Source organism: Dietzia sp. 2505, assembly GCF_040546785.1.
In the GTDB taxonomy this organism is placed as follows: Bacteria; Actinomycetota; Actinomycetes; order Mycobacteriales; family Mycobacteriaceae; genus Dietzia.
Genome location: NZ_JBEPON010000006.1, coordinates 112056 through 223903 on the forward strand (window position 1 = coordinate 112056; position 111848 = coordinate 223903).

Genomic DNA, 111848 nt, shown 5'->3' on the forward strand with positions numbered 1-111848 from the left:
ACCAGTGGTGGGAGTCGCGGGCCATGTTCGGTTGGAACGTGCTCGTGCCCCGCACCAAGGCACAGTCCGCCGAGATGAGCGAGCGGATCGCCGAGCACGGCGCCGTGCCGGTCGAGGTGCCCACCATCGCCGTCGAGCCGCCCCGCAGCCCGGCCCAGATGGAGCGGGCGGTCAAGGGTCTGGTCGACGGCCGGTACCAGTGGGTCGTGTTCACCTCCTCCAACGCGGTCCGCGCGGTGTGGGAGAAGTTCTGCGAGTTCGGCCTGGACGCCCGCGCGTTCTCCGGCGTCAAGATCGCCTGCGTGGGAGAGGGCACCGCGGAGCGCGTCCGCGAACTGGGCATCCAGCCCGAGCTGCTGCCCTCCGGCGAGCAGTCCAGCCAGGGCCTGCTCGAGGTCTTCCCGCCGTACGACGACATCCTGGACCCCGTCAACCGGGTCCTGCTGCCGCGCGCCGACATCGCCACCGAGACCCTCGCCGAGGGCCTGACCGGCCGCGGCTGGGAGATCGAGGACGTCACCGCCTACCGCACAGTCCGCGCGGCCCCGCCGGCCGCCGAGATCCGCGAGATGATCAAGAGCGGCGGGTTCGACGCCGTGTGCTTCACCAGTTCCTCCACGGTCCGCAACCTCGTGGGGATCGCCGGTAAGCCGCACACCCGGACCCTGATCGCGTGCATCGGCCCGCGCACCGCCGAGACCGCTGCCGAGTTCGGACTGCGCGTGGACGTGCAGCCGGACAACGCGTCGGTGCTCGACCTGGTGGACGCGCTCGCCGCCCACGCGGACCAGCTGCGTGAGGCCGGGGAGCTGCCGCCCCCTCGTCGCCGCGCACGCCGTCGCTGATCCCGACCGGCGCCGCACCGCGTCACCGGCGACTTTCGTACAGTGGAGCCCGTGACCACACCGCGTGAGACCGACACCGCATCCGTTCCGGCACCACTGGTGCGTCCGCGACGGCTGCGCTCGACGCCGGCGATGCGCAGGCTCGTCGCCGAGACCACGCTCGCACCCCGGCAGCTGGTCCTGCCGGCGTTCGTCGCCGACGGTCTCGACGCGCCGCACGCCATCTCCTCCCTGCCCGGGGTCGTGCAACACACCGTCGACTCCCTCCGCCGTGAGGCCGCCGCCGCCGCCGAGGCGGGACTCGGCGGGATCATGCTGTTCGGCGTCCCGCTCGACGAGCACAAGGACGCCTCGGGTAGCTGCGGCGCCGCAGCCGACGGCATCCTCAACCGGGCGCTGACCGCCGTCCGCGAGGAGGTCGGCGACGACCTCGTGGTGATGGCCGACACCTGCCTGGACGAGTTCACCGACCACGGGCACTGCGGTGTCCTCGGCACCGACCCACGTGGCGAGCAGATCGTCGACAACGACGCCACCCTGGCCGCCTACAACGACCTCGCCGTGGCCCAGGCCGCCGCCGGAGCCCACGTGGTGGGGCCGAGCGGGATGATGGACGGCCAGATCGCCGCCATCCGCGAGGCGCTGGACCGCGAGGGCTACCAGGACGTGGCCGTACTCGCGTACAGCGCCAAGTACGCCAGCGCCTTCTACGGGCCGTTCCGCGAGGCCGTCGGGTCCTCGCTTCGCGGCGACCGGCGTACCTACCAGCAGGACCCCGCCAACCTGCGCGAGTCGCTTCGCGAGGTGCGGTTGGACCTGGACGAGGGCGCCGACATAGTCATGGTCAAGCCGGCGATGAGCTACCTCGACGTGCTGCGCCAGACCGCTGAGATCTCGGACGTGCCCGTGGCCGCCTACCAGGTCTCCGGGGAGTACGCGATGATCTCCGCCGCCGCCGAGCGCGGATGGATCGACCACGACCCGGCGGTGATGGAGTCGCTGACCTCCATCCGCCGCGCCGGCGCGGACATCGTCCTGACCTACTGGGCCTTGCACGCCGCCCGCCTCCTCACCGACGGGTGGGGCACCCGGTGACCGGCACCGGCCCGTGGCGCCCACCCGAGCGGACCGACGTCCCCTCCGAGCGCGCCGACGGCCGGCCGGTGGAACCGGCGGGCCCCCTTCCCGACGACGTCCACTCCGCCTGGGGTCTGTGGCTCGCCGCCACCGGGTTCGCGCTGATCGGGATGCTGCTCAACGCCGCGACCTCCCGGTTCGGCGATCTGCCCCCGGCCACCCGTGACGCCTTCCGCGACGCCGTCGAGACCGCCGGGGCCGCTGACATCTCCATCGAGGCGCTGTTCGGCATGGCGCGGATCGTGGGGGCGATCCTGGCAATACTCGTCAGCGTGGTGACCGTGTGGCTGGCATTCCGGCTGCGAGCGGGAAAGGGCTGGGCCCGGACGATGCTCGACATTGTCGCCATCTTCCTCGTGGTGGACGCGGTCTCCGTCGTGATCGGCGTGTTCGGCGGTGTCGCCGAGGCGGGGGAGCGTGGCGAGATCGTCACCTTCATCGTGATCTCCCTGCAGATCCTCGCGGGGCTGTGCGCCGCGACCGCCGTGTGGCGTCAGCACACCGCCGAGGCCATGAAGTTCACGACCGGCGGTGGTGCGCGTGCCGGCGAGTGAGCCCGACCAGTCGGAACCGGGGACAGGCCCGGAACCGCAGGGCCCCATCCTCTTCGCCGAAGACGGGTGGAGCTGGGCCTGGATCTTCGCCGCGCCGCTGTTCTGCGCGAGCGCCGCGGTGTTCGAGTTGATCGCCGGCGCGCCAGTCCACTGGCTCATGCTCACGGTCTGCGCGATCGCCTCGGCGATGTGCCACGGGGTGATGATCGCCGCCACCCGCGTCCACGGTCGCGTCCGGCTCACCCCGACCACGTACATCCAGGGAACCGAGGAACTCGAACTGGACCGCGTGCAGGAGGTGCTCCCGCTGCCCGGTGACGGCATCCCCGAGGCCTCGTGGGAGACCGCCCGCACGCTCGGAGAACTCCGCGAGGTTCCCCGCCGACGGCGGTCCGTCGGACTGCGCCTGGACACCGGTGCCGAGGTCCGGGCCTGGACCCGCGACCCGGTCGGGTTGCACGCCGCCCTCGAGGCCGCGGTCCGCTCCGTCGGAACGGGCACCGGCACCGGCTCGGGCGCCGCCTCGGATCCGGCGTGACCGCCCGGCGCCACGCCGTGCTCGCCGTCGTCGCGGCGGTCCTGGCGGTGGTGCTGTGGTGGTTGTCGCGCGACCTCGTGGCCGTCCGGCCGCCCCAGGTCGACCCGCCGGTCGAGGGTGTCATCCTGCGGACCTACACCGAGCCCTGGCTGCTGCTGGCGGCCACACTGTCGGCCGGCGTCGCGATGGTCTCCACCACGCTCGCGTTGCTGACCCGAGGCAGCCGGTATGAACAGTGATATATCTACTTCTGCCTGCACTTTTCCGGCACGCACCCCGCTCGCGGTAACGATCGGATGACGGTTCCCTGAGTCGGTGCCAGTTGGTGCGGCGTGGCACCGGCCACAGGCTACATTTGGAGCGGTTCGGACGCTTGTGACGCTCGTGAACTTGAGCGGTCGCGGCGTCCGATTCGTCTGGCAGTCATCTACAGAACATGGAATCGGGGACCGGTGCAGCCGTCTAGCACTTTCGTTGGCACCACCGCGGTCGTTGGGGCGATCGCACTTCTTGGTACCGGAGTGGCCGCCGCCGCCCCGGTCAAGTGGCAGGACTGTACCGAGATGCTCGGGATCGAGGCCGAGTACGTGCCGGCCGGTCTCGAGTGCGGGACCGTGGAGGTCCCGGTCGACTACAGCCAGCCCGACGGCGCCCGGACCGAGGTCGCGCTGACGCGCATCAAGGCGTCCTCCGGGCAGGCCCGGTCGGCCGTCTTCGGCAATCCCGGCGGCCCCGGCAACTATGCCCTCAACTTCTGGAGCCCCGCGTTCGACGGCACCGCGCCCGCCGGCCTGTACGAGAACCACGACCTCGTGGCCGTCCAGCCGCGCGGCCTCTACGGTTCCAACCCGATGACCTGTGACGTCGCCTTCGTCGGCCCCACCACCGCCAATGCGTTGCACGACGCCTGCTTCGGGACCGACCCGGCCTACATGGCCTCGTTCACGACCGAGAACGCGGCCCGCGACATGAACTCCGTCCGCGAATCGCTCGGGCTCGCGGAGATCGACTACGTGGGCGTGTCCTACGGCACCGCGATCGGCACCGACTTCGCGACCCTGTTCCCCGAGCACACCGGCCGCATGGTGCTGGACTCCAACACGCACCCCGACTGGCGGTGGTCCACCCAGGCCGAGCAGGGCGCGCTCGCCCAGGAACGGCGATTGAACGACATCTTCACGTGGATCGCCGAGCGCGACGACTATTACGGCCTCGGCGACACCCCACGCAAGGTGTTCCACTCCTGGAAGTGGGTCACCGACCAGGAGGTGGGGGGACCCGCCAACCTCACCCCGCCGCCGGCCGAGACCCGTGACCTGCCCGTCGAGCTGCGGGGCACCGCGCTCGAGCGGCCCGCGCTGGACACCATCAACGGCACCGCGCCCGCCCTCGCCCGCGTCGAGGGTCTCGGCCGCGCCGTCGCGCTGCAGGGTCTGACCAACAACGCCACCACCGGCTTGTACGACGCCACGGTGGGCGCGACCTACTCCGAGCAGGCGTGGCCGATGCTGGCGCACATGCTCAAGTACTACAACGACGGCGGCAACATCGCCCGGGTCGACTACCCGACGGCCGCCCGGATCGTCGCCGCGCAGGAGAGCCGCTCGCCGGTCTTCCGCACCGACATCGAGATGAACGCGATCATCACGTGCAACGAGACCGCCTCGCCGCCCAACGAGCTGGGTGTCATGGCCGCCAAGGCTGATCGGTACACGGGCGGCAACAAGCTCACCACCCGCGCCGCGGCCGAGGCCGCCGGTGACGACTGCGTGGGCTGGGCGCCGGTCGCACGCACCATTCAGCCGAACGGCGACGCCCTCGACCAGAAGCCGCTCGTCCTGCACTCGGAGAAGGACGCCGTCACCCCGATCGCCGGCGCCCACAGGGTCGTCGAGACGCTCGATGGGACGTTGGTCGTCGTCGGAGGCGGCGAGCACGGGACCTTCCGTACCGGAAACGCTGCCGTCGACGCCGTGGTGATGGAGTTCCTCGAGACCGGCGTCGCGATTCCGGGGCGCGTCGAGGGCAAGCCCTCGCCGGAGCCTCTGCCGAGGTGGGGTCAGGCCGAGCGCGCGGCCGCCGCCCAGCAGGGCATGTCCGCGCCCGTCGCCGGTGCCGACGACTGGTACGGCACCCACCGCGACGCCGGCGCGGCCGCCGCGCCGGTGATGGGCTCTGTGGCCGCCCCGGCAGCCCCTGTGGCCGAGCCGGCTGTGCCCGCTCCGGTGGTCCCGGCCCCGGCTCCGCTGCCCACCCCGCAGGAGCTGCACCAGCAGGCCGAGCAGGCCCTGCAGGACGTGGCCGGACAGGTCGATACCGCCGTCAAGGCGTTGTTCGCACCGCACGGCCAACCCGCCCCGCCGCAGGGCTGACACCGCGAGGGGGTACTCGCGGGCAGTCTTTGAGACACTGGACAGGTGACGTCTGCGAGCGATGCCTTCCCGACCCCGTCCGGCCTGTCCGGCACCACCCGATCGGCCGAGCTGTTCGCCGAGGCCCGCGAGCTGATCCCGGGCGGGGTCAACTCCCCGGTCCGTGCCTTCAACTCCGTCGGCGGAACCCCGCGTTTCATGCGTGAAGCGCGGGGTTCCCGCATGACGGACGTCGACGGCAACACCTACATCGACCTGGTGTGCTCCTGGGGCCCGATGATCCACGGTCACGCCCACCCCGCGATCGTCGACGCCGTGCGGGAGACCGCCACCCGCGGTCTGAGCTTCGGCACCCCCACCGAGGGCGAGGTCGACCTGGCCCGCGAGATCGTGGGGCGGACCTCCGTCGAGGAGGTGCGCCTGGTCAACTCCGGCACCGAGGCCACCATGTCCGCGGTGCGGCTGGCGCGCGGTTTCACCGGTCGGTCCAAGGTGGTCAAGTTCTCCGGCTGCTACCACGGTCACGTGGACGCGCTGCTGGCCGACGCGGGGTCGGGTCTCGCGACTTTCGCCCTGCCGGACTCGCCCGGCGTGACAGGAGCGACCGCCCACGACACGATCGTGCTGCCGTACAACGACGTCGAGGCGACCCGCCTGGTGTTCGCCAACCACGGTAGCGAGATCGCCTGCGTGATCACCGAGGCCGCCGCCGGCAACATGGGCACGGTCCCGCCGCTGCCCGGCTTCAACGAGGAGCTGCGCACACTGTGCTCCGAGAACGGCGCGCTGTTGGTGATGGACGAGGTCATGACCGGCTTCCGGGCCGGTGACCGCGGCTGGTGGGGGATCGACGGCGTGGCCGGCGATCTGACCACCTTCGGCAAGGTCATGTCCGGCGGGCTGCCCGCCGCCGCGTTCGGTGGCCGCGCCGACGTGATGTCCGCGCTCGCCCCCTCCGGCCCCGTCTACCAGGCCGGCACGCTGTCGGGGAACCCGGTCGCGGTGGCGGCGGGTCTCGCCTCGCTGCGCCTCGCCGACCACTCCTGCTATTACACGCTGCAGACCAATGCGGACCGCCTCGAGGCACTGCTGAGCAATGCCCTGCAGGCCGCGGGTGTGGCCCACACCGTTCAGCGCGCCGGGACCATGCTCAGCGTGTTCTTCACCGACCAGCAGGTCACCGACTACGCCGGGGCCAAGGCCGCCGAGACGTTCAGGTACGCGCCGTTCTTCAACACCCTGCTGGACCGGGGCATCTACGCCCCGCCGAGCGCCTTCGAGACCTGGTTCGTCTCCACCGCGCTCACCGACGACGACTTCCAGCACATCTCCGACGCCCTGCCCGTGGCGGCCGAGGCCGCTGCCGCGGCGTCCGACCCCAAGGCCACCCGATGAGCCGGTCCGTGCGCGGTCGGGGGCTTCGCGGGCGCCTCGACGTCCCGTCGACCGGCCCCACCTCATTGCCGATCCCCCTTCGCGGGGAGCACCCGGCGCCCGCCGAGGCGCCGCCCTCGTTGGGCGGGTCCGCGGCCACAGCGCGCCCCGTGGAGGCCTCCGCCCCGCAGCAGCAGGAGGGCGCCGAGGCGTACGGGGCCGCGCCGGGTACGATTTCCGCTCCGGGCGAGCCGGTCTCGTCGTCGTCGGCACCGCGAGACTCGTCGGCCCGTGGGACCGAGACACAGACCATCGTCCACCTGGTCCGCCACGGGGAGGTGCACAACCCCGACGGAGTGCTGTACGGCCGACTGCCGGGCTTCCGACTCTCCGAGCTGGGGCGCAGTCAGGCCGAGACCGTGGCCCGCACGCTCGGGCAGGGGCACGACATCGTGTCGATCGTGGCCTCCCCGCTGCAGCGTGCCCAGGAGACCGCCGCCCCGTTGGCCGAGGCGCTGGGCCTGCCGGTGGGGATCGACGCAGACATCATCGAGGCCGACAACCGCTTCGAGGGCAACAAGGTCGGTGGCCGGGGCGGGGCGCTGCGCAACCCGAAGTACTGGCCGATCCTGATCAACCCGCTGCGGCCGTCGTGGGGCGAGCCGTACCTGCAGATCGCGCACCGGATGATCGGGGCCGTGTACTCCACCCTCGACTCCGCCCGCGGCCACGAGGCCGTACTGGTGAGCCACCAGCTGCCCGTGTACACCACGCGGCGGTTCCTCGAGGGTCGGCGGCTGTGGCACGACCCCCGTTCGCGGCAGTGCTCGCTGGCCTCGATCACCTCTCTGGTGTTCGAGGGCACGACGTTGCGCGATGTCGTCTACTCCGAACCGGCGGGTGCGTCCGACCCGTCGCAGACAGGAGCCTGAACCATGCGACGCCCCAAGGCCGCCCTCGGCGCCCTGCTCCTCGCGGGCGCTCTCGCCACCGGTGCGTGCGCGACCGGCACCGACGCGGTGGTGACGGGCCCGGAGACGTTCGAGTTCGTCAGCCCGGACGGCCAGCTGGAGATCCACTACGACCCCCCGTCCGAGCGCAAACCCGTCGCCACTCTCACCGGCCCGGATCTGCTGGACCCTGATCGCACGCTCAACGTCCAGGAGGATTTCGAGGGGCAGGTCGTGATCCTCAACCTCTGGGGCCAGTGGTGTGGCCCGTGCCGCGCCGAGTCCGACGACCTACAGCGGTTGCAGGACGAGTTCGAACCGCAGGGCGCGACCGTGTTCGGCATCAACCTGCGCGACCCCAACCGGCAGAAGCCCGTCGACTTCGTGGAGGACAATGGCATCACGTTCCCCTCGATCTGGGATCCGAGCAATGCCGCGGTGGCTGCGCTGCGCGGCTTCCCGACGTCCGTGGTGCCGGCGACGATCATCCTGGACAAGCAGCACCGGGTGGCCGCCGTGTACCTGGCCGAGATCACTGACGACAAGCTGCGGGACACCGTGTCCGCGATCCTGGCCGAGGAGGTCGAGCCGGTGTGAACCCGGAGATGATCCTGGTCGCGCAGAGCGTGGGTGAGACTTTCCAGCAGACCGTCGCCAGCGGACCGATTCTGCTGGCGCTGGGCGCGTGCGTCCTGGCGGGGCTCGTGTCTTTTGCCTCGCCGTGCGTGATCCCACTGGTGCCCGGTTACGTGGCGTACCTGGCCAGTGTCGTGGGCGCCGACCGTCCCCCGGTCACCGTGGCCGCCGTGGAACGCCAGCGAGCCGCCACGGCGACGATGACCCTGGACGAACGCCGCACCCGCCGTTCCTCGCGCAGGCGGGTGGTGGTGGCATCGCTGCTGTTCGTGGGCGGGTTCACCGTGGTCTTCGTGTCGCTCAGCGCCATGGTGCTGGGGACCGTGCAGTACCTGGCGCCGCAGCAGGAGCTGCTGCAGCGCCTCGGCGGCGTGGTGACGATACTGATGGGCCTCGTCTTCATCGGCCTCGTGCCCACCCTGCAGCGGGATACGCGCATGCAGCCCAAGTCGATCTCGACGTGGGTCGGCGCCCCGATGCTGGGCGCCGTCTTTGCGCTGGGCTGGACGCCGTGCCTCGGCCCGACGTTGGCCGCGGCGCTCTCCGTGGCCGCGGGAACTGGTGTCGACGCCGCCCGGGGAGTGCTGCTGATCGTGGCCTACTGCCTGGGCCTGGGGCTGCCGTTCGTGTTGGTCGCGTTCGGTTCCACCTGGGCGATGCGGACAGTCGGGTGGCTGCAGAAGCACACCCGCGCCATCCAGGTGTTCGGTGGCGTCATGCTGATCATCGTGGGCCTGCTGCTGCTCTCCGGCGCGTGGGCCCTGTTCATCGACTGGCTCCGCGACTTCGCCATCTCGGACACCACCCTGCCCATCTGAGCGGCGCCCGACAGTCCCCGCGGTCACGCGGCCTCCTCGACGATGCCGGCCGCGCGAAGGCGTGCGTGTATGGCGTGGTCGAGGTCGCGGAGTAGCGCGAAGGGCAGAATCGGCGCCTCGAGTGACGTCAGTGGTTTCGGTCCCGCCTTGACCGGTGGTGGGTCGGCTGCCCGCGGTGTGCCGGCGGGCGGGATCCACCTGACTCCCTGGGGTGCACTGCGGTCTGGGATCGTACTCCAACCGGTGTCGTGGATCATGGCATGGCAATCGCCGCTGGCCAGGGCGAGCTCATCGATGTTCGTCAGTCCTCCGGCTGACCAGGGTGTTCCGCTGTGGTGCGCTTCGCAGTGCCTGGCATCCTGGTCGCAATCCGGATGGGTGCAGCCTCCGTACGCCGCGAACAGCGCGAGCCGTTGGTATCGGGAGGCGGTTCTGCGGCTGCGGTAGAGCCTGAGGTCCATTTCCTGGTCGCACAGTGCGAGGAACCAGTGGTTGCCGCGCGCCATCGCCAGCGCCTGGGGCACAGGAACGCGGATCCCGCCGTCGGTCTGGCCACAGCCGGCCAGCGTGGTGAGCTGGTCGAGGTCCATGCGCACCACGATCGCCGCCGGCGCTCCGGTCTTGCGGGCGTCGGCGGACAGGGCCAGGTGCAGGGCGTGAACCATCGCGTCGTGCATGCGTTGGCCGTCGGTGCGGGTGTCTGGCGCGTCCGGATCAGGCCACAACCGGCCGGGCTGGCCCCAGCAGGCGTGCACCTCGCGCATCAGGGCTGCCAGCTGCGGGTCCATGGTCATGCTGGCGCTGGCCATCAGGTCCAGTCCCTGACCTCCGCAGGAGACCGACCTGCGGCGTGCCCGCTCGTCGGCGCCTCGTTCGGTGCGGCCCGGGTCCAGGGTGTCGAGCAGCCGATGCGCGTGCTCCTGCAGTTGCCGGGTGGTGGACTTCTCGGCAGCCTCGAGCAGCTGCTGTTCCAGGCGATCGCGCACCTCGTCGTCACACTCATCCGACAGTGCGGCCAGAGCCTTGCCGATGATCCGCAGCTGCCCGGCCGAGACCCTGCCGGCACCGCTGGCACGCATGCGGGCGGAGTCGGCGATCCCGGCATCATCGAGTCGTTCGCGGGCATCCCCCGGCGCCAGGCCCAGGCCACCGGTGAGCATCTGGCGGTCGTTGACAAAGCCCACCTGGCGGGCGGTGCCCGATTCCCGGGCCGCAGCCATGACCCGGGCCTGGGTCGCGCGGATCCGGCGTTGCGCTTGTTCGAGCGCGACGAGCTCGGCATGGAGCTGTGTCGGTGGGGCGTGGGTCCAGTCGCGTTGGAGGTGTTGATCGAGTGCGGCGAGGATCGCCCTCGACTCTCCACCCGCGCCGTCGCCGATCCCGTTCTCGCTCATGTGTTCGATTAGATCACCCGGGTACGACACTGTCCGTCGACGCAGTTCAGGCGACGTATCGATCGATCCGGAATCTCTTACCAGGGCCAGAACGCCTTGATCATCGGCGAGATGAACAGCCAGGCCAGCGCCAAGTAGAAGATCACGACTGCCGCGATAAGGGTCACGATGTCGGACGGTTGGATCACCGACTTGAGCTGCTGTCTGCGATAGGCAACGCGGCGGTCCAGTTCCTCCCAGCGCTGCAACTGAGCGTCGATGTCCGTGCCCGCCTCGGCCCCCTCGCCGTCGTCTGCAGGTTGTCTTTCGTCCTCGGTGTGGTCCATCCGGGGTCCTTTCTAGATCGCGTAGAGGTACTGCCGGAGCAGCAGGTCATGATGTTCGGTCACGGATTTGTAGGCCAGTTCGCCGAACTTCTTGCCCACGGGGGAGCCTGCCGCTGCCCCTACTCCGGCCCCGAGGAGTGCGCCGTAGGGGCCGGCGTAGGAGCCGCCACTCGCTCCGAGGAGCGCCCCGCCCGTCATTCCGCCGCCGAGTGCGGCACCGGTTTCCGTCGCGACCTCGAAGGCGCCCCCTTCGCCACGGGTGAACCGATTCACGCCGTCGTACACCGTCATCCCGGTGCCCAGGGGGCCCGCGAGCTTCCCGACGAAGCGGAGTCCGGCGCTGGCCTGCCGTCCGTAGTCGTCGGGGGCGGGGTTGAGAACATGCCGACCGCGGGTGAGGGGGTCGAGTTCGTCGGCCCGCCTGGGGAGCCCCGCGGACATGGCGCGGGTAAGTGCGGCGACGGCGACGCCGGGCCAAGGAATATCCGGGCCAGGTATCGAGCCCCTGTTGGGCTCCGGTGGGATCGCGTCGTTCAAGCGGGCGGCGATCCCGTCGAGTGTGCGTCCATAGTGTTGGTCGAGTGCGGCCACGACGTCCAGAGCCTCTTCGCTTGCCTCGGCGCGCCCGTCGACCTCGGCTTGGGTGATGTCGTCGCGGCCGGCGGCGGGTGCGAGCGAATCGTCGAGGACGACCAGACCACGCGCCTGAGCTTCGGCGATTCGGTCGCGAACCACCTTCACCGCAGGCCCGAGCGCGTTTCCCGCCTGTTCGATGGTCTGAGTCAGGTCGTCGAGGTATCCGGCAAGCGCATCGATATGACGGTGCTCGCAGTCGGCGGCATCCAGCACCGCGTCAGCGGCGACGCCCTCCCAGCCCATGGCGAGGCCATGGCGCCCCTCGGAGAGGGCCCCGCGCGCTTCCTCAGCGATGTGATGACGACCGGCGCTTGCCGCACACGCCGTCGTCACTCCGCGGGCGTCCCACCGTCGCACCGCGCCCACCGAGTAGCTCACTCGATTACCTTTCTGTGACTCGTGTCCCGTCACCAGGTGCGACGGTGCAAGTCAGCGGCCGGTTCCATCCCTGAACAAACCCGTCCAAGGAGCCGTTGCGAAGCGGGTGGAACCATCTGGCTAGTCGGGGCGTCAAACAGATCGTGGGGACATTAAGAGGACCAGCCGCCGCGCTCGCGGCCTGCGCGGTGATGTCCGCGTGCGGAGTGAGCCAAGACAACGACCAGACGACGACGACGAGCCCAGCGGCCGCCGAACAGACGATCAACCCCTGGGATCTGCCGATCGAGCAACGACCAGCGCTATTCGATCCATGCGTCGAGATTCCCATCGAGGCGGTGGAGCAGGGGGTCGGCGGGCCGGTTGAACCGTCCGAGCAGCTGCACAACCACCGGCCGGGGGAGTTGTTGTCTTGCGGTTGGAAGAACGACGAGGTCCTCTTTGGTGCGCTCACCAGCTGGAAATCGCTTGACGACTATATGGCAGACAGCACTTATGTTCTGGAAAAAAATGTGGTGGAAAATAGGTCTGGGTTTCGAGTTCTCAGTACGACTGACACTGAGTCACACGTCTGCCGCCAGCTCTTTATCACTCCGAGCGGGGTCATATTTGTCAGCTTGGACTTAATAGGGGGATTGAGTTCTTTTAAGGGAGAGTACTTTTCCGACTCATGCGACATTCTCGATCGGGTGCTTGAGCCTATCTTGCCGCGAATCCCAGGAGGGGACTCTTAGTGACTGTCCATCTTGAATCAGACGTCGCAGACGAGTGTGTCGGTTTTTGCGGGACATTCGTCGGAAGTCTCGCGACACTATTGCGAAGCGATGAGTTCGGATTGCAAACGTCAACCCCAGGCGCCTTCGACACCGCCCGCCAGATCGGCACCGTGTATTCGCTATTCGTGGGGGAAGACCTACGAACGCTGCTGAACGGCTACGTCGATCAGGCCAAGGCCATGGCCATGCTCTTCGCCGCGGCCGGCGGGCTGATCGAGGCGCAGGACGAGGCGGTCGCCGCGGCGCTGGGGAAGGCGGCGCAGGAGCCGGCCGGGCTGCAGAGCCTGGGATTGATGGGCTCCCTCGGGTCGACCCTCATGATGCTGGACGCCGCCGAGGGGCTAAGTGCGCCGCGCGGGTATGACCGCGTCGGGCCCGAGGAGGTATCGGGAGCGCCGCTGGCGAAGATGGTCTCCGGGGCGCAGGCTCTGGATCCCGCGCAGTTCCAGCAGGTTCGGGATCGGGTCAGCACCGTCGCGACAAGCCTCCACACAGCGGCAGCCAACCTGCGAAGCGGCCTGGGCAACGCACTGGGCAGCCAGTGGCAGGGTGAGTTCGCTACTCAAGCCAGCACCTCGGTGGGATCGTTCACCGAATCGGTAGACAGACTGGCTACGGTCCTCGAAGAAGTGGCCAGCAAGGCGAGCACCGCCGAAGACGGTTTCAGCACCACCAAGTCTCGGATCGGCGAGGAGTCCGCAACGCTCCAGGCCGCCCAGGTCAACACCCCGGGCTACGGCTACGTCCACGGCCCTCCGACCCTCGAATCCGCCGCCGCGATGGCCGCAGCACAGGAAGCCGCCGAAGAACAGGCACGAGCGATCGTCAACACGGTCTACAGTCCCGCCGTGATGGACGCCAACCTCGCCGACCTGGACATACCCAGCCCGTACCGCGTCATCGCGACGTCGGCGCTGGGTGGCGCGAGTGGGCTCGACCTGGTCTCGGCGTGGAACGTGGACGGAGTGGTGCGACCCGCTGGTCCGGCCGCGCCCGGCCAAGCCGCCCTCGCCGCCGCCGGGGGAGGGGAGAACCCGGCAGGAAACGTCGCGGTGGGCGGAGGCGCTGTCACGGGGGCGACGACGACGAGCCTGCCCGCCGCAGTCGACGCCCCCACCGAGCAGGCGCTTCTGGCCTCGCGGAACGGCGCAGTCGACGGCGGGGGAGCAATGGCCGGCGCCGCCGGACAGACAGGTGCGGGCGGTGCGAACGCGGGCACTACACCTGCAGCTGGCGTGAACGCATCGACCCATGCTGCTGCCACACCGTTCGCCCCGATCACGGGACCGAACGGGCAGCCGATAGGAGCAGGCGGGGGCACCGCGGGAGCGCGGGGGATCCGCAACGGAACCCAGCGCGATCGCGGCTTCGGTGCCGCTGCCGGAATGCTCGGCGGCGGTGCCGGGACGGCCGGAGCAGGAGCCGGGGCGGCCAGGATGGGTGGCGCAGGAACCCTGGCGGGCTTCGGGAGCCCGGGCGGTTTCGGAGCCGGCGGACCGACTTCAGGAGCGCCGGGGGCCGGCGCCATGTCGGCAGGCCCGGGGGCTGCGGGAACACCGGCGGGGGCGTTCTCGTCGTCGTCGAACGGTGGTTCCCAGGCCAGCCGTGCAGGGATGATGCCGATGGGCATGATGGGCGCGGCGGGGACCGGCCAGAACGAAGGTCGGCGCGGCCACACGCCGGCCGGGTACCTGACCAACGCCACCAACACCTCGGAGATCACCGGGGAACCGGTCAAGGTCGCTCCAGCAGTCCTGGGGCGGAAGCCTCTGAAGCAAGCTGACCTCGGTGCACAGCCGGCGGAGCTGCAGGAGGCCTATTCGCCCCAGGTGATTGGCCGAAAGCTCACCGCGGGTCGCGCCGAGCCCGAGTAGTGCCGAGCCCGGGCGGCGAAGTACAGAGCCCGGGCGGCGCCAGTTCCCGGGCAGCACCGATCGCGGATAGCAGGGCCCAGGTGTGCTGACTCCCCGATGATCGCAGGGAGAGGGGTGGCGGGGCCGGCCGAGAGGCGACGATCCGTTTCGGCTCAGGAGTGAGGTGGACTGCTCATCCGGCGAAACCCCACGCCTCACAGAGGCGCATGACCAGCTCGTATCCCAACACTCCGACTATGACGATGACGCTCCAGTACACACCGTGTCGTCCGAAGTCGTCGCGTCGCCAACTGGTGATTAATCGCTGCTTGATGTCTGCCCACCGGGAAAAAGGCACCTCGTCGTTCGTCGGATCGTGGTCGCTTCCAGCGCTCATGCTGTCGTTCCGGGTCATCAGTTTCCCCCCTCTCCTGTCGTGTCGTCTGGGTGGCTGTGGTCCGCTGTATCCGCGGAATCCCTCCGCACCACCGCGTCGTAGGCCCTGTCCACGGCCTCCTCTCCGAGCCACGCGCCGACCCCGGCTCCAATCCCGGCCCCGACGAATGTCCCTACTGGCCCGAGAAACGATCCCGCGGCTGCTCCCGCCATCGCCCCGCCAGCCAACCCGCCACCGAAAGCCCCGGCAGTTTCCGCAGCAGCCTCGAGGGCAGTGGTCTCTCCGCTGGCATACCCCGTAACCCCCTCGTACGCGGTGAACCCCCCGCCCACGGGCCCGGCGAGCCGGCCGGCTCCCCGAAGCAGCCCGGCGGCCCGACGCCCCGCCTCATCCGGCATCGGATTGAGTTTGTGTCTGCCCCTGGTCTCGGGGTCGTGCTCGTCCGCGAGAGCAGACGCCCCTTCCCTCACGGCCCCGCTACCCGCAGTGATGGCGGTTCCCAGAGCCCCAGCATCCGGCCCCGGGATAGGCGCCCTGTCCACCTCCGGCGGTATCGCCCGATGCATCATCCCGGCGATGGCGTCGATCTCCCGGCCGTAGTGCTGATCCAACGACCCGACGGTGGCCAACGCCTGGCCGAGCGCCTCGACATGCCCGTCGACGACCTCCTGGGTGACCTCGTCGCGGCCTGGAGCCGGTCCCACGGAGTCCTCGCCCACCACGAGCCCGGCGGCCTCGGCCTCGATGATCCGGTCACGAACCGCCTGCACCGCCGGCCCCACCGCGGCGGCGGCCCGGGAGAGGGCGTCGGCCAGTTCCCCGAGCCCGTCCGCGAGCTTGGTGACGTGCACCTTCTCGCCCTCCGCGGCGTCCAGGACCGCATCGGCTGCCACGCCGTCCCAGCCCACGTCCAGCGCTGAGCGCCCGGCGGCCAGAGCCGTCCGGGCCTCGGCAGTCAGTGCCTCCCGCTCCGCGACGGCAGACCTCGCCGTCGTCACGCCCCCGGCATCCCACCGTCTGACCCGGCCGATCGTGTACCCCACACCGGTCCTCTCTCCCGCGCCGTCACAGTGTCTGACGGTCCGACGGCACGTTCGGTTCCACCGCGGGCCGAACTCGCACCTCACCGTGCGGATGGTGCGAGGTGAGGGCTCGGTTACCGGTGCGCGGTCCGGGGTAACGACCGCGTCACAAAGCTCGGCCACACTCACCCCGGTACGCCCGCACGCCCGCCGCACAGCTGGAGGCAACGAAGTGTCTTACGTCCAACCCTCGGATTTCACCCGCGCGATGATCGACGCCGGAGCGAGCAAGGTCCGCATGTCCACGCGTGACACACTCATCCGGAGCTTCATGGCGGGAGCCATCCTGGGCCTGGCCGCCGCGTTCGCCATCACCGTCACGGTCCAGACCGGCAGCGCGCTCCTCGGGGCGGTTCTCTTCCCCGTCGGCTTCATCCTGCTGTACCTGCTGGGTTTCGACCTGCTGACCGGGGTGTTCACGCTCGTCCCACTGGCCCTGCTGGACAAGCGCAAGGGGGTCACGGTCCGGGGCATGCTCCGGAACTGGGGCCTGGTCTTCCTGGGCAACTTCGCCGGCGCCCTCACCGTGGCGTTCCTCATCGCCTTCATCACCACCTACGGGTTCAACATCGCCCCGGACGAGGTCGGACAGCGACTCGGCGAGATCGGTGAGTCACGGACCCTGGGGTATGCCGAGCACGGGGCGGCCGGGATGCTGACGCTGTTCTTCCGCGGCGTGCTGTGCAACTGGATGGTCTCGACGGGCGTAGTGGCGGCGATGATGTCCACCAGCGTGAGCGGCAAGGCGCTGACCATGTGGATGCCCGTGATGCTGTTCTTCTACATGGGATTCGAGCACTCGGTGGTCAACATGTTCCTGTTCCCGACCGGCCTGATGCTCGGCGGCGAGTTCTCGCTGGCCGACTACCTGGTGTGGAACGAGATCCCCACCGTCATCGGCAACCTCGTCGGCGGGCTCTGCTTTGTGGGGCTGACCCTCTACGTCACCCACGCGCGCACCAAGGCGCAGCGGCCGCTGCCGGAAGAGCCGGCCGAGCGCGACCCAAAGGCAGACCGCGAGCCCGCCTCGGTCTGAATGATCTGCCGAGACCCATACGACCCCATCCGAGAGGAACCCCGATGACCCCCATCATGGCCAAGCAGGACGCCGCGGCACACGTGGACTCCGCCCGCATCCGTCAGGGACGCACCTGGGCAGAATTGGCCGATCACCTGGGCGCACCGCTGGTGTGGACCACGGCGGCTCTGCTGGGCCAACACCCGATGTCCGCCGAGCAGGCGCGGTCGGTGTGCGAACTCCTCGGTCTGGACGAGGCCGTGGCGGAGAGCCTGGCTCTGCAGCCGAGCCGCGGAACTCCGCCGGAGGTGATGGCCGACCCGACGATCTACCGGTTCACCGAGGCGCTGTCGGTGTACGGGCCGGCGCTCAAGGCACTGATCCATGAGGAGTTCGGCGACGGGATCATGAGCGCCATCAATTTCACGGTGGACTTCTCCAGGCGCCCGGACCCCGACGGCGACCGCGTGGTGATCACCCTGGACGGAAAGTTCCTCGACTACCGCTGGTGACGGCCAGCCCCGGGACCGCTACCTCGCAAACCTGCCGGCGAACGTCCGCAGCGGCAGATCCGCGCTGGTGACGACCCCGGCGGGCGCGGCGATGACCGACCTGATGGAGTTGAGCGCGGGCAGCCCGGTCACTGTCATGCCGATGGACGCGAAATTCTCTGGATCGGAGAGGTCGACGCCGGGAGCGGGGAAGATCATGTGCTTGTTGTAGATCTGCGGGTCGCCCTTGATCATCGTGATGTAGCACCCCTTGATGTCCCACTTGGGGTCGGTCAGTGGCGTCATCTGCCACTCGAGGTGGGTCTCGATCCGCGACACCCCGTCGACCATCCCCAGGTACTTGATGTAGCTCCCGCCGAGAGAGCCCTTGGGCAGCTGGTACCAGCCCAGGTCGACGTCCTCGGTGCAGGCGCCCAGCTCGCAGTCGAACACCACCTCGTCCAGTTCGAGGTCGAACGCGTCGGCCATCATGTACACCGAGTCCGCGAACACCTCGGTGTACTTCCGCAGCATCCCCGGCAGTGCGGGATCGTCGACGGGCCTGCCGTAGCCGACCTCCTTCCACGTGTCGGCGGAGTGGTGGCAGGACACATCCACGGACTCGATCGTGGTGACGTTCTCGATGTCCGCCACGTCGGCCGAGGCGACGATGCCGAGGATCTGGTTGAGGCCCGGGTTCATGCCGGTTCCGTAGAAGGTCGCGCCGCCGGACTTCGCGGCCTCGTCCAGGATCGCCCGCCACGACCGGCCGGACGGGTGCGGGTGGTTGAGGTCGCGGTGGTGGCCGGTGATCCAGTCGGCGGTCGTGACGATGTTGATCCCCGCCTCGAGGACCTGCAGGTAGAGGTCCTCGTCGGGAAAGACGCCGTGGAACGTCACCACGTCCGGCCGGGCCGCGACGATCTCCTCGACGGTGCCGGTCGCGACCACTCCGATGGGCGCGATGCCGGCGAGCTCGCCCACGTCCCGGCCGACCTTCTCGGGCGTGTAGCAGTGGACGCCCACGAGTTCGAGGTCCGGGTGGGCGCCGATCCGCTTGATCATCTCGCTGCCGACGTTGCCGGTGGCGACCTGGAACACGCGGGCGGGCTCGCTGGTGCTGCTGGTCATCTGAGGTGTCACCTTTCGGGGAGTGGATGATCGGGATAGAACTGGGTGGCCCACTGGCGCAGCGCGGTGAACCCCTCGTACTCGCCGGGAGCGAGCGCGGCGGGGTCGGAGTACTTCTGGTGCTTCCAGATGGCGAGGTCGGCCTCGAACTGCTCGATCACGCCACGGCCGTGCCTGGCCGCGCGATCGGCGGACTCGTCGTCGTCCAGGTCCGGTCGCCGGCGGATCCAGACGGAGAACCGCACGTCACAGGTCTCGTCGTCGACGGGGGTGACGCAGGTCGCGGTGCGGTTGTCGACCATGCCGTGGCTCCGGGTGACGGCGACCCCCAGCCCGCCGTTGATGGCCTCGACCCCGCTGTCGACCTCCTCGATCGACCCCGGTGAACCCTCGAACGCGATCGTGAAATCGACGTAGGAGACCGGCTCGTCGAAGTCCTGCCTGGTGAAGACCGGGATGATCGGCACCTTGTGGACGAACTCGAAGTGCGCGAAGTCGACCCCGTTCTCCAGGACGTACTGCGGATGGAGCTGCAGCCGCTCCTCGAAGAGCATGGTCCGCGGATGGCACGGGTGGTAGTCCTCGGCGCGCGTGCCGTCGTCCCAGCTGGTGAAGACGTCGGGAACGTCGAAATACGGCTCGCGGCCCTCGAGGTCGTGCCAGATGTAGATCGATTCGTTCCGCTCGACCACCGGGTAGGTCCTGATTTTGCGGCCGAGGTTCGGGCGGTCCGCGTAGGGAATGGCGGTGTTGCGCCCGTCCGGGTTCCACTGCCAGCCGTGGAAGGGGCACTGGATGGTCTCGTCGACGACGGTGCCACCGTGGCCGAGATGGGCGCCGAGGTGTTTGCAGTACGCGTCCATGACGGTGACCCGGCCGGATCGGCTCCGCCACGCCACCAGGTCCTCCCCGAACGCGGTGACCCGGTGGACGTGCCCGACCGGGACCTCTGCGGACCACGCCACCTGGAACCAGCCCGTCGGCGTCATGGGGAGCGGGGGCTTGGGCATCGGCGGACTCCATCCTTCGGTCGAACTCTGGTCGAACGGCGCACTCTGCTCGAACGCCGATCTCTGTCGAATCAGCCGGGTGCGGCAACCGCCGTCCACGGAAACAGAATGGCGATTCTGCGAAGGTAGCATCGAGCCGTGGAGGCCACAGGGATTACGACGACGACGACGACGAGGACCGGCGACCGTGAGGAGAGGCTCCACGGCTACCGCCAGCAGATCCTCCGCGCCGCGGAGCGCGAGTTCGGCAAGGCCGGGTTCACCGCCACCCCGATGAACGCGATCGCGGCCACCGCCGGACTCTCGCTGGCCACCGTGTACAAGTCCTTCTCCGGCAAGGCAGAGATCTGGGACGCCCTGCACCGCACGCGGATGGACGCCCTGCTGGAGGCCGTGCGCGAGGCCGACTCCGGGGAGCCGGGGCTTGAGCGCCTGCTCACCGGGCTGCGTCGGGTCTTCCTCTTCCTGGCGGCGCACCCCGCCTACCTCGAGATGAACCTCCGGGCCGGTGGGGGATGGGCGAGCAGCGTGGAGGGCGGCCACGGGATCCAGCGCACGGTGTGGAGCTCGGGGCTCGAGGTGATCGCCGCCGGGATGCAGGCCGCGGCGGACCGGGGGGAGCTCGCCGGCCTCGATCCCCGCATCGCCGCGGGGATGGCGATCTCCGCCCTCCAGGTCTGGCTGTCCGAGTGGGTGGCGTCGGCGCGCGCCGAGGATCCGGAGGTGCTCGTCGACGACATGACGCGGCGGCTGCGCCTGCTGTTGACTAGCCCGGATACCTCTCGGCCGCCAGGGCGCTGAGCCGCTTCAGGAAGCGGCGGAATAGCAGGTTCATCACCGGCCGGACCGCGGCGATCGACAGGGTGGTCACCGCGTTGCCGTGCATCGCCAGCGTCCACGTGAGTCGGCAGCCACCCTCGGTGGGCACGATGTCGTAGGCCTCGGCGAAGGCGTGGATCCCCTTGGTGGAGCTGGCATTGAACCGGAATGCCATCCGGCGCCCCGGCTCCCACGCCAGGAACTCCTCCTCGCCGACCATGCCGCCGAGCATGTGGACGGTGCGGGTGGTGCCCACGCCGAACGGGGGCTCGCTGGTCCAGACCACCTTGGTGATCACGCCCGCCCAGCGCGGCCACGAGTCGGCGTCGACAAAGATCTCGAACAGCTGCTGCGGCGAGGCGGGGATCGCCACGCTGTTGGTGAAGCGGAACCGGGCGGTGTCGGTGTAGTCGACGTCCACCGGTTCGCAGGGGTGCATGGTCGGCATCGCCGCTCCTCTCGTCTGGCCCCGGAGATCCGTGGCCCCGAGGGTAGGACACGTTCTCGCCCGGCGGGTCCGTCAGGGGAGCGAGCCCTCACAGAAACCGCTCAGGAGCCCCCGACTAGCCTGGGTCCAAACCGGCGCCGCGACAGAACGGCGCGTCGCGAACCGCAGATGGACCCCATGCCAGAGCCCAGAACCGCCGCCGCCCGCTCCACGCTGGGCACCGTCACCGCTTTCCTCCGCAACTCATGGCGCACCCTCACCGCCATGCGCACGGCGTTGATCCTGTTGTTCCTGCTCGCGGTGGCGGCGATCCCGGGCGCGCTCCTGCCCCAGCGCAGCCTCAACGAGGGCAACGTCAACGACTACATCGCCGAGAGCGGCTGGCTGGGCGAGTTCTACGACCGCCTGCAGCTGTTCGACGTGTTCTCCAGCTGGTGGTTCACCGCCATCTACGTCCTGCTGTTCGTCTCGCTGATCGGCTGCCTCACCCCACGCTGCTTCGAGCTGGTCAGGCAGTTGCGCACGCCCCCACCGCTCACGCCCCGCAACCTCTCGCGTCTGCCCCACCACGCCGCGTACCGCACCACGGCCTCGCCCGAGCAGGCCGCCGACCAGGTGCAGTCCCAGCTCAAGGGCTGGCGGGTGCGGCGCAATGACGGCGACGGCCGCGTCCCCGGCACCATCGAGCTCTCCTCCGAGCGCGGATACACGCGCGAGGTGGGCAACATCGTCTTCCACTTCGGCCTCCTGGCCCTGCTCATCATGTTCGCGGCGGGGAAGTTCGTCTACGCCGAGGGCATGCGGGTGATCATCGCCAACGCCGAATCGCCCGCCTTCTGCAACACCACCCCCAGCGCCTATGACACGTTCCGCGCGGGAATCCTGGTCGACGGCACCGATCTCGAGCAGTTCTGCATCAAGATCGAGGACTTCCGCGCCGACTACCTGCCCAACGGCCAGGCCGAGATGTTCACCTCCAACGTGCGGTTCACCGAGGAGGTCGAGACGACCGATCCGCAGACGTGGGAGCCGTACGAGATGCGTGTCAACCACCCGCTGCGCGTGGGCTCGACCCGTGTCTACCTGCAGGGCCACGGTTTCGCGCCCACCTTCACGGTCACGTTCCCGAACGGCGAGACCCGGACGGACACCCAGCACTGGCAGCCCACCGAGCTCCAGACGTTCTTGTCGTCGGGCATCATGCGCTTCGACCCGCCGGCCGGCATGTACCCGGATCTGATGGAGCGGCGTACGCAGCAGATCGCGGTGCAGGGCCTGTTCGCGCCCACGGCGTCGTTCGACGGAACCCTCCTGAGCTCGCGCTTCCCGAACATGGACGACCCGGCCGTGGCGATCGACGTCTACCAGGGCGACGCCGGCCTCGACACCGGCCGTCCGCAGTCGGTCTTCTCGCTGGACTCGGACCTCATCGAGTCCGGCGCCCTCGAACGCCAGGCGCGCGTCAACCTCTTCCCCGGCGAATCCACCACCCTGCCCGACGGCACTGAGGTCCGTTTCGACGGCGCCGAGGAGTTCATCAACATCCAGGTCTCCGAAGACCCCACTCAGCTCTGGGTGGGTGTCTCCGCAGCGGTGATGATGGCCGGGTTGATCCTGAGCCTGATGGTGCGGCGCCGGAGGATCTGGGCGCGGGTGTCTGTCGACGACGCAGGCGTGACCCGCGTCGACCTGGGGGGACTTGCCCGGACGGACCGGATGGGCTGGGGTTCGGAGTTCGACGACCTCCGGGACCGGCTGGTCGCCGCGGCGGCCGTCACACCCGTCTTGCCCGAGGAACCCGACTCGGGACACACTGCAACCAGTCGCGGCACCGCCGGCGACGCTCCGCGGAAGGACGACACCCGGTGAACTCTCTGATACTCGCCCAGGGCCTGCCCATCGACGAGACCCTCTCGACGTACAGCGACCTGGCGTTTCGCACGTCGTTCGCCATCTATGTCCTGGCGCTGATCGCCTCGCTGATCTACTACGCCGGCTTCCGGGTGGAGAAGGTCTCGCCGAGGCAGCTCGCCGGGGCCGGCGGGCCGGGGCTCACCGAGTCCACGTCTCTCACCGACACCGGCGACGAGGACCGCGCGTCCGCGGGCAACGTGCGCTGGGCGCGGATCGCCCAGCTGTTCGTCACGATCGCCTTCGTGTTCAGCGCGTCCTCGCTGGTGCTCCGCGGGCTGGCGACCGACCGGTTCCCCCTGGGCAACATGTACGAGTTCATCCTGGCCACCACCGTGCTCGCGGTGGGCACGGGACTGGTGTTCCTGCGCAAGCCCGCGTTGCAGGTGGCGTGGCCGTTCGTCCTGGTCCCGGTGTTGCTGCTGCTGTTCTTCGGTGGGACGCACCTGTACTCCGAGGCCGCTCCGGTGGTGCCCGCACTGCGCTCGTACTGGCTGCCGATCCACGTGACGATCATCTCGTTGGGCTCGGGCATCCTGCTCATCCCGGGCGTCGTGTCGATCATGTATCTGTTGCGCGTGTGGCAGCCGCAGGGGCAGGAGAAGGGGTGGGCCACGCGACTGACCCGGCCGCTGCCCGCCGCCGAGACCCTGGACCGGTTGGCGTACCGCACCACGGTGATCGGCTTCCCGATCTTCAGCGTGGGCATCCTGCTCGGGGCGGTCTGGGCCGAGAGCGCGTGGGGCCGCTTCTGGGGCTGGGATCCCAAGGAGACCGCGTCGTTCATCTCCTGGGTGCTCTACGCCGGGTACCTCCACGCACGCGCGACCAGCGGCTGGGGCCCCAAGAAGGCGGCGTGGATCAACATCGCGGGCTTCGCGGTGCTGGCGTTCAACCTCTTCTTCATCAACATCGTGGTCTCGGGCCTGCACTCCTACGCCGGCCTGAACTGACCCCGTCTCGCTCCGCCGGGCATCTGCGCGAGCGGTGTCGCCCTCCGGTCGTCGAACGACGAGTGCCCCACCTCTGTCGAGGTGGGGCACTCGCATTCCGGCGGTCCCCGAGTCACCGGGGCTCGCACCCGGGGGTCGAGCAGTAGCTGTCGCCGACCTCAGCTCGCGAGGGTCGGTGCGTCCCGCGTGAGATCGTGCATCAGCCATGACTTGTGCACGGCCGCGTACAACAGTGGAGCACCGACTGCCGTGAGCGGCCAGATCATGTAGACGAAGATCGCGGTCGACACCGGGAGTCCGCCCAGCATTCCGTCGGAGCCGAGCGCGAACTGGGCGGCGACGAACAGTCCTGCCAGGACGGCACAGAAGGCGACGATCATCGTCAGGTTCGCCGGGTGCCAGGCTCCGTCGAGACTGAGCGAGCCCATGAGCATGAACGCGACCGTGAGTAGCGGGACCGCGTAGTAGACCGCATGCCAGATGTCGAAGAGGGAGCCGAGAGCGGTCCCCAGCGACGCGATGCCGATGACGAGCACCAGGACGTCAGTTCTGTCGAGCTTCATATCGATACCTCGTGATTCTTCTCGTCGGAGTCAGTGGGCCGCTGGGGACGCGGCGGGTTCGGAGGTGCTCGCGGTTCCGCCGGGGTCGGGGGTGTAGGCGAGAACGAACAATTCCTGGTCCCGCTTGGAGGGTGCCACCACGGAGATGACCAGGAACAGCACCACGGAGAGCGAGATGATGGTCGCTCCGTCCTGCATGTACTCCGGGACGGTAATGAGTTCCTCGCGCGCGAGAACGGTCAGGGCGAGGTTGCCGAGGATGCCGAAGGTGACCGCGATGATCGTGGCGAGGCCCGTCGCCCGCTTCCAGAAGATCCCGATCACCACCGGGGCGAAGATCGCCGAGGCGAACGCCGCCCAACCGATCGCCCCGAGGAGGAACACGACCTGGGTGAGGTAGAGGGCGAACACGAGGGAGCAGGCCACGACGAAGGCGCTGGCCAGGCGATACCAGAGGAGCTCGCGCCGCAGGATCTTGCCGAGCGACCCCATCAGATCCCGCGTGAGAGCGGAGGCGCCGATGGTGATGAACGAGCTCGCACTGGACATGATCGCGGCGAGCAGTCCTGCAAGGGCGAAGCCCGCGAAGGTCGTGTTGGTCATGTTGTCGAGGAACCATGTGGTGGTGTTGTCGTAGTTGTCGAACCCCGGGGCGCGACCCTCGATCGTGAGCGCGCGTGTTGCCAGGCCGATACCGAGGGCGAACAGTGCGGTGATCGAGTACCCGACTGCGGCGACGAGTGCTCCCCAGCGCAGCTCGGAGGCGTTCCGGAGCATGAGGAACTTGGTCGCCAGCTGTGGCTGTGCAGCGCCACCGAGGATGGCCAGATAAACGAACCCGAAGATCCAGCCCATGCTCTGAGTCCCGTCGACCTGCAGGAACGAGGGGTCGCTCTGAGCGATCGTGTTGAGCATGGAGCTCCAACCACCCACCGTGCTCGTCGCCACGAAGAACGCGATGAGTGACATGCCGATCATGAGCAGCCCCTGGATGAGGTCTGTCCAGATCGCCGCGAGCATGCCGCCGGCGATGGTGTAGGCGGCGACGACCGCGGCGCCGATCATCGCGCCGGTCGCGATCTCGATGTCGAAGATCAGCGCCATGATGACGCCCATCGCCGTGATCTGGGAGGTCATGTAGGCGACGGAACCCACGAAGATCGCGATGGACATCGCGAAGTGCGCCCCGCGACTCTTGTACCTGATCCGGATGATGTCCGGGATCGAGTGCACGTCGTGCACCCTGGCGATTTTGTAGAGGCGTGCGCCGAGAAGGAACCAGGCGAGCGCGAACGCGAGGGGGACGAGAAGTGCGGCGGCGACGATGGCCTGGATCCCCCAGGCATTGGTGTTCGACGTGTGGCCGATCATGCCGAAACCGCTCTGGATCGACGAGAACGAGGCGATGGCCATGACGAAGAAGCCGAGCGTCTGGCCCGCGACCAGGAAGTCCTTCGAACTCTTGACCCGCCTGTTGGCCCAGTAGCCGATCGCGAACATCGCGATGAAGTAGACGATCACGATCGCCAGGACTGTTGTCATTGTCCGATCCCCAATCTGGATGGGTAGGTGGCCCGCACCGAGGTGAGTTGGCCTGAAGAAGGTGAGTGAGCACCGGCTAAGAAGGCCTCTGAACAGCCATACTACCGAGTATCTCGCCCATTAATGTGGGACGCGCCACACTATAGCGCACGATTCTCGACCGTCAAGAGGGGTGTTCGGGTGGCGACGGGGCGAGATGTGGGCCACCGACTCGCGCCGGCCATGGGGCGGCGCCCGGGCGAGGGGCGGCCCGTGGGCCGGGGCTTGACTTTGCGTGGCTCGGATCACATCATACTCAGTAGTATTGCTGTTCAGAACGGAGAAACCATGAAGAAGCCCGAGAACCGAGTCGCGATCGTCACCGGTGCAGGTGGCGGTCTGGGGCGTGCGCACGCCATTGCACTGGCCGCCCGTGGTGTGAGGGTGGTGGTCAACGATGTCGGGGCCGCCGGAGCGCAGGCGGTGGTCGACGAGATCACGGCGGCAGGTGGCACGGCGACCGCGGACACCACGGACATCACCGACCAGAAAGCCGTGGAAGCCATGGTCTCGGCGGCGATCACGCGGTGGGACCGGGTCGACATCCTGGTGAACAACGCCGGCATCCTCCGCGACAAGAGCTTCGCGAAGATGGAGCTCACGGACTTCCGTGCGGTGATGGACGTGCACCTCATGGGCTCGGTGCACTGCACCAACTCCGTGTGGCCCCACATGGTCGAGCAGGGTTACGGCCGCATCCTCATGACCACGTCGGCGTCGGGGATCTACGGGAACTTCGGCCAGGCCAACTACGGCGCGGCCAAGTCCGCGCTGGTCGGCCTGACCAACGTGTTGGCGATCGAGGGGGAGCGAAAGGGCATCCGCGTCAACGCGCTCGCGCCCACCGCCGCGACGCAGATGACGGACGGACTCCTCGCTGCCGAGGACGCGGCCGAACTGGGCCCGGAGACGATCGCGCCGGGCGCGGTCTTCCTCGTCGCCGACGACGCACCCAACGGGGTCATCCTGGGTGCGGGCGCCGGGGTCTTCGCCCTCTCGAAGATGGTGGAGGGGCCCGCCATCCACATTCCCGAACAGGTGCGTTCGGCCGAGGAGATCGCCGCGCGCTGGGCCGAACTCGACGACTTCGGTGGCCTGCGCTCGCACGACTCCGCCTTCGAGCAGACGAGCCACTACGTCCAGATCGCCTCCGCGGCCAAGGGCGGCGGGGCATGAGTACGACAACCCCCACGCCGGCCGAGGGCTTTCCGCTCGCCGGGATCCCGGGTCACTACGCGAAGGACAGGGGTGATGACATCGTCGCCCGCGCCGACGGTGACACCCTGACCTGGAGAGAGCTGCACCAGCGCAGCAATTCCGTGGCGCGGGGACTGATCGACCGCGGCGCCGAGGTCGGGCGGATCGTCACGCTGCTGATCCCCAACTCCACTGACCTGATCGTGGCGACGTTCGCCTGCTACAAGGCCGGCGCCACGCCCCAGGTGCTCTCGCCCAGGATGACCCCCTCGGAGCTGGAGGCGATCATCGAACTCGCCAACCCCGTGGTCGTCGTCGGCGAAGGTGATGAGGGCCAGCCCTCTCACCGCGCGCAGGCTGGCTCGACTCCCGGTGGCGGTACCAGCGCCGTCACCCTGGCCGCGCTCGCGGCGGGGCACTCGGAGTCGGATCTGGACGAGACGCGCATCCCGACGTCGTGGAAGGCTCCGACCTCCGGCGGTTCGACCGGCCGACCCAAGGTCATCCTCTCGGGCCGACCGGGCGTCACCTCGGCGTTCGACCCGTCCTTCTGGCGGATCAACCCCGGCGAGCAGGTCCTGATCACCGCGCCCATGCACCACAACGCCCCGTACTCGACCGCGTTGAGTGCGATCTTCGCCGGCGGCACGGTGACGATGATGCGCAGGTTCGACGCAGAACGCACACTCTCCGAGATCGATGCCGTGGGCGCGACCTGGGTGTACCTGGTGCCCACGATGATGCGGCGCATCTGGGCCCTGTCCGACGACGTGCGCTCGAGGTACTCCCTGGCGTCGGTGGCCTCGTTCTGGCACTGCGCCGAACCGTGCCCGGCATGGCTCAAGCGGAGATGGATCGAGTGGCTGGGAGCCGAACGCATCTGGGAACTCTACGCAGGAACCGAGGCCGAGGCCGGCTGCACGATCCGCGGCGATGAGTGGCTCGAACACCCCGGCTCGGTGGGCCGGGTGACGTGGGGTGAGATCCGCCTGGTCGACCTGGACGGCGCGGAAGTGACCGAACCCGGCGGCACCGGCGAGATCTTCACCCGCGTGCCGCAGGGTAATCCGCCGACGTACCGCTACATCGGCGCCGAGCCCACTGTGATGGACGGCTGGTCCTCGCTCGGGGACATGGGCAGATTCGACGCCGACGGGTACCTCTACCTCCACGACCGTCGCGGCGACATGGTGACAGTCGGCGGGGTGAACGTGTACCCGGCGGAGATCGAGGCGGCGCTGATCGAGCATGCGGACGTGCAGACCACCGCGGTGATCGGGTTGCCCGACGACGACGTGGGGAACCGACTCCACGCGATCGTCCAGCCACGGGACAACTCGATCGTGGACCCGGGTGAGTTGCACCGATTTCTCGCAGAACGACTCTCCACGCAGAAACGTCCCAGGACCATCGAGGTGGTCACCCATTCCCTGCGCGACGACGCGGGCAAGATCCGACGCTCCGCCCTGCGCACGGAGCGACTGGAAGGGAGAACACGATGAGCACCGGGATGTTCGACATCAGCGGTGGGCATGTCCTGGTGACGGGCGGTGCCCGCGGGATCGGACGGATGATCGTCGAGAGCCTGCTGCGCCGGGGTGTGACGGTCTACCTGTCCACGCGGAAGGAGGAGGCGGCGACCCAGGCGGCCCGCGAACTGGGCGAGCTCGGCGAGGTGCACTCCTTTGCCGTGGACATCGGTACGGAGGACGGATGCCACGAGCTGGTCGACAGGGTTAGCTCGCACACCGACCGCCTGCACGGACTGATCAACAATGCCGGTGCCACCTGGGGTGCGACCTTCGATGAATTCCCGGATGCCGCCTGGGACAAGGTGCTCGGGGTGAACGTCAAGGCGCCGTTCACCCTGGCCAAGGCGGCGCGGTCGCTGCTGGAGGCCGCCGCGCTGGGGAGCGACGGTGGCGGGCCGGCCCGGATCATCAACATCGGGTCCATCGACGGTCTGCTGGTGCCCAACTACGAGAACTACTCGTATTCTGCCGCGAAGGCGGCGATTCATCATCTGACCAGGCACATGGCGTCCACTTTGGCGCCGTCGATCCTGGTCAACGCGATCGCCCCGGGGCCGTTCCCCACCAAGATGATGGAGTGGGTCCTCGACGAGCGGGGCGACGAGATCTCCGGTTCCAATCCACTGAAGCGGCTCGGGCGCGCCGACGACGTGGACGGCCTGGTCACCTTCCTGCTCTCGGACGCCAGTTCGTACATCACCGGCACCGTGATCCCCCTCGACGGGGGACTCACCGCCACCGCATCCGCCGCGCTGTTCGTCGAGGAGTCCTGAAGTCATGCGTGAAGCAGTCATAGTGTCCACCGCCCGCACGCCGATCGGTCGTGCCTACAGGGGCTCTTTCAACGACACCCCTGGCCAGGCACTGGCCGGTCATGCGATCGCCCACGCGGTGGCCCGTGCCGGAGCCGATCCGGGTGAGATCGAGGACGTGGTCCTCGGGTGTGCCATGCAGGAGGGCACCACCGGGTACAACGTGGCGCGGCAGGCGGCGCTCCGCGCGGGCCTGCCCGTGACGGTCCCGGGGATGTCAGTGGACAGACAGTGCGCCTCCGGTCTCATGGCCGTCGCGGCTGCGGCGAAGGGGATCGTGGTGGACGGCATCCGGGTCGCCGTTGGCGGTGGCGTGGAGTCGATAAGCCTCGTTCAGAACGAGCACCGCAATGACCACCGCACCATGGATCCATGGCTGACCGAACACGGGCATGACGTCTACGTCCCTATGCTGGAGACCGCGGAGAACGTGGCGCAGAGGTACGGCGTCACCCGCGAGATGCAGGACGTCTACGCGTTGGCCTCGCAGCAGCGCACCGCCGCCGCCCAGGGGGCCGGGCTGTTCGACGACGAGATCGCGCCTTTCTCAGGCACGAGGCTGGCGGCAGGTGCCGACGGGCCGGCACCCGAGGAGTTCACGTTGGTCGGTGACGAGGGCAATCGGCCGTCCACGACGCTGGAGGGACTGGCCGGGCTGCGGTCGGTGCTCCCGGACCGGGACGGCTACGCGGCCACAGTGTCCGCGGGCAACTCCTCGCAACTGTCCGACGGTGCGGCCGCAGTCGTGCTGATGGAACGGACCGAGGCGGAGCGCCGTGGTCTCGAGCCGCTCGGGACGTTCCGGGGCACGGCCGTTGTCGGGTGCGAGCCGGATGAGATGGGCATCGGGCCCGTGTACGCGATTCCCGCGTTGCTCGCGCAGCACGGCCTGGAAGTGGACGACATCGATCTGTGGGAGCTCAACGAGGCGTTCGCCTCCCAGGCCGTGTACTGCCGCGACCAACTGGGAATCGATCCTGACAAGTACAACGTCAACGGCGGAGCCATTTCGATCGGGCACCCCTACGGCATGAGTGGCGCCCGGATGGTCGGCCACGCGCTGAGGGAGGGGCGGCGTCGGTCGGCTCGCTACGCGGTGGTCGCGATGTGCGTGGGCGGAGGGATGGGCGCGGCCGGCCTGTTCGAGCTGTGATCGCACCGCGCGGGGTGGGCTCCGTCGAGGCGGTCTGGTGGCGAGCTGCCGCGGCTATGCTGAGTCCGATATGACGGAAACCTTCGGAGTAGATGAGGCCGCGCACGATGCTGCGCGCACCGTGATCCTCGACGCAGCGGCCGACGTCTTTCAGAGCCAGGGGTTCAACGGTACGACTATCGACGACATCGCCCGGAGGATAGGCGCCACCAAGGGGCGGGTCTACTACTACTTCCGGTCGAAGTTCGACATCTATCTCTCGGTGTACGAATACGGGATGCGTCTCGTCCGGGAGGCCGTGGAGCCACACGTGGACGGCCCGGGTTCCGGTAGGGACAGGCTGACAGCGATGTCCGTCGCGCACGCCGTGAACCTGATGACCAACCTGAGCTATCACGACACCATCCATCAGGGAATCCACCGACGTTCGGCGCTGGCGCTCAAGGCCCGACAGACCGAGCAGCTCGCGGAACTCAACACCCTTCGCGAGAGCTACGAGATCATGTTCAGACAGGTGGTGGAGGAGGGCATGGCCGACGGCAGCCTCCTGTCGGAGGAACCGAAACTGGTGGCACGGGCTCTACTGAGTGGTCTCAACTCGATCGATTCGTGGTTCCGTACCCGTCCTGATCAGTCACTCGGTGAGGTGGAGGAGCTTGCCGCGCGAGTCGCCGGCCTCTATATAGGGGGACTGGCAGCTCGGTAGCACCACGTTCGCGGGAAGACCCTAGAGCTGCGCGAGCAGGTCCTTCCAGACGGGCTTCCAGTAGTCGATCGCCTCGGCCGAGTCGAGCTTGGTGTGCGTCAGCCCCACCGATGCCTTGCCGTTCTTCTTGTCGCTGAAGTTCAGGGCGACGCGCGTGCCGTCGGCCAGCGGGACCCGCCAGTAACGCCACTTCTCGCTGCTCGACGTGGCCGCGGGGGCGTCGACCTCGACGCCTCCGAATTCCTCCCGGTCCCCGGCGAGCTCCACCCACGCCTGCAGCGCCGAGTCCATATCCCCGGCGACTGTTCGCGAGGTCGACAGCTGGAAGTCGCCGGTGCAGGACTGGCCCGGAACCCGCAGTCCGGCGTGCTGCTCGTAGGCGATGGCCGTGCCCTGGGCCCACCACTCGGCCCGCTCGACCGACTCCGGCATCATCTCCAGGGCCGCCTTCGCGATCGCCGAATGCGCCATCTCCCGCGCTCCGGCCTGCTCGAGCATCTCGACCCATTCGCCCCACGACCGGCCGGTGGCGGAGGCGATGGCAGGGGTGTTGGACGGCTTGGTCATGCCGCCAATGATGCCCCGTCCCGGTGAGCGCGGCCATCGGTTCCTCCCGCAGCCGCTCCAGAACAAGTCCTGACCTGGGGTGCCCTGCGACCGCCTGTCAGGGCACCCCAGGTCAGGCTGGTTCTGCGGAGTGTGGCGGGGCGCAGCGACGCCAACGACGACAAGGCCGACGACGACAAGGCCGACGACAACGACGACGAGCTGCGCTGATGCGAGACCCGGTCGCCCGCCCGCTGAGCCGACCAGCCCGGTGCGCAACGCGGCTCCCAGCTGATTGCCAGCAAACTGCCGGGGAGCAGGCAGGACCTCTGGGCATACTGAGCACGTGAACGCCGCAGCGAGCAACGCCCCCGACGCCCGGCCCGAGGCCCGGGTCCTGGTGGTCGACGACGAGGAGAACATCGTCGAGCTGCTGACGGTCTCACTGCGATTCCAGGGCTTCGAGGTCGAGACCGCCCGCACCGGTGCCGAGGCGATCGACAGGGCCCGCAGCTTCCGGCCCGACGCGGTGATCCTGGATGTGATGATGCCGGTCATGGACGGTTTCGACGCGGTCAAGCGGTTGCGCGCGGACGGCTGCGACGCCCCGGTGCTGTTCCTCACCGCGCGGGACGCCGTGGCCGACCGGGTCGCCGGGCTGACCCTGGGGGCAGACGACTACGTGACCAAGCCGTTCAGCCTCGAGGAGGTGGTGGCCCGGTTGCGGACGATCCTGCGCCGCGCGGGCACGCTGTCCGGGGCCGAGCGCAGCTCGCGGCTCACCTTCGCGGACCTCGAGCTGGACGAGGACAGCCACGAGGTCCACAAGGCGGGCCGCGCCGTCGCGCTCTCGCCCACGGAGTTCACCCTGCTGCGCTACCTGATGGTCAATGCAGGGACGGTGCTGTCCAAGGCGCGCATCCTGGACCACGTGTGGGACTACGACTTCGGCGGCGACGGCGGTGTGGTCGAGTCGTACGTGTCGTACCTGCGCAAGAAGATCGACACCGAGGAGCCGCGGCTGATCCACACCATCCGCGGCGTCGGCTACGTGTTGCGCGAACCACGCTGATGCCCGGTTCCCCGGGCCTGCCCACCCCGCGGCGTCGCGCGGTCCCGCTGCGGGTGAGTCTGGTCCTGCTCGCCGTGGTCCTGACCGCGCTGGCGCTGGTGTTCTCGGGGGTCGCCGTCACGCGAGCGCTGGAGGCCTCGATGCTCGAGCGGACCGACGCCGCGCTGCTTCAGGCCGAGCGCGGGTGGGCCCGGCCGATGGGTGACCTGCCCGCCGAGGCCCCGCCCCCGCCGCCGCGCGCGCCCGGTCCGGAGAGTCCGCCGAGCCGGTACTTCGTGCAGGTCAGGGATGCCGACGGCGCGATCGTGGTGGCGATCAACGACGAGGACTCCGCCCCCGACCTCGAGTCGCTGGACCCGGACACGCCCACGACGGTCCCGTCGACGGCGGGCGACTCGACCTCCTGGCGCGCGCTGCGGTTCGACGGCCCCGGAGGCGAGAGCGTGACGGTCGCGATCCCGCTGACCGAGAACCGGGCCGTGGTCCAACGCCTGGTCTACCTGCAGGTGGGCATCGGGATCGCGGTCCTCGCGCTGCTCGCGCTGGCCGCCTACGCGACCGTGCACCGGAGTCTGCGGCCGCTTCGTGAGGTCGAGCGGACGGCGGCGGCGATCGCGGGCGGGGACCTGTCCCGGCGGGTGCCGGAGCGCGACCCGCGCACGGAGGTCGGGACGCTGGCCGCCGCGGTCAACGCGATGCTCTCCCGGATCCAGACCTCGATGGCCGACGCCGCCGAGGCCGAGGAGGCCGCCCGTTCCTCCGCCGAGGCGGCCCGGGAATCAGAGGCTGCCGCGGTGCGGTCCGAGGCGGCGATGCGCCGGTTCGTCGCCGACGCCGGCCACGACCTCCGCACCCCCCTGACGACGATCCGCGGGTTCGCCGAACTCCACCGGCAGGGCGCCTCGGACGACACCGACAGGCTGATGCGGCGGATCGAGGCCGAGGCCCGGCGCATGGGTGTGATGGTCGAGGACCTGCTGACCCTGGCGAGGCTCGACGAGCAGCGGCCGCTGGCCCGCGACCAGGTGGACCTGCTGGGGCTGGCCGCCGACGCCGTCCACGACGCGCGGCTGCTCGCCCCGGGCCGGCGCATCGGGCTGGAGGTCGTCGACGGCCCCGGAACGCCGGAGGTGGTGGGCGACGACACGCGCCTGCGGCAGGTCCTGGGCAACCTGGTCGACAACGCCCTGGCCCACACCCCGCCGGACGCCGACGTGACGGTGCGGGTGGGCACGCGCGGTGATGACGCGGTGCTCGAGGTGGCCGACCGCGGGCCGGGGATGACGCCCGAGCAGGCCGCGCGCGCCTTCGAGCGCTTCTACCGGGCGGACACCTCCCGCACCAGCGCGACCGGGGGGAGCGGGCTCGGGCTGGCGATCGTACGATCGCTGGTCGAGGCCCACGGGGGCTCGGTGGAGGTGGAGACCGCCGCCGGGCAGGGCGCTACGTTCCGGGTGCTGGTGCCGCGGGTGCAGGTCTGAGGGACGACGACGAGGCGCCGCGGCCCCAGATCACCCTGCGACCACGGGCCGCGCGGTACTGGTAGGCCTGGATTCCGGCAGAAAGGTCGTTGCCACTGCGGGGATTTCGGCCGACCCTCGCAGTAGTAACGACCAAGTCCGCGAGAGACGAGGCGAAGTGCCTCCCGGGTCACGCATCATGTCGGGCCGGTTGGTCGAGCCTCAGGACCACTTCTCGACAAAGGCGAGGGTGGCCGCGTCGGCGACCTCGGGGTCGGAGGCGGTGAGGAAATGCTGGCCGCCCTCGACGATCTGCAGCGTGGCGGACAGTGAGCCGGTGAACCGGGCGATCCCGTCCTCGGCGTTGGCCACCGAGTACACCTGGTCGGCGGTGCCCTGCAGCCAGAGCGCCGGGCAGTGCACGTCGCTCAGCCGTGCCTCCAGGCCGTCGCGGTCGCGGAGGTTGATGGAGCTGGTGCGCAGGCGCCGACGGCCCTCGTCGCCGCGATAGTTGGTGCGGTAGGTCTGGATCCAGAAGTCACGCTCGGCCTCGGAGACGTCCTCCCCGAGGCCGGCACCGAGCACGGCCACCACAAAGTCGTCGTCCACCACCCAGTCCTCACCTACGGGCTCGGCGAGCGCCTCGATGGCGGGGCTGCAGAACTCGGAGCCGTTCCAGCAGCCGCGTTCCATGCTGGCCGGGCTCTCGTAGTCCATGGAGGTGCCGCAGATGATGATGCCCTCGACGGCGCCGGGATTGAGTAGCGCCATGCGGGTGGCGATCCACCCGCCCTGCGAGGTGCCGAGGGCGAACGCCTTGGAGATCCCCAGGGCGTCGAGCACCTGCAGGTTGGCGATCGCGCTGTCCCAGTAGGTGAAGTGCCGGTACCGGGCGCGGGTCTCCCCATGGCCGTAGGGCTCGATCGCCAGCAGGTTCATGCGCGAGGCGAGTTCCTCGTTGGCGAATTGCGGCCGGTACAGCTCGACCGAGGTGGTGAACGAGTTGATCATCACCAGCGTGGGCAGGGCGGGGTCGTACTGGCGGGCGAACTTGTAACCGATGGTCGATCCGCCCAGGTGGGGGATGTCGATGGTCTGCGTTGTCATGGCGGAGTCTCTCTGGAGGGGAGTGTGCGAGGGGTACTCGAACCCTAGGGCGCGGCTGGCGCCACGGGGTCGGTTCGGCGGGGGCGGATCGGAAGGCGCCGGATCGACAGTGCTCGCCGGCGGCGAGTCCTAGCGAGAGGACGACGACGACGAGGTCTGCCGGTCTAGTCGATACCCAGCGCTCTCGCGGAGGCGGCCACCCCGGCGGCTGCGACGACCACCACGACCAGCGGCACCCGTATCGCCGCCAGGACGGCAGCCGCGGACACGCCGGCGACGCGAGCCCACCCGGCGAACGCCTGCCCGTCGAAGAGGGTCGCGGTAGCGGCGACACCGGCGATCAGCACGATCACCGCGGGATCGCCCCAGTGCTGGAGGCGCAGGGAGAGGCGCGACCCTCCGACGTGGACCCCACCCAGTCTGACGGCGTAGGTGCCGGCAGCAAGGGCGAGAACTGCGAGGATGAGGCTCACATCAGGCACGGTGTCCCCGCCTCCGCGCAGCGGTGAGCAGGCCGACCAGACCCAGGATGGGGGCCACCCCGGCGGCCACGAACGGGGTGGCGGCCGCGGCGAGGGTCGCGCCGGCAGCGGCCGGAACGGCGGTGCGACGGGTGACGCTGCCGAGGAGTATCGCGACAAAGACTGCGGGGAACGCCGCGTCGAGTCCGAGACGACTGGGGTCGGGCAGGACGTATCCGACAAGGACGCCGATCGCTGCGCCGAGTGGCCACGCGATCAGGATGGCGACGCCGACCGTGTGGAACGCGGTGAGGCGTCGGGTCGGGTGCGGTTGGGCCATCGCAAAGGCGACGCTTTCGTCGTTCACCAGGTGAGTTGAGAAGAGCCGGGGCGCGCGCTGGTGGGGTAGAAACCCGGACGCGGAGAAGCCATAGACAACGTTCCGGAGATTCACCAGGAGCCCTGCGCAGACCGCGACCCAGAGCAGGCCGCCCGACGCGATCACGCCGATGAACACCAGTTCAGACGACGCGCTGAGCACAAGGGCGGCGGCGAGGATGACCAGCCATGGGGGCAGACCTGCAGCTGAGGCCGTCGAGCCGTAGGCCACCCCGACCACGGCTATCGCGGCCGCGATAGCCACGGCGGAGGCAAGGGGTGCAGCGGGCGAGCCACGCGAGGAGGTTCGATGAGATGAACGCATGGACAGTATGGTGAACGCGCCACGGTCACCTGTCAAACTGGCCGCGCGTTCGTTATGGTGAACGAATGACGGAACAGCTCGGGGCCAGGATCGGTGCCGCGATTAAACGGGAGCGCACGTCGGCAGGCCTGTCGGTGTCCGAGCTCGCCCGGCGATCGGGCGTCTCCAAGGCAACCGTGTCCCAACTCGAATCGGGCGGGGGAAACCCCAGCGTGGAGACGCTGTGGGCGTTGGGAGATGCGCTCGGCGTGCCATTTGCCCGTCTGGTGGATGAGGACGCCGAGCCCGTCACACTGATCCGCGCCGGCAGCGCCCCGCACGTCCGTTCGGCCAGCGCGAACTACGTGGCCGCGCTCCTTTCCGCCAGTCCACCCCACGCGCGCCGGGACGTGTACCTGGTCCAGGCAGACCCCAGCGTCGCGAAGGTATCCGCCCCTCACGCCCGCGGCACCGTCGAGCACGTGATCCTGGTGTCCGGTTCCGCGCTCGTCGGACCAGAATCGGACCCGGTCGCACTGCTGCCCGGCGACTACCTCTGCTATCCGGGCGACGCCCCGCACATCTTCGACGCCCAGCACGAGGGGACCACCGCGGTGCTCATCTCGGAGATCAGATAGCACGCACGCGACGGTCCGTCGGGCACGGTGCGGTGAGAATCCAGCGCTGCAGGGCAAGCGGCGTAACAGGGGAGCGATGTGCGGTAGTGAAGAAGGTCGCGTTCAGGAGCCGCGGAGCTCCCACATCCGTAGAGCCAGGCGCAGCTCCATCGCGCGATCGCCGCGGCGCCACCCGGTGCCGAGGACCGAGTCGAGGCGGTCGAGCCGTTGGTACACGGTGTTGACGTGGATGTAGAGCCGGTCGGCGGTGCCCGAGGGGCTGGCGTCGGCGGCGAACCAGGCGCCGAGGGTCTCCAGCAGGGCGGTCCCGCGGTCGCGGTCGTAGCGGCGGATCGGTCCGAGGTTGCGCTCGATGAACTGCGTGACGTACTCGCGGTCGACCTCACTGAACAGCAGTCCGTACAGGCCCAGCTCCTCGGTCGCGGCCCCTTCGCCGGCGCGGCCCAGCGCGACGAGCAGCTGCGCGGCGCGCCGGGCCCGCTCGACGTGGTCGGTCACGGCCACCAGGTCTCCGGTCGGGCCGGATGCGCCCACGGTCGCCGAGTGCGGGCTGAGCCGGGTCGCCACATCGCGTGCGGTCTCGCCGGCGTCCGAGCCGGGCAGGAGCATCACCGCGCGGTCGCCGTAGGTGGTCACCAGCCCGCCGTCGGCACGGGCGAGCGACCGGCACTCGGTCTGTAGAGCCCGGGTCATCCGCGTCTCGGCGGGGGTGATGACCAGCGCGATCAGGTCGGCGTGGACGTCGACGCCCAGCAGTGTGGCCCTGCGGCCGATCGCCTCGAGGTCGTGCTCGCCGGGGGAGAGCAGCTCGGCCAGGAGCTCGCCGCGGACGCGGTTGTCGGCCTCGTCCCGCGCGCGGTGGCCCAGCAGAATCAGCGCGATCACCGAGCTCACCCGCTCCAGCACCCGCCCGATGGCCGGGACGGAGCCCCGGCTGGCGTAGGTGACGTACCCCAGGTGGTCGGAGCCGGTGACGACGGGATTGACGACGACGAGGTGGCCGCCGGACTGCCGTGTGACCATCCGCTCGGTGTCCGCGGCGACCTCGTCCAGGACCCGCCGGAGCAGCTCCGCCGGCGGCCCCTCGGCGGACCGGGCTGAGCCGATCTCCCGGTGGGCCAGGTCGAAGACGGCGGCGGTGCCCCCCTCGATGTCGATGAGCAGGTCCACGATCTCCGGGACAGTGGCTCCGGCCACGACCAGCCGGGTGAGCCGCTCGTGCAGGTCGACGGTCGCGGCCAGTCGAGCGGACTGCGCGCGCTCGGCGTCGAGGGCGTCGCGGGTCTCGTCCAGTTCGCGCCTGCGCCGGGAGGCTCGTTCGGCCGCGGTGAGGGCCGCGGACACCTGGTCGGCCAGCAGCGCGACCAGGGTGATCTCGTCCTGGGTGAAGTCGCGCTCGCCGCGGTCGGAGGTGAACAGCGTCCCGGTGAGTCGGCCGTGGGTGCGGACGGGCACGCCGAGGATCGCCTTGACGCCCTCGTCGCGGATGATCGGGTCGATGACGTGCGTGTACTGCTCGTCGGCCAGGTAGTTGCGGGTCCAGCGGGGTGCCATGGCCTCGGCGACCTGCCCGCCCAGGCCGAGTCCCATGCCGAGCCGGATGGTGTCGAACCTGGGGCTGGTGGCGCCCTCGGCCATGCGCATGTAGGTGTCGCCGCGCTCAGGGTCCAGCAACATCACATACGCCAGGTCGGTGCCCACGAGTTGGCGGGCTCTACGGATGGCGATGTGCAGGACGGCGTCCTCGTCCTGAGCGGCCGCCAGCTCGGCGGCCGCGTCGAGGACATCCCGCAGTCCCAGGGCGAGGTCGACGGCCATGGCTGAAGGGGGTTCAGCGGCCGAGGAACTCGGCCTTGCCGGGCCCGGAGTCGATGAACGACTGCATGCCCACTTCGCGGTCCTCGGTGGCGAACAGGGCCGCGAACAGGGCGCGCTCGATGCTCAGGCCGGTGGTCAGATCCACCTCGATGCCGCGGTCGACGGCCTCCTTGACCGCGCGGAGCGCCATCCGGGGACCGCCCACGAACTGCCGGGCCCACTCGATCGCGCGGCCTGTGGCCTGGCCGTCCGGGACCACCTCTTCCACCGCGCGCAGCTCGAGCGCCTCGGCGGCGGTGAGCGTGCGGCCGGTCAGGCACAGGTCCTTGGCCACCGCCGGGCCGACGAGGCGCGTGAGCCGCTGGGTGCCGCCGGCGCCGGGGATGATGCCCAGCAGGATCTCGGGCTGGCCGAGCTTGGCCCTCTCGGCGGCGATCCGCCGGTCGCAGCACAGCGCCAGCTCCATGCCGCCGCCGAGCGCGGCACCGGTGATCGCGGCGACGGTGGGCTGGGGGATCTCCGCGACGGCGGTGAACGCCGACTGCAGCTCGCGGGCCTCGGTGAGCATCTGCGCGTACGGCATCTGCCGCATCTCCTTGATGTCCGCGCCGCCGGCGAAGACGCGCTCGCTGCCGGTGAAGACCACCGCGTCGACGTCGCTGCGCCCCGAGACCTCCTGCGCCACAGTCCGCAGTTCCTCCTGCATGCCGCGGGACAGTGCGTTGACCGGCGGCCGGTCGAGAGTGACCACCGCGAGGCCGTCGGTGACGTCGAGGGATAGGAATTCATACATGTGGGGGCTCCGAACGTAGGGGGAATCTCCATTGTATGTGAACCAGGCCACTCATACCGTCGTGGGGCGAGCGTCCCCGAGTGAGGGGGCTCACAGAGACTGAGGAGTTGAACCCATGCCATCGACCGCCCAGGCCCGCCCCTGGCGTCCGCCGCTGGGGCCCGAGGGCTTCCGGTGGGAGGTCCCGGACCGATTCAACATCGGCGCCGCGTGCACGGACGCCCATCCGCCGGGATCCCCCGCGATCGTGGTGGACCGCGGCGACGATCCGCCGGAGGTCACCACGTTCGGTGAGCTCGGCGACCGCGCCCGCCGCCTCATCACCGTCCTCCGCGAACGCGGGGTCGGCGAAGGTGACCGGATCGCCGTGATGTGCGCGCAGTCCGCCGAGACCGCCGTGGCCCACGTGGCCGCCTATCTCATGGGCGCAATCGCGGTCCCGCTGTCGGTGAAGTTCGGACCCGAGGCCGCCCTGTTCCGGATGGGCGACTCCGGCGCCGTGGCGGCGGTGTTCGACGCCGACTGCCACGCGCGCCTGGCCGGCGAACTCGCCGGGTTGCCCGAGCTGCGCGCCGTGCTGGTCAGCGGCGATGCGGTGCCCGAGACGGCGTCGTCCGCTGCCACGGCCGGTGCGCTCACCGTGCTGCCGCTGTCGGTGACGGACTCGGCCGACCTCGCCGTCGTCGTCGCCGATACCGGACCCGACGACCCGGCCCTGCTCATCTACACCTCCGGAACCACCGGCCAGCCCAAGGGGGCTCTGCACGGCCACCGCGTGGTGCTGGGGCACATGCCCGGAGTGGTCCGCGCGCTCGACGGGTTCCCCGAGCGGGGCGACGTGTTCTGGACCCCGGCCGACTGGGCCTGGGCGGGCGGGCTGCTCGACGTGCTGCTACCGAGCCTCTACAGCGGTGTGCCCGTGGTGGCGTCCGCCCGGCGGCCCAGCCCGGAGACCGTGGAGCACATCCTGCGGCGGCACGGGGTGACCTGCTCGTTCCTGCCGCCGACCATCCTCAAAATGATGCGCGCGTCCGAGGTGGACTACTCGCACACCGGGCTGCGGGCCGCGTTCTCCGGGGGCGAGGCGCTGGGTGAGGCCGTGGCCGAGTGGGCGCGCGAGGCGCTGGGCGTGCAGGTCAACGAGATCTACGGCCAGACCGAGCTCAACCTGATCGTGGGCACCTGCCACTCCGAGTTCGCGACCCCGCCCGGTTCGATGGGCCGCCCGACGCCCGGTTTCGACCTGGTCCTGCTGGACGAGACCGCACGACCGGTCGCCACGGGCGAGGTCGGCGAGCTCTGCGTGCGCCTGCCCAGCCCGAATGCGTTCCTGGGCTACTGGAACGCGCCCGACAAGACCGCGGAGAAGACCGCCGACGGAGTCCTGCACACCGGGGATCTGGCGAAGGTCGACGAGAGGGGGAACTTCTGGTTCTCCGGCCGCAACGACGACCTGATCTCGTCCGCCGGCTACCGGGTGGGCCCCGGCGAGATCGAGGACCAGATCCTGCGGCACAGTGGCGTCGAGATGGTGGCCGTGATCGGCGTGCCGGACGAGCTGCGCGGAGAGGCGATCGTCGCCTACGTCGTCCCCGCCGAGGGTGCGAGCGGCACCGACGAGCTGGCCCGCGAGATCCAGGCCCTGGTCAAGGAGCGCCTGGCGTTCTACCAGTACCCGCGGGAGGTGCTCTTCCTCGACGAGCTGCCCACCACCAACACGGGCAAGATCCGCCGCGCCAAGCTCCGTGCCGACCACGGCCGACCGACCTCCGACCACCGACCACCGACCGACCACGCCCGACCGAACCCTGAGGACCCCTCATGAACAATCCCGTCGTCATAGGCGTCGTGCTCGCCTATTTCGTGCTCATGTTCGCCATCGGCGCGTGGGCCAACACCAAGATGAAGTCGGCCAAGGAGTTCCTCGTCGCGGGGCAGTCCCTGGGCTTCTTCGTCATGGCCATCGCCAGCTTCTCCTCCATCCAGTCCGGCTGGGGCATGGTCGGCGGCACCGGCCAGACTTACGCCTGGGGCCTGCAGGCGCTCATCGCCGTGGGGCTGTTCGCGCCATTCGGCTTCGCCGCCGCCTGGTTCCTGCTGGGGAGCCGGCTCAACTGGATCGGCAAGAAGCACCGCGTCTACTCGGTGCCCGACCTCATCCGCGTCCGCTTCCAGGACCGCACCTCCCACGCCACCATGTCGGTGGCCGTGTTCATCGCCTCGATCGCGTACATGACCGCGCAGGTCACCTCGATCGGCGTGATCATCTCCCTGCTGCTGGGCACCTCGATCCCCACTAGCGTGTGGATCGGCTCCATGGTCGTGGCCGCGTACACGATGGCCGGCGGCATGCTCGCCGCCGTGTGGACCGACCTGGTGCAGGGCGTGCTCATGGTGGTCATGTCCGTGGGCCTGTTCTTCTTTGCCGTCCAGGTGGCCGGCGGCTGGCTCCCCATGCTCGACACCATCTCGGCCGGGAGCGCGGAGATGCTCTCGATCGACGGCGTCCAGGCGCCGACCTACATCTTCGCCTTTGGCCTGCTGATCTTCGTGGGCGCCGTGGGTCAGCCGCAGCTGCTCACCAAGTTCCTCATGCTCCGCGACATGACGCAGCTCAAGTGGGGTGCCGCCGTCGCGGGCATCGCCTACGCGGTGACCACCCTGTTCTCGGTGGGTATCGGTCTGGCCACCCGGTCCATGACCCTCACCGGGGACGCCCCGGAACTCGAGAACATCGACGACACCGCCATCTGGTTCCTCGATTCGGTGACCAACCCGATCGTCGGCGGCATCGCGCTGACGGGCCTGCTTGCCGCGATCATGTCCTCGGCCTCGAGCTTCATCACCATCGGCGCCTCGTCGATGATGCGCGACCTGCCCGGCGCCTTTGGCATCAAGGTGGTCCGCGAACTGCTGTGGAGCCGGATCGCGAGCCTGACCCTGGTGGTCCTGTCGGTCCTGCTCACCCTGTTCCTCTCCCAGGTGGTGTTCCTGCTCGGCGCGCTGGGCTGGGCCGCCTTCGCCGCCGCGATCGTCGGCCCGGTGGTCATGTCCATCTACTGGCATCGCGCAACGGCCACCGCAGCGACCGTGACCGTGGCGTTCGCGATCCTCGGCAACATGATCATCACCTCGCTGGCCGCGCGGGACATCATCTCCGTCCCGGCGTTCATGCAGGTCGGCGGCATCTCGCTGCTCGTGTCGATCGTGCTGTTCTACGTGGTCTCGCTGATGACCACCAACCGTCACCCCGACGCCACCCTGGAGTTCCTCTACGGCGGCCGGAGTGCCGTGACCGATCCGCGGCTCAGCGGTGGGGCTTCTGCCCCGACTGCAGCGTCCTCCGCCGCAGCGTCGACTTCGACCGCCTCCACCGAAAGGAACGACCATGTCTGATCACACCTCTGATCACTCCTCTGATCCGGCCGCGCGCGGTCGCGCGCTCGACGGCGGTCTCGACAGTGCACTGGACCCGGCGCACGCTCCGGAGCCCGACCACAAGCGCGCCGGCATGCTGATCCATGCCTTCGTGGCAGTGGCGGCCTTCGCGCTGCTCGGGATGTTCACCGACACCTGGCAGATGGTGTTCATCGCCGTTCCGCTCTTCGCGGTGATCATGATGCTGCTCGGGTCCCTGCACTCCGACGGCTCCTGGGAGAGGGTGTCGACCCTCGCGATCGTCGCCTACTGCTCAGGGCTGGGCGTGCTGGTGCTGTGGTCGATCCTCACCGCATCCGGAGACGCCGTGCTCTGGGGCCTGCCGATGTCGATGGGAGTGATCTTTTACTTCATCTGGCCCTACACCGCCGTGGGCGCGGGACTGCTCTACGCGCTGGTCTTCGACCGCACGATCGACGAGAAGCGGCTGGCTTCGGCGGCCTGAGCGTCGCGGCTGCCGCAATCCCGAAGCCGAAGGGCCCGCCCTGGTGTGGGCGGGCCCTGCGGATTTCAGGGAGGACTTCCGTCGCCGCGTTGGTCGGACGACGATGGGAGGACACGCGGCGAAGGGAGCGACATGCAGGTCGACGGAGTCGGCGAGCGAGACGAGGACGTTCCCGCAGAACGAGAGCAGGACGACGCGTCCGCGGAACGGAATGAGTCCGAGGCGCAGCGCATCGACCGCAACTGGATCGAGCTGCTCCAAGAGCTGCGCATCGTCCAGACCGGCGGGCAGGTGCTCACCGGCTTTCTGCTGGTGGTGCCGTTCCAAGACCGTTTCGCCGACATCGGTGGTGGCGGCCGCGCCCTCTACCTGGTGGTCCTGTCACTCGCCCTGGCCTCGACGGTCGTCCTGCTGGCTCCGGTGATGATCCACCGCGCCGTGTTCCGCTCCCATCGCAAGGACCGGGTGCTGCGACTGTCCGCAACGCTCGCGCGCGTGGGCCTGGCCATGCTGTCGATCGCGTTAGTGGGGCTGGCCACGCTGGTGTTCTCGCTGGTGGCCGGGACACTGCCCGGGCTCGCGGCCGGAGCGGCGATGGCGGTCCTGGTGGCGGTCATGCTCTTCGTGCTGCCCGCCCGGGTCCGCCATCGCCACGCGACCAACCCGTACGTCGCCGACTGAGCTGTGGGTGTGTCCGGAACGACACGGCGCCTGCTCCCGCGAGTGGGACAATGGGCTCTGACTCGGCCCGCAACCGCGCAGGGGGAGGTGGCCGTTCCCGATGGCATCGATGGAGATGTACTCCGGTTCCGTTGACCGGCAACAGAACGCTGCCGCCGAGCAGGCCCGCACCCGACTGGACGCAGGCCTGCGGGAGTGGTCAAGCCAGCGTGCCGCCCTCATCGCCGACGATCTCGGACGCAACCCAATGCGCCGGGTGCCGCGAGGCTGGCCGGAGGGGACGGCCACTCGAGTGGAGGTGGCGGCCCGGGAGGCCTGCGTGATCGACGAACAGGGCGCGCGCACGGAGGCGTCCCGGCTGTTGTGGTCGGCCATCGCCAAGCTCGTCGGCGCCGCGGTGGCCCTGGCGGTCCCGCTCTCGATCGTCATCGCGCTGGTGGCGGGGTCATGAGATCGCTCCGGGTTCTTGCGACCGGGCGGGGGACGTCGTGCTGAGGCTCCTCGTTCCCGTGGTCATAGGCCTGCTGTTCCTGGCGGTGATCGCGGGCTGGTTCTGGTACACCACCTGGCTGGTGCGGTCCGCCATCGACGAACTCGGCCACCGACGCAGGCTGCTGGCCGGGGTGGACCCACTGCAGGTGACGGCGAAGAAGGCGCTCGCGTCCGCCGAGGCAGCACACGACTCGGCCCACAGAGCACTCTCGCTGACGGTGGAGGCCTGGTACGACCTGCGGGAGAGCCGGGCAGTGGGGACCGCGCTGGTCGAGAGGTTCCCGAGAATCGAGGACAGGGCCGCGAGGGATCCGGAGTTCCTGGACGTGCTCGAGGACGCCGATGCGCTGCTCAACGACGCCCGGCCGGAAGCGGACACGATCGACGACCTTCTGGTGCGCACCGCCCGGATGGATGAGCTGAACTTGCGGCTCAGGCACCTGGTGAATCAGTACGACTCCGCCGGAAGGCGCGGGTTTGGGCGCTTCTTCCCGCAGGGTCGGTAGTAGTAGCGCTTCGCGCGGGCCGAACACTGACGTGGGTCGCGGCTGTGCGCTGCTCTCGCGGCTCGGTGTTGCTCGGTTCAGGACGCGGGTAACTCCCGCGTGGTCACCACCAGGTGAGCCGGGTAGCCCCCGCATTGTGGTCGTACTCAGCGCGGTGAAACGTCCCATTTGCCGCGGTAGCCACGACCAAAAGCTCGGTAGCTGCGACCAGTACGAAAGCGTGCGCGAGGGGAGCGCGAGAGGCACCCGCGCGGTGAGCAACTTGCGCGAGGGGCTGCGCGCCGCGAGTGCGACGTGCGCGAGGCCCCGGGGAAAGCTGCGACCAGCTGAGCTAGAGATCCCCCGGCAGCTTGTCGCGTCGGATGTCCCGCCACGACGACTGCCGCAGCACCCCGTCCTCGGTGAACCCCTGGTGGCGGACCTCCACCACGAGCTTGGGTAGCACCCAGATAGCGTCGCGGCGGGCGTCGGACGGCAGGTCCTCGAGGAACGGGCTCGAGCGGCGGCGCAGGGGTTCAAGCTCCTCGAGGAGCGCCTTGCCCTGCCGGTCGCTGAAGCCGGTGCCCACGCGGCCGATGTAGGTGAGCCCGGTCTGCGCGGGCAGCCCGAGCAGCAGCGAGCCGAGTGAGCCTGAGCGCCCGCCCTTGCCCGGTCGCCAGCCACCGATCACGGCCTCGGTCGTGGTGAGCAGCTTCTCCTTGAGCCAGGTCTTGGCCCGCTTGCCCGACTGGTAGTGCGAGTCCCGGCGCTTGGCCACGATGCCCTCCCAGCCGAACTCCTCGGCCTCGTCCAGTGCGCGCTCGCCGGGGCCGTCGAGAACCCCCGGCACGTGCACTCGCTCGACCTCCTCCAGCGCCGGCGTCAGCAGGTCGAGCACCTCGCGACGCCGGTCCCACCGCTCGCGGCGCAGGTCCACACCGTCGAGTCCAAGCACGTCAAAGACGAACAGGTGCACCGGGCCGATCGACGAGTCGTCTCCTTCCGCGGCGGCCTGCTTGGCCAGTGCGGAGAACTCGGGCACGCCGTCCGGACCTGGCACCACCAGTTCGCCGTCGAGCACCGCGGGTTTCCCGATCGCCTGTGCCAGCCCGGGAAAGCCGTCGGCCAGCCAGTCCATCGAGTTGCCGTTGCGGCTCATCAGCCGACTCTGCCTGCCATCGGTCGACACGGTCACGCGGTAGCCGTCCCACTTGCCCTCGAAGGCCCACTTGTCCTCGGGCAGGGATGTCACCGACCCCGAGGTGGGGATCATCGGCAGTGGGGGAGCGTCGGGTCGGCTGGCCGTGTCCGAATCGCTGGTCGGGTCATCGTCCGAACTCCGGTCACCCGGCTTGTCCGAGTCGCGGGCAGTCGCCTTGCCCGAGCCGCGGGGAGGTGACTTGTCGGACCCTCCGGAACGATCATCGTCCGTGGGATACGACGACTTCGGGTTGTCACGCCCGCCGTAGAAAGAGTCCGGCGATTGGTCCTTCATGTACTGCACGATCCACTGGTTCTTCTCGGCGCTCGTGCGAACCAACACGTACCGGCCTGAGACCTTGTCGCCGTTCAGCCACACGATGATCTCGTCCTCGCGCCACTTCTCGCACTCGTAGGTGCCGCGGTCCCAGACGGTCATGGTCCCGGCGCCGTATTCGCCCTTGGGGATGGTGCCCTCGAACGTCTCGTAACCCAGCGGGTGGTCCTCGGTGTTGACGGCCAGTCGCCGATCCTTGGGCTCGGTGGGCAGGTTCTTGGGCACCGCCCACGAGGCCAGCACGCCGTGATGCTCCAGCCGCAGGTCAAAGTGCAGGCGGCGGGCGTGGTGCTCCTGGATTACGAAGATCGGGCCGTCGCCGTCGGAGCGATCGGTGTCGACCTCGCCGTCGAACGGCTCCGGGGTCTTGCGGCGATCGCGCTTACGGCGGTACTCCTCGAGGCTGGTCACGACGGCGTCGGCGTCGGTGGGGCCGGCGTCGCAGCCCTCTTCGGCCGCGGCGCGGGTGGAGTCGGTGTCCTCGGAATCGGAGCCACCTGAATCGGCACCGGATGAATCGGAACCGGCGCGCTCGGGGTCCCCGTCATCCGATGACGACGACGAGCTCTTCTTGCTGCCCCCCGACTTCTTCTCCCGCGATGCCGACGACTTCTTGGCGGCACCCTTCTTTGACGCGCCGCCCTTCTTCGCGGGTCCCTCCAGGCCTTCGAGTAGGTCGCCCTCGGACTCGAGTCGCTTGAGCATCTCGTCCCAATGCAGGTGCTTGAGCCCGCCGTCGCCGAGTTCCTCCCACGAGCGCGGGGCCGCGACCCACGGCTCGGCGCGGCCGCGAAGTGAGTAGGGCGCCACGGTGGTCTTGGCGCCGCTGTTCTGGCTCCAGTCCACGAAGACTTTGCCGTCGCGGATAGAGCGCTTCATGGTGGCGGTGACCAGGTCCGGGGTCTGCTTGGCCAGCGACTGGGCGATCTGCTTGGCCACCGCGGAGGCGCCCTTGGAGGAGACGGCCTTGTCCAGGCGGGCGTAGAGGTGGATGCCCTTGGATCCGCTGGTCACGGCGAAGGCGTCCAGTCCGGCCTCGGAGAGGAGGTCGCGGACGCGCAGTGCGACCTTTGCCGTCGTATCCAGGTCGACGTCCTGGCCGGGGTCCAGGTCGATGACGATCCGTCGTGTCCGCCCCGGCTCGCCGTCGGACAGGGTCCACTGCGGCACGTGTAGTTCGAGCGCGGCCTGCTGGGCGAACCACGCCAGCGTGGCGGGGGAGTCGAGCACCGGGTAGGTGACGGTGCGCGAGGAGTGCTCGATCGCCACCCGCGACACCCAGTCGGGCGCGTGGGAGGGCAGGTTCTTCTCGAAGAACGACTTGTCCTCGGTGCCGTCGGGCCAGCGCTTGCGCGTCACGGGACGCTGGCCGGCGTACGTCATCAGGTGCGGCGCCACTGCGAGGTAGTACTCCAGGACATCTGCCTTGGTGGTGCCGGTCGCGTCGTAGAGCACCTTGTCGGGGTGGGTGAACCGCACGGTCCGCCCGTCGACCTCGACCGACTCCTTGCCGCCCTTGCTCGCCATGGGTCCACTCTGGCACCCGAGTCGGACATAGGCGACCGGCGAGGGAGCCGGAGTGCGCTTCGGGTCGAGTTGGACGCACTGAACGCTCAGTCTCTTCTGTCAACCCTGCGAGACCCCGCCCACAGCGCGCCCCTCCGGTGCCGAGAAAATGTAGCACCGCTATAGCGCGCGTCCTATAACAGTGCTATATTCGATTCATGGATAAGAAATCGCTACTGGTGGCCGCGGCGTTGCAGGTTGTGGAACAACAGGGAGAGACAGGGTTCTCGACGCGTGCGGTGTGTGCGATCGCCAACGTCACTGCCCCGACTCTGTATCACCATTTCGGCAGTGCCGACGGCCTTCTCAGTGCCGCGATCACCGAAGCGTTCGCGCAGTTCCTCATGAGCAAGAAGGCCGAACCCTTCTCGGCCGATCCGGTAGTAGCGCTACGGCAGGGCTGGGACAACTACGTCCGCTTTGCCGCGGAACGACCACGGCTGTACGCCGCGATGGCGGTCCGCGTCTTGCAAGGGGCCACAATTCCCGCCGCTGATGCGGGACGCGCGCTTCTCGTGGAGCGCCTCGCGGCCATTGAGGCCGACGGTCACCTCGCTATGGACGTGGAAGCGGCAGCGGACCTCATCTGGTCCTCGGCGCACGCAGCGTCGACTCTCTACGTGTTGGCACCGGAGCGGCAGCCAGATCCGACCGTCGTGACGACCTTGCGCGAACGCGCAGTGCAATCCATCTGCAACCCCATTGAAAGTGAGAAACCAACATGAAGATTGTCGTCACCGGCGGCTCCGGATTCCTCGGCGCCCACCTGATTCCCCGGCTCGTCCATGACGGTCATACCGTCTTCGCCCTCGCGCGCTCGGCGTCGTCTTCTGAGGTAGTGCGCGCCTTGGGCGCGACACCAGTGCCGGGGGACCTCGACACACCCGACGAACTATCGCTGCCCGCGGTCGACGCGGTTGTTCATGCCGCGGCGCTGTTCCGCTTTGCCGGGCCGCGCGCCCCGTACTTCAGCGCGAATGTCGTGGGCACTGAGGCCGCGTTGAACGCAGCCCGGCGTGCCGGGGCTTCAACATTTGTCTACATCAGTGCCGCCGCGGTGGCCATGGACGATCGAGGCACGCCGACCAGCAACATCGATGAATCAGCGCCCACCTACCCGCATAGCTTTTCGGGTTACATTGCCAGCAAGTCTCAGGGTGAGGCGGCGGTGTTGGCGGCCAACGTCCCCGGCTTCCGCACTATCGCCCTTCGCCCGCCAGCGCTCTGGGGTCCCGGGGGGCCGTTCAGCACGCAGCTTCCCCACGCCATCGAGTCCGGTCACTTCGCATTCATCGGCCGCGGCGAATACCCGGCGTCCACCATCCATGTCGAGAACGTCGTGGAGGCGGTGCAGTGCGCGCTGGAACGTGGCACCGGCGGGCGCCCCTATTTCATCAACGACCGCGACCTGGTCACTTTCCGAGAATTCGTCGATGGGCTCGCCACACTAGAAGGACACTCGATCGATGGTGTGCGCTCCGTGCCCTACCGAGTCGCATTCACCTTCGGGCGCCTCATGGAAGCCTTCGCGGCGCTGAGTACCGACAAGGGCGACCCGCCGCTGACTCGCACGATGGTGCGGTTGATCGGACGGGAATTTACGACCAACGACGACGCCGCCCGTCGTGAACTGGGCTACATCGGCATGATGACGCGCGTCGAGGGACTGGGACGAATGGCGCAACGGGTCTAGCGCCACACATCCCATCGACACATTGTTGCTGCAGAGTGACAGGCGCCGGAACGAACTCGATCGCCTCGGCTCAACCCCCGGTTAGGTCGTTGCCGGGAGGAATGGTGTGGCAGTTGTTGGTCGCCGGGACGCCGCGAAGTCGTCCCTCCAGCCAGTGGTACCCCTCGATCAGCCACGGAACAGCGGTCATGCCGTGGCTGAGCCAGGGGTACTCGCGGTACTCGATTTGGGCGCCTACAGCGCAGTAGTCACGCATCAGTGTGCGGACATCTCCCGCGACCATCACCCCGTCGCCCGGGCCGACGCCGTCTCCGCCCGGAGGTGTGCCTTCGAGGAACCCGCCGGCTCCCTCGAACACGAACATCGGGATCGTCGATTGTGACCTGGTACCCATGTTGATCTGGTGGATCACGTCCATCAATTCTGGCGCGTCCTGCGGGGTCGGGAACTCGGGACGCGCGATGTCCGCCCATCGCAGGCTGGGGTAGCGGCCGAGTGCCTCAATGATCGACAGGTTTCGCACATCCTCCACCACGCGCTGTCCGTGTTCGTTGAGGTACTGGGAGGTGTCGACGTCGTAGGCGCGGGTCAGGCCCGCCAGCGCCATGCCCACCACACCGCTCCACAGCGGTCCTTCTCCGGCATACCCGAGGTTGTTGACCGGATTGACGAGCAACCCGCCCTGAGCGGCTCCGACAATGTGGGACTGCAGTTCTGGGGCGTACTCAGAGACCAGGATGGCCGCCCAGTTGGTACCGATCGCGCCCCCGGAGTAGCCGAGGAGACCGATACGGGAGTCCTGGCGCACCGGTGCCGACGCTGAGGCGATGGCCGCGCGCAACGAATCCAAGGTTGCTGTGCCATAGCCGGGCCCTGAGGCGAAGTTTGCGTCCTTGCCCTGGATGTCTGCAATCACCACCGCGTGGCCCGCCAGAAGAGCCGGCGCGATGAGGGCGGTCTCGCCAGTTGTCACCAGACCGCCGAGCGACTGGTTCCCGGCGATTATCCGCGACGGGTTGTCCAGTGGGTTCAACGAGTCGTAGAAAGACTGGTACGACACCACATTTCCCGACGCAGCCCCCGGTGGGTGCAGGACACTGGTGACGTTTTCCTCGATCTCACCACGCACATTGGTCGTGGCGTAAAGGATCTGCGTGACCCGCACGGGCGTCGGCAATGTCGCCACGTGGTAGCTGATCTCACGTTCCCGCAGAATCGTCCCTGGCGTTACAGTTCGCAATTCGAGCTCTGCCGGTACTTCGTAGAACATCTGGTCATCGTGCGGCGCCGCGTGAGCGAGGGCTGGTCGCGCCCCTTCCCAGATTCCACTCACGATCTCTGTTTGCGAGCTCTGCGCAGACGCCATCGGCGCGACAAGACCCAAGGCCAGAGCCGCGCATGACGCGGCAACTGAACTCCCCCTGAACAACATCTATTTCTCCCCTCAACGGATGCTGTGACGCAAGCTACAGCATCGCTGTGCAGGAGGTCACACCTGAACGATCCCTCACATAATCGCAGGCCAGCGAGTACTTCCGAATCAACAGCACCGCTGGACGGGCGGGCCCCAGGTTGGCGCATCGCTCGACACTCGGCTATCAGGACAGCGTTCGGCCACCGCCAGGTTCGTCGACACAATGGCTCAAGGGAAACGGACCGCGCCTTGGCCTTTCGCGCTGAGGATGTCGTCCGGGTTCGAGTTCGGACAGGACTAGAGCGACAGGCAGCCACAGCCTCGCGTGCCTCGCCATCTCGATCGCCTCGTTGCGACACACCGGACAGTCGTAGTGCGGCCTGACCGAAGCTGGCAGTAGGTCAGCCCTTCCGCCGGAACTGGTGCGCTGCGCGGAGGGCCGCGTCCACATCGAGCTCCCGCCCGCCCAGCAGCGCCTGTGCGGTGTCGGCGCTGAGGTCGGGGCATTCGGCGAGCATCCGGTCGAGGTCCCGTGGGTCGGGGTCTGCCGCGGCAGGGCGGCCCCCGATCGACATCGTGAGCTGGTCGAAGATCTGCTTGAGTACGGGCCGGTCGTCGAGCACCGGCAGGTTCAGGGAGCTGAAGCCGTCGTCGGCGCTGTAGTCGGCGCGCGTCCACGTACCTCCGTCGTACCCGTAGATGAAGCCGATCCACATGCCGTGGGTGTCGATCCGCTCGAGGTAGTCACCGATCGCCTCCGCCCACCACGGGGGACAGCCGGCCAGGAGGTCGGTCTCGGGCTCCCTGAAGTACTCCGCAGCGCCGCGGAAGTACGTCTCTGAGTACTCGTGATCGTGGCCAAGAAGCACTGCTCGCTCATTACCGACAAAGCGGATGTCGGCCCAGTTGCCGCCGCCGTCGTCGTAGTGCCAGGTGGAGCCGTCCGAGTAGGCGGACTCCGCCCAGCGCGGCCCGTACGCGGCGAGCACCGCGGCCAGGGCGGACCACCTGGGGGCCATCGTGTCGGGGCGGGGAAGGTCGATTTCTCTCACGAGACGATTCTGGACGACGGCGGGCGACCGTGGCGCCGTCACATCAGATCTCGCCCGTCACCTCGGGTCCCCACCCCAGCCCTACCTCACCGCCCTGTTCACCGGTGTGGCGCACACCACACCGCTGCTATCATCGGCCGGGCAGGCGCGAACGGCGCCACTTCACCACCCTCATCCGCCCGAAAGGACGTCCACCATGGGTTCAGATGCACTCGGTTCGCTCGGCTCGCTCGCTATCGGATCGCTGGCGGCCCCCATCCTGGGATCGCTCGGCCTCGGCTCGCTACTCCAGGGGGCAAGCAGCGGCAACGGCAGCGGAACCGACTCTCTGACCGGGATGCTGCCGACCGATCTTCTCGGCGGCATTTCCTGATCAGCTGACGCACCAGCACGCGCGCCGACCGAGGCGCCAGCTGGAATACCAGGAAGACCCCGGACCGCACCCGCGGCCCGGGGTCTTCTCACCTCACCGCCCCGCCACCATCACGGACGCGTCGAACCCCCCGACCCGGCACCGGGCTGCACCCACCGCACGCCGAGCATCCCCTCCGGGCCGGAGCCGAGATGCCGGTCCACCACGTCCATCCACGCTCCGACGGCGGGGGAGAGCGGGCGGTCGCGGTGCCGGACGAGGGTGATGGTCCGGGAACGCTCGGGAGCCAGGGGGACGAAGGACAATCCGGCGAAGCGCATCAGGGGCAGCACGAATCCCGGGACCGGCGCCACGCCCAGGCCCGAGGCGGCCAACCCCGCGACGGCGGCCACGTTCTGGGCGCGCACGATCGTGGCGGGGGAGACGGCGGCGTCGTCCAGAGCCGCGGTGACCGCCTTGTGGACGCTGGAGGCCGGGCCGAAGGCGATCAGGGGCTCGGACTCCAGGTCACTCCATCCCACGGTCTCGGCCCCGGCGTACCGGTGGTCGGGGTGCACGGCCAGGAAGAAACTGTCCTCGGCGACGGGCCGGACCACGTACTCGTGGCCGTCTCCCGGGTGGGTGGTCAACGCGAGGTCGGCCCGGCCGCTGTGCAGGTGCTCGGTCACCTGGTCGCTGAGGTTGTCCTCCACGTGGACCGCCACGTCGGGGTGGAGCCGCTGGTAGACGCGGATCATCGGTGGCAACAGGGTGGCCGCGAGCGACGGCAGCGTGGCGATGGTGATGCTCCCCCTGGTGCCGGCCAGGTAGCCCTCGATGTGGGCTAGGCCGGTGTCGACGTGCTCGATCACGCCCCGTGCCACGGCCACCACAGCCTCCCCGTCGCTCGTCAGCAGGACTCGGCGGGTGCTGCGCTGGAACAGCGGAGTGCGCAGCCGTCGCTCGGCCTCGAGGACGGTGCGGCTCAGCGAGGACTGCGCCACCCCGAGTTCGGCGGCGGCGAGCGTGAAGCTGCGGTGGTGGGCAACCGCGACGATGGCCCGGAGGTGGTGCACGCCCAGATTCATGGTCATGGCGCATGAATCTATCGCTGAATGATGTTGGACTGCATAACGTGAGTCACCTCACACTGTTGAGAGCCGACGAAAGGGGCTCTCGTGCTCGCATGGGCAGGTTTTCTCACCATCGGGGTCATTCTGGCTCTGCTGCTCTCCAACCGCGTGGCGGCGGTGGTGGCGCTGGCCGGGGTGCCGATCGTCTTTGCCCTGATCGCCGGGTTCGGCCCGGCGGAGATCGGCGAGTTCGTCGCCGACGGCCTGGGCGGCGTGGTCGGGGTGACGGTGATGTTCGTCTTTGCCATCACCTACTTCGGGGTGATGCGGGACGCCGGCCTCTTCGACCCCCTGATCCGTCGCATCGTCCGCTGGGCGGGTAACGCGCCGGTCACCATCTGCGTGGCCACCACCGCGCTCGCGATGGCCGCCCACCTGGACGGCGCCGGGGCCACCACGTTCCTCATCACCATCCCGGCCATGATCCCCCTCTTCGACCGCCTGGGCATGAGTCGGTTGACGCTCAGCGTGTGCGTGGGCCTGGGTGCGGGAACCATGAACCTGCTGCCCTGGGGCGGGCCGACCGCGCGGGCGGCCGCGACCGCCGGCGTCCCCGCCAACGACCTGTGGGTGCCGCTCATCCCCGCCCAGCTCGCCGGGATGGTCGTGGCCCTGGCCATCGCCTGGTTCCTGGGGGCCAGGGAGGCCCGACGGATCAAGGCCCTGGTGACCGAGCCGGCCGAGACCGCGCCGGCCACTGTGGCCACCGAGAGGACCACCACAGCGACGACGACGACAACGCCCGCCGGCCCCCCGAGCACGGGCGACACCCCGAGTTCCGATGAGCCGACCCCTGAGGATGAGGCCGAGCCCCCGGCCGCCGACGAGCTGACCGACGAGGAGCGGGCCCTGCGCCGGCCCCGCCTGATGTGGTTCAACGCGGCGCTGACGATCGCGGTGCTGGCCGCCCTCATCGTCGGCGTGGCCCCGCCGGAACTGATCTTCCTGGTCGGCGTCGTCGTGGCCCTGGTGGTCAACTACCCGGGCCTGAAGAGCCAGACCGCCCGCATCGAGGCCCACGCCACCGGCGCGATGCTCATGGCCACCACGCTGCTCGCCGCGGGATCGTTCCTCGGGATCCTCGAGGGCTCCGGGATGATCACGGCGATGGCCGACGCGGCCACCTCGGTCATCCCCTCCTCCGCCGCGCCCGGGCTGCCGGTGATCATCGGCGTGCTGGGCGTCCCGCTGAGCCTGCTGTTCGGTCCGGACGCCTTCTACTTCGGGGTGCTTCCGGTGCTCAACGCCCTGGGTGAGCAGTACGGCGTCTCCTCCATCGAGATGACGCAGGCCGCACTGCTCGGCCAGGAGACGGTCGGCTTCCCGATCAGCCCCCTCACCGGCTCCTTCTACCTGCTCGTGGGTCTGGCCGGGGTGGACATCGGCAAGCACATCAAGGCGCTGTTCGGCTGGGCGTGGTTGGTGAGCGTCGTCATGGTTGTGGTGGCCTTGCTGACCGGCGTGATCGCCTTCGGGGCCACCGCATGAGCCGCGGCTCGGGCCGCACGGTCCGGTTGGGCGCGGGCGCTGGCTTCGCCGGGGACCGCATCGACCCGGCCGCTGAACTCGCCCGCTCTGCCGACCTCGACTACCTGGTCTTCGAGGTCCTGGGGGAACGCACCATCGCGTCCGCCAACGCGCAGCGGCTCTCGGGCGCGGGCCACGGGTACGACCCGTTGCTCAGGCGCCGCCTGGAGGCCACACTGCCGGACTGTCGTCGGCACGGCACCACGATCATCACCAATGGCGGCGCGGCCGACCCGGTCGCCGCGGGCGCGCTCGCCGTGGAGGTCGCTCGTGAGCACGGTCTGGCCGGCACGCGGGTGGGAGTGGTGAGCGGCGACGACGTCCTGGACGCCGTCCGCCGGGCCGACCCCGTCCTGTGGGAGACCGGCCGACCGCTCTCCTCGGAATCCGACGAGCTGGTCTCGGCCAACGCCTACCTCGGCGCCGCGCCGGTGGCCGAAGCCCTGGCCGAGGGCGCCGACGTGGTGATCGCCGGCCGTCTCGCCGACCCCGCCCTGTACCTGGGTGCCCTAGCCCACGAGCACGGCTGGGACCTGACCGGGGATCGCGACCTGCTCGGGCAGGGGACCGTGGTCGGGCATCTGCTGGAGTGCGCTGGCCAGCTGACTGGCGGGTACTTTGCCGACCCCGTCACCAAGCCCGTCCCGGGACTGGATCGTCTGGGCTTCCCGTTCGCGGACGTGGCAGGCGACGGCGAGGCGGTGTTCTCCAAGCTGCCCGGCTCCGGGGGATTGATCGACACCCGCACGGTCACCGAACAGTTGTTGTACGAGGTGGGCGACCCGTCGGCGTACGTCACCCCGGACGTGGTCGCGAGCTTCACCGGCGTCGCTCTGGACCAGCTCGGCCCCGATCGCGTGCGCGTGACCGGCGGCGCCGGAGCGGTGCGCCCGGACGAGCTCAAGGTGACCCTGGGCTTCCGCGGTGGCTGGTTGGGGGAGGGGCAGATCAGCTATGCCGGGCCCCGCGCCCTCGCACGCGCAGAGCTGGCCGCGGACATCGTGCGCACCCGGCTCGCCCGGGTCCACGGGCTGGACCCGGAGGCCGTGCTGGTGGAGCTGATCGGAGCCGGGGCCGCCTTCCGGGGGCTGGCCGACGCCGGTGACCCGGTGGAGGTCCGGCTTCGGGTCGCGGCCCGCGTCCCGGACCGGATCGCGGCCGAGGCCGTGGGCTGGGAGGTCGAGTCGCTGTACACCAACGGACCTGCCGCGGGCGGCGGCGCCCGGAAGCACGTGCAGGAGGTGCTGGCCATCCGGTCCTGCACTCTGCCCCGCGCGCTGGTCCACACCAGTGTCAGCATCGAGGAGGCCTGATGAGAACCGTCGACGACTATGCCGATGTCCGCACCGGGGACAAGGGTGACACCCTCATCCTTGACGTCCTGGCCCGGGACGACGCCGCGTACGAGCTGCTCAGCGAGGCCCTGACGGCCGAGGTCGTGGCAGCGCACTACGCGCTGGACCTGACCGGGCCCGTCGTCCGCCGGCTCCTGCCCGGCCTGCGCGCACTGGTGTTCGTCCTGCCCGGTGCGCTGGGGGGCGGTGTCACCGGCTCGCCGGTGCTCGACGGCCACGGCAAGGCGCTGAGTTATCACCTGCTGGGCTATCACCTGCCGAGCCGCCGCCTGGACGCGCAGGAGTAGAACGCGCCCGCCTGGAACGCGCCCGCCTAGAACACCCCGGCCACGCTCCCGACCCCGCGCACCAGGAGCGCGAGGGCTCCGGCGGTCACAACGACCACCGCGACCTTTCGTCCCGCCTCCGCGGTAGCCCGCCGGGCCACGAGTCCGCCGAGGAGGAGACCGATCGGCACCATCGCCACCACGAGCCCGATCACCGGCAGCGGCGGCAGTCCGGAGATCGGCGCGGCGCCCAGGCCGACCTTGGTGATGACCGAGGTCAAGCCCATCGTGAAGAAGATGGGCTGCAGGGTCGCGGCGAAGGACCGCTGGTTCCAGTTGGTGGCCTGCGCGTAGACCAGCATCGCGGGTGCGGCCACGCCCACGGCGGTGTTGAGGAAGCCCCCTGCCGTGCCGGCCACCGCGGCCGGCACGGCACCGCTGACCGGCGGGATCCGCACGAGGGCCGTCATCAGCAGCGTGCCTATCAGGGCGGCTCCGATGATCACCTCGAGCCAGCTGCGGTCGGCGGCGCCGACCAGGAGCGCACCGGGCACGGACCCCACCACGATCAGGGGCGCGAGGCGGACGTACCGGTGCCAGTCGATGTCGCGGCGGAGCGTGATGCCGATGAGCACGGCGGAGACCGTGGTGGTGAGGTTGGTGAGCAACACCCCGGAGACGGGCCCGAGGAGCAGGGTGAGGGTGGGTGCCACCACCAGCCCGACCCCCATCCCGCTGACCCGCTGCAGGACCGTGCCCAGGATGACGGACGCCGCCGCGACGATCAGGAGCAGGGGAGCGACGTCGGCGGGCATGGGGAACAGCATTCCAGGTGCGCCCGGGCGCGTGCCGTCGGTCACCCGGGAGTCGAGCCCCCGTGGGAGGTCAGTTCCCGGGCGCGGCCTCCAGCGCGCCGAGGCTGCCCAGGTTCATGGAGGTCGAGCCCACGAGCGGGGGACTGGTCGAGTCCTGGGAGTACTTCCAGCCGGCCCGCAGGGTGAGATCCGAGGTGAGGGGTGCCTGGGGATCGAACGGTCTCTTCGGGTAGAGCTGCGTGAACCACCCGGTGAAGACGTGCGACGGGCGAACCGGATCGGCGGGCATGGTCAGGGGGGCACCCGGCCAGACGATCTCGGGTTCGACGATCGACCCGCTGACACCGGTGTCGAATGTCAGCGTGTAAGCGGGCATCGCGGTGTAACCGCGCCACTCGGGGGTGGTGAAGCCCTGCTGAGGGGTCTGCCCCTGGTGCCGGGCGTGGAATGCCACGGTGAGTCCCGCGGCGGTTCCCAAGGAGGGGTATTGCTGGTCGGCTCCCGTGATCGTGGCCGGTGCCGGTCCGGTGAAGCGGACCTGCGTCAGTTCGGGATTGAAGCCGAACGCACCTTCACCGATAGAAGTGAGGCTGTCGGGCAGCAGGACTGACGTCAACCGGTTCGCTTCGAAAGCCCAGTTGCCGATGGTGCCGAGAGACTCGGGCAAGGCAACTGATGTCAGGCGATTCCCACTGAACGCGTTGGCGCCGATGGCCGTAATGCCATCGTGAAGTGTTATCGATTCCAGATGGTTGAGATGGAATGCACCGGCACCCACGGTGGTGAGGCTCTCGGGGAGAGCGACCGACGTGAGCCGGTTCTCGGCGAACGTGTGGTAGCCGATGGTGGTGAGACTGTGGGACATGGTCAACGACGTCAAGTGGTTCTGGGCGAACGCGTGCCCGCCGACGGTGGTGAGAGTGTTGGGCTGGGTGAGCGATGCCAATTGGTTGCCGTAGAACGCCGCGTACCCGATCGAGGCGAGCGCGTTGGGCAGAGTCACAGAGGTGATTTGCCTTCTGTCGCACGCATAGTCGCCGATAGCTGTGACGGCGTAGTCGACGCCCTCGATGGTGACGGTGTCCGGCACGCTGATGGTGGGCCCGGCGGTCCCGCAGGACGTGAGGGTAGCTCCGGCAGTGGGGTTGCCCGGGGTCGCGACGTACGTCAGACCGTCGATGGTGGCGGGTGCTGCGGCAGCGTGCGCTGGTGAGATCTGGGCGAGTGCGGTGGCGCTCAGCAGCACCGCGGAGATGAGCGCGAGGCCGCGGCGAGCTACACGGGTAGCGGTGGGCGGTGAGGGGTGCATGGAGGTCTCCCTGGGCGTGCATCACACCGAGGAGGGGCCGGAGTGCCCGTGAGGGGTCAGCGGTGTTGCCTGATCTTAACGCCGTTCATAAGAAATGTAAGGTTTTGCGCATCAGTTGGTGGGCCGCCCCGCACTCGGTGCAGGACGGCGAGCTGCCCCGGCGCGCGCAGGCGGGCTGCTCCCCGTCCGGCGGCGCTCCCCGCCCGTCTGGCGCATACTGCTCCCATGCGATCCATCTGGAAGGGCGAGGTCTCCTTTGGTCTGGTGAACGTGCCGGTCAAGGTGTATTCGGCAACCGAGGACCACGATCTGCGCGCGCGGCAGGTGGACAAGAAGGACGGGGTACGCATCCGCTACAAGCGGGTGCGGGATGACGACGGCGAGGAGGTCGAGTACTCGGACATCGCCAAGGCGTACGAGTCCGACGACGGCGAGACGGTCATCCTCACCAAGGACGACCTGGCGTCGCTGCCGGTGGAGCAGTCCCACGAGATCGAGGTCACCGAGTTCGTCCCGGCCGATCAGGTGGATCCGGTGGCCTTTGACAACGCCTACTTCCTGGAGCCGGCGTCGCGCTCCAACCGGGCGTACGTGTTGATGCGCGAGGCGTTGGAGTCGACGGATCGGTTGGCGATCTGCACCTTCACGCTGCGCAATCGCACCAGGTTGTGTGCGATGCGGGTGTACAAGGACATCCTGATGCTGCAGACGTTGCTGTGGCCGGATGAGATCCGCCCGGCGATCCTCGAGGGTTTGGACAAGGAGGCGAAGGTCCGGCCGCAGGAGGTCAAGATGGCGGCCTCGTTGATCGAGACCATGGCCGCGGACTTCGAGCCCGAGAAGTACGAGGACGACTACCAGAATCAGCTCAAGGAGCTCATCGAGGCCAAGGCCGCCGGCGGCGAGGCGTTCACCGTGGAGGAGCGGGAGGAGGCCAGCGACGACGACGGTGACGACGAGGTGGCCGACCTGCTGGCCGCCCTGCGCGCGAGCGTGAAGGACCGCGGGGGAGACGCGGCCGAAAGTGACGACGACGACGAGGACTCCGGCTCGAAGAGGAAGTCCTCGGCCGGGAAGAGCGGCTCGAGTTCGGCCAAGAAGACGCCGGCCAAAAAGACGGCGGCGAAGAAGACTCCAGCCAAGAAGGCCGCAGCGAAAAAGGAGCCGGCGAAGAAGGAGTCGGCCAAGAAGTCGGCGGGGTCCACGTCCACCACCAAGAAGTCCACCACCAAGAAGACGGCGACCAAGAAGACTCCGGCCAAGAAGTCCGCCTGATCGGTCGCGCGGTGAATCAACCGGCCTAATCCGCCAGGCGAAGGCCCCTGTTTTCACCCATTGAGTACGACATGTGCGATCAGGTGGTCGAGTTTCCGGATGTCGACACCCTTGTTCAGGTTGATCTTGATGTGCCCGGCCCTCGTCCACAGTTCGAGTTCGGCGTTGAAGTCGAGCATTCGCCCCGCGTTCTCGGACGACCACATGTTGATCGCGTTGTACGGCAGGGAGTAGATCTCGACCTTCTTGCCTGTCAGGCCCTGCGCGTCCCGCACGATGAGGCGCTTTGTGGTGAAGACCGCCGAGTCGCGGAATGTCTTGTACGCAGCGATCGGCTGCTCGCCTTGAACGAGCAACGGCCCGATATCCTCGGGAATCGGGCACTCTGAGACGAAGGTCCATGCGGCGATATTCGAGACTGCAGACGTCAAGGTAGGTCCGATCTGAGCGAGGTGGGATAGCGCGCGAGAGAGTGATCTGCTCGCGATGATAGGCACCGAATCGCTATATCGGCGAAGCATTACAAAGGACTCGTTCAGAGAGGCCGCTTTGGGTAGTCGCCGGCATGCCTCACCGCGTGTCGAGTCGACATGCGCCGCTCGAGAATCCCTACAGCTCCCACTTCACGGGCTGCGAGATGACCTCGGCCAGGTAGCGACGGTAGTACCGGGCGGAACGCTCGACGAACACCTCCATCGCGGCCTCGGCCGCCTCCGGATCGCGGCTGCGCATCGCGTCCAGCAGCACGGATTGGAGTTCCACCGCCTCCAGCCTAGTCGCGAGGGGGTGTTCACTCGGTTCGGCGTCGCGCACGAGGAGCCACAGGGTCTCCATGACGATCTTCAGTGCGGGGTTGCCGACCGCGTCGTAGATCGTGCGCTGGAAGAGCGCGTTGTTGAGCTGGAAGGCGTCGTGGTCGTGGGGGTCCTCGAGGATCCGGTCGAGGGCGCCCTGCATGATCTCGATCTGGTGATCGGTGACGGTGTCCGCGGCGGCGCGCGCGACGATCGGCTCGAGCATGAGACGGACGTCGATCACGTCGCTGATGGTCGCGCCGTTGAGCTGGAAGAACAGCTTCATCGTCTGACCGAGCGATTCGAGTTGCGGCATCTTGGCGATGGGGCCACCGCCGATGCCGGCCTTCACGGTCACGAGGTCTCGGCTCTCGAGTAGCCGGAGAGCCTCTCGGACCGTGGTGCGCCCGACGTCGTACTCCTCGACCATCTCCTTCTCGGTGGGGAGTCGATGCCCTTCCACGAGGCCGCCGGAGAAGATCTTCTCGGCGATGAGGTTCCCCACCCGCGCGGACATCTTGCGTCCGCGCGGGCGGGGGGTCTCGGACTCTCGGGGGGTCATTGCTCTCCAGATATCGGGGCGCGCGGATCGTCGATGACTCTACTCATCGGCCCCGAGTCCTGACCCGGCGATGGATCGCGCTGGTCAGCGGACCGGAGCCAACTCGGGGCTGTCGTCGTCGGCCATGGGGAGGTCGGAACCCCGGTAGAGCGACCCTCGGATCGTGAGAAGGGTCAGCCCGCCGATGAGGCTCGCCCCGATGAGGAAGTAGGCGGGTGAGAGCGGATCGCCCGTGCGGTCGATGAGCCAGGTGGCGATGTACGCCGCGGTGCCGCCGGCCACCACGGTGGCGAGGTTGAAGCCGAGCGCCACGCCGGTCAGACGCACCCGCGAGTCGAACAGTTCGGGGAACACGGGAGCCGTGCTGACCTGGATGAGCGGGGTGCACACCGCGAAGAAGGCGAACGCGAGACCGGCGACGGCCAACCCGTGTCCGGTCATGAGCGACATCGCGGGGTAGGCGAAAATCGCGGCCCACAACAGACCGATGGTGAGCATGGTGCGGCTGCCGAAGCGGTCGACGAGCAGACCCGCGATCGGCATCAGGCAGGCAACGAACACGATCACGCCGGCCGCGGTCCACGTGACCGCGGTCTGGCTGAACCCGCCCTCGCGGACCAGGTGGATTCCGACGTAGGTGAGCACCATGTAGCCGGTGGCGTTCTGGGCGATGCCGAGGCCGAAGACCTGGAGGACCTGCTTGGACTGACTGGACAGGAGTTCCCGGACCGGGGACGTGGCCAGGTCGGCGGAGGCGGCGGCTTCCTCGAACTCGGGGGTGTCCTCGATGCGCGACCGGAGCCAGAGGCACAGCAGGAGCAGCGGCAGTCCGGCGATAAAGGGGATGCGCCACCCCCAGCTGGTCATCTGGACGTCGGAGGTAAGGGCGGAGGTGGTCGCCACGACGATGGCGGCGAGGGCGAAGCCGGTGTTGGAGCCGAGCGCGACGATCGATCCGCCCAGGCCGCGGCGGCGGGGCCCGACGATCTCGTAGACGTAGGTGAGCGCGCCACCGAGCTCTCCACCCGCGGAGAATCCCTGGGCCAGGCGGGCGATGACGAGCAGCGTCGGGGCCAGTACGCCGACCGCCGCGTACGTGGGGAGGAACGCCATGATCAGCGTGGCGACGCCCATGAGGATCACGGAGACGAGCAGGGCGCGCTTGCGGCCGTAGCGGTCGCCCAGGCGACCGAAGAACAGTCCGCCGATCGGCCGCATCAGGTATGCCGAGGCGAACACGGCCAGGCTGGCCAGGAGGGACGCAGTGGGGTCGTCGCTCGGGAAGAACAAGGGGCTGACGACGACGGCGAGGTACGCGTAGACCGTCAGGTCGTAGTACTCGACCACGGTTCCGATACCTGCGGCCGCCACGGACCGTCGCTGTTTGGGCTGAGCTTGTGTCAAGTGAATCACCTTCTCGGTGAGGGGAATTGGAGGAGTCATCGCCTCGTAAAACATGTGCATATTTAGGGAGACGTGGGTTACTGTAGAGCGAGACGATCCGATTCGGCAAGCACTTTGCGAAGGAAGAAGTATGCGACCCACTCGATTCCCGGATGAGCGCAGCGTGGCCGGGTTCCGCGCGGCGGGCCACTGGCAGGACCGGTCACTCGACCACTACCTGGAACGCGCGGCCCGCCTCTGGGGCGACCGCACCGCGGTGGTGGACGGCGCCCGGCGGCTGACGTTCTCCGAGGTGTACCGGTACGCGTCGCGCCTGGCCGCGGCGCTTCTCGAGCGCGGGGTGCGGTCAGGGGACGTGGTCTCCTTCCAGCTCCCCAACTGCGCCGAGGCGGTGATCGTCTATCACGCGCTGCACCGGATCGGCGCGGTGGTCAACCCGATCGTCCCGATCTACCGCGAGCGCGAGGTGACGTTCATCGCCACGCAGGCGCGGTCTCGGGTGGTGATCATCCCGGGCGTGCACCGCGGCGTCGACTACGCCGGGATGTATCGCGCACTCGCGCCGGACCTGCCCGATCTCGAGCTGGTCATCACCACCGACTCCGTCCCGCGCGAGGGCGTCGAGACCCTCGCCTCCCTGCTCGACACGGTGACCGAAGACCAGGTGGACCGGGTTCGCGATCTGCCCTCGCCCGACCCGGACGACGTCTGCCTCCTGCTGTACACCTCGGGGACCACTGCCGACCCCAAGGGCGCGTTGCACAGCCACAACACCCTGGTCTTCGAGAACCAGTCGATGATCGACACGTTCGGGCTGACCGATCAGGACGTCATCTTCAACCCCTCACCGGTCACCCACATCACCGGCGTGAACTGCGCCCTGACGCTCCCGTTCCTGCTCGGCGCGACGGTGGTCCTCCAGGATGTGTGGGATTCGCAGAAGGCCCTGCGGCAGATCCGCAACGAGCGGGCGAGCTTCATGATCTTCGCGACGCCGTTCCTGCGCGGGCTGCTGGACGCCGCGCGGGACTCCGGCCTCGAGACGCCGTCGATCCGCTGCATCATCTGTGGTGGCGCGGACATCCCGGACGCCCTCGTCACGGAGGCGGACGAGCGGCTGGGGGCGATCACCCGGATGTACGGCGCGACCGAGGGGCCGTCGGTGACCTCGGCCAACCTGGCGGACGGCCCGGAGCTGCGCAAGTACTCGGACGGCCGGGTGCTGGCGCCCACGGAGGTGGTGATCGCCGACGAGGCCGGCCGAGCCGTGGAGGTCGGCCAGGTCGGCGAGGTGCTGTGGCGGGGCCCGGACACCTTCCTCGGCTACCTCGACGCCACCCTCAACAGCGGCGCGTTCACCGAGTCCGGGTTCTTCCGCACCGGCGACCTGGCCCGATTCGACGAGCGGGGCGGCATCCACATCGTCGGGCGGATCAAAGACATCATCAATCGCTCCGGCGAGAAGATCAGCACGCATGACGTGGAGAACCAGCTCAGCGAGCATCCGCTGGTCGTCGAGGTGGCCGTGGTCGCCGGCCCGGATCCCGTCACGGGGGAGCGGGGCTGCGCCTTCGTCGTCACCCGCGACCGGGCCGACCTGCCGCTGGAGGAGGTGCGGCAGTTCCTCGTGGGACGGGGAGTCGCCGTGCAGAAGGTCCCCGAGAGCGTGTTCGTGGTGGACGCCCTGCCCAAGACGGCCAGCGGCAAGATCCAGAAGTTCGCCCTCCGCGACTACGCGCGGGACAGATCCGCCGCCCCCGAGCAGATGGCGGCCACGAGTGTCGTGGCCGTCCACGAGAGGTGAGAGAGATGACACCGACCACGACGACAACGACGACGAGGACCGCGGTCGCGGATCCGGTGACGGTCACCGAGGTCCGCGAGGGCATCGCGCTGGTCGAGCTGACGCGCGGCAAGGTCAACGCGCTCGACGGTCACGCCTACCGCAGGATCGCCGAGACCTTCGACGAGCTCTCGACTGACCAGTCCTACCGCGCGGTGATCCTCACCGGCCGCGGCAAGGTCTTCTGCGCGGGCAACGACCTGAACGAGTTCCGGACGATGGACGGCGGCAACGGCGACGCGGCCATGCGCGACGCTCGCCGCGCGTTCTTCGCGGTGCTGGAGTGCAGGCTGCCGGTGATCGTGGCGGTGAACGGGCCGGCGCTGGGCAGCGGGATGGGACTCACGGCGAGCGCCGACCTGGTCGTGGCCTCGGACCGGGCGACCTTCGGGCTGCCGGAGATGCAGGTCGGGGTCCTCGGCGGAGGCCGTTTCGCCGCGCGGATGCTCCCCGAGCAGGCCATGCGCAGGATGTTCTTCACAGCCGAGGCCGTGGACGCGGCGACGTTCCAGAGCTGGGGCGCGCCGATCGAGATCGTGCCCCATGACGAGCTGATGGGCAGGGCGCTGGAGCGCGCCGAACTGATCGCGAGCAGGAGCCGCTACGCGCTGACGCTCGCCAAGCAGTCGCTCAACGGCTGCGAGGGGATGGAGATCCGGCGCGGGTACGAGCTCGAGCAGTCCTTCACCGTCCGGCTGTCCGAGCATCCGGATTCCACGGCTGCCGTCGAGCAGCGGCTCGCGGCGATGAACAGGAAGTGACGACATGACGGCACCAGAGATACCCATCGAGACGGCTCCGGACGCCGCCGAGGACCTGCGGGCGTTCGAGGCGGCGAGTCGCGCCTGGCTCGAGGCCCGGCTGCCCCGGAGGGACACGGCCGAGCAGGACGCAAACTATTCGATCTTCCACAACCTCGGCCACGACGACGAGAAGGCGTTGATCGACGCCGGCCGCGCGTGGCAGGCTGAGCGGGTGGATGCCGGGTTCGGCGCCCTGACGTGGGCCCACGAGTGGGGCGGCCGGGGCTTGAGTGCGAGCCACGAGCGGATCTACGCAGGCGTGGAGCGGGAGTACCTGACTCCGGAGCGGCACGAGAACATCCTCGTCACTGTCGAGCTGGTGGCACCGACGCTCCTGGAGCTTGGTAGCGACTGGCACAAGGAGCGGTTCATCCGGTCGTTCCTCCGCACGGACGAGCTGTGCTGCCAGTTGTTCTCCGAGCCGGGCGCGGGATCGGACCTGGCGGGGCTGTCCACGAGGGCTGTCCGCGACGGGGAGGGCTGGCGGGTCACCGGGCAGAAGGTGTGGAGCTCGGGCGCGCAGTTCTCCGAGTGGGGCCTGCTCATCGCCCGGTCGGACCCGGCCGCGCCCAAACACAAGGGCATGACGGCGTTCATGGTCCCGATGGACCTTGAGGGCGTCGAGGTGCGTCCGATCCGTCAGATGTCTGGCGGTTCGACGTTCAACGAGGTGTTCCTCACCGACGCCCTTCTGCCGGACGAGTACCGGGTGGGTGAGGTGGGCGACGGCTGGAAGGTCGCGCTCACGACCCTCGGCTTCGAGCGCCAGTCCAGCGCAGGAATCGTCGATGCCGGCGGCAACACCGCGGACCTTATCCGGCTTGCGGCCTCGCTGGGGATCACCGAGTCTGCGGATGGCCGGGGCCGGATCGCCGAATGCCACATCTACGAGCGCGCGCAGGCCCTGATGGTGGCCCGGTACTCCGAGCTGGAGCAGGCCGGCGCGGTGCCGGGCGTCGAGGGGTCGATCGGGAAGCTGGTGTGGACCCAGAACCTCAAGCGGGTGGGGGACGCGGCGGCGTCGTTCCTCGGTCACCGGATCCTCGCCGACACCGGCGAGGCGGACACGTTTGCCTGGACCCAGCATCTGCTGGGTGCCCCGGGTTATCGGATCGCCGGCGGCTCGGACGAGATCCAGCGAAACATCATCGGTGAGCGCGGGCTCGGCCTGCCGCGCGAGCCCCGTTAGGAGGCGGGCATGCCCATCAACCTCAGCACAGAACAGAAGGATCTGGCCGAGACGCTCGACGACGTCTGGTCGGGAGTCGCGCCCGGGGACGACGTGTGGCCGTCGATCCGTGAGCTCGGGCTGACCGAGATCCCGTTTCCGGGGGGCTCGGGTGGCGCTGACGGCACGTTCCGGGACCTGACCGTGGTCATGACGGGCCTCGGCCGCGTGCTCGGCTCGGCGCCCTACCTCTCCTCCGTCGTAATGGCCGGCCTCGCACTGCTCGACGCTGCCGACCGGGACACGCGCGACGAGGTCTTGCCCGGGATCGTGTCGGGCGCGCGTACCGCCGCCCTGGTCTGCGGGGCGGGAATCGTGACCTCGGCGATCCGCGGCGAGGTCGCGGGGGAGCGGGAGCTGACGTTGTCAGGGGTCCAACATGCAGTGGTGGACGGTGAGAGCGCGGAACTCCTCGTCGTCGTCACCACGGGGCCCGACGGCACCGACCTCGCCCTAGTGGAGGGCTCGGCGCCCGGAGTGCGGCGGTCGGTCGGCGAGCAGCTGGACGGCACGCGCCAGCTCGCGACCGTCGAGTTCGACGGGGCGACGGCGCGCCGCATCTCGGGACCGGATCTCGCGTCGCGTCTCGAGGGAGTGCGCTCGCGCATCCTCATCGCTCTGGCAGCGGAGCAGGTGGGCCTCGCGCGGAGGTGCCTGGAGATGGCGGTGGAGTACGCCGGGACGCGTCAGCAGTTCGGGCGGACCATCGGCTCCTTCCAGGGCATCAAGCACAAGCTCGTCGACTTGCTCATCGCCATTGAGTTGGCCGAGGCCACGGTGCTCGACGCGTCGGGTGGCGCCGAGCGGGGTTCTGACGGGGCGAGCGCGGCGGAGGTGGCCGACTTTGCCGCGGCGTCCCGGGTGCTGGCCTCGCGAGCGGCGATGACGGCGGCGGAGGAGGCGATCCAGGTGCACGGGGGGATCGGATTCACCTGGGAGCACTCTCTGCACCACTACTTTCGGCGGGCAAAGGCCGATCAGCTTCTGTTCGGAGACGAGTACGCGTACGTCCAGGCAGTCGGGGAGTCACTCACTATGGGATGACCGGGCGGAGCGCATGAGGCATCGCTCAGTAGCCCGCCTGAGGCCCCCGGGGCCCCCGCTGGGTAGCTGACGGTTGTGAAGTCGGCGGGGGGTTCCTATAGTGGGGGCAGTCGGTGGCGAAACTGACACCCCCTCAAGTTGTCGCCGACTCCGCCTCGGTGCGCGGTTTACGCTGACCATCCCCCGGTCGCGGACGTGCACCGTGCGACAGAGTCGCCGGCGGCCGACGGACCCCCCTCCGCGGCCGCTGGCGATTCGCCATTTATCAGGAAAGCCCCACGTGCTTGCCAGGTTCAGCAGGCGGGCTTCAAGAGTGCCTTCACGTACCCTCCGGTCTCATGCAGAAGGGCGTCCTTCCGCGACTTCGACAGCGGTCGGGGAGTGTCCGTCACGTAGACGGCTCCCTCGAAACATTGCTCGAAGTAGATCCGCGCCCTTGACACGTGGCTCCAATTTGTCACGACCAGTATCGAGCCCCACCCCCGTTCGCGGGCGATTCGGGTGGCCGCCGTGGCCTCGCCCTCGGTGGTGTCAAAATCAGGGGTGAAACACTCAACGTGAATGCGGCGGCCCGGAGTTTCTAGGCTGATTGTGGCCCCGCAGTCTGGGTCCAAGTCGGCCGCGTATCTGTCGTTTGCCCTGGGTGGCCGAGAGGCTACGATCCGGTCCGTGATCTCTGCCGCAGCGAGATGTCGAGCGTAGGTATATCTATCGTCGTTCGCGCCTGCTACCACCACTATCGCATCTACGCGCTCGGGCGAGTCGACTCGCGGATGGAGTACCGCGCTGCCAGCGGACAATCCCGCCACCGCTGCGACCAGCACAAGGAGTGTCACGGCAACAAGCGGCCACCTGCTGGGGCGGGATCGGCGTCTCACCCCTACTAGGTTACGGAGTCAGCCCAACAGCCCTAGCGCGCCGGAAACGGCATAGTAAAACAGATTTTAGGTGAATCCATGTTTATCGTGTCAACGATAGGTTCTGAGGTACGCCTCAGCAAAGTAGTGTCAGCGGTCGGCCCGATATCGCTTCACCTAGCACGGGTTACTGCTGCACTTGACTCGAGGAAAGGACCCTGGAGTGGACCTGCGGGACCTGCTATCTGTACTCCGTGCCCGCTGGATCGTCATCGTGGCTGCCACTCTTGTGGGAGGCCTCTTGGGGCTGGGGATGAGCCTTCTCACCACACCCACCTACGAGGCGAGGATCCAGTTTTACGTCACCGCCTCGGCGGGTGATTCAGGCGCGGCGGCCTATCAGGGCTCGATGGGAGCGCAACAGCGAGTGCGCTCCTACGCTGAACTGGTTGAGAGCTCGACAATCGCGGAAGACGTGGTGCAGTCTTCCGGGGTCGACCGCACTGCGGTACAGGTCGCCGACGCCGCCAGCGCCACCGCGGATGCCAACACCGTTCTCCTCACCGTATCCGTCATGGACGCAGACCCCGCGGGTGCTCTGCGGATCGCAGAGGGCTACGGCGAGGTCCTCCCCGACGCCATTAACCAGCTCGAGGTTCCGGACGGGGGCGGACCGGCACTAGCCAAGCTCACTGTGGTAAACCCGCCCGCTTTGCCGACGTCACCGGTAGCGCCGAGGACCGAGCAGAATGTGATGATCGGGCTTGTCTTAGGACTTCTCACGGGAATTGGTATTGCTCTGCTCATTAACACTCTCGATCGACGGGTAAAGTCAAAGGAGCAGCTGGAAACCATTACCGGAAAGCCTGTGGTGGGTTCAATACCGTTCCGGAAGGAGGAGGATAAAGAAGGCGGCGCGGAACACATCGTTCCCTTTCGCGCGGGGCATTCCCCGGCGGCGGAGTCCTTCCGACGACTGCGGACTAATCTCCAGTTTCTCAACGTGGACAACCCTCCGCGCGTCATAGTTCTGACCTCGTCCATCGCAATGGAGGGAAAATCCGAAACAGCCATCAATATTGCACTCGCATTGGCCGAGTCGGGAAACCGAGTACTTCTGATTGAAGCGGACCTCCGTCGACCACTGGTCGTCAACTATATGTCCATGCCGGACAAAGTGGGTCTAACTAACGTGCTCTCCGGTCAGGCGCAATTCGACGACGTGGTACAGGTAACTCGACATGAGGGCGTAGAACTCTTGGCGTGCGGACCCTTGCCGCCCAATCCCTCTGAACTTCTCGCCTCAGAAATGGCACGGCAACTCCTTGTGGATTTACGGCAGAGGTACGACTACGTGATCATCGACTCTCCGCCTCTTCTACCTGTAACCGATGGGGCGTTGATAGCTCAAATTGCGGACGGGGCATTGCTTGTCGTGCGCACCCATCGCACAACGAGCGATCAAGTGGTTCAAGCCGTGGATAACCTGAGGAAAGCGGATGCAACGCTCCTGGGTGTAGTAACGGTTGCAAACAAGCCCGCAAACAAGGGGTCGAGCGGCTATTACGATTCGTACTACTACTCGTCGGGCAAATCCGCATCTGCCATGGAGGCATGATGTTACTTCCGAAAGTCTTTGTGCGTGACTGGACCGAGGACCGGACATGACTCGCAGTGCACGCCTGATCGGAAGCCGTCGCTCCGCACGGGGGGCCGGCAGCTGGGCCTTTTCTCCCTGGATGCCCATCGATGCTCTGCTTTGGGCGGTAATGCTTATGACCGCACTGTGGATGCGTTATGACTTCTCGGTCGGTCAGCTCTCCATGACTCTCGAGATGTCCCGGTTTTACCTGGTGCTCCTCGGGGTGGTCGCGCTGAGCTGGGTGGCCGGGTGGTTGGCGGGCCTGTACCGGGGGCGCTTCATTCCCGGGAGTCTGCTTGAGACAAGCGTTCTGATCGTGGTTTTCGCCGGCGCCTCCTTCGTGGTGTTCGCGGGACACGTTGTAAGTGGCGACTACGAGGGAGTGCCACGGTCTACTCCGCTTGTCGCGGGTGCGTTTACGATCCTCGCCGCCCTCGTCCTGAGGTCGCTGGTGCGGCGCAAAGAGCTGTTCGGCGCCGGGGCCGCAGCAGGTGCCGAGCCCGTTCTGGTGTTCGGCGCTGGAGACGGTGGCCGGCAATTGGTTGGCCAGCTCCGTCGTTCCCCCGTGTCCAGGTTTCGCCCGGTGGCCATCTTGGATGATGACCCGGCCAAACAAGGTCTGGTTGTGGACGGAATTCGAGTACGAGGCACACGAGAGCATATTGCTCACTTTGCGCATAATCTCGGGGCCGGGACGCTTCTGATAGCAGTTCCCAGCCTGCCCGGCGAGGAACTGGTGGACATCCGCGATCGGGCGGAAGGGGCAGGGCTTCACGTCCTCGTGCTGCCACCGATCGATTCGATGATGAAAGCTCGCGTAGCTGCAGACGAACTGCGGGGGATCAACGTCACAGACTTGCTCGGCAGAGCGCCCGCACGGCTCAATCAGACCCAGATCGCCGAGTACATTCGCGGCAAGAGGGTCCTGGTGACGGGCGCGGGCGGGTCCATCGGCTCCGAGCTCTGCCGCCAATTGGTGCGGTTCCGGCCCGGGGAGTTAATGATGCTCGACCGGGACGAATCCGGGCTTCACGCAGTGCAGCTTTCTATTCAGGACCAGGCAATGCTTGATGGCGATGATACGATCCTCGCGTCTATTCGCGACCGCGAGGCGATCGCTGAAATCTTCGCCAAACGCCAGCCGCAGATCGTTTTTCACGCAGCAGCGCTCAAACACATGCCGCTTCTTGAGCACTATCCTCTCGAAGCTCTCAAGACCAACGTATTGGGCACCCTGAACCTCCTAGACGCGGCAGAAGCTAGCGGGGTCGAGACCTTTGTCAACATCTCGACAGACAAAGCAGCGAGTCCGTCAACCTCCTTGGGGACAAGCAAACGGATTGCAGAACGGTTGACCGCAGCCCGGGCGATCACTGCGCACAAAGCGAAATACGCCTCAGTCCGATTCGGGAATGTGCTCGGTTCGCGCGGCTCGGTACTTACGGTGTTCGAGAAGCAGATCAAGGACGGCGGGCCGGTGACGGTGACGGATCCCGAGGTGAATCGGTACTTCATGACCATTCCCGAGGCATGCCAGCTGGTACTTCAGGCCGCGGTCGTGGGCGACTCTGGCGACACTTTGGTGCTGGACATGGGCGAGCCGGTGAGGATCGCGGACGTCGCCAGGACGCTGATCCAGCAGTCGGGCAAGGACATCGAGATCGTCTACACGGGCTTGCGTGAGAACGAGAAGGCGGCAGAGGAACTGTTCGACGAGACCGAGGTGCCTATCGCTGGAAAGAAGCATGAGGCATTATCACAGGTTCGAGTACCTCCTATTAACCTGACGCCGGAACAACTAGCCCGCTTCGATGACCATGAGCTGGCCCGAAGATGGATGCAGACACACGCGTACTCGTCCAATTATTCCCCGAGCATGCGCTGAACCGACTGCGCGGCCGTGTTAGCGGGGTCCGTCATCAAGGGAGTGGCCCAGTGAAGATAGTTCGATTGTCCAAGAATGAATCAAGACAGTTTACGCGCTGCCACAAACTGAACCTTGGGCCACTTATGAGGAAGCTCTCCTGAATGGGCGCTCTCGGGAAAGTGGGCAGGGGGCAGCTAGCGATCTACCTCGGCCTCGTTGCAGTCATTCCTCTTCTGCCGCGCGTAACGTTCGGAGGCACAGCTACACTGATAACAATGGTGTACATCGCTGCACTGATCGCTGTCACGCTTACATCCACGGTGTTCGCTGCCGATTACAAAAGAATAGTGTTGTTTCCCGGCTATTTCCATCTAATTGCCATATTGGCATTTGCATATTCCTTATATGCAGCGAGAGTTCTATTCACGCAAGAATATTCCGAGCTCAGCCATGTTGCATCAAGATTTGTTCTCCTCCTAATTGCGGCGAGCTTCTGCCATATATTACGCAATGTATCGCTACAAAAAGCGCTCAACTGGTACGCGCTCGGCGCCGCACTTCTGGCTTGTCTTGCTGTCTTTATAGCGCTCACCGGGCTGACTATCTTCGAGGCCCCTCGGCCGTCTCGCGACTTGGGTGTGACATTGCCGTTGATGAAGACCGCTGGAGTGCCCAGAAGCTTTGGGGAACAGGGAATTGTCGTGGCAATTGTTTTGTCCTACGTACTAGTCTTCTGGTCAAATTTAAGTAGAACCAAGCGCGGTCTCGCTATTGCCACAGTGGTTAGTCTGCAACTGACCGGACAGTCGCGAAACATGATACTTTCGATGGTGATTGTAGTAGTTGCTTGGATATTGGTTCGCAAGGGAACAAATGCAATTGTGGCCTCTGTTTTGCTAGCGGGCTCATCGGTTAGTACTTTTCTAGTAGAACAAGTTTATCCTAGTTTGGCAGACACGGGCCTGGGTTCCTCGATCGTGGGAGAGGGTGTTTTAGAATCGAACGTCACTGCCAGGTTCCAGCTAGTACAAGGAGCAATGAAGTTAATAACCGAACAGCCAGCAAAGTCGTTGATCGGTTGGTCGCATTCTGAGTGGCTGGTGGTCGCGCCGTTCGGCCTAGAGAATAATATCCACAATCATTTTATTGCCTTGCTGATTTACCTAGGGTTGCCGATCGGAATACTAACCATCGCGTTGTTCTTCGTAGTGCCGCTATTAAAAATTCTCGGCAGCATCGGTTCGGATTCCGTAGGGGGCTTGAACAAGAACACTACATTCGTTATTGTGTGCGGCTGCGGCGTGCTGTCAAGCCTAAACTTCTATGAAGGCTTTTTTTCCATCTCCCTTGCAGTCTATGTAGGTTTGGTGTGGTCGATGGCATACATCGACATAAGCAAGACTAGTCGCGAGTACGCAGTGTCAGATACTAGGTATTAGGAACGGAGTGGTGGACATGGCTTGGAACCGATCAATCGAAAAGGCCCGTCGCATCTACGGCGAGTTGGTGCGTGGCCGGACGCGGGTTCGGGTAGTCAACGCACTCTGGGAGCCTTCAAATACCACACCAAAGTTCGTTCTATCGCCATATCGGTCTGGCACCACGCTACTGAGGTATTGCTTAGACTCGCATCCGTCTATTGCCGTGCCCCCAGAGACCGACTATCTAGCCCATCTTGGCGCTATCCTCGTAGAAGAAGCTTCAGCAAAAGGAATGCGAGACCTTGGATACGACTCCGAATCTCGAACTAAGGCAATTGGAAGCTTCGGACGCACCTTCTTGGATACTTACGCTTCAAGTAAGGGGAAGCCTGAGTGGGTTGACAAATCGCCGCGCTACGCCGAACATCCGTTTGCTATAGATGCACTGTATCCGGATGCTCGATACGTGGTCATGCATAGACACCCGCTCGACCAGATTCATTCGTTTACCAAGGGTGGTCGATATGTTCCCACCGCGCTTGCAAACCATGAGTGTGAAGAGGGTCCGAGCTTGGTTCTCGCCGCTGCTCATTACTGGTGTGAAGTCTCCGTCGGGCTGCGGAGCTTCTCAACCAATGTAGGCACCCGCGCGACGACGATATTCTACGAAGACCTCTGCGATTTCCCGCAGAAGACTCTTCGGCGTGTTCTACAGGGGTTCGATATCGAGTGGGACGAGTCTGTACTGAACTATCATCTTCATGATCACGATTTGGGAAGAGAGGCTGGAAGAGTTCAAGGAACTGTCGGCTTTTCGAAGTCATCGCATGCTTGGAAGACTTGGCCGCCCGAACTATTAGATGATATATGGGAAGTTGTTGGTGAAACTGCTGACTCGTTCGGATACGGCCGCGACGGCGAACGGCGCCAGGCTTCGAAACCTGAATAGTTGATTGGACAATTTGTGAACCGCGTTGTATATGTCGGCGGCTATGGCCGCAGTGGCTCAAGCCTAGTCGATCGTTTGGTGGCGTCGAAGACTGGCGGTTTTTCAGGCGGCGAGCTTTTCAGCCTTTTCGCTTGGGCGGAGAACGGCCAAAAGTGCTCGTGCGGTGTTCCCGTAAATGAATGCCCTTTTTGGAGGCCTATAATTGTCGACGCCGTCGATGCTACTGGGGACACCTTGGCGGCATTGTCAGCTTCCTTGATTGACAGTGAGTTCCGCAGACACCCGACTTCTCAATGGAGGCTGGCTTGGACCTCGGTTTTTAGGTCGCTTTCGGACTGCGGTTTTGAGATTGTAGTTGACTCTAGTAAGAATGCTAACGGGCGTAGGCGTGCGAGGATGTTGAATACGCTAAATGGTGTGGAGGTTATTGTATTCCTTCATGTGCACCGCCGTTTGCCGGCGGTGCTACACAGCCGTCTCAAAGGAAACAATAGAGCGCTTGAGAGCCAGTCCCCGGCGCCACGTGACCGGTTGGCTATCTCGCGGGCGATACTCGGTTGGGTAATTGCAAACCTGTACGCATCTTGGTCTGGACCACGATCCGCTTCGGACTATATAAGTTTGAGTTACGAAAAAATTGTCGAAACGAATGGAAGTGCGCTATTCGATTTGATTGGCGAAATGTCTGCGGACAGTATTGGCAATCCGGCAGAAGCGTTCCATAACATTTCGGGTAACCGCATTCTGCGATCTGGGGAGGCCATAAATATTCGATTTGACGAACGGTGGCGGAAAGAACTGCCATTCGCGCTTAGGGTTGCTTGTGTCTTGATCGAGCGTCCTACTATAGTTGCCATGCGTGTCGTCTCAAGAATCAGCTTAAGGATAGTTCGTGCACGCTCTTGAGGTCAGAGCTGGACCAAGTTCGATCCTCAACGAGCCAGGTCTTGGGGCGAAGACTGGAACCGCGTCGCTGGTCTCTCTGCGTCTGGTCTAAAGCAGATCGTGGCTGGGTACTTGATGGTTTGTGGTTAGGATATCTATTGAAGTCATGGGGTTCGGTGACGATTCTTCTTGGCCGCGTTGTGTTAGTGCTGAGCCAAGTTGTTATTTTGGTCTTGGTTGCGCGATTTGAAGGTGCGGCAGAGGTCGGTCGGTATACGTTAGCGCTCGCAATTTGTAGTCCGGTCTTGGTTTTCGCTCACTTTAGACTGCGCGACTACCTTTCTTCTCACCCGGTAGATTACTATAGGCTATCTAAATACTTACGCTCGCAGATGATTGTGGGAGTGTCTGGTGCGGTTGTCGTTGTGGCAGCCGCAAGTTTAATTTATGATATCGAGTTTGGGTTACTTGTTGGCGCGCTCGCCATTAGTAAAATTGTCGAGAATAGCATTTTTTGCGCTAATGGCCTAGCTGCGCGTGCTGGTCGTCATTTTGCTATGTCGGTGTCAACCATTATCCGGGCGCTTCTTAATGTTATTTCGATCTTCATCGGAATGCTTACGTTTGGGCTGGCGTTCGGCCTACTGCTTACCGCCTTTTTCTGGACGGTTCAGTTTATTTTGTATGACAGAAGGCTTGCGGATAGTGGCATCGAGAATAGTCCGGGACGGAACGTGGATAGTCAGCTTAGCTTAGTTTCGCTCTTGACCCTCGGTGCCTCAGCTTTCTTAACTTTACTTTCGCCTACCCTTGTTCGGATTGCGCTCGAGGCATTCGGTAGTTTAGAAGCACTGGGCAGGTTTGCAATAGCAGCATATTATGTCCGAATCGGATCGGTCCTCTTTCAATCAATTGGTCAAGGCTCGGCCACGCAGATATCTAGTTATGTGGTGTCGCGAGAAAAGGACTTGTTGTTCAGACTGGTTCGTCGTCTGGTGCTCTTGTCTCTGGGTTTCTCGGTCATTTCGGGCGTTATATTGGTTGCCGTTGGGGCACCCGTATTGGCATTCGCTTTCGGGCCGGATGCTCGTCCTGATAGATCTTTGCTTTTTGCAATCAGTGTAGTCGCTATTTTCGTTTTTGCGAATACCGCTATTGCGATTCCGGCTGTGGCAATTGTCCCAAGCCGAAGATTCGCAGTTTACAATCTGATTGCGGCTTTGTTTACGATAGTGACTGGCCCCATATTGATTCTTAAATGGGGCGCGGTTGGTGCTGGTTACACATGGGCAGTCGCGGCTGCCGTACAGTTCTTTTTGGTTGGCATTCATGTCAGAATGTGGCGGTCGGCAAGCTAGTTCGCGTTCCTGTTTCGGCTAATAGCTATTCCAAATGGCGTTGTCGCCTGCGCTCCCCAGTCCGGTCCGAATCTTCGCCGATGTTGTTCCGATTCAGGGCGTGTACCAGCCTTCGGTTCCTGAACTAGGCAACTCCTTTATCGTGCGCGCCACCGCCGGGTGAATCTTTGGAGGCTTGGGTGCCACCCGATTTTGACCTCGGGGGCCCGCGGTATTGTCGTTGGGGGTCAGTGATCGCTTCTGTCAGGGCTACCGATCCTCTGCCGACAGTCGCTTACTGATTGGCGGCTTCGTGGTCGTGCAGTTTGTGGGTGCCGGTGTCGATCCAGATCGTTTTGTGGACTCTGTGACCCATGACGCGTTGGCGAGAACTCCGTAGCCGAGGCGCTAATTCCGGTCGTTCCTGGCGTACTGCGTGCAGAAGACCGTCGAACCGGTGTGGTGGCGCCGGTAGAGCGACTGGATACGGTAGTGGCAGGCTGGCTTGGCCAGGACACAGCCGACGTAGGAGCTGCTTGAGCCGGCGAAGCCCTGGAACACGGCGTTCTGGTGCCGCTGGATGAACGAGCTGGTGGCCACCTGGGGGAGCACGGTCCTGGCAGGCCTCGCTGGGCAATCAGATCCAGTCGTTGCAGTTCAGCACCCGGATGCCGAAGTCCGGCTCCGCAGATCAGACTCTAGATCTTGGAATAGTTGAAGGTCTCGTGCGCGCGGTCGGCTACCGGCGCACTGTTCATCCCGGCGATTTAGTCGGCGCCGCAGAGGCTCCCGCCGACTTCACCGGGTTCTACTCGTGGTGGCCGCAGTGCGGCGGTCTTGTCCTGGCCGGTGATCAGGATCGACATAGTGTGCGCATACCGGGCGAGCGCGCCAGTCCGGCCAGCGCGAGGGCGCACGCGGTTTCGAACCGGCCGAGAACCGCCGCGAAAGGCGCAGCATTGAGTATTCGAAGGTTTGGAAGCCACCATTATCGCCGTTGAGAGCCGGTGGCCGATGGGGTGGGAGAAACCGGCTCTCAGGCGTTGGATCTAGCTCTCTTTCATTGCGCCGTGTTCCCGCATGTTGTAGCTGCCGGTCTCGATCCAGATGATGTTGTGGACGATGCGGTCAATGATCGCGTCGGCGTGAATGCCGGAACCGAGGCGTTGGTGTCAGTCCTTCTGCGCGTGCTGCGTGCAGAACACAGTCGAGGCGTGTCCGTAGCAACGTTCCGTGAGTTCGAGCAGCATGCTGCGCATACCCTCATCTGGCGGGTCGAGAAGCCACTCGTCGATCGCCAGCAAGGTAAAGGCGGCGTACTTCTTCAGGATTCTAGTCGTGCCGCGGGGGGTTGTCCCTGGCCAACGCCCAGGCCTCAGCGAGGTCGGGCATCCGGATGTAGTTCGCCCGGATCCGGTGCTGGCAAGCCTGCTTCGCTAATGCGCACTCAAGGTAGGACTTCCCGGAGCCTGTGAAGCCCTGAAACACCACGTTCTGTTGGCGCTCGATGAACGAGCAGCTTCCGAGCTGGGCGACCACACCCTGATCGAGACTCCGTTCTGCGAGAAGGTCCACCCGGCGTAGATCGGCACCCGGGTAGCGCAGCCCAGCTCGCCGGTTCAGCCCTTTAACCTTGGCGTGGGTGAAAGAGGAGTAGGCCTCGTCCACGATGAGCCTAACCTGGTCCTCGAACCCGAGGCCGAGCACGAGCGTATAGAGCGCCTCTAGCATTGCGGTGGCGCCCATCTCGCGGAGCTTGCGTTCAGTCTCTGAATCTATTCGGGTCACCTGGTGCCTCCCGCCGCACAGTAGTCGGCCCCGCGCATGTAGCCGCCGGTCTTCTCGGCGGGTTGTTGCCCGCCGGCTTTCTAGGTGGGCGGCGCTGACGGTTTGTCTTGATCGGCCTCCAGGATCGGTCTCAGGTGCGCGTATCGCGGGGAGCGGATCGAACCGGCCACCGCGATCCTGTATGCCGCCTCCACTCGCTCGGCCGAGTAGCGGCGAGTCAGTCGGAGTGCCGCCAGTGCTGGGTTCAACGCCTGTTCGGCGACCAAGACGGATTCGAAGATCCGGTCCACCACGATCTCCGCGGAGGGCCCGACCCGCTCGCCCATTCCTGGGTCCTGGGCTGGTCCCACTGCCGGTACTTCACCCCGACGGGTAGGCCGGCGCCGTTGGTGCGCTAGTCGTTGACCACCGTCTCGGGCAGCAGCAGATGGCTGGTCAGGCGCTGCTGGCTGCGGTAGACCTCCAGCATCGTGTCCTTGATCCGCAGGTCGGCCTTGGCACCCACGATCGGAAACGGGACAGAGCAGTAGTTGCGGGCTCAGGCCACGTCCCCGTTGCGTCCGACCCGCCGGCCATACATCCAGCGACTGATCTCATACTTGGTGGCCGGCAGCGGCCGGAGCAGCGACTTCTCCTCGGACTCGAACACGCTGGCCCGCGAACCGGCACGCTTCTGGAAGGGTTCAGCGTTGTAGGCCTGCAGTTGTACGCCGATGGCTGTCCGCGCACAGGGTGACGTGTCGTTGCGGGTACAGGCTCACGTGTCGGTGTCCGGCTGGGGTCTATGGTGCCGGTTCGTCGGCAGTGCTGACAAGGTCAGCCCGGTCCTTGAGTCGGTAGGACGGACCGTTGATCGCGATGCCCTTGCAGTGGTGCAGGAACCGATTCAGGATCGCCGTGGCCCAGACCTCGTCGCCCGGTACGGTGCCCCATTCGGCGAAAAATTTGTTGCTGGTGATGATCGTCGAGCCCTTCTCATAACGGCGTGAGACCAGCTTAAAGGACATGTTGGCCGCCGCTCGGTTGAGCGGGAGGTGGCCGACTTCATCGATGACCACCAGTGACTGTCGGGCCAAGCTCGCCAGCTGCTTGGGCAGGGAGCCGAGGCTGTATGCCTTGCGCAGTTTGCGAACCAAGTCCTCGCGCATGTTGCGGGCGGGTACCGATCCAAAGGGGGATGTGAACGAAGCGGTCAATTATCGCGTCGGCGTGTACCCCGGAGCCGATTCATGAGCTCCGAGCAGGAGAAATTCCGATGAGCGACACGGATAGCTCTAGTCAGGAACGCGCAGAAGATCCGACACAAAACCACTTATGAGACTTGCCGTATTCTCCCAAGACAGTTCATCGCGAGCAATTTGCGGTCGGAAAGAATCCGGAGCATCGAGAACAGCAGACGCGATTCCGGCCAGAGCGAGCGTATCCCCGTCGCTGACGAGAGCGGCACCTGGTAAACCGTTGAGACCCTTAATGGAGTAACCAATGATCGGTCTGCCGCAAGCCAAGGCCTCAAGCGCTACCCTTGGAAGCCCCTCCCAAGATGCGGTGTGAATCAGCGCCCTACTCTGCGCAAGATAGCTAATAGGCGGCACACGGCCAGGCAAAGTGATTGACCGTTCGAGCCCATATTCTCGGATTAGCTCCAGGACTGCAGAACGTAAGGGCCCCCGACCAAGCATGAACAGGTGAGCCTTAGGGTTCAGATTTACGAGGTGCTTCATAGCTTCGACCGCCTCCAGTGGGCGCTTCCTCTCCGTTAACTCCCCGATCCAGACTAGGTTGAAGCCAGGGGGGCACGGGAGAAGAGGAAATTGCTCAAGGTCAAGACCGACGCCAAAGCGGAGACGGAGAGTGGGAACGCTACCACCGTGTTTCCTGAGCCATTCCTGGTCCTCATCATTGATTGTTATGTAGCCCGATGTTCGACGTACCAGAAGCTTTTCGATCCCCTTCCAGAAGAGGCCCGCGGCAGAGTGTTGGTTCGACCAGTGAAATCCATGAGCAAAATAGACCACAGGAATGTCGTGCATCGATAGACGAACCAGAACAGAGGGCGTAGCCGTATTGGTGATAATTGCGTCCAGATCGTGCTTTCTTGCCCACCCGCGAATGCTACCGGGAGCCTTTAGGTTAGTGATCGAGGGCCGCCTAGTAATACCGGCAAGGGCATCGGATGGAACCGATTCGGCCGGGTCGCTAGCCGCGAGGAAGACTTCGTGACCCCACTCCTGAAACCGGCCAACTATCTCAACCCAGAACGCGTCGAAATGCGCGCCTATATTTGCGACAATCCCAATTTTCAATTTGGTCTACCACCCTCCGGAGGAAAATTTCGCTGGAACAACTCGCATCGTTTCAATCGGGAAGGCACTCCCCAGACATCGTGCATGATCGTAGATAGAGGAAAGTTCGAACAGGAAATCCAGACAGCTCAAGTTGCCTTTACAGGGCCGTTACTTGTCTTCCGGATTGTTCCACACAGAACTGCTGTCGCCTCTTTCGTGAGAACTAAGAGCGTCGTGTGCAACGAAAGCAGTTGACTCAACGTCGAAGACTGCGGCAAAGGTTCGAGCTATTATTCGCAAATCAGCCAGAAACGAGACATGGTCAATGTACTCAAGATCTTTGGCAATTTTCTCCTTCCAGGTGAGGGAATTTCTTCCACTCACCTGAGCGAGACCAGTTAGGCCTGGCCTAACAGTGAGACGTTTCTTCTCGAGTTCGCTGTATCGATCAACCTGATACTGGAGAGTGGGCCTTGGGCCAACGATGGACATATCGCCGAGCAGGATGTTAAAAAGCTGAGGAAGCTCATCAATGCTAAAACGACGCATGAAAGCGCCTACTCTGGTGACTCGAGCGTAGTTCTCAAGGAGCACACCATTCGAGTCATGGCTATCTTCGGGTGTCAGCATGCTACGGAATTTCAATATCTGGAACGGGACACCGTCTCGGCCCACTCGTTGCTGACGATAGAAGACCGGCCCCCGGCTCTCAGCCTTGACTGAAGCTGCGAACAGGAGGGTAACCGGGGCTGACGTTAGAAGTCCTGCAGTGGCGCCCACAATGTCGAGGGCTCTCTTGCCAAAAGACATGTAGAAACTCATAAGATCAAGCCCCCCCAATTTTCATAATTAGACTTCGCCGAAGTTGACGAAAAGATTCTCGAGTAGCTGGTGGAACCAAGTCGTGCATCATGGATTGACTAGCCCGAGTAGCATCGTAGTGGTTAATGGCTTTGTGCAGCGAGTATTCGAAACCTAGCGTCATCACTGCATGGAGGGAACCAGCCGGCTGATTGCCCCATGCTGTATATGAAGCCCCCCAGCTCTTTGTATAGTAGTACCGTTTGTCTCCTGCTACGTCTCGAAGCGCGTGCAGAACGGGAACGCGGTTGGCCAAGGCTACAACCGCAGCATGATACCGCTCACACAACACCATATCGGCGTTCAGGATGAGCTTCCGCGCGTCCTCTAGGCGCAGAAACCCGCGGTCGCCTAAATCGAATGCGTCCCAGCCGAACTCTCGATGTAGCCACTCAGCTTGATCGGATCCTCCGCGCCCCGAATAGAAGGGCACAACCACGACGTCTACACCCCGATTCGACATGGCGGAATCGAAGCTTGCTAGAAGCGGCCTCAATTCCTCGAGTTTCTCGACCGGCATGTAGGTTTCCAGAACCAGGTAGGGCCTGGCACGTTCCGGTATATCTGAGGGTCGGCCAATAAGTGAAGCAGAAAAAAAGAAAAGATCGTCCGGCGCGTAAGCGATATCTGATTCAGAAACGCCGAGGCGGCGAAGCGCTGCGGCTGAACTGACAGTGTCGCGCACATGAAATGATGCATTTAGAGCAGGCAGAATATCTGCCAGAAATGCCGAACGGAGGCCAAATGGCCCAAAGCCATTGGCAGTGAATATAATAGGCTTGCCGAGAGTTTGTGCGATCAGGATTGGGACTAGTATGCTCAACAGCTTTGGCAATCGATGGGGCTGGCACCAAAGCTCGTTCCAGTATCCTCCACCATTCACTACTAGGCGATCGACGCTCTTCACTGACAGAGTGAGCGCGTCCAGGTTGGATACTGTATCGAGGATCTCGAGAGGGGTGGGGTGTCTTCCCTCTGCAGTAAGAGCATCGCGACTAGCTTCATCGAATACGACGGTGTGACTCTCAACGGGCGTGTGAGGAAGGTATTCTTGCCAAACCTTGCTGACAACGTTGGTGTCGTAAGAGTAAAGTGCAACAATTTCAACTTCGGGAATGGCGTACAGATTGTTCACAAGCATGCCGTAATCGCCAAAGTTCGCGTCTGCGAACGGACCCGTGAATCCGAGTTTCATTTTTCTTGGGCTCCGATGAGTCTCAGTAGATCTGGAATTTCGGTGAGCGTACCCACGGAGTGATGCTCGGCAACTTCGTTCAGGTATGAATTACCGTGATGAGTACCCTTCTGTCGAACTAACCGTACCGTAGTGATGGGAAGAGTTGCGGATATGTAAAAGTCTTTCGCGGGATTATCTCCCACGTAGACGGTTCGTTCGGGTGGGACATCTAACTGCTTGCAGGCGATTTGAAAGGGTTTTGGGTCGGGTTTCCAATGGGTTCGATTCGGTCCAAGTTCGTCGGTGATCACAATACTCTGAAAGTACTTGCTTGCGTCGACTGCCTTCAGTTTGTTTCTCTGCGTTATCTCAGGGCCGTCAGTAATTATTCCGAGACGGACGTCGATTGTCCTCAGCGTTTCCAACATTGGTAGCACGTCTGGCCTGAAACTGAGTTGAGGGGGATGCTGGCGATGTACCCGTACTAAGTTATCCACGGACACGTCAGTTATCGAAGGATGGTGGGCGGCGAGATGGTTCAGTACTTGTTGATAGCGCCGGGGAGAGCCCGGCGGGTCCGCCGCATTCATTGCCGAAGCAACTAGATTCGGGTGGCAACCGAATGATTCCAGGTAGCGTGCTACCGCGCAGGCTGCGCTATCTTGGAATTCTGCCTCCTCGACCAGTGTGTCGTCGAGATCGAAAACCAGTGCCCATGTCATTGGGTCACCTTCTCCCCCGACGGCCCGATGCAAATCGCTTGATCATATCTCAAGAATGTTAGGTCCTTCGTAAAGCTGTCGTCGTATTCTAGTTCTTCGCCTTGGAGAAGCCTGAATAGCTTGTCGATTGAGTCACTGCCGGCCGCAATACTCATCGGCACGCCGCCTCCGAACCTTGCATTAACCTCAATGAACTGGACTGTTCGTTGGTCCCAGAAGCATTGGATAGTGCTAGGTCCGGGAATGCAAAGTCTGCTAAGTAATTCCCGCGCTTCGGTTTCTATTTGTGGTACCCGCATGATCTTGCCCTTGGAAATTTCACCTGCTCGCGTGGCGATTCGCTGGCGAGGCACGATCGACAGAGGTCGGCCCGAAAAGTCAGAGAAGCAATCCAGGGTGTATTCCTCGCCAGTTGCTATTTCCTGAACCATCGGATTTACCGTGTTGCGAAGTGCGGTTGTCAGTTGATCTGTATTTTGCACCGCGGCCGCTCCTATGCTGGAACTTCCCTCCCGCGGTTTTACGAAAACTGGAAAAGCTGACTGCGGAATTTGTGCGGGCTCCGTTATGAGCGCAGGTACAGCGAACCCTGCTTCGAGAATGACCTCTGATGTACGCACTTTGTCGGCGCAAATGCTGATAGTATTCACATCCGCAACCAATACCTTGGCACCTGTTAGTTCTTCGATGTGTTCGCGGTGCAGTGCAAGAGTGGGGAGTTCCGTGTCGATTGTAGGGACAACAAGTTTGATATTGAATTTGCGAATCAGTTCCACAAGATTTTCGATATAGGTTGGTGCTCCTACGCGCTCGATTAGTGACCAGTTGTCCGCAGCGTAGAGCGCCGGCGCCAGTGGGTCTGCGTCGGCCGCCACAATCGAGGCTTGCTTATTGCGTTCGTGCGCCACTCGCTGAAAATTCTGAACTAACTCAACGCGCCTACCGGCGCTAAGGATGAGGGTGTTGGCCATTTCGAATCTTTCGTGTTGGAAGTCATGTCGTCAGGCGGTCACCGCGATAGTATATTTAAGACTTCTATGACTCGAGTCGTCGCGCTATCTGGGAGTTCGGAGCCGCTCGGAAGGGTAATTCCCCTACGATATAATCTCTCGGAGGTGCCTGTACTGAAGCTTCGAGCGTTCCTGAACACTGGTTGCAAATGCATTGGCTTCCAAAGGTGCCGCGCCTCGATATTGGCTTTGTCCATCCTGCCAATGACCTCGTCAGGGGTGTGTGGAATGTCATCTCCCAGAATAATGGCGGTAAGCCAGCAGTTTTCCACATCTGATCCATCTGCATCGGCTGTTCCAAGGAATCGCAAGTCAAGGCTTGCGATCGCGTTCATATATTGACGGCGAATCACACGGCGACGATGTATCATCTCGTCTAAACGGCCCAGCTGCGCCCGTCCAAGTGCGGCCAAGACGTTCGACAGCCTGTAGTTATATCCGATTTCTGTGTGCTCGTACCAAGGTACGGGTTGCCGGGCTTGTGTGGAGAGGTATCTAGCTCTATCAAGGAGTTGCTCGTCATTTGACAAGAGCATTCCCCCGCCCGAGGTCGTCATGATTTTGTTTCCGTTGAAAGACAGCGCAGCGGCCTGCCCGAAGGCGCCGGCTGGACGTCCGGCGTGTGAGGCGCCAAGGGACTCTGCCGCGTCCTCTAGCAGCGGCACTCCACGTTCAGCCAGGCCAGCCTCTATTGCCGTGTAATTGCAGCAGCGACCCAGCAGGTCAACAGTCATCGCCGCGACAACCTCGGTGCCTTCTCCACGGAGCGTGTCGATGGCTTCGAATAGAAGCTCGGGATCGACATTGCCATCCTGCTCCTGCGAATCAACGAATACGGGTTCAGCCCCGGTGTAGGCGATTGCGTTGGCGGAAGCGGCGAATGTCATCGACGAGACCACCACTGCAGTGCCTGGCCGTGCGCCGAGATGCAGGAGGGCCAGGTGAAGCGCGGCGGTACCTGAAGAAAGGGCCAGTGCTCCCTTCACGCCCACCCGCTGGGCGACTTCAGCTTCGAAGGCGTCCACTTCCGGTCCGAGTGGAGCGACCCACCCGGATCGGATGGCCCGTCGGACGGCGTCCTCTTCGGCGTCGGAGATATCCGCTCTTGACATGAAAATGCGTTCGTTCATCGGGCCTTCCGGTCGGCGGGCATCGCCTAGATCCTAGGAGCCCGCGGCATCAACTGGGTCTGGTTGCTTTGGTGGGGGCAATACTGGGATGAGTTCTGGCAGGTTCCTCCAGCTGCCCCCCTCCCCGGGCGGAGTTCAAGTACCTCCAGATGCCCCCCCCCGGCGGGGTTCTAGCATCCACCGCTCGTCTAGCCGGATCCGTGCGGCCCGCGGGCGACGCTGTTCTTCGTGCGATCTCGGATTTAGCCCTACTTCAAACATGCCAACTTCTGTCGACACCCACTCCGTCGGCGAAGGCGGGATGAATCCTTGCACTACTGTCTGGTCACTCGGCATGTGAACGTCTATGTGTTCGATTTGGACAGTTGGTGGAGCGCGTTTTCCTAGGACAGTTGTTTGCTGTCGGCTACTAAGCTTGTGTCTGTTCCGTCCTGCAGGGCCGCACGCACACAGTGAGGTGGGGATCAAGGGTGTGACCTGTCTTCCGCTGGCGTCTCCGGATGGCAAGTGTTGGTGGGGTTGGAGCGCGAAATGCTCGGCCGACCGTATCAAACGGTGATCAGCCCATTTCTGCGATGTGCGGGGCAAACACGTTCGCGCAGCCGATGGCCATTTTATCTCCCGGATCGAGCACCTCGTGGACCTGGATGAAGATGGGGTCCACCACGGTCCAGTGCACGTGCGCGAGGGGCAGATCGCCACCTGCCGGCGAGACCAGTTCGCGCCAGATCAGTAGTTCTTCATCTGTTTGGTCGTTGACGATCGGGAGGGATGACCGGCGCGGTAGCGTTGCCCCACACTGACCGGACTCCCTAGTCAGTCTGAGCAGACACGGGGACTGGGTATGCCGCATTCATCGATCCGGGGCGCAATAGGCACGACCGGCTCAATCATTGTCGCCGCTGGACTCGCGGTGACTTTGGCCGCATGCTCGCCCGATGCTCCGCAGTCCGTGACGGACGCGCAGCCACCGGCTCCGACCGAAACCGCCGAGCCCGTCCGCGCCGTCGACATCGCCGCAGGCCAACAGGACGGGCCGGTCGACGTAGAGGTCGACGGCGGCACTGCGGGTGTGGGGGTGACTTTCCGCGAGATCACCATCGAGCCAGGGGCTGGCACCGGGGAACACTGCCACTACGGGCAGCTGATCGCCGTGGTGGAGCAGGGCGAACTCACCCACTACGCCCCCATCTATCCCGGAGGCGTTCACGTCTACAGCGCCGGCGAGTCGATCATCGAGGGAGCGGGCTACCCGCACGAAGGGCGCAACGAGGGCGATGAGGACGTGGTGCTGATGGTCACCTACGTGATCCCCGAGGGGAAGCCGCTCGCCGAGACCGATTTGGCCAACTGCGATCACTGAGTCGCGCGGTCAGTCCTCGTCGGTGAGATCCGGGTCGACGTCGTCGTCGGTGGGCACCACCACCATTTGTTCTGCCACGTCGGCGGGGTTGGCCTCGCGGGTGGGGTCGTCGACGCTCACCTCGGGCGCGTACTCCTCGGCTGCGGTGACGGGATCCGGTTCCGGGGTGTACTCATCCGGATCGGGGCGGTCCTCGGCAAACATCTCAGGCTCCTCCTCGTCCCACTTACTCTCGTGAGGCCGTGAGCGGCTCGCGGCCCTCTCGTGCCCCCACCCTAAGCATCCTGCGGCGAACGGTGCCAGTGGCCGGCGAGGCGTACCTTGGGCCGCACTCACACCCTCAACCCAGGAGGCACTGTCATGGCAGATCCGCTGTACACCGTCGAAGCCCTGTCCACCGGCGGAGGCCGCGACGGCCACGTTGCCACCGAGGACGGCGCCGTGGACCTGGAGATGGCCCCACCCAAGGAACTCGGCGGGTCGGGGGAGGGCAACAACCCCGAGCAGCTGTTCGCCGCCGGGTACGCCGCCTGCTTCCACTCCGCGCTTCAGAGCGCCGCGCGGATGAAGAAGGTCAAGATCGACGGCTCGTCGGTCGGCGCCCGCGTCTCGCTGGTGGCGTCGGGGGAGCAGAGCATCGACCTGACCGTGGACCTGGAAGTGGTGATCCCCGACCTGGAGTCCGAGCAGGCCGACGAACTGGCCAAGCTCGCCCACGAGCTGTGCCCCTACTCCCGCGCCACCAAGGGCAACATCGAGGTCAGCGTCTCGGTGTCTGACGACTGACGCCTGCGGGGGCTAGTCGGCGTCGCGGTGGGGGGCTATCACCGCGCGTCCGCTGACCTTGCCGTCGACAAGCTTCTGGTAGACCTCCAGCGCCTGGTCGAGCGGGTAGACGTGGACTTCCGGACTGATCTTGCCGGCCCGGTACAGGTCCACCACCTCGTGGAGATCCTCGAGGGTTCCCCAGTAGGTGGACGAGAAGTTGACCTCGTACGGCAAACGGAAGACGTTCCACGGGAAGTCGGCGCCGGCCAGGCCCACCACGGTCACCGAGCCCTGCTGAGCCACGCTGGCGGCGGCGAGCTCGAGGGTCGGGGCCGCGCCGACGAAGTCGAACACCGCGGTGACGCCCCGGCCGCCGGTGAACTCGGTGAGCTTCTCGGAGGCCCCCTCGCTCGGGAGGCCGATCGCCCCGTCTTTCTCCGCGGCGGCGACGGCCTCCGGCTTGGTATCGGTGGCGTACACGGTGGCCCCGGTCATGGCCCGGATGATCTGCACCCCCACCAGGCCGAGCCCGCCCAGGCCGATGCACAGGGCGGTCGCGCCCGGGGTGGTCAGGTCGGGCAGCACTCGCTTGATGGCGTGGTACGGGGTGAGGCCGGCGTCCGCCAGGGGAGCGGCGGCCACGGGGTCGGCGTCGCCCAGCGGGATGAGGTTGCGCGCGTTGGTGGTCATGTACTCGGCCATGCCGCCGTCGCGACCGAGCCCCGTGGCCAGATACCCCACTGACGGCACGTCCTGGCAGTACGTGTCCTGCCCCCGCGAGCACGGCTTGCACCTCCCGCAACCGATCGGCCCGTAGACCAGGAACGCCTCGCCGGCGTTTAGGCCGGTGACTCCGGGGCCCAGCTCCTCGATCCACCCCGACACCTCGTGGCCCAGGGTGAACGGCGGGGTGAGGAAACCGGTGGGGTCGCCGGGGAAGTCGTGGAACAAGCCCACATCGGAGTGGCAGGCGCCGGAGCCGGCCACCTTGAGCAGGACCTCGCCCGGGCCGGGAGTGGGTCTGTCGACGTCCTTGAATTGGGGGAAGGTCTTGAAGCCCTCAAACACGACTGCCTTCATGGCGGCGCTCCTCGCTGACTCGCCGAAGGGCGCACCGGACGAGTGACGCCCGTCACAAGTATGCCTCACGGACGTAACCTCACTGAGATTCCTAAGCGGAGTTTAAGGTGAGGTCAGCCGTCGCGCGCCGTCACTCGCACCCCGCGCCTCACGGCCCGCCATTTACGACACGAGCGGGCTCGATGCCCCTCGCCTGAAGACAGGGACCACATGACCTCACGCACCACTCGCTCCATCGCCACCGGCGCCGCCGCACTGCTCATCGCATCGGGGCTGGCCGTCGGCACCGGGGCCGCGGTCGCCAGCGCCGTCCCCTCCGCGTGCGCCACCGCCCAGACCGTGACGTTCAACGACATAAACACCCTGGGCACCAACTACTACCTCAACAAAGAGGTCGTGGGTGACGGGACCGCGGCGCCCGGCGGCACAGTGACGTTTCGGACGACAGTCAGCGGTGCAGGCGCGCTCGTGACGGCCATCCAGGACTTCCACCCGGCCGGGTTCGAGCTGGTCCAGGCCCGCTCAAGCGTGTGGTACCTGCTCGGTGGGCAGACGTGGACCACCGTCACCAACGACGTCACCCGCGACTCGGCGACCAACTCGGTCCGCTACTCGGGCGCCGGCTGGACCACCGCCGGCAACGCGCGTGCCACGCTCGAGACCACCTACCGCGTTCCTGCAGACGCCACGCCGGGCGACGTGCTCAACACCGGCGCCGCCACGAATCTGGCGCTGGTGAGCGGCTACAGGGTGGCCAACCCCATCAACACTTGCGTGACCATCCGCGAGCCCAACCCGACCGAGGTCGTGACCGGCAGCCTCGACGGGCTGGGCCTGGGATCGGTGACCTCCGGGTCGACCGCCCTCGGCGACATCGGGGCCGACCCGGCCACGTTCTCCGCCGACCTGATCAACGGGCTCGACCTGGGGCAGCTGATCGGCGCGGCCGCGGGCAGCTGATCGGCCGGGCGCGGGGCGGGGCTTGTCGTCGTCGCGCTGTTCGGGCTGATCCGCGCGGCGGCGGTGACCGGCTGTGTCCAGGTTGCAGAGCCGGTCCCGCCCGTCGAGTGGTCAGAGCTGAACGCTGTCGGGAAAACTCACCTGGGAGAACCTGATCGGGTGTGACCACGCGACGGCTCGCGGAAGGATGCCCGCTATGACGGCGTGGGGTTGGTGAGCCACCAGACGATCACCTCTTCCGTCAGTTCGGCGATACGGCCTTCGCCCGTGGAGCCATCGCCCCACCGGGGAAGATCCACCCAGATGCGCAACGGCGCCCCGCCGATCATGGGCACGTCCATGTGGGCGAGGGGGCGGTGCTCTGGGGCGAGCTCGAATCTGTTGATCGTCCAACAGGCGTGCAACGGGACTAGGCCGGTTAGGCAGGACAGTTGGCGGTCGGGGTCGACCGGGGTCAGCACGCGGGTTCCGGGGGCCGCCGGGTTCCAGAAGTCGGGGTCTTCTGCCCCGAGCACATCGGTCATGATCTCCGCCGTCAGTGCTCCCGGTGGGGACGTTGGCTTGTCGGGGCCCGGGTCCGCTGGAGCCGCGCTCGCGGGCGCGGTGGCGAGGGCGGTCGCGGCAGCGGCTACTGCCATCGCGAGGCCGCGGCGAGATAAGCCTCCCCACGTCTTTGCGCGGGGCCCCTTTGTGCTCAACCAGGGGGTCACCCACGTCACTCGCATGCGACACCGTCCCGGTCCCGATCAAGCTTTGTGGAGTATCCCGGTTGACCCACGTAAAGCGGAGCGGCCCCGGCTGCGCGAGCCTCAGCGCAGGAACTGAAGCTGGCCGCTACGGGAGGCGCCACCGGCTGCGGCGGAGGGGGTGGAATGATCGCAGTGTCCTGTACGACGGGAACATCAACGGTAGGAACTGGCGCAGGGGGTGCCTCTTGGTCCTGGGGCGGCTCAACTGGTGCAACGGCGCTTTCGCTCTGGGTGACCGGGACAGTGGAGCTGGTTGCCGTGGTGGCCGTGGAGCGCGACGACGGGGTAGTCGTACGCTCCGAGGAGGAGTCTGACGTGGTAGGCGCTGGCGATACGGAGCTTTCACCGTCGCCCCCGCATTGCGCCAGGGCAAATATCAGTAGACCGATGAGCGCCACAAGGACCAGGCATCCTGGAGTGAAGTTGCGTGAGTTATTCGGCGGTGGGGTTTGAGGCGAGTTCGGTGGCTGTTGCGATGCCCCGCTGGATGAGGATTGCGTGGCTCCTGAGCCGAGCCGTGCAGTGTCGTAGATCCCCGTGCCTGGCACACGAACCGTCCGCGAGTACTGTCCTTTCGCGCTGCGCGTGAGCCGAAGCGGGCCGGCCCCGGCACTCACGCCGAGCCCGGACTTGCTAGCGGTAATCCGGAACGGACCGACCTTCTTTGAGCGCCTGTAGCTGACCATCGATTCACTCTCGTCTGTGTCTAGATTCCCCACCGATTGTGGCGACTTCGAAGGAGGTTACTGGCCCTAACGTGAGCGCGGACAACATTGGTGCATTACTGTGAGTCGAGTCTTATCCACACCGATCATCCGGCTCAGAATCCCCTGAGGGGTCCCATGAACGCTCGTCCTCTTGTCGCGCTCGGTCTGGCGACTGCAGCACTGCTCTTCGGCGCCCCCGCCGCCTCCGCCGCCGAGATCCACGTCGGCCCCTGGGTCGTCGAGGTGCCGGATATCGCGCCCGTGGTGGTGCCCGTGCCGATGGGGTCCGAGGCTGCGCCGCTGCCCGCGCTCCCGTTCCCGTTCGTGTGGGCGACCCCCTTCGTGCCGCCGGCCCCTGCTCCCGCGCCTGCGGCGGCTCCCGCACCGGCGCCGGTTCACGTTGCGCCCGCTCCAGCTCCGGCTCCGGCTCCGGTCCGCGTCCAGCCTCCGGCTCCCGCGCCGGTGCGTCACGTCGCCAACTGCACCGAGGCGAGGCAGCTGGGCGTCGCGCCGATCTACCGGGGGGATCCCCTCTACCGGCCGGCGCTCGACCGGGACAACGACGGCATCGCCTGCGAGTAGACCCGCCGTAGTCGGGGCTGAGGGGTCGGCCATAGTCGTGGTCGACCCCTCGGCGTCGCTACCCAGTTGCTGTCGGGGGAGCCCGCTCGGGCCTACCGTGGAGACATGGCCAAGGTCGTGTGGGGATTTACGAGTTCGATCGACGGGTTCATCGCCGGACCCGGGCACGACATGAGCTGGATGGAGGCCGCCGAACCGCTCGCCGACGGCACTGTCGAGCGGATGGCGGCGGACGTCGGGGTGATCATCGCCGGCAGGGACGGCTACGACGCCGCCAAGACCCAGCGCGGCGAGCGGGACGAGCTCACCGCCGAGGCCTACGGCGGCGCCTGGTCCGGCACCGAGTTCATCCTCACCCGCCGGCCCGACGACCTGGCCGACGATCCCAGTGTCATAGCCCTCGACTGCGACATAGTCGAGGCTGTCCGACGGGCACGAGATATCGCCGGGACGCGGAACGTGCAGATCATCAGCGCCGACATCGCGCGGCAGGCCCTCGAGCACGATTTGATCGACGAGCTGCAGGTGTTCGTGGCGCCCGTGTTCCTGGGCGACGGCATCCGCATCTTCGACGTGCCCGGTGGCCGTCGGGTCGACTGGGAACTCGTAGAGATCTACATTGATAGCCCGCGCAGCTTCGGCCGTGTGTACCGGCCCAAGGGGCGGGCGCAACAGTAGCTGCGACGCGATCGAGTGCGCGGCAGCACGGCGTCGCGCGATCGACCGCGGGGACCGCTCTGTCGGCCGGTGCCCACGACGAAACGGGACCTGCCCCGCTCGGCGAGTGGTCACAGCTGACGGCTCTCGGGAGAATCCACCTGGGGAAACGTGATCAGGTGTGACCGCGCGACGGGGAATGCCCAGGGAGTGCTCTGCGGTGGTGCATCGGCCCCGCGGTGAGCCGCCGCTGCGGAGACCCGGCCCCGTGGAGACCCGGCCCCGCCACCAGAGATGCACGGCAGCCCCGGCGGCTGGCACGCCTGATCGGGCGAGGGCATTCTGGACGTCATGCCAGCCGACTCCAGCCAGTCCGTGCCCAACGCCAACGCCGCGCCCAGCTCCGCCACAGACCGCACGCCTGACGGCAAGGTCGCGCTGCGCGTGTTCGTCGAACCCCAGCAGGGCGCCTCCTACGCCGACCAGCTCGCGGTCGCCCGCGCGGCCGAGGACCTTGGGTACGAGGCGTTTTTCCGCTCGGACCACTACCTCAAGATGGGCGACGTCAGCGGTCTGCCCGGACCCACCGACGCCTGGCTCACCCTGGCCGGCCTGGCCCGTGAGACCACCTCTATCCGGCTAGGCACCCTGCTGACCTCAGTGACCTTCCGTCACCTAGGCCCGCTGGCGATCTCCCTCGCGCAGGTCGACCAGATGTCCGGGGGACGCCTGGACGTGGGCCTCGGCGCAGGGTGGTACGCCGACGAGCACACCGCCTACGGCATCCCCTTCCCGCCCATCGGCGAGCGGTTCGACATGCTCGAGGACACCCTCGGCGCCCTGGAGACCCTGTGGTCGACCCCCGAGGGGGAGACGGTCACTGTGCGGGGCAAGAGGACCGAGCTGGTCGACTCACCCGGCCTGCCCAAGCCGCTGCAGCAGCGGCCGCCGGTCATCGTCGGTGGCTTTGGCAAGCGCCGCACCCCCGCGCTCGCCGCCCGGTTCGCCGATGAGTTCAACGTGCCCTTCGCCGATGTCGACACCGTCGCGACCCAGTACCGCCGCGTCGACGAGGCGTGCGCTGAGCGCGGACGGGCGCCGGGAGAGATCGTGCGCTCGGCAGCCCTCGTCCTGTGCTGCGGCCGCGACGAGTCCGAGCTCGGCCGACGCGCCGGCGCCATCGGCCGGGATCCGGAAGAACTGCGGGCCAACGGCGCGGCCGGAACCCCGGATCAGGTGGTCGACACCATCGGCCGGTATGCGGCGATCGGCGCGACGCGCATCTACCTGCAGGTCCTCGACATGTCCGACCTCGATCACCTGGAGCTGGTGGCCTCGGAGGTGGCACGGCAGTTGTAGAGGCGACGGCGGGCCCAGCCGTGGGGAGCGGGGGGCGTCACGGGCGGGGGCCTCAGGGCGGCGCGCCCTCCCGAATCGGCGCTCAGGCCCCCGCGCGGGCCCGCCGCCGGTCCAGAGCGCGCATGACCTGGGACGCGCTCGCGCCGTGGAGGACCAGGGAGGCGATGATGACCAGCGACACCGGCGGCCACAGTGACCAGCCGTCCTCCTTGGGGAAGTACCCCATGGCGTAGCAGAGGTAGAACAGCGAGCCGACGCCGCGGACGCCGAACACCGACACCACCATGCGCTCGTCTCGGCGGAGTTTGCGGTCCCCCAGGAGCGAGATCCAGGCGGTGAGGGGCCGGATCACCAGCAGGACCCCGGCCGCCACCGCCACGTGGGTCCACTGCAGGCGGGGGAGCGCGTCCGAGACGAACGAGGCGCCGATCACCAGCAGGACGAGCAGGGTGAGCAGGTGCTCGGTGTACTGCACGAACTCGTGGAAGTGCTCGTGCCGCTCGTCGTCGCGCTCCGACGCGCGCACACCGAGCGCCGCGCAGAACACGGCGAGGAAGCCCCAGCCGCCCAGCAGTTCGCCGACGCCGTAGGCCAGCAGGAGCGTGGCCACGGCGGCGGCGGGCTCGGCGAATCCCACGAGTCGGTGGTCACCCACGCGCACGCGGTAGACCGCGGCGCCGATGAGGCGGCCGAGGAGGTAGCCCACCACCGCGCCGATGATCGTCTTGCCCACCAGGTCCCACGCCGCCCAGCCCAGGAGCCACTCGCCGGGATCCCCCTTGGTGGCCAGGTAGATGGCGAGGTAGACGAAGGGGAACGCGAGGGCGTCGTTGAGCCCGGCCTCGGAGGTCAGGGCGAAGCGGGCCTCGTCGTGCTCGTCGTCGACCTCCTCCCCGGAACTCGGACCCTCCACCTGCACGTCGGAGGCCAGGACCGGGTCCGTCGGCGCGAGCACCGCCCCGAGCAGCACGGCGACCGCGGGGGTCAGCCCCAGCACCCACCACCCCAGCACCGCCACGCCCGCGATGGACAGAGGCATGCCTATCGCCAGCAGTCGCCAAGTGGTGGTCCACCCGCGCAGGCTCAGCGGCCGGTCCAGGGCCAGGCCCACGCCGAAGAGCGCCACGATCACGGTGATCTCGGCCATCCGCTCGGCCAGTTCGGCGTGCTCGATCACGTCGACGAGCTGCGACTCGGTAGGCATCAGCCAGCCGATGACCATGCCCACGCCCACCACCACGATCGGCGCGGACAGGACCCGCTCGCGGAGCAGGCGCGGGAGGAACGACCCGATGAGCAGGGCCGCGCCGATGACCGCGAACATGAGGTCGGTATTGGGCACTGAGCGAGTATGCGCTCGCAGGGCCTCCGCGCCACCGCTGGCGGCCGTGGCCGGCGTTCCCTGTCGGCAGCGCCCAGCTGCATACCCCCCACCGCACCCCCGGCGCTCTGGCCAGAGACAGACGACGGGCCGGACTCCCTGGTGGGAATCCGGCCCGTCGGTGGTCGTGCTAGAGGGCTGGGGCGGTGTGCCTCAGCCGGGTGCGATCACGCCGTGGCGTCGCGGGCCGCGCCCTTCTCGGTCGAGTCGCCCGCAGTGGACAGCTGACCCGAGGCGTTCTCCAGGTGGGCGCGGACGAACCACTGGAACTTCTCCAGCTCGGCGGTCTGCCCGATGAGGATGTCCTCGGTGACCGGGTCCACCTCGCCGGCCACGGCGATGGCCTTGCGGTGGTCGCCGATCATCCCGTCGTACACCTTGTCCAGGGCGCCGAGGTGGGCCTGGGCGGTGTCGCGGCCCAGGGAGTAGTCGTCCCACGACCGGTGGTCGGCGTTGGCGCCCATCGTGCCCACCGGCGAGCCGCCCAGGGTCGCGATGCGCTCGGCCAGCACGTCGGCGTAGCCGCGGACCAACTCGACCTGCGGGTCGAGCATCTCGTGGACCGAGATGAAGTTGGGGCCCACCACGTTCCAGTGCACGTGCTTGAGCGTGAGGTGCAGATCGTTGCACGCCGTGAGTCGCTTCTGCAGGGTGTCTACGAGCGTCGAGGAATCGGAGTTGGACAATCCGGGAACGGTGAATTCAGGCATGCTTCGAACTTAGCGCCGCCGCCAGGAGCGTGCGACCGCAGCGCCTTCCGTGCAGGTCAGGGCCCATGAGCCCGGTCACAGGCCCTGCAGTCCGTTGCCGGAAGTCACCGACCCTCACCGGCACTCACCGAGCCCGCCGGCGCACCCCGCCGTAGATCAGCTGGTGGGTGATGAGCCGTTGGAGCACCACATCGGATGCCGGCGCGGGGACGCGGATCCCCTGGCCGGGCGGGGTGAAGACGATCAGTCCGTCGCTCAGCGGCCCGAGCACCGAGCCCCACCGGCGCCTCGGTGGCTGGTATTCGCGCAGCGGGCTGCCCGCGAGGTGAGCGCGGATGTTGCGTGCGGCCAGGAGGTGTCCGCGGTTGCGGGCGGAGGTGCGCAGCGGGTCGGTGGCGGCCACGTCGCCGACTGCGAACACGTCGCTGTGCCCGGGCACCCGCAGCGTCGGCTCCACGCGGACGAACCCTCGATCGTCGAGCATCTCTGCGGGCAGCCACCCGGTGTTGGGCGAGACGCGGCCGATCGCCCAGACCACTACATCTGCTGTGGTCGGTGCCTGACCCGTCGTCCAGCTCACGGTGGCGCTGGTGAGGTGCTCGTCGTCGTCATCAAGGTCGTCGTGGCTCCCACTCCGGCCGCCACCGATCCCACCCGGTAACTCCGCGCGGTGACCGGGATGCAGGCCGACGCCGAGGCTTTCCAGTCGTGAGCGCACCCGGTCCCAGACGAGGTGGTGGTGATGGGGCAGTGCGCGGTCGCCGGGGAAGTAGAGATCTACGATTTTGTCCGGCCAGCGTTCGGCCACCTGCGCCGCCGAGCTCAGGGCCGCCGCGCCGCCGCCGATGATCGCCACCGACTCCGCGCCCGCGATGCGCTGGTGGGGGAGGGAGATGTCGGCGTCGACGCCGCGGGAGTCCTGGAGGGTGGGGTGGCGCCAGAATCCGTTGGTCACCCCGGTGGCGATGACGACGACGTCGTACGGTTCCTCGACGACCGTGCCGTCACCCGCTGAACCCTTACCCGCTGAGCCGTCCGCGAGCCTCACGCGCACGGTCCGGTTCTCTGTGTCGAGGGCGGTCGCGCTGCCGTGCACGATGCGAACGCGGTCGAGTCCCCGGAACCTGCCGTAGTCGATGCGGTAGTCGCGCGTCCACGCCTCGGGCCGGGCCAGGCGGAGGCCCAGTTCCTGGCCGCTGACGAACTCCGGCTTGGCGGTGACGCCCACGACGTCGCCGAGTCTCCGCAGCGCGATCGCGGTGAGGACGCCGGTGTCCCCCAGGCCCGCGACGACGATCCGGGGGCGGCTCACGCGGAGGTCGTGGTCCGGCTCTTCTCGGGCGGGAGCTTCTTGGGCGGGCGCGGGATGAACAGCGACACCCGCTCCACGACCCGGGCGTACTCGGGCCGCCGCTCGAGGCTGCGCTGCTCCATCATCGGGATGCTCACGGAGAGGAACATCGCCACCATGGCGAAGGTGCCCACGAACACCCACCACGCGCCGGGCCAGGCCGCGAGTCCGAACAGGCCCATGGAGAACCAGATCCCGCATTCACCGAAGTAGTTGGGGTGCCGGGACCACGACCACACACCGGTGTCCATGACCTGGCCCGGCTTCCTGGTGGCGATGAAGCGGTGCATCTGCAGATCGGCGATCGTCTCGAGGGCCAGTGCGGCCAGGCCGACGCCGAACGCGACGAAGTCCAGCCAACCGAGCGGCTCCCCGGCCCTGGTCGCCACCACGTAGACGGGGACGAGTCCGGCGAAGACCTGCAGGGTCGGGAAGACGTGAATGCCCATGAGGTCGGCCACGAACTCGAAGCGACCGGCGCGCTCGCGGACCATCGGGTAGCGCCAGTCCTCGTGATGCATGCCGGGGAAGGTGCGGATCCAGTTGGCGGTCAGGCGGACGGCCCACGCCAGCAGCACGATCATCATGAGCCACCAGCGGACGTCGTTCACGCCCGCGTCGGCGGCGATCCACCAGTAGAACGCCAGCAGCGGTGGGATGACCGACCAGAAGGCGTCGTAGAAGGTGGAGTTCCCGTAGAACCGGCTGAACGCGAAGATCACGACGGTCGCGATGAGGTCGGCGATCAGGCCGTCCAACCACAGCTGGCCGCTGTCCAGGCCCCACAACAGCCACGCCAACCCGGCGCCGATGGCGATGACATAAGCGATCCCGACCCGCAGGAGTGACGCACCTTGACTCATGTCAGGCAGGGTAATGACCGTTCTGCGCGTGGACCTGCGGAACGGTGAGATGCGGTGGGGCGCTGGTGGGGTGTGGCCCCGATCAACTACCCCGCCACCGGCATCGGCGGGGCCGGCGCGCGGGTCACGCCGGTATGGCCGGTGCGCAGGTACTCCACCACTGCGTCGTCGACAACGGTGTTGCCCTTGGCCACCTGCCCGTGGTCGCCACCCTCGACGGTGAGCACGTGCGCGCCCATGCGCTCGGCCAGTGCGAGTGCACCGTGGTACGGCGTCTGCGGATCGGCGAGTGAGTTAATCAGCAGCGGCGCCGTGGCCAGGCCCGCGTTGTGGACCTCAACGGGCGTAGCGACCGGCGGCGCGCCGGCGCAGGCGGCGCCCGAGCTGTAGGTCAGGCCCACGGCGTCGAAGATGTCCCCGGTGACGAACTGCGTCCACAGGAACCCGGGGTAGTCGAGCGGCCGCGGGGCCACCCGGTTCTCGTTGCACAGCACGGCGGACTGCATGTTCAGCGCGATCACAGCCTCCTGCGGGAGCTCCGGCATCTGCGGGTCCTGCGGCCCGACGGGCGTCCCGTCACGGAGGGATTCGGCGATCACCGGCCACGCCGAGCTCTGCGGGGCCAGGCCGCGGGTCGCGCCGAGCATCGGGGACAGGGCCTGCACCGCACCGGGGGTGCGGAGCTGGTTGAGCAGCCCCTCCACCTGCGCCCGGAGCGGCCCGGTGAGCGTGACGCCGTCCATGTACTGCTGCGCGAGCGCCTGCCACTCCGGAGGGACGTCGCCGATCCGTGCCGGGGGAGGGGAGAGGGTCGGGGTGGTGCCGGACTCGGCCATCACCCGCTGCGACCAGCGCTCGTACACCTTGAGCGGGGTGTCGCCGAGGCCGTACACGGCGTCATTGGCGGCGATCCAGTCGAACATCGCCACCACGCGCTGCTTGTAGGGCTCGTTCTGCTCGAGCAGCACGTCGTTCCACATCCAGTCAGGGTGCGCTCCCGAGTCCAGGACCAGCTTGTCCGTGTGCTGGGGGAAGAGGGTCGCGTACGTGGAACCCAGGAGCGTGCCGTAGGACAGGCCGTGGATGGAGATGCGCTCCTGGCCCAGCGCGCGGCGGACCTCCTCCCAGTCGCGCGCGGTGTTCTCGGTGGTGAGGTGGCGCCAGTAGCCGCCGCTGGCCTGCTCGCAGGAGGCCCGGTGCGCGCCGCCCAGGTTGGTGGCGATCATCACCGGGTCGGCTGCGTCCAGCGGCGCGCACTCCAGCGGGCCAGCGTGCGCCAACCCCCGCGGCTGGACGCCGATGAGATCCCACTCGTCCCGCAGGGCATCGGGCCAGGTGAACAGCTCGTTGTTGTCGAAATACGTCAGTGAATCCCCGCCCGGCCCACCCGCGTTGCCGAACAACACCCCGCGCTTGGCCGCCTGACTGCGCGCCGGGAGTTTGGACACCGTCACGTCGATGCGGTCGCCCTCGGGAGCCGAGTAGTCCACGGGGACGCTCACGGTCGTGCACACCGCGGAGGCGGTCGTGACCGTCTCGGGGCACGGCCCCCACGCGGGCGCGGCGTGGGCGGCGGGTGCGGCGGTCTGGGCGACGACGACGAGGCCGGCAGCCGCGAGAGTGGCAGCCATGGCCGCGGCTGCGGGACGACGGAATCGGGTGAGGGCGGAGCCTGGGGCCTGGGTGTGCATGGCGATTACTTTCGCATGCGCTCGGGCCCTAGGGGTGTCGCTTTCCTGACGGGTGGACCCGCTCGGGGTGGTGGCGGGGGAGCTGGGTGATCGATCGACCAAGCCGCCGAGTGGTCGCGCGGAAAGCTGCGGCGGAACTCAGGCCTTCGCCGGGTCGTACACGCCGAATCGCAGCGTCGTGATGATGGAGTCGACGATCTGGTGTCGGGGCATCTCACCGGCCTGTGCGGTCTCCCACCCGGCGTAGAGTAGGCCCCAGAAGGTCCGGCGAACCCAGGCGACGGGGAAGTCGGGATTGAGCCCGGCATCCGGCCGTCCCAGTACCTGCTCGATCGCCTCCTCCATGGTCCGCAGCGCGCTGACCAGCGAGGCATCGGCGTTGATGACGGGCTCGAGGAAGATGTACATCAGGATCGAGCCCAGGTCGATGTGCTCCTCCACCACGCGTCGCAGCGCGTCGTGCAGCGGGCCGGAATCCGGTTCCGCGCGCTGGATGGCCTGACGGCTGAGCTCCACCACGTGGTGCACGACGGCGTGGATCAGGTCCGCACGCTCGGGGAAGTAGCGGTGCACGGTCGTGCGCCCCACCTCGGCGGCGGCCGCGACGTCCGCCAGCGAGGCCTGGTGGTCGGCCCCCAGCACGTCGACTGCGGCGTCGAGGATCGCGTTCCGCGTGCGGGCCCGGGCCCCGGTCTCGGGCGGGTGCGGCGGCGTGCGCGGCGGTGGTTCCGCAGGTGGTTGCGGCGTGGACTTCGGCGAGTTCATCTCCTCCACGATAACCCGATCCACCATAACGAGACGCTAGTTGACCGTAGTGGAACAATAGTGTTCCATAAAAGGACCGACGACTCCGCTTCAGGGTTGTCTCGCATCGTCGTCGATCGCCAGCCCGCGTGAGTCGACGAGTCAGTGAAAGGTCCCCAATGACGTCCGTACACGCCCCACCGCGCGCCACAGCCCGGACGTGGGCGGCGCTGGGCGTGCTCGCCCTGCCGATGCTGCTGCTGGCGATCGACGCCACCGTGTTGATCTTCGCGATGCCGGGGATCGCCGCCGACCTGTCACCGTCGGCCACCCAGCAGCTGTGGATCATGGACATCTACTCGTTCATGATCGCCGGCCTGTTGGTGACCATGGGTGCGGTCGGCGACAGGATCGGCAAGAAGAAGCTGCTGCTCATCGGGGCCGTACTGTTCACCGCCGCGTCCGTGGCGGGGGCCTTTGCCACCAGTTCCGAGCAGCTGATCCTGGCCCGGGCGCTCCTGGGTCTGGCGGGGGCGACCATCATGCCCTCGACGCTCTCGCTGATCCGCGCGATGTTCATCGACCGCGCGCAGCGGCGCTTCGCGATCGCCGTGTGGTCCATGGCGGGGACGCTCGGGGCGGCCGCCGGTCCGATCGTGGGCGGGTGGATGCTCGAGCACTTCTGGTGGGGGTCGGCGTTCCTCATCAACATCCCGGTGATGGTGGTGCTCCTGGTGCTCGGCCCGGTGCTGCTCACCGAGAGCCGCGATCCCTCACCCGGGTCGCTGGACCTGGTCAGTGCGGCCATGTCGCTGGTGGCAATGCTCAGCGCCGTCTACGGGCTCAAGACCCTCGTCGCCGGAGAGGGCGCGGTCACCGGGGTGCTGTGCGTGGCGGCGGGGCTGGCCGTGGGCGCGGTCTTCGTGCGCCGCCAGCTGCGTCTCGCGAACCCGTTGCTGGACGTCGACCTGTTCCGTGCGCGGGCGTTCCGTGGCGCGGTGGTGGCCGATCTGCTGTCGATCTTCGCCCTGATCGGTTCCCTGTGGGCGCTGACCCAGTACCTGCAGCTGGTCGTGGGACTGTCCCCGATGCGGGCGGGACTGTGGCTCCTGCCGGCGATGGCCGTCTCCGCGGTAGCGGCGTTCGTGGCCGCAGCCCTGGTCAAACGCATCAGCGCAGCGATCCTGGTCACGGCCGGACTGCTGCTGGCGGCCGTCGGGTTCGGGCTCATGCTGGGACTGACCCCCGACTCCGGCCCGGTCCCGGTGATCGTGGCCCTGAGCCTGGTCTCCCTCGGCGGCGGCGTGGGCATGACGCTGACCAACGACATCATCATGAGCTCCGCGCCACCCGCCCGGGCCGGTCGGGCAGCTGCGATCTCCGAGACGGCCTACGAGCTCGGTACCGCCCTGGGGACCGCGATCCTGGGGTCGGTGCTGGCCGCGGTGTACCGCAGTCAGTTGCTGGGCGACCCCGGGGCCGCGGCCGTGGTGTCGCCGGCGCAGCTGGAGCGGGCGAGCGCCACGATCGCCGAGGCGTTCACCGTCGCCGATCAGTACCCGGCCTCCGTCGCGGAGGTGCTGATCACCGCGGCGCAGGCGGCGTTCACCGACGCGCTGACCACGGTGGGTGTGCTCGGGTCGATCATCATGGTGGTCGCCGCCCTCTGGACCGCCGTCACCCTGCGGGGCACCTCGGCCACGGCGGATCTCACCCGGCAGACCGATCGCGGGCAGGAGATCAGCGCCGGCCGGTGAGGTTCGTGGCGGTGACTGGGTCCCGTCAGCCCAGGCCAGTCAGCCCAGGCCGAACAGCCGTCCCACGAGGCCCACCGCCATGACCAGGACGATCAGCACGATGATCCCCAACAGCAGGTAGATCCCGATTCTGGACCCGGACTTGGTCGGGCTCTGCCCGGTGCGTGCGCTGTCGGAGGCCAGCGACGTGGAATCCGAGTCCGGCGTCTGCGGTCCCGTGGGCGAACCGCCGGCATCGAGGTCGGGGGAGTCGCTGGGATCCGGGTCTGACGGAAGGGAATTGGCCATGCCCCACCTTGGCACGGCTTCCGCCCGGCGTGCCCGCGGGTGTGGCGGCGGAGGTGGAGACCGTGGGTGCCCGCGGTTCAGAGGCGCCGGCCCTCTCGCCACAGCAAACCCAGGAAGAACACCCCGCCGAGCACCACGGTGACCACACCCACCGGAATCGGCAGACCGAACGCGTGCTGTGCCACCAGATCGGACACCAGAAGGAGCAACCCGCCCATCAGCGCCGCCGGCAGGACCCGGTCGCTTCGGGTGAGCAGTCGGGCCAGGTGCGGGGCCACCAGTGCCACGAAGGAGATCGGGCCGGCGGTCGCCACCGCCATCCCGGCCAGCACGGTGGCCGCTGCCAGCAGAACGAGCCGGGTGCGGCGCAGGCATACGCCCAGGGCCACCGCGAGGTCGTCGCCCAGCGGGAGCGCTCGCAGGCCCCTGGTCTGGCTCATGATGACCACCGCGGCCACGAGCAGAACCCACGCGAGCGGCCTGAGATCGGACCAACCCCGGCCCTGCAGCGAACCCGTGAGCCAGATCTGAGCGGTGACCGCGCTGGCCACAAAGCCGCGCGAGAGCAGGTGCGCCACGTACGCCATCGCCAGTGCTCCCAGCGCCACACCGAGCAGGACCAGTCGCGCGCCGCTGAGTCCGCGCCACCAGGTCAGGATCAGGATGAGACCCGTGGTGAGCGCCGCGCCGACGAGAGCTCCCGAGGCGACCTGCGCGATTCCCCCGCCCAGCACGAGGATCACCGTGGCCCCGCCCGCGGACGCACCCTGGGTGATGCCGATGATGTCCGGACTGGCGAGCGGGTTTCGCGTGAGTGTGCAGAACAGCGCGCCCGAGGTCGCCAGCGCCGCTCCGACCGCGACCGCGATCAGCGCGCGGGGCAGACGGCGTTCCTGGATGAAGAACCGCGTGGTCCGGTCCGGAGCGTCGTCGAGCAGTGTGGCGACCGCGTCGGGTACGGAGATCGCGAACTCGCCGATCACGAGAGAGGCCGCGACGGCGACCACGATCAGCAGGGCCAGGGCGGTGGTGACCCAGGCGGTGCGCCTGTGCACCCGCACCGAGTACCCGCGCGCGGAGAGGAGGCTCTCCCCCGTGGGCAGGGCGGTGGCCGTCACGCCACACCCCCGCGGCGGCCCGCGGCCAGGTAGACGATGAGCAGCGGTGCGCCGATGAAGGCCATGACCACCCCCGCGGCGGTCTCCGAACCGCCCGCGATCACGCGTCCGATCACGTCGGCCACCAGCAGGAACGCCGGGGCGAGCACCATGGACAGCGGCACCACCCGGACAAGGCTCGGGCCGACCAGACCGCGCACGAGGTGGGGCACCACCAGGCCCACAAAACTGATGGGGCCGGCGAGCGCGGTCGCCGTCCCGGCTAGGAGTGCGACCGCAACGAGCGACCACACCCGTATCCATCCGGGGCGCACGCCCAGAGCCACCGCCGAGTCGTCGCCCAACGCGATCGCGTCGAGGCCGCGCAGGAGCAGGAGCGCGATCACCGCGCCGGCCACCACGAGTGGGATGACGCCGGTGACCTCGTCGACCGAACGCGCGGTGAGCGAGCCGACCTGCCAGAAGCTGTACGCCTGGAGGATCGACTCGTCCAGCACGACGAACGTCTGGCTGAGACCGGACAGCACTGCGGCCAACGCCACGCCGGCCAATGTCAGCCGCACCGGTGATGACGCCGCCATCGCGGACGCACTGAGGAGCAGGATGACCGCGGAGGCGGCGCCCGCGCCCGCGAGCGCGAACCAGACCGTGGAGGCCAGGCCGAGTCCTCCGGTCACCGCCGCACCGGCGACCACACCCAGGGCGGCGCCGGCATTGATACCGAGGATCCCCGGGTCGGCGATGGGGTTGCGGGTCACGGCCTGCATGAGCGCACCGGACGCGCCGAGCGCGGCCCCGCACACCAGCCCGAGCACCGTCCGGTTGACCCGGAGCTCGCCTACGATCCCCACGACGCTCTGCGTGCCCTGCCCCAGAAGTGCCCCCACCACCTCGGCGGGTGGGATCGGCCGGGCGCCGATCGCCAGGCTGGCCACGACCGCGGCCGCCAGGGCCGCCACGGCCACCGCCAGACCGAGAACGAGCCGAACGTCGGGCTGCCGACGGCCGGGGACCACCGGCCGCGCGGCGGTCTCGGAGGCGGGGATCGGTGCGGGAACCACGGTGGAACTGTAGACGACGACCTTTGTTAGGGCAGCCTGGCCTACGTGTGGTTGGATTGGCGGCCATGACTCCGATACTCCCGCGACGCCGATCCCTGACCTCCCTGCTCGCCGTGGCCGTCGCCTCCGTGTTGACCCTCTCGGCCTGCTCCGGTGGCGGGGACACCTCCGAGACCACTGGCGATGGTGCGTACACCGTTACCCACGCGATGGGGGAGACCGTTGTCGACGGGGCGCCCGAGAGGGTCGTCGTGCTCGACTCGCCGCACCTCGACGCACTCGTCGCGCTCGGTCGGAACCCGGTCGGGGTCACGGAGGCGGCCGCCGGATCAGGCACCCCGCCGTACCTCGGGGATATGGACGTCGAATTCGTCGGCCTGACCTCGGAGCCCGACATCGACAAGATCGCCGCCCTGGCACCCGATCTGATCATCGGCGCCAAGGTGCGGCACGAGGCGATCTACGACGAGCTCTCCGGCATCGCCCCCACCGTCTTCTCCGAGAACTCGGGCACCGACTGGCAGGAGCAGGCACGGATCACCGCTGCGGCCGTCGGGGAGGACGAGCAGATGGAGCAGCTGATCGACGACCTCGACACCCGGATCGCCGAGGTCGGCGCCGAAGTGGGGGCCGACGGCACAACCCTGTCGATCGTGCGGTTCCTCCCCGACAACTTCCGTCTCTACGGACCCCAGACGTTCTCCGGGTCGATCCTGTCCCAGATGGGCTTCGACCTGGGCGAGCGCGAGTGGGACGAGTACTCGATGGCCCAGCTGTCCCCGGAGCTCTACGAGCAGATCACCGGCGACGTGGTGTTCTTCACCAACTTCGGCGGCGACCCGTCGGCCACCACCATGGCGACCGTGACCGGCCTGTGGGGCGACCTGCCCGCCGTGCGATCCGGACAGGCCCACGAGGTCGAGGACGAGGCCTGGATGCTCGGCATCGGCGTACTCGGCGCCGGTGAGATCCTCGACGACGTGCAGGAGATCCTGGGCTGATGCCCCTCACCTCCCGGGAGGTTCCGGGTCGCACCTCCTCCGATCGAGCCGCCCCGGACGTCACGCCGGGGCTCGCGGTCGAGGGGGCGCGGCTCGCCTACGAGCGCCGCGTGGTGGCCAATGACCTGAACCTGGAACTACCTGACGACGCGTTCACAGTGATCGTGGGACCCAACGCGTGCGGCAAGTCGACACTGCTCAAAGCCCTGGCCCGGGTGATCGCTCCCGGAGAGGGCCGGATCCTCCTCGACGGCCGCGACCTCCACAGACTCCGCACCAGGGACGTCGCGCGCCGGGTCGGGCTCCTTCCGCAGGGAGCCGTGACCCCCGAGGGGATCCGGGTCGACGACCTGGTGTCCCGGGGACGGCACCCGCACCACAGCCCGCTGCGCCAGTGGAGCCGCGCCGATGCGTCCGCCGTGACCTCCGCGATGGCGGCCACCGGCGTGAGTGACCTCGCGGGGCGGTTCGTCGACGAACTCTCCGGCGGCCAGCGCCAGCGCGTGTGGATCGCGATGCTGCTGGCGCAGGAGACGCCCATCCTGCTGCTGGACGAGCCCACCACCTACCTCGACATCGCCCACCAGTACGAGGTGTTGGACCTGCTCCGTGACCAACACGGAGCCGGCCGCGCGGTGATAGCGGTGCTCCACGACCTGAATCAGGCCGCACGCTACGCCACGAATCTGGTGGTGATGAGGGACGGCTGCGTAGTGGCGACCGGCTCTCCCGCCGAGGTCCTGACCGCCGGCCTGGTCGAGGAGGTCTTCGGCCTGCCCTGCCTGATCGTTCCCGACGCCGTCACGGGAACACCCACGGTCGTCCCGCTGGATCGGCGGCGGCAGAGGTGAGCCGGTGGGGGAGAGGCGGATCGTCCTGGGCGTCCTCTGTCCTCCCCACGTTCAGCCGGGGTGGTGTCGCACCCTGGCTCGCAGACCCCGCTGCGTTACAACCGGGGCCGGCTGCGGCGTCGTCACACCGAGACGAGCTGCTCCGGTCGTGACTCCAGGTAGTCCAACGCGTGGTCGTCGTAGGTGAACACCAGCGCCGCGCCGTTGGCGACGAGCAGCACCCACGCCGACCACAGCGTCGGGTCGTACAGCACCACCAGCAGCGAGACACTCGCAGTGGACGTCAGCAGGGCGCGGCTCCAGCGAGCGCCGTCGCGGAGTCTCGAGGCGGCCACCACCTGCACCACCATGGCGGCGAACAGGACGATCGCGAGGATCCACCCGGCCCAACCGAGCGGCTCGGCCCCGCTCAGGCTCGCCCCGACCCCGCCCCGGGCGGGATCGTCGACACCCGTTCTCGCGACCAGCGCCAGGATGTCGGTCGCGGTGACTACGCTGGCGAGGGTGACCGTGGTGAACATGCCACACAAGACCCAGATCCACGATGCGATCGAGACGGAGAGCGGTCGGCTCACGAAATGGCCTTTCGGGTCGGTGGCCGCACCCTCGTGGGGCAGCACGGATCAGGGTGTCTGAATCCTCTGACGTGATAGACAGGTGTCGATAGAGTGCGGCACACCTGATTTTTGCTGCGCCACACTGGTGCTCGGTATCCCGGTTCGACCCGTGGCTCCGTGCGCTCGTGGTGCACTCACGCGGACGCGGTGCCCTTCGGCGCCTCGACGCGGCCGGACTGGAGGTGGATCTGGTGCCCGCGTGGAGGAAGTCCCGTGCAGTACTGCGGGCGGACACCGTGGCCCGCGCGGTCGCGCTGTGCGTCGATACCCGGCGCGGGGTGCTGGTGGTGGGGCCGCCGGGCGCGGGAGCCAGCCGCTGTGCCGCCGACATCGCGGCCGGACTGCGGGCTGCCGGAGTCCGGGTGACCGTGTGGGACGACCTGGACAGGGCCGAGGCACCACGGGCCCTGCCCGAGGGCGCGGTGCTGGTGGCCTCGGCCCGGGTGGGTGCGGCACTCCCGGAGTGGTGCCGCGACGAGGTGACCGTACGCACCACGCGGCTCCCGGTGCGGAGCCTCACGCGCGGGCAATCGGAGGCGGCGGTCGCGGCGGCCGTCGGGGTCCGACTGTCGGCGCGGCTGGTCGAGGCGCTGTGGGCGTGCTCTCACGGAAACCTCACCGCCCTGCGCGCCACCTACGACGACCTGGCGACCCGAGGGTTGACCCGCCGCACGTGCGATCGGTTGGAGTTGACGGTGGACCCTGCCACCGCGATCGCGGGCGTGGCCGTGGACCCGCACCTGTGGATCGGTCCCGGCGTGATGGCCACCGCGGCCAACGCACTGGCCACCGCGGCCGACGCCCTGACCACCGCGGCTCTCGCCCGACGCCTCACGGTCCGGGACCTCGAGCACCTCCACGGCGCCGAGGTGGTCGGCGACCTGGTCGCCCGGGCTCTCCTGAGGGAAGGCCGGCACGACGGCGCGGACGTGCTCACCGTGCAACCGCCCGTCCTCGCCGCCGCGCTCCGGGCCGGAGCGGACCATCGCCGGCGCCGGGAGACCTACGACGCCGTGCTCTCCCTCCCCGGAGCCACTCGACCCGACCCGCAGATCGTGCTGTGGGCACTGGCCAACGACCCCTCCGCCCACGGCGGAAGCGTGGACGCCCCCTCGGTCCTGGCCGCGGCCCACGCCGCGCTCGACGGCCACGACTACCGCACCGGCGTCGAGTTGTCGGAGGCCACCCAGCGTGCGGGACTGGTGATGACGCCGCTGCAGCAGGCCGAGCTCTTCCTGCTCGCGGGCTCGTGCCTGCGCCTACTGGACAGGCTTCACGAGGCGGCCGACATGTTCGAGCAGTCGCTGGAGTGTCTGCGAGCGGCGGCCGGACCGCGCGTATCGGCCGGACTGCGTGCACCCGCGGGGCTCAGTGGTGACGACGACGAGCCGGGTGGCCCAGACTTCACCAGGGTGCTGATCGACAACGTGACAGCCCGGGCGGACCTCGCGCACTACCGCGACAGGGGCCCCGAGAACTCTCTGTCGCTGATCGAGTCGGCCCACGGACTTCTGACGCCGGGTCACCCCGCGCATTCGGTGCTGGACGCACTGGTAGTGGTGCACCTGTCCTACGCCGGTCGCTACCGAGAGGCGGCCCGCGCGTACGGCGGGCTCGCCTCGCACGCGGCGGATCCGTCACCGCTGCCGGCCGACCGGGAGCGGCGGATCGAGGCGATCCACGCCCTGGCGCTGGATGCCCTCGGACAGTCCGACGCCGCGCTTGCCGTCCTGCGGCGGCTGGCCCGCCGCTCGCGCACGATGGACCACCAGGCGTGGGCGTCGGAGGAGTACCTCGCGGCGCTGCTCTACGTGGTCCTGCACGGTTTCGGCGTGAACGCGCTGTTCGCGGAGCTCGCGCCCTTCGTGGCGATCGAGCAGGACGACTCCGTGCGACTCGACCACGGCATGCGCCGGATAGCCGACGCGGAGATCGCCCTGGCCGCAGGTGACCTGCCGTCGGCCATGAGCGCCGCGTCCGATGCCCTCGACACCATCGAGGTGGACGGCCCCGAGGACTTCCTCCCACGCGCCATCTCCCTGTGCGCCCTGATCTCGGCCCTGTCCGGGCAGGCCGCGACCGCGAGAGAGCAGTTGCGGCGCCTCCGCTCCGTCCACGGGTATGCCAACTCGCCGGTCGGGCCGGAGATCCGTGGAGCCGAAGCAGGGGTGTTGTTCTGCCTCGACGAGCGCGACCGGGCGCGCGACATCGTCCGATCCCTCATCGACGACGGGCTGCTCGGTGCCGCCGTTCGCGCCGCCCTGGCCGGGGTGCTGATGGCCGATCCCGAGAGCTGCCGGATGGTGGCCGAGCTGGAGGTCAGTGGTGAGGTGCCCGTTCTGGTGCGCGACCTGGCCGCCGCGAACCTGGCGGACAATCCCCGACGACTGCTAGACGCGGCCCAGCGGGCCCGTGGTGTGGGTCTGCTCATGGTGGCCGCGGCGGCCGCCGACCGCGCCCGCAGCCTGGCCACCTCGGGATCGCAACACCACACCCAGGCCGAACGGATGCTCGCGACCACCGAGATCAGCGGGCCGCTGGCCGGTCTCACCGGTCTCGCCGGCCCCGCTCGCTCGGTCCCGCCCGGCGTCACACTGACCCGCCGCGAGTCTCAGGTGGCCGACCTGGTGGGCCAGGGGTTGACCAACGCCGAGATCGCAGCCGAGCTGCACCTGTCCAAGCGGACCGTGGAGGGTCACCTCAACCGGATCTACACCAAGACCGGCACCCGACTGCGAGGGTGAACGGGAGACCGAGTCGAGGTGTGAGCATGCGTCAGCCACAGGAAAATTCAGCGCAGAGCGATCCGACGCCGAGATATCCAGCGCCTAGCGGCCCGGCACAGGGCGACCCGGCCACCTTCTGCGAGGCGCCCGCGGCCTACATCGTGGAGACGTACTTCGTCCTCCGGATGGTCATCGCAGCCGGTGCGCTCCTCCTCCCGGCGGCCCTTCTGCTCTGGGTGGCCCTCGACCCCGGCGTGACGATGATGGGCTCGCTCAGCGCCTTCTACTACTCACCGGCCCGCAGTCTCTTCGTGGGGATACTCGTCGCGATCGGCGTCGCGCTGGTGGCCTACCGCGGCTACACCCGCGGCGAGAACGCGCTGCTCAACGGAGCCGGGATCCTGACCATAGTGGTGGCGTTGGTCCCGACGGGGGACTCGTCTGTGCCCGGGCTCACGGTGGCGGGTGCCGTTCACGCGGTGGCAGCGGTGGGGTTCTTCGTCCTGGCCGCGTTGTCGATCTTCTTCTACGGGCAGGAGACCCTCGGATCACTCCCGGATCCGACCCTGCGGCGCCGGTATCGCGTGGCCTACCGGGCCCTGGCCGTGCTGGTCGTGACCCTGCCGGCCCTCGCTGTCCTCGTCGCCTGGGTGGCCGGACCGTCCGTGGCGCTGTTCGCCGGGGAGGCGGCGGCGCTCTACGCGTTCGCGGCGTTCTGGCTGGTCAAGACCTACGAGCTGTCGCGCTCTCAGGCACAGCGGCGGATCGTGTGACGGCGGCAGCGATGTCGCGGCGGCCGCCCGGGGGATCAGCGCGGCGGGGTACGAACCACCGACCGATAGATCAGCACGACCAGGAGAGGGCCCAGGAGCATCGGACCGAGGCCGAGTGCCAGGTCGGTGAACCAGAGATCTGGGTCGTCGAGCGCGAGCGCGTCCCAGTGTCCGCCCAGCAGGGGTTGGGTGGCCGTCTGAAACGCCATGTGGAAGCCGATCGCCGTGTACACGCTGCCGGAGACCGCGCGGATGACGCCGACGCTCATCGACATCAGG

The 111848-nt window shown here is 67.3% G+C and carries 108 protein-coding genes and 1 pseudogene (2 of these 109 cut by a window edge); 58 read left to right on the forward strand and 51 right to left on the reverse strand.

What is annotated here, in order from left to right; genetic code table 11:
• The 10 genes from ABIE38_RS12565 to ABIE38_RS12610 form a co-directional block, all read left to right on the forward strand.
• Nucleotides 1–845 carry the 3' portion of a bifunctional uroporphyrinogen-III C-methyltransferase/uroporphyrinogen-III synthase gene (locus ABIE38_RS12565; protein WP_354056736.1) on the forward strand. 799 nt of this gene lie to the left of the window's left edge, so only the last 845 of its 1644 coding nucleotides appear in the window; the start codon falls outside the window, past its left edge; it ends in the stop codon at nt 843–845.
• Nucleotides 846–896: 51 nt separating this feature from the next.
• Nucleotides 897–1940 (forward strand): porphobilinogen synthase, encoded by a 1044-nt coding sequence (gene hemB / locus ABIE38_RS12570; protein WP_354056738.1) that lies wholly within the window; start codon nt 897–899, stop codon nt 1938–1940.
• Nucleotides 1937–2536 carry a hypothetical protein gene (locus ABIE38_RS12575; RefSeq protein WP_354056740.1) on the forward strand — a complete coding sequence of 200 codons (600 nt, stop codon included), beginning with the start codon at nt 1937–1939 and terminating at the stop codon, nt 2534–2536. Before hemB ends, ABIE38_RS12575 begins: the two co-directional genes overlap by 4 nt.
• Complete coding sequence (gene mce1N, locus ABIE38_RS12580; RefSeq protein WP_354056742.1) at nt 2523–3074, forward strand: transport-regulating membrane protein Mce1N; 552 nt, start codon at nt 2523–2525, stop codon at nt 3072–3074. The genes ABIE38_RS12575 and mce1N overlap by 14 nt, the downstream gene beginning before the upstream one ends.
• Nucleotides 3071–3313 carry a hypothetical protein gene (locus ABIE38_RS12585; RefSeq protein ID WP_354056744.1) on the forward strand — a complete coding sequence of 81 codons (243 nt, stop codon included), beginning with the start codon at nt 3071–3073 and terminating at the stop codon, nt 3311–3313. The genes mce1N and ABIE38_RS12585 overlap by 4 nt, the downstream gene beginning before the upstream one ends.
• A gap of 282 nt (nt 3314–3595) precedes the next feature.
• Nucleotides 3596–5446, forward strand: coding sequence for an alpha/beta fold hydrolase (locus ABIE38_RS12590; protein WP_354056746.1), 1851 nt, complete (start codon nt 3596–3598; stop codon nt 5444–5446).
• Between the two features lie 45 nt (nt 5447–5491).
• On the forward strand, nt 5492–6841 hold the full coding sequence (gene hemL, locus ABIE38_RS12595; RefSeq protein ID WP_502914784.1) for a glutamate-1-semialdehyde 2,1-aminomutase: 1350 nt from the start codon (nt 5492–5494) through the stop codon (nt 6839–6841).
• Nucleotides 6838–7752: a histidine phosphatase family protein gene (locus tag ABIE38_RS12600; RefSeq protein WP_502914785.1), complete on the forward strand. Its 915-nt coding sequence runs from the start codon at nt 6838–6840 to the stop codon at nt 7750–7752. The genes hemL and ABIE38_RS12600 overlap by 4 nt, the downstream gene beginning before the upstream one ends.
• 3 nt (nt 7753–7755) lie before the next feature.
• The gene (locus ABIE38_RS12605; RefSeq protein WP_182644991.1) at nt 7756–8367 is read left to right on the forward strand and encodes a TlpA disulfide reductase family protein; all 612 of its coding nucleotides are present in this window, start codon (nt 7756–7758) and stop codon (nt 8365–8367) included.
• Complete coding sequence (locus ABIE38_RS12610; protein ID WP_354056748.1) at nt 8364–9224, forward strand: cytochrome c biogenesis CcdA family protein; 861 nt, start codon at nt 8364–8366, stop codon at nt 9222–9224. The genes ABIE38_RS12605 and ABIE38_RS12610 overlap by 4 nt, the downstream gene beginning before the upstream one ends.
• Before the next feature lie 23 nt (nt 9225–9247).
• On the opposite strand, the gene ABIE38_RS12615 is transcribed toward ABIE38_RS12610, so the two are convergent.
• From ABIE38_RS12615 to ABIE38_RS12625, 3 genes are all read right to left on the reverse strand, one after another.
• Nucleotides 9248–10618, reverse strand: a complete 1371-nt coding sequence (locus ABIE38_RS12615) for an HNH endonuclease signature motif containing protein (RefSeq protein ID WP_354056750.1) — start codon at nt 10616–10618, stop codon at nt 9248–9250.
• A 77-nt stretch (nt 10619–10695) separates the two neighbouring features.
• Nucleotides 10696–10944, reverse strand: a complete 249-nt coding sequence (locus ABIE38_RS12620) for a hypothetical protein (protein WP_354056752.1) — start codon at nt 10942–10944, stop codon at nt 10696–10698.
• A gap of 12 nt (nt 10945–10956) precedes the next feature.
• Nucleotides 10957–11991, reverse strand: coding sequence for a hypothetical protein (locus tag ABIE38_RS12625; protein ID WP_354056754.1), 1035 nt, complete (start codon nt 11989–11991; stop codon nt 10957–10959).
• Nucleotides 11992–12101: 110 nt separating this feature from the next.
• On the opposite strand from ABIE38_RS12625, the gene ABIE38_RS12630 reads away from it, so the two are divergent.
• Nucleotides 12102–12692 carry a DUF3558 family protein gene (locus ABIE38_RS12630; protein ID WP_354057040.1) on the forward strand — a complete coding sequence of 197 codons (591 nt, stop codon included), beginning with the start codon at nt 12102–12104 and terminating at the stop codon, nt 12690–12692.
• Between the two features lie 167 nt (nt 12693–12859).
• A complete protein-coding gene (locus ABIE38_RS12635; RefSeq protein WP_354056756.1) occupies nt 12860–14608 on the forward strand; it encodes a WXG100 family type VII secretion target in 1749 nt (582 codons plus the stop codon).
• A gap of 172 nt (nt 14609–14780) precedes the next feature.
• Here the strand turns inward: ABIE38_RS12635 and ABIE38_RS12640 are convergent, their stop codons facing one another.
• Nucleotides 14781–15002 (reverse strand): hypothetical protein, encoded by a 222-nt coding sequence (locus ABIE38_RS12640; protein ID WP_354056758.1) that lies wholly within the window; start codon nt 15000–15002, stop codon nt 14781–14783.
• Nucleotides 15002–16027 carry a hypothetical protein gene (locus ABIE38_RS12645; protein WP_354056760.1) on the reverse strand — a complete coding sequence of 342 codons (1026 nt, stop codon included), beginning with the start codon at nt 16025–16027 and terminating at the stop codon, nt 15002–15004. The genes ABIE38_RS12640 and ABIE38_RS12645 overlap by 1 nt, the downstream gene beginning before the upstream one ends.
• A gap of 211 nt (nt 16028–16238) precedes the next feature.
• Between ABIE38_RS12645 and ABIE38_RS12650 the strand changes: the two genes are divergently transcribed.
• On the forward strand, nt 16239–17102 hold the full coding sequence (locus ABIE38_RS12650; RefSeq protein ID WP_354056762.1) for a formate/nitrite transporter family protein: 864 nt from the start codon (nt 16239–16241) through the stop codon (nt 17100–17102).
• 44 nt (nt 17103–17146) lie between these two features.
• The gene (gene cynS, locus ABIE38_RS12655) at nt 17147–17596 is read left to right on the forward strand and encodes a cyanase (RefSeq protein ID WP_354056764.1); all 450 of its coding nucleotides are present in this window, start codon (nt 17147–17149) and stop codon (nt 17594–17596) included.
• Nucleotides 17597–17614: 18 nt separating this feature from the next.
• Here cynS and ABIE38_RS12660 read toward each other — a convergent pair whose 3' ends face one another.
• Together ABIE38_RS12660 and ABIE38_RS12665 are read right to left on the reverse strand one after the other, a co-directional pair.
• A complete protein-coding gene (locus ABIE38_RS12660; protein WP_354056766.1) occupies nt 17615–18706 on the reverse strand; it encodes an NAD(P)H-dependent amine dehydrogenase family protein in 1092 nt (363 codons plus the stop codon).
• 8 nt (nt 18707–18714) lie between these two features.
• Nucleotides 18715–19716: a 3-ketosteroid-9-alpha-monooxygenase, oxygenase component gene (locus ABIE38_RS12665; RefSeq protein WP_354056768.1), complete on the reverse strand. Its 1002-nt coding sequence runs from the start codon at nt 19714–19716 to the stop codon at nt 18715–18717.
• Nucleotides 19717–19854: 138 nt separating this feature from the next.
• Between ABIE38_RS12665 and ABIE38_RS12670 the strand changes: the two genes are divergently transcribed.
• A complete protein-coding gene (locus ABIE38_RS12670) occupies nt 19855–20517 on the forward strand; it encodes a TetR/AcrR family transcriptional regulator (protein WP_354056770.1) in 663 nt (220 codons plus the stop codon).
• Here ABIE38_RS12670 and ABIE38_RS12675 read toward each other — a convergent pair.
• Entirely contained in the window at nt 20483–20983 is a 501-nt protein-coding gene (locus ABIE38_RS12675; RefSeq protein WP_354056772.1) for an SRPBCC family protein, read from the reverse strand. The two genes, ABIE38_RS12670 and ABIE38_RS12675, sit on opposite strands and share 35 nt — an antisense overlap.
• Nucleotides 20984–21160: 177 nt before the next feature.
• Here ABIE38_RS12675 and resB point away from each other — a divergent pair, with 177 nt between their 5' ends.
• Nucleotides 21161–22852: a cytochrome c biogenesis protein ResB gene (gene resB, locus ABIE38_RS12680; protein ID WP_354056774.1), complete on the forward strand. Its 1692-nt coding sequence runs from the start codon at nt 21161–21163 to the stop codon at nt 22850–22852.
• Complete coding sequence (gene ccsB, locus ABIE38_RS12685) at nt 22849–23847, forward strand: c-type cytochrome biogenesis protein CcsB (protein WP_354056776.1); 999 nt, start codon at nt 22849–22851, stop codon at nt 23845–23847. Before resB ends, ccsB begins: the two co-directional genes overlap by 4 nt.
• Nucleotides 23848–24005: 158 nt before the next feature.
• On the opposite strand, the gene ABIE38_RS12690 is transcribed toward ccsB, so the two are convergent.
• Both ABIE38_RS12690 and ABIE38_RS12695 read right to left on the reverse strand, forming a co-directional pair.
• Nucleotides 24006–24410, reverse strand: a complete 405-nt coding sequence (locus tag ABIE38_RS12690) for a hypothetical protein (RefSeq protein ID WP_354056778.1) — start codon at nt 24408–24410, stop codon at nt 24006–24008.
• A gap of 30 nt (nt 24411–24440) precedes the next feature.
• Nucleotides 24441–25952 carry a sodium:solute symporter family transporter gene (locus tag ABIE38_RS12695; RefSeq protein ID WP_354056780.1) on the reverse strand — a complete coding sequence of 504 codons (1512 nt, stop codon included), beginning with the start codon at nt 25950–25952 and terminating at the stop codon, nt 24441–24443.
• Between the two features lie 327 nt (nt 25953–26279).
• Between ABIE38_RS12695 and ABIE38_RS12700 the strand changes: the two genes are divergently transcribed.
• The 5 genes from ABIE38_RS12700 (at nt 26280) to ABIE38_RS12720 (ending at nt 31391) form a co-directional block, all read left to right on the forward strand.
• Nucleotides 26280–27167: an SDR family NAD(P)-dependent oxidoreductase gene (locus ABIE38_RS12700; protein ID WP_354056782.1), complete on the forward strand. Its 888-nt coding sequence runs from the start codon at nt 26280–26282 to the stop codon at nt 27165–27167.
• Nucleotides 27164–28690 carry an AMP-binding protein gene (locus ABIE38_RS12705; protein WP_354056784.1) on the forward strand — a complete coding sequence of 509 codons (1527 nt, stop codon included), beginning with the start codon at nt 27164–27166 and terminating at the stop codon, nt 28688–28690. The genes ABIE38_RS12700 and ABIE38_RS12705 overlap by 4 nt, the downstream gene beginning before the upstream one ends.
• The gene (locus ABIE38_RS12710; RefSeq protein ID WP_354056786.1) at nt 28687–29493 is read left to right on the forward strand and encodes an SDR family oxidoreductase; all 807 of its coding nucleotides are present in this window, start codon (nt 28687–28689) and stop codon (nt 29491–29493) included. The genes ABIE38_RS12705 and ABIE38_RS12710 overlap by 4 nt, the downstream gene beginning before the upstream one ends.
• Before the next feature lie 4 nt (nt 29494–29497).
• Nucleotides 29498–30685, forward strand: a complete 1188-nt coding sequence (locus tag ABIE38_RS12715) for an acetyl-CoA C-acyltransferase (protein ID WP_354056788.1) — start codon at nt 29498–29500, stop codon at nt 30683–30685.
• A gap of 121 nt (nt 30686–30806) precedes the next feature.
• Nucleotides 30807–31391 (forward strand): TetR/AcrR family transcriptional regulator, encoded by a 585-nt coding sequence (locus ABIE38_RS12720; RefSeq protein ID WP_354056790.1) that lies wholly within the window; start codon nt 30807–30809, stop codon nt 31389–31391.
• 21 nt (nt 31392–31412) lie between these two features.
• Here the strand turns inward: ABIE38_RS12720 and ABIE38_RS12725 are convergent, their stop codons facing one another.
• Nucleotides 31413–31958 (reverse strand): hypothetical protein, encoded by a 546-nt coding sequence (locus ABIE38_RS12725; RefSeq protein WP_354056792.1) that lies wholly within the window; start codon nt 31956–31958, stop codon nt 31413–31415.
• A gap of 325 nt (nt 31959–32283) precedes the next feature.
• Between ABIE38_RS12725 and ABIE38_RS12730 the strand changes: the two genes are divergently transcribed.
• Nucleotides 32284–33009 (forward strand): response regulator transcription factor, encoded by a 726-nt coding sequence (locus tag ABIE38_RS12730; RefSeq protein ID WP_354056794.1) that lies wholly within the window; start codon nt 32284–32286, stop codon nt 33007–33009.
• Nucleotides 33009–34490 carry a HAMP domain-containing sensor histidine kinase gene (locus tag ABIE38_RS12735; RefSeq protein WP_354056795.1) on the forward strand — a complete coding sequence of 494 codons (1482 nt, stop codon included), beginning with the start codon at nt 33009–33011 and terminating at the stop codon, nt 34488–34490. The genes ABIE38_RS12730 and ABIE38_RS12735 overlap by 1 nt, the downstream gene beginning before the upstream one ends.
• Nucleotides 34491–34691: 201 nt before the next feature.
• Here ABIE38_RS12735 and ABIE38_RS12740 read toward each other — a convergent pair whose 3' ends face one another.
• The 3 genes from ABIE38_RS12740 to ABIE38_RS12750 all read right to left on the reverse strand — a co-directional run bounded on the left by ABIE38_RS12740 (nt 34692) and on the right by ABIE38_RS12750 (nt 36740).
• Nucleotides 34692–35576 (reverse strand): alpha/beta fold hydrolase, encoded by an 885-nt coding sequence (locus tag ABIE38_RS12740; RefSeq protein ID WP_354056797.1) that lies wholly within the window; start codon nt 35574–35576, stop codon nt 34692–34694.
• Nucleotides 35577–35740: 164 nt separating this feature from the next.
• A complete protein-coding gene (locus ABIE38_RS12745; protein ID WP_354056799.1) occupies nt 35741–36049 on the reverse strand; it encodes an AzlD domain-containing protein in 309 nt (102 codons plus the stop codon).
• Between the two features lies 1 nt (nt 36050).
• The gene (locus ABIE38_RS12750) at nt 36051–36740 is read right to left on the reverse strand and encodes an AzlC family ABC transporter permease (RefSeq protein ID WP_354056801.1); all 690 of its coding nucleotides are present in this window, start codon (nt 36738–36740) and stop codon (nt 36051–36053) included.
• Between the two features lie 65 nt (nt 36741–36805).
• Between ABIE38_RS12750 and ABIE38_RS12755 the strand changes: the two genes are divergently transcribed.
• Nucleotides 36806–37357, forward strand: coding sequence for a helix-turn-helix domain-containing protein (locus ABIE38_RS12755; RefSeq protein WP_354056803.1), 552 nt, complete (start codon nt 36806–36808; stop codon nt 37355–37357).
• 102 nt (nt 37358–37459) lie between these two features.
• Here the strand turns inward: ABIE38_RS12755 and ABIE38_RS12760 are convergent, their stop codons facing one another.
• Both ABIE38_RS12760 and ABIE38_RS12765 read right to left on the reverse strand, forming a co-directional pair.
• The gene (locus ABIE38_RS12760; protein ID WP_354056805.1) at nt 37460–39175 is read right to left on the reverse strand and encodes a helix-turn-helix domain-containing protein; all 1716 of its coding nucleotides are present in this window, start codon (nt 39173–39175) and stop codon (nt 37460–37462) included.
• A gap of 13 nt (nt 39176–39188) precedes the next feature.
• Nucleotides 39189–39968 carry an enoyl-CoA hydratase/isomerase family protein gene (locus tag ABIE38_RS12765; RefSeq protein ID WP_354056807.1) on the reverse strand — a complete coding sequence of 260 codons (780 nt, stop codon included), beginning with the start codon at nt 39966–39968 and terminating at the stop codon, nt 39189–39191.
• Between the two features lie 115 nt (nt 39969–40083).
• On the opposite strand from ABIE38_RS12765, the gene ABIE38_RS12770 reads away from it, so the two are divergent.
• From ABIE38_RS12770 to ABIE38_RS12795, 6 genes are all read left to right on the forward strand, one after another.
• Entirely contained in the window at nt 40084–41793 is a 1710-nt protein-coding gene (locus ABIE38_RS12770; RefSeq protein ID WP_354056809.1) for an AMP-binding protein, read from the forward strand.
• Entirely contained in the window at nt 41790–43364 is a 1575-nt protein-coding gene (locus ABIE38_RS12775; RefSeq protein ID WP_354056811.1) for a sodium:solute symporter family protein, read from the forward strand. The genes ABIE38_RS12770 and ABIE38_RS12775 overlap by 4 nt, the downstream gene beginning before the upstream one ends.
• Complete coding sequence (locus ABIE38_RS12780) at nt 43357–43851, forward strand: hypothetical protein (protein WP_354056813.1); 495 nt, start codon at nt 43357–43359, stop codon at nt 43849–43851. Before ABIE38_RS12775 ends, ABIE38_RS12780 begins: the two co-directional genes overlap by 8 nt.
• 132 nt (nt 43852–43983) lie before the next feature.
• Nucleotides 43984–44532, forward strand: coding sequence for a DUF6328 family protein (locus tag ABIE38_RS12785; protein ID WP_354056815.1), 549 nt, complete (start codon nt 43984–43986; stop codon nt 44530–44532).
• Between the two features lie 100 nt (nt 44533–44632).
• A complete protein-coding gene (locus ABIE38_RS12790; RefSeq protein ID WP_354056817.1) occupies nt 44633–44983 on the forward strand; it encodes a hypothetical protein in 351 nt (116 codons plus the stop codon).
• 37 nt (nt 44984–45020) lie between these two features.
• The gene (locus tag ABIE38_RS12795) at nt 45021–45530 is read left to right on the forward strand and encodes a hypothetical protein (protein WP_354056819.1); all 510 of its coding nucleotides are present in this window, start codon (nt 45021–45023) and stop codon (nt 45528–45530) included.
• 331 nt (nt 45531–45861) lie between these two features.
• Here ABIE38_RS12795 and ABIE38_RS12800 read toward each other — a convergent pair whose 3' ends face one another.
• Nucleotides 45862–48573 carry an ATP-dependent DNA ligase gene (locus ABIE38_RS12800; protein ID WP_354056821.1) on the reverse strand — a complete coding sequence of 904 codons (2712 nt, stop codon included), beginning with the start codon at nt 48571–48573 and terminating at the stop codon, nt 45862–45864.
• Nucleotides 48574–48770: 197 nt separating this feature from the next.
• On the opposite strand from ABIE38_RS12800, the gene ABIE38_RS12805 reads away from it, so the two are divergent.
• A complete protein-coding gene (locus ABIE38_RS12805; protein ID WP_354056823.1) occupies nt 48771–49337 on the forward strand; it encodes a TetR/AcrR family transcriptional regulator in 567 nt (188 codons plus the stop codon).
• Nucleotides 49334–50305 (forward strand): NAD-dependent epimerase/dehydratase family protein, encoded by a 972-nt coding sequence (locus ABIE38_RS12810; protein WP_354056825.1) that lies wholly within the window; start codon nt 49334–49336, stop codon nt 50303–50305. The genes ABIE38_RS12805 and ABIE38_RS12810 overlap by 4 nt, the downstream gene beginning before the upstream one ends.
• 70 nt (nt 50306–50375) lie before the next feature.
• On the opposite strand, the gene ABIE38_RS12815 is transcribed toward ABIE38_RS12810, so the two are convergent.
• Complete coding sequence (locus ABIE38_RS12815; RefSeq protein WP_354056827.1) at nt 50376–51575, reverse strand: lipase family protein; 1200 nt, start codon at nt 51573–51575, stop codon at nt 50376–50378.
• 545 nt (nt 51576–52120) lie between these two features.
• Nucleotides 52121–52771 carry a hypothetical protein gene (locus ABIE38_RS12820; RefSeq protein WP_354056829.1) on the reverse strand — a complete coding sequence of 217 codons (651 nt, stop codon included), beginning with the start codon at nt 52769–52771 and terminating at the stop codon, nt 52121–52123.
• A gap of 196 nt (nt 52772–52967) precedes the next feature.
• Between ABIE38_RS12820 and ABIE38_RS12825 the strand changes: the two genes are divergently transcribed.
• Nucleotides 52968–53144: a hypothetical protein gene (locus ABIE38_RS12825; RefSeq protein ID WP_017835826.1), complete on the forward strand. Its 177-nt coding sequence runs from the start codon at nt 52968–52970 to the stop codon at nt 53142–53144.
• 110 nt (nt 53145–53254) lie between these two features.
• Here ABIE38_RS12825 and ABIE38_RS12830 read toward each other — a convergent pair whose 3' ends face one another.
• The gene (locus ABIE38_RS12830) at nt 53255–54217 is read right to left on the reverse strand and encodes a LysR family transcriptional regulator (RefSeq protein WP_354056831.1); all 963 of its coding nucleotides are present in this window, start codon (nt 54215–54217) and stop codon (nt 53255–53257) included.
• An 84-nt stretch (nt 54218–54301) separates the two neighbouring features.
• On the opposite strand from ABIE38_RS12830, the gene ABIE38_RS12835 reads away from it, so the two are divergent.
• The 3 genes from ABIE38_RS12835 to ABIE38_RS12845 are packed head-to-tail and all read left to right on the forward strand — an operon-like array spanning nt 54302 to nt 57425.
• Complete coding sequence (locus ABIE38_RS12835; protein WP_354056833.1) at nt 54302–55744, forward strand: CitMHS family transporter; 1443 nt, start codon at nt 54302–54304, stop codon at nt 55742–55744.
• On the forward strand, nt 55741–57096 hold the full coding sequence (locus ABIE38_RS12840) for an acyclic terpene utilization AtuA family protein (RefSeq protein WP_354056835.1): 1356 nt from the start codon (nt 55741–55743) through the stop codon (nt 57094–57096). Before ABIE38_RS12835 ends, ABIE38_RS12840 begins: the two co-directional genes overlap by 4 nt.
• Nucleotides 57096–57425, forward strand: a complete 330-nt coding sequence (locus ABIE38_RS12845; RefSeq protein WP_354056837.1) for an AtuA-related protein — start codon at nt 57096–57098, stop codon at nt 57423–57425. The genes ABIE38_RS12840 and ABIE38_RS12845 overlap by 1 nt, the downstream gene beginning before the upstream one ends.
• Before the next feature lie 26 nt (nt 57426–57451).
• Here the strand turns inward: ABIE38_RS12845 and ABIE38_RS12850 are convergent, their stop codons facing one another.
• Nucleotides 57452–58219, reverse strand: coding sequence for a TSUP family transporter (locus tag ABIE38_RS12850; RefSeq protein ID WP_354056839.1), 768 nt, complete (start codon nt 58217–58219; stop codon nt 57452–57454).
• A gap of 70 nt (nt 58220–58289) precedes the next feature.
• Nucleotides 58290–59309 carry a leucine-rich repeat protein gene (locus ABIE38_RS12855; protein WP_354056841.1) on the reverse strand — a complete coding sequence of 340 codons (1020 nt, stop codon included), beginning with the start codon at nt 59307–59309 and terminating at the stop codon, nt 58290–58292.
• Between the two features lie 444 nt (nt 59310–59753).
• Between ABIE38_RS12855 and ku the strand changes: the two genes are divergently transcribed.
• Nucleotides 59754–60803 (forward strand): non-homologous end joining protein Ku, encoded by a 1050-nt coding sequence (ku, locus tag ABIE38_RS12860; RefSeq protein ID WP_354056843.1) that lies wholly within the window; start codon nt 59754–59756, stop codon nt 60801–60803.
• 53 nt (nt 60804–60856) lie between these two features.
• Here the strand turns inward: ku and ABIE38_RS12865 are convergent, their stop codons facing one another.
• From ABIE38_RS12865 to ABIE38_RS12875, 3 genes are all read right to left on the reverse strand, one after another.
• Entirely contained in the window at nt 60857–61234 is a 378-nt protein-coding gene (locus ABIE38_RS12865) for a PH domain-containing protein (protein WP_354056845.1), read from the reverse strand.
• A gap of 178 nt (nt 61235–61412) precedes the next feature.
• Entirely contained in the window at nt 61413–62159 is a 747-nt protein-coding gene (locus ABIE38_RS12870) for a FadR/GntR family transcriptional regulator (protein WP_354056847.1), read from the reverse strand.
• A gap of 84 nt (nt 62160–62243) precedes the next feature.
• On the reverse strand, nt 62244–63563 hold the full coding sequence (locus tag ABIE38_RS12875; RefSeq protein ID WP_354056849.1) for an MFS transporter: 1320 nt from the start codon (nt 63561–63563) through the stop codon (nt 62244–62246).
• A 130-nt stretch (nt 63564–63693) separates the two neighbouring features.
• On the opposite strand from ABIE38_RS12875, the gene ABIE38_RS12880 reads away from it, so the two are divergent.
• From ABIE38_RS12880 to ABIE38_RS12895, 4 genes are read left to right on the forward strand one after another with little or no spacing between them, the layout of a single operon-like run.
• Entirely contained in the window at nt 63694–65367 is a 1674-nt protein-coding gene (locus ABIE38_RS12880; protein WP_354056851.1) for an AMP-binding protein, read from the forward strand.
• Between the two features lie 5 nt (nt 65368–65372).
• On the forward strand, nt 65373–66167 hold the full coding sequence (locus ABIE38_RS12885; RefSeq protein WP_354056853.1) for an enoyl-CoA hydratase-related protein: 795 nt from the start codon (nt 65373–65375) through the stop codon (nt 66165–66167).
• 4 nt (nt 66168–66171) lie between these two features.
• The gene (locus ABIE38_RS12890) at nt 66172–67398 is read left to right on the forward strand and encodes an acyl-CoA dehydrogenase family protein (RefSeq protein ID WP_354056855.1); all 1227 of its coding nucleotides are present in this window, start codon (nt 66172–66174) and stop codon (nt 67396–67398) included.
• Nucleotides 67399–67407: 9 nt separating this feature from the next.
• On the forward strand, nt 67408–68481 hold the full coding sequence (locus tag ABIE38_RS12895; RefSeq protein WP_354056857.1) for an acyl-CoA dehydrogenase family protein: 1074 nt from the start codon (nt 67408–67410) through the stop codon (nt 68479–68481).
• A gap of 293 nt (nt 68482–68774) precedes the next feature.
• Here ABIE38_RS12895 and ABIE38_RS12900 read toward each other — a convergent pair whose 3' ends face one another.
• Entirely contained in the window at nt 68775–69317 is a 543-nt protein-coding gene (locus tag ABIE38_RS12900) for a YdcF family protein (RefSeq protein WP_354056859.1), read from the reverse strand.
• Nucleotides 69318–69561: 244 nt separating this feature from the next.
• Here ABIE38_RS12900 and ABIE38_RS12905 point away from each other — a divergent pair, with 244 nt between their 5' ends.
• The 5 genes from ABIE38_RS12905 to ABIE38_RS12925 all read left to right on the forward strand — a co-directional run bounded on the left by ABIE38_RS12905 (nt 69562) and on the right by ABIE38_RS12925 (nt 77460).
• Nucleotides 69562–70956 (forward strand): tyrosine-protein kinase domain-containing protein, encoded by a 1395-nt coding sequence (locus ABIE38_RS12905; RefSeq protein ID WP_354056861.1) that lies wholly within the window; start codon nt 69562–69564, stop codon nt 70954–70956.
• A gap of 46 nt (nt 70957–71002) precedes the next feature.
• On the forward strand, nt 71003–72865 hold the full coding sequence (locus ABIE38_RS12910) for a polysaccharide biosynthesis protein (RefSeq protein ID WP_354056863.1): 1863 nt from the start codon (nt 71003–71005) through the stop codon (nt 72863–72865).
• A 257-nt stretch (nt 72866–73122) separates the two neighbouring features.
• The gene (locus tag ABIE38_RS12915) at nt 73123–74286 is read left to right on the forward strand and encodes a hypothetical protein (RefSeq protein WP_354056865.1); all 1164 of its coding nucleotides are present in this window, start codon (nt 73123–73125) and stop codon (nt 74284–74286) included.
• Between the two features lie 16 nt (nt 74287–74302).
• Nucleotides 74303–75217, forward strand: a complete 915-nt coding sequence (locus tag ABIE38_RS12920; RefSeq protein ID WP_354057041.1) for a sulfotransferase family protein — start codon at nt 74303–74305, stop codon at nt 75215–75217.
• 1061 nt (nt 75218–76278) lie between these two features.
• Entirely contained in the window at nt 76279–77460 is a 1182-nt protein-coding gene (locus ABIE38_RS12925; RefSeq protein ID WP_354056867.1) for a lipopolysaccharide biosynthesis protein, read from the forward strand.
• 387 nt (nt 77461–77847) lie between these two features.
• On the opposite strand, the gene ABIE38_RS12930 is transcribed toward ABIE38_RS12925, so the two are convergent.
• The 10 genes and pseudogenes from ABIE38_RS12930 to ABIE38_RS12975 form a co-directional block, all read right to left on the reverse strand.
• A complete protein-coding gene (locus ABIE38_RS12930; protein ID WP_354056869.1) occupies nt 77848–78039 on the reverse strand; it encodes a hypothetical protein in 192 nt (63 codons plus the stop codon).
• A 449-nt stretch (nt 78040–78488) separates the two neighbouring features.
• Nucleotides 78489–79227: pseudogene (locus ABIE38_RS18130) on the reverse strand (ATP-binding protein).
• An 80-nt stretch (nt 79228–79307) separates the two neighbouring features.
• Entirely contained in the window at nt 79308–79553 is a 246-nt protein-coding gene (locus tag ABIE38_RS12940; protein ID WP_354056873.1) for a hypothetical protein, read from the reverse strand.
• 456 nt (nt 79554–80009) lie between these two features.
• Nucleotides 80010–80375, reverse strand: a complete 366-nt coding sequence (locus ABIE38_RS12945; protein ID WP_354056875.1) for an ATP-binding protein — start codon at nt 80373–80375, stop codon at nt 80010–80012.
• Between the two features lie 126 nt (nt 80376–80501).
• The gene (locus ABIE38_RS12950) at nt 80502–81530 is read right to left on the reverse strand and encodes a glycosyltransferase (protein ID WP_354056877.1); all 1029 of its coding nucleotides are present in this window, start codon (nt 81528–81530) and stop codon (nt 80502–80504) included.
• A gap of 150 nt (nt 81531–81680) precedes the next feature.
• Nucleotides 81681–82334 carry a sugar transferase gene (locus ABIE38_RS12955; RefSeq protein WP_354056879.1) on the reverse strand — a complete coding sequence of 218 codons (654 nt, stop codon included), beginning with the start codon at nt 82332–82334 and terminating at the stop codon, nt 81681–81683.
• 4 nt (nt 82335–82338) lie between these two features.
• Nucleotides 82339–83568, reverse strand: a complete 1230-nt coding sequence (locus tag ABIE38_RS12960; RefSeq protein ID WP_354056881.1) for a polysaccharide pyruvyl transferase family protein — start codon at nt 83566–83568, stop codon at nt 82339–82341.
• A complete protein-coding gene (locus ABIE38_RS12965) occupies nt 83565–84272 on the reverse strand; it encodes an HAD family hydrolase (RefSeq protein WP_354056883.1) in 708 nt (235 codons plus the stop codon). Before ABIE38_RS12965 ends, ABIE38_RS12960 begins: the two co-directional genes overlap by 4 nt.
• Complete coding sequence (locus ABIE38_RS12970; protein WP_354056885.1) at nt 84269–85243, reverse strand: ATP-grasp domain-containing protein; 975 nt, start codon at nt 85241–85243, stop codon at nt 84269–84271. The genes ABIE38_RS12965 and ABIE38_RS12970 overlap by 4 nt, the downstream gene beginning before the upstream one ends.
• 38 nt (nt 85244–85281) lie before the next feature.
• Nucleotides 85282–86412: a DegT/DnrJ/EryC1/StrS family aminotransferase gene (locus tag ABIE38_RS12975; protein ID WP_354056887.1), complete on the reverse strand. Its 1131-nt coding sequence runs from the start codon at nt 86410–86412 to the stop codon at nt 85282–85284.
• A 913-nt stretch (nt 86413–87325) separates the two neighbouring features.
• On the opposite strand from ABIE38_RS12975, the gene ABIE38_RS12980 reads away from it, so the two are divergent.
• Nucleotides 87326–87775 (forward strand): cupin domain-containing protein, encoded by a 450-nt coding sequence (locus ABIE38_RS12980; protein ID WP_354056888.1) that lies wholly within the window; start codon nt 87326–87328, stop codon nt 87773–87775.
• Nucleotides 87776–87784: 9 nt separating this feature from the next.
• Here the strand turns inward: ABIE38_RS12980 and ABIE38_RS12985 are convergent, their stop codons facing one another.
• Nucleotides 87785–87979 (reverse strand): hypothetical protein, encoded by a 195-nt coding sequence (locus ABIE38_RS12985; RefSeq protein ID WP_354056890.1) that lies wholly within the window; start codon nt 87977–87979, stop codon nt 87785–87787.
• A gap of 156 nt (nt 87980–88135) precedes the next feature.
• On the opposite strand from ABIE38_RS12985, the gene ABIE38_RS12990 reads away from it, so the two are divergent.
• Entirely contained in the window at nt 88136–88561 is a 426-nt protein-coding gene (locus ABIE38_RS12990; RefSeq protein WP_354056892.1) for an organic hydroperoxide resistance protein, read from the forward strand.
• A gap of 12 nt (nt 88562–88573) precedes the next feature.
• Here the strand turns inward: ABIE38_RS12990 and ABIE38_RS12995 are convergent, their stop codons facing one another.
• Nucleotides 88574–89623: an NAD(P)-dependent alcohol dehydrogenase gene (locus ABIE38_RS12995; RefSeq protein ID WP_354056894.1), complete on the reverse strand. Its 1050-nt coding sequence runs from the start codon at nt 89621–89623 to the stop codon at nt 88574–88576.
• A gap of 210 nt (nt 89624–89833) precedes the next feature.
• Here ABIE38_RS12995 and ABIE38_RS13000 point away from each other — a divergent pair, with 210 nt between their 5' ends.
• Nucleotides 89834–90583 (forward strand): hypothetical protein, encoded by a 750-nt coding sequence (locus tag ABIE38_RS13000; RefSeq protein ID WP_354056896.1) that lies wholly within the window; start codon nt 89834–89836, stop codon nt 90581–90583.
• A gap of 194 nt (nt 90584–90777) precedes the next feature.
• Here ABIE38_RS13000 and ABIE38_RS13005 read toward each other — a convergent pair whose 3' ends face one another.
• Both ABIE38_RS13005 and ABIE38_RS13010 read right to left on the reverse strand, forming a co-directional pair.
• The gene (locus ABIE38_RS13005; protein ID WP_354056898.1) at nt 90778–91107 is read right to left on the reverse strand and encodes a hypothetical protein; all 330 of its coding nucleotides are present in this window, start codon (nt 91105–91107) and stop codon (nt 90778–90780) included.
• 191 nt (nt 91108–91298) lie between these two features.
• Complete coding sequence (locus ABIE38_RS13010; RefSeq protein WP_354056900.1) at nt 91299–92018, reverse strand: DUF4236 domain-containing protein; 720 nt, start codon at nt 92016–92018, stop codon at nt 91299–91301.
• Nucleotides 92019–92174: 156 nt separating this feature from the next.
• On the opposite strand from ABIE38_RS13010, the gene ABIE38_RS13015 reads away from it, so the two are divergent.
• From ABIE38_RS13015 to ABIE38_RS13025, 3 genes are all read left to right on the forward strand, one after another.
• Nucleotides 92175–92621 carry an excalibur calcium-binding domain-containing protein gene (locus tag ABIE38_RS13015; protein ID WP_354056902.1) on the forward strand — a complete coding sequence of 149 codons (447 nt, stop codon included), beginning with the start codon at nt 92175–92177 and terminating at the stop codon, nt 92619–92621.
• A gap of 105 nt (nt 92622–92726) precedes the next feature.
• Complete coding sequence (locus tag ABIE38_RS13020) at nt 92727–93299, forward strand: dihydrofolate reductase family protein (RefSeq protein WP_354056904.1); 573 nt, start codon at nt 92727–92729, stop codon at nt 93297–93299.
• A 330-nt stretch (nt 93300–93629) separates the two neighbouring features.
• Nucleotides 93630–94637: an LLM class F420-dependent oxidoreductase gene (locus tag ABIE38_RS13025; protein WP_354056906.1), complete on the forward strand. Its 1008-nt coding sequence runs from the start codon at nt 93630–93632 to the stop codon at nt 94635–94637.
• A gap of 82 nt (nt 94638–94719) precedes the next feature.
• Here the strand turns inward: ABIE38_RS13025 and ABIE38_RS13030 are convergent, their stop codons facing one another.
• The 6 genes from ABIE38_RS13030 to ABIE38_RS13055 form a co-directional block, all read right to left on the reverse strand.
• Complete coding sequence (locus tag ABIE38_RS13030; RefSeq protein WP_354056908.1) at nt 94720–95979, reverse strand: cation:proton antiporter; 1260 nt, start codon at nt 95977–95979, stop codon at nt 94720–94722.
• A gap of 206 nt (nt 95980–96185) precedes the next feature.
• On the reverse strand, nt 96186–96728 hold the full coding sequence (locus tag ABIE38_RS13035) for a Dps family protein (protein ID WP_354056910.1): 543 nt from the start codon (nt 96726–96728) through the stop codon (nt 96186–96188).
• Nucleotides 96729–96852: 124 nt separating this feature from the next.
• Nucleotides 96853–98040 carry an FAD-dependent oxidoreductase gene (locus ABIE38_RS13040; RefSeq protein WP_354056912.1) on the reverse strand — a complete coding sequence of 396 codons (1188 nt, stop codon included), beginning with the start codon at nt 98038–98040 and terminating at the stop codon, nt 96853–96855.
• Nucleotides 98037–98942, reverse strand: a complete 906-nt coding sequence (locus ABIE38_RS13045; RefSeq protein ID WP_354056914.1) for a DUF1295 domain-containing protein — start codon at nt 98940–98942, stop codon at nt 98037–98039. Before ABIE38_RS13045 ends, ABIE38_RS13040 begins: the two co-directional genes overlap by 4 nt.
• 86 nt (nt 98943–99028) lie before the next feature.
• Nucleotides 99029–100633 carry an alpha/beta hydrolase gene (locus ABIE38_RS13050; RefSeq protein ID WP_354056916.1) on the reverse strand — a complete coding sequence of 535 codons (1605 nt, stop codon included), beginning with the start codon at nt 100631–100633 and terminating at the stop codon, nt 99029–99031.
• 138 nt (nt 100634–100771) lie between these two features.
• Nucleotides 100772–101398, reverse strand: coding sequence for a TetR/AcrR family transcriptional regulator (locus ABIE38_RS13055; protein ID WP_354056918.1), 627 nt, complete (start codon nt 101396–101398; stop codon nt 100772–100774).
• A gap of 158 nt (nt 101399–101556) precedes the next feature.
• On the opposite strand from ABIE38_RS13055, the gene ABIE38_RS13060 reads away from it, so the two are divergent.
• Complete coding sequence (locus ABIE38_RS13060; protein WP_354056920.1) at nt 101557–103134, forward strand: MFS transporter; 1578 nt, start codon at nt 101557–101559, stop codon at nt 103132–103134.
• A gap of 39 nt (nt 103135–103173) precedes the next feature.
• Here ABIE38_RS13060 and ABIE38_RS13065 read toward each other — a convergent pair whose 3' ends face one another.
• The 3 genes from ABIE38_RS13065 to ABIE38_RS13075 all read right to left on the reverse strand — a co-directional run bounded on the left by ABIE38_RS13065 (nt 103174) and on the right by ABIE38_RS13075 (nt 105601).
• On the reverse strand, nt 103174–103422 hold the full coding sequence (locus ABIE38_RS13065; RefSeq protein WP_182610564.1) for a DUF6480 family protein: 249 nt from the start codon (nt 103420–103422) through the stop codon (nt 103174–103176).
• 77 nt (nt 103423–103499) lie between these two features.
• On the reverse strand, nt 103500–104540 hold the full coding sequence (locus tag ABIE38_RS13070) for a FecCD family ABC transporter permease (RefSeq protein ID WP_354056922.1): 1041 nt from the start codon (nt 104538–104540) through the stop codon (nt 103500–103502).
• Nucleotides 104537–105601, reverse strand: coding sequence for a FecCD family ABC transporter permease (locus ABIE38_RS13075; protein WP_354056924.1), 1065 nt, complete (start codon nt 105599–105601; stop codon nt 104537–104539). The genes ABIE38_RS13070 and ABIE38_RS13075 overlap by 4 nt, the downstream gene beginning before the upstream one ends.
• A gap of 65 nt (nt 105602–105666) precedes the next feature.
• Here ABIE38_RS13075 and ABIE38_RS13080 point away from each other — a divergent pair, with 65 nt between their 5' ends.
• Both ABIE38_RS13080 and ABIE38_RS13085 read left to right on the forward strand, forming a co-directional pair.
• Nucleotides 105667–106602 carry an ABC transporter substrate-binding protein gene (locus tag ABIE38_RS13080; RefSeq protein ID WP_354056926.1) on the forward strand — a complete coding sequence of 312 codons (936 nt, stop codon included), beginning with the start codon at nt 105667–105669 and terminating at the stop codon, nt 106600–106602.
• Complete coding sequence (locus ABIE38_RS13085) at nt 106602–107453, forward strand: ABC transporter ATP-binding protein (RefSeq protein WP_354056928.1); 852 nt, start codon at nt 106602–106604, stop codon at nt 107451–107453. The genes ABIE38_RS13080 and ABIE38_RS13085 overlap by 1 nt, the downstream gene beginning before the upstream one ends.
• 122 nt (nt 107454–107575) lie before the next feature.
• Here the strand turns inward: ABIE38_RS13085 and ABIE38_RS13090 are convergent, their stop codons facing one another.
• Nucleotides 107576–108028, reverse strand: a complete 453-nt coding sequence (locus tag ABIE38_RS13090; RefSeq protein WP_354056930.1) for a hypothetical protein — start codon at nt 108026–108028, stop codon at nt 107576–107578.
• A gap of 167 nt (nt 108029–108195) precedes the next feature.
• Here ABIE38_RS13090 and ABIE38_RS13095 point away from each other — a divergent pair, with 167 nt between their 5' ends.
• On the forward strand, nt 108196–110814 hold the full coding sequence (locus ABIE38_RS13095; RefSeq protein WP_354056932.1) for a LuxR C-terminal-related transcriptional regulator: 2619 nt from the start codon (nt 108196–108198) through the stop codon (nt 110812–110814).
• Nucleotides 110815–110840: 26 nt separating this feature from the next.
• Entirely contained in the window at nt 110841–111569 is a 729-nt protein-coding gene (locus ABIE38_RS13100) for a hypothetical protein (RefSeq protein ID WP_354056934.1), read from the forward strand.
• A gap of 35 nt (nt 111570–111604) precedes the next feature.
• Here ABIE38_RS13100 and ABIE38_RS13105 read toward each other — a convergent pair whose 3' ends face one another.
• Nucleotides 111605–111848, reverse strand: partial view of a CPBP family intramembrane glutamic endopeptidase gene (locus tag ABIE38_RS13105; RefSeq protein WP_354056936.1) — the end only. It continues 572 nt past the right edge of the window; the window shows 244 of its 816 coding nt (coding positions 573–816); the start codon falls outside the window, past its right edge; its stop codon occupies nt 111605–111607.

Excerpts from the sequence above, each read along its gene's own strand:
- ABIE38_RS12600 (WP_502914785.1), top strand. The coding sequence starts at position 6,838 with ATGAGCCGGTCCGTGCGCGGTCGGGGGCTTCGCGGGCGCCTCGACGTC.
- ABIE38_RS12605 (WP_182644991.1), top strand. The coding sequence starts at position 7,756 with ATGCGACGCCCCAAGGCCGCCCTCGGCGCCCTGCTCCTCGCGGGCGCT.
- ABIE38_RS12615 (WP_354056750.1), bottom strand. The coding sequence starts at position 10,618 with ATGAGCGAGAACGGGATCGGCGACGGCGCGGGTGGAGAGTCGAGGGCG.
- ABIE38_RS12620 (WP_354056752.1), bottom strand. The coding sequence starts at position 10,944 with ATGGACCACACCGAGGACGAAAGACAACCTGCAGACGACGGCGAGGGG.
- ABIE38_RS12640 (WP_354056758.1), bottom strand. The coding sequence starts at position 15,002 with ATGACCCGGAACGACAGCATGAGCGCTGGAAGCGACCACGATCCGACG.
- cynS (WP_354056764.1), top strand. The coding sequence starts at position 17,147 with ATGACCCCCATCATGGCCAAGCAGGACGCCGCGGCACACGTGGACTCC.
- ABIE38_RS12660 (WP_354056766.1), bottom strand. The coding sequence starts at position 18,706 with ATGACCAGCAGCACCAGCGAGCCCGCCCGCGTGTTCCAGGTCGCCACC.
- ABIE38_RS12665 (WP_354056768.1), bottom strand. The coding sequence starts at position 19,716 with ATGCCCAAGCCCCCGCTCCCCATGACGCCGACGGGCTGGTTCCAGGTG.
- ABIE38_RS12675 (WP_354056772.1), bottom strand. The coding sequence starts at position 20,983 with ATGCCGACCATGCACCCCTGCGAACCGGTGGACGTCGACTACACCGAC.
- resB (WP_354056774.1), top strand. The coding sequence starts at position 21,161 with ATGCCAGAGCCCAGAACCGCCGCCGCCCGCTCCACGCTGGGCACCGTC.
- ABIE38_RS12690 (WP_354056778.1), bottom strand. The coding sequence starts at position 24,410 with ATGAAGCTCGACAGAACTGACGTCCTGGTGCTCGTCATCGGCATCGCG.
- ABIE38_RS12695 (WP_354056780.1), bottom strand. The coding sequence starts at position 25,952 with ATGACAACAGTCCTGGCGATCGTGATCGTCTACTTCATCGCGATGTTC.
- ABIE38_RS12700 (WP_354056782.1), top strand. The coding sequence starts at position 26,280 with ATGAAGAAGCCCGAGAACCGAGTCGCGATCGTCACCGGTGCAGGTGGC.
- ABIE38_RS12705 (WP_354056784.1), top strand. The coding sequence starts at position 27,164 with ATGAGTACGACAACCCCCACGCCGGCCGAGGGCTTTCCGCTCGCCGGG.
- ABIE38_RS12710 (WP_354056786.1), top strand. The coding sequence starts at position 28,687 with ATGAGCACCGGGATGTTCGACATCAGCGGTGGGCATGTCCTGGTGACG.
- ABIE38_RS12715 (WP_354056788.1), top strand. The coding sequence starts at position 29,498 with ATGCGTGAAGCAGTCATAGTGTCCACCGCCCGCACGCCGATCGGTCGT.
- ABIE38_RS12725 (WP_354056792.1), bottom strand. The coding sequence starts at position 31,958 with ATGACCAAGCCGTCCAACACCCCTGCCATCGCCTCCGCCACCGGCCGG.
- ABIE38_RS12735 (WP_354056795.1), top strand. The coding sequence starts at position 33,009 with ATGCCCGGTTCCCCGGGCCTGCCCACCCCGCGGCGTCGCGCGGTCCCG.
- ABIE38_RS12740 (WP_354056797.1), bottom strand. The coding sequence starts at position 35,576 with ATGACAACGCAGACCATCGACATCCCCCACCTGGGCGGATCGACCATC.
- ABIE38_RS12750 (WP_354056801.1), bottom strand. The coding sequence starts at position 36,740 with ATGCGTTCATCTCATCGAACCTCCTCGCGTGGCTCGCCCGCTGCACCC.
- ABIE38_RS12755 (WP_354056803.1), top strand. The coding sequence starts at position 36,806 with ATGACGGAACAGCTCGGGGCCAGGATCGGTGCCGCGATTAAACGGGAG.
- ABIE38_RS12760 (WP_354056805.1), bottom strand. The coding sequence starts at position 39,175 with ATGGCCGTCGACCTCGCCCTGGGACTGCGGGATGTCCTCGACGCGGCC.
- ABIE38_RS12765 (WP_354056807.1), bottom strand. The coding sequence starts at position 39,968 with ATGTATGAATTCCTATCCCTCGACGTCACCGACGGCCTCGCGGTGGTC.
- ABIE38_RS12770 (WP_354056809.1), top strand. The coding sequence starts at position 40,084 with ATGCCATCGACCGCCCAGGCCCGCCCCTGGCGTCCGCCGCTGGGGCCC.
- ABIE38_RS12775 (WP_354056811.1), top strand. The coding sequence starts at position 41,790 with ATGAACAATCCCGTCGTCATAGGCGTCGTGCTCGCCTATTTCGTGCTC.
- ABIE38_RS12780 (WP_354056813.1), top strand. The coding sequence starts at position 43,357 with ATGTCTGATCACACCTCTGATCACTCCTCTGATCCGGCCGCGCGCGGT.
- ABIE38_RS12785 (WP_354056815.1), top strand. The coding sequence starts at position 43,984 with ATGCAGGTCGACGGAGTCGGCGAGCGAGACGAGGACGTTCCCGCAGAA.
- ABIE38_RS12790 (WP_354056817.1), top strand. The coding sequence starts at position 44,633 with ATGGCATCGATGGAGATGTACTCCGGTTCCGTTGACCGGCAACAGAAC.
- ABIE38_RS12800 (WP_354056821.1), bottom strand. The coding sequence starts at position 48,573 with ATGGCGAGCAAGGGCGGCAAGGAGTCGGTCGAGGTCGACGGGCGGACC.
- ABIE38_RS12805 (WP_354056823.1), top strand. The coding sequence starts at position 48,771 with ATGGATAAGAAATCGCTACTGGTGGCCGCGGCGTTGCAGGTTGTGGAA.
- ABIE38_RS12810 (WP_354056825.1), top strand. The coding sequence starts at position 49,334 with ATGAAGATTGTCGTCACCGGCGGCTCCGGATTCCTCGGCGCCCACCTG.
- ABIE38_RS12815 (WP_354056827.1), bottom strand. The coding sequence starts at position 51,575 with ATGTTCTACGAAGTACCGGCAGAGCTCGAATTGCGAACTGTAACGCCA.
- ABIE38_RS12825 (WP_017835826.1), top strand. The coding sequence starts at position 52,968 with ATGGGTTCAGATGCACTCGGTTCGCTCGGCTCGCTCGCTATCGGATCG.
- ABIE38_RS12830 (WP_354056831.1), bottom strand. The coding sequence starts at position 54,217 with ATGACCATGAATCTGGGCGTGCACCACCTCCGGGCCATCGTCGCGGTT.
- ABIE38_RS12840 (WP_354056835.1), top strand. The coding sequence starts at position 55,741 with ATGAGCCGCGGCTCGGGCCGCACGGTCCGGTTGGGCGCGGGCGCTGGC.
- ABIE38_RS12845 (WP_354056837.1), top strand. The coding sequence starts at position 57,096 with ATGAGAACCGTCGACGACTATGCCGATGTCCGCACCGGGGACAAGGGT.
- ABIE38_RS12850 (WP_354056839.1), bottom strand. The coding sequence starts at position 58,219 with ATGCCCGCCGACGTCGCTCCCCTGCTCCTGATCGTCGCGGCGGCGTCC.
- ku (WP_354056843.1), top strand. The coding sequence starts at position 59,754 with ATGCGATCCATCTGGAAGGGCGAGGTCTCCTTTGGTCTGGTGAACGTG.
- ABIE38_RS12870 (WP_354056847.1), bottom strand. The coding sequence starts at position 62,159 with ATGACCCCCCGAGAGTCCGAGACCCCCCGCCCGCGCGGACGCAAGATG.
- ABIE38_RS12880 (WP_354056851.1), top strand. The coding sequence starts at position 63,694 with ATGCGACCCACTCGATTCCCGGATGAGCGCAGCGTGGCCGGGTTCCGC.
- ABIE38_RS12885 (WP_354056853.1), top strand. The coding sequence starts at position 65,373 with ATGACACCGACCACGACGACAACGACGACGAGGACCGCGGTCGCGGAT.
- ABIE38_RS12890 (WP_354056855.1), top strand. The coding sequence starts at position 66,172 with ATGACGGCACCAGAGATACCCATCGAGACGGCTCCGGACGCCGCCGAG.
- ABIE38_RS12895 (WP_354056857.1), top strand. The coding sequence starts at position 67,408 with ATGCCCATCAACCTCAGCACAGAACAGAAGGATCTGGCCGAGACGCTC.
- ABIE38_RS12910 (WP_354056863.1), top strand. The coding sequence starts at position 71,003 with ATGACTCGCAGTGCACGCCTGATCGGAAGCCGTCGCTCCGCACGGGGG.
- ABIE38_RS12915 (WP_354056865.1), top strand. The coding sequence starts at position 73,123 with ATGGTGTACATCGCTGCACTGATCGCTGTCACGCTTACATCCACGGTG.
- ABIE38_RS12920 (WP_354057041.1), top strand. The coding sequence starts at position 74,303 with ATGGCTTGGAACCGATCAATCGAAAAGGCCCGTCGCATCTACGGCGAG.
- ABIE38_RS12940 (WP_354056873.1), bottom strand. The coding sequence starts at position 79,553 with ATGGGCGAGCGGGTCGGGCCCTCCGCGGAGATCGTGGTGGACCGGATC.
- ABIE38_RS12945 (WP_354056875.1), bottom strand. The coding sequence starts at position 80,375 with ATGCGCGAGGACTTGGTTCGCAAACTGCGCAAGGCATACAGCCTCGGC.
- ABIE38_RS12955 (WP_354056879.1), bottom strand. The coding sequence starts at position 82,334 with ATGAGTTTCTACATGTCTTTTGGCAAGAGAGCCCTCGACATTGTGGGC.
- ABIE38_RS12960 (WP_354056881.1), bottom strand. The coding sequence starts at position 83,568 with ATGAAACTCGGATTCACGGGTCCGTTCGCAGACGCGAACTTTGGCGAT.
- ABIE38_RS12965 (WP_354056883.1), bottom strand. The coding sequence starts at position 84,272 with ATGACATGGGCACTGGTTTTCGATCTCGACGACACACTGGTCGAGGAG.
- ABIE38_RS12970 (WP_354056885.1), bottom strand. The coding sequence starts at position 85,243 with ATGGCCAACACCCTCATCCTTAGCGCCGGTAGGCGCGTTGAGTTAGTT.
- ABIE38_RS12975 (WP_354056887.1), bottom strand. The coding sequence starts at position 86,412 with ATGAACGAACGCATTTTCATGTCAAGAGCGGATATCTCCGACGCCGAA.
- ABIE38_RS12985 (WP_354056890.1), bottom strand. The coding sequence starts at position 87,979 with ATGTTTGCCGAGGACCGCCCCGATCCGGATGAGTACACCCCGGAACCG.
- ABIE38_RS12990 (WP_354056892.1), top strand. The coding sequence starts at position 88,136 with ATGGCAGATCCGCTGTACACCGTCGAAGCCCTGTCCACCGGCGGAGGC.
- ABIE38_RS12995 (WP_354056894.1), bottom strand. The coding sequence starts at position 89,623 with ATGAAGGCAGTCGTGTTTGAGGGCTTCAAGACCTTCCCCCAATTCAAG.
- ABIE38_RS13000 (WP_354056896.1), top strand. The coding sequence starts at position 89,834 with ATGACCTCACGCACCACTCGCTCCATCGCCACCGGCGCCGCCGCACTG.
- ABIE38_RS13005 (WP_354056898.1), bottom strand. The coding sequence starts at position 91,107 with ATGACCGATGTGCTCGGGGCAGAAGACCCCGACTTCTGGAACCCGGCG.
- ABIE38_RS13010 (WP_354056900.1), bottom strand. The coding sequence starts at position 92,018 with ATGGTCAGCTACAGGCGCTCAAAGAAGGTCGGTCCGTTCCGGATTACC.
- ABIE38_RS13015 (WP_354056902.1), top strand. The coding sequence starts at position 92,175 with ATGAACGCTCGTCCTCTTGTCGCGCTCGGTCTGGCGACTGCAGCACTG.
- ABIE38_RS13020 (WP_354056904.1), top strand. The coding sequence starts at position 92,727 with ATGGCCAAGGTCGTGTGGGGATTTACGAGTTCGATCGACGGGTTCATC.
- ABIE38_RS13025 (WP_354056906.1), top strand. The coding sequence starts at position 93,630 with ATGCCAGCCGACTCCAGCCAGTCCGTGCCCAACGCCAACGCCGCGCCC.
- ABIE38_RS13035 (WP_354056910.1), bottom strand. The coding sequence starts at position 96,728 with ATGCCTGAATTCACCGTTCCCGGATTGTCCAACTCCGATTCCTCGACG.
- ABIE38_RS13045 (WP_354056914.1), bottom strand. The coding sequence starts at position 98,942 with ATGAGTCAAGGTGCGTCACTCCTGCGGGTCGGGATCGCTTATGTCATC.
- ABIE38_RS13050 (WP_354056916.1), bottom strand. The coding sequence starts at position 100,633 with ATGCACACCCAGGCCCCAGGCTCCGCCCTCACCCGATTCCGTCGTCCC.
- ABIE38_RS13055 (WP_354056918.1), bottom strand. The coding sequence starts at position 101,398 with ATGAACTCGCCGAAGTCCACGCCGCAACCACCTGCGGAACCACCGCCG.
- ABIE38_RS13060 (WP_354056920.1), top strand. The coding sequence starts at position 101,557 with ATGACGTCCGTACACGCCCCACCGCGCGCCACAGCCCGGACGTGGGCG.
- ABIE38_RS13065 (WP_182610564.1), bottom strand. The coding sequence starts at position 103,422 with ATGGCCAATTCCCTTCCGTCAGACCCGGATCCCAGCGACTCCCCCGAC.
- ABIE38_RS13080 (WP_354056926.1), top strand. The coding sequence starts at position 105,667 with ATGACTCCGATACTCCCGCGACGCCGATCCCTGACCTCCCTGCTCGCC.
- ABIE38_RS13085 (WP_354056928.1), top strand. The coding sequence starts at position 106,602 with ATGCCCCTCACCTCCCGGGAGGTTCCGGGTCGCACCTCCTCCGATCGA.
- ABIE38_RS13100 (WP_354056934.1), top strand. The coding sequence starts at position 110,841 with ATGCGTCAGCCACAGGAAAATTCAGCGCAGAGCGATCCGACGCCGAGA.